Genomic DNA, 115,343 nt, shown 5'->3' on the forward strand with positions numbered 1-115,343 from the left:
AAGGTACGCCGTCACCCCGTAGGGCTCCGACTTTTTGTATGCATACGGTTTCAGGATCTATTTCACTCCCCTCCCGGGGTTCTTTTCACCTTTCCCTCACGGTACTTGTTCACTATCGGTCGACTACGAGTATTTAGCCTTGGAGGATGGTCCCCCCATGTTCAGACAGGATTACACGTGTCCCGCCCTACTTTTCGCATACTTAGTTCTACATAAGGCATTTTACATACAGGGCTATCACCTTCTGTGGCCGACCTTTCCATGTCGTTTTGCTATACCAAATGCTAAATTATGCAGGCTGTTCCGATTTCGCTCGCCACTACTATCGGAATCTCGGTTGATTTCTTTTCCTCGAGTTACTGAGATGTTTCAGTTCGCCCGGTTCGCTTCAATGACCTATGTATTCAGTCAAAGATACCCTTGCGGGTGGGTTTCCCCATTCGGAAATCTGCGGGTCAAAGCTTGTTTGCCAGCTCACCGCAGCTTATCGCAGGCTACAACGTCCTTCATCGCCTGTAGTCGCCAAGGCATCCACCGTATGCACTTAGTCGCTTGATCCTATAATTTTGACCACTGGTCAAATAGGATTGAACTCATATTTGCGATGCAATCGCAATGTATGACTTTCATCATACAAATATCAGCTTTTGAATTGTTAAAGAACACAACGATGGTTTCATCAAAAGAAAATTGATTTTCTTTTGGAGACTGGTGGAGGTGAACGGGATCGAACCGATGACCCCCTGCTTGCAAAGCAGGTGCTCTCCCAGCTGAGCTACACCCCCAGGGTAAACTCCAGTTCTGGTGGGTCTGGTTGGATTCGAACCAACGACCCCCGCCTTATCAAGACGGTGCTCTAACCGACTGAGCTACAGACCCGCTTGGGCCACGAAGTTCGGTATCGCAACCACCATCAACGTTGACAACCGATAAGTGTGAGCGCTCGACTTGATGCGTCTCTAGAAAGGAGGTGATCCAGCCGCACCTTCCGATACGGCTACCTTGTTACGACTTCACCCCAGTCATGAAGCCTACCGTGGTAATCGCCCCCCTTGCGGTTAAGCTAACTACTTCTGGTAAACCCCACTTCCATGGTGTGACGGGCGGTGTGTACAAGACCCGGGAACGTATTCACCGCGGCAAGCTGATCCGCGATTACTAGCGATTCCGACTTCATGCAGTCGAGTTGCAGACTACAATCCGGACTACGAGCGGTTTTAAGGGATTGGCTCCCCCTCGCGGGTTGGCAACCCTCTGTACCGCCCATTGTATGACGTGTGTAGCCCTACCCATAAGGGCCATGAGGACTTGACGTCATCCCCACCTTCCTCCGGTTTGTCACCGGCGGTCTCATTAGAGTGCTCTTGCGTAGCAACTAATGACAAGGGTTGCGCTCGTTGCGGGACTTAACCCAACATCTCACGACACGAGCTGACGACAGCCATGCAGCACCTGTGTCCAGGCTCTCTTTCGAGCACCAAACCATCTCTGGTAAGTTCCTGGCATGTCAAGGGTAGGTAAGGTTTTTCGCGTTGCATCGAATTAAACCACATCATCCACCGCTTGTGCGGGTCCCCGTCAATTCCTTTGAGTTTTAACCTTGCGGCCGTACTCCCCAGGCGGTCGACTTCACGCGTTAGCTTCGTTACTGAACAGTAACCCGTCCAACAACTAGTCGACATCGTTTAGGGCGTGGACTACCAGGGTATCTAATCCTGTTTGCTCCCCACGCTTTCGTGCATGAGCGTCAGTGCAGGCCCAGGGAGTTGCCTTCGCCATCGGTGTTCCTCCGCATATCTACGCATTTCACTGCTACACGCGGAATTCCACTCCCCTCTGCCGCACTCTAGTCAGGCAGTCACAAATGCAGTTCCCAGGTTGAGCCCGGGAATTTCACATCTGTCTTACCTAACCGCCTGCGCACGCTTTACGCCCAGTAATTCCGATTAACGCTTGCACCCTACGTATTACCGCGGCTGCTGGCACGTAGTTAGCCGGTGCTTATTCTGCGGGTACCGTCATCACCGAATGGTATTAGCACTCGATATTTCGCCCCCGCCAAAAGTGGTTTACAACCCGAAGGCCTTCATCCCACACGCGGCATTGCTGGATCAGGGTTGCCCCCATTGTCCAAGATTCCCCACTGCTGCCTCCCGTAGGAGTCTGGGCCGTGTCTCAGTCCCAGTGTGGCTGGTCGTCCTCTCAGACCAGCTACGGATCGTTGCCTTGGTAAGCCTTTACCTCACCAACTAGCTAATCCGCCATCGGCCGCTCCTATGACGTGAGGTCTTGCGATCCCCCACTTTCACCCGTAGGTCGTATGCGGTATTAGCTACGCTTTCGCGTAGTTATCCCCCATCACAGGGCACGTTCCGATGTATTACTCACCCGTTCGCCACTCGCCGCCAGGTTACCCCGCGCTGCCGTTCGACTTGCATGTGTAAAGCATGCCGCTAGCGTTCAATCTGAGCCAGGATCAAACTCTATAGTTCGATCATTTTTGCATTGCGAACAATGCACACTCAAGGAATTACGGAAAATTTCCGTACTTCATATGAGCGTTTGGTATATTTGCATCAAGCCAAACGCCCACGCTTATCGGTTGATTTCTTAATGAGCCCGCCTATTTAGGCGTTTGCTGCGTTTGCAGCGAAGACATCAATTATTGCACTACTTTTAATCCCGAGTCAAGCGAAAGGTTTTATTCTTTTCTTTGCTTCGGTCGCTGCTTTTTTGCAGCGAAGACATCAATTATTGCACTATTTTTAATTCCCTGTCAAGCAGAAGGTTATTCTGTATTCTGCTTGACTGCTTGGCGCGGTTAGCGCCGAGAGATGAGATTGTGCATGGGGCGAAACGGCCTGTCAAGCACTTTCGTGGCAGCCCGGTGAAAGTCCCTCATTGCCAGGGAGTTTGAACGCTGACTACGGCTAATGAGACTGGCTTTTCTTGGCTTCTTGGTAGGCACTGTAGAGTGCGGTCGCCACTGGCCCGGGCTTGCCTTGGCCCACTGCCTTGCCATCCAGTGTCGCGACGGAGAGCACCTCTTTTGTTGCGGAGGTGAGCAAAATTTCGTCGGCGCAGCGCAGCTCCCACTCGGAGATGGGGCGAAATTCGAGTTTGACTCCAATTTCGCCGCACAGCTCTTGCAGTAATCCGACACGGATGCCTTCCAGCTTGTCGTGATCCCGAAGGGGGGCCGCCAGTCGGCCGTTGCGCACCAACCAGACATTTGAAGCCGAGGCTTCGGTCAACAGCCCGTCTCTGATGAGAACGGTTTCAGTGGCGTCACTCTCAACAGAGAGTTGCCGGGCCAAGACGTTGCCGAGAAGCGAGATCGATTTGATATGCGCGTTTCTCCAGCGTAGATCGGGCGCCGTGATGCAGGCCACACCTTGGGCGCGCTTTTGTTCGGGCACGTGCGGAAACGGAAAGCTCATCATGAACACGGTCGGCTCGACACCTTGGGGAAACGCATGATCGCGCTTGGCCACGCCACGGGTGACTTGTATATAGATGCACTGATCGTCCGGGGCGTTGCGCGCGATAAGCTCCCGTACCAGCGCCAGCCAGTCGTTGGCCTGACTGGGATTCTTGATACCCACAGCGTCTAGGCTGCGTGACAGTCTTGCCAGGTGATCATCGGCCCGGAAAACCCGCCTGCCATAAACGGGAATCACCTCATAGACCCCGTCCCCAAAGATGAAACCACGATCAAGTACGGATACCTGGCATTGAGCAAGCGGCTGAAAAACGCCATTCAGATAGCACTCGGACTGATCGGTCGACATCGGGTTGAACGACATAGCGAATTTCCAGGAAAGAGCGAAGAGCCAAAGGGAGCAGGATTCAGCGCACCAAACCGCGCCGCACAGCCTCCAGAGCAGCTTCAGCGCGCGAAGAGATGTTGAGCTTGCGGTAGATCTGTTTGACGTAGTCGGCCACAGTATGTCTGGACAGGCCGAGCTGAACAGCAATTTCTGGCAGGGTGTAACCCTTACCCACCAGTTGCAGCACCTCGCTCTCGCGCTCGGTGAGCGCAATGTGTTCTTCTTGCGGCAGATTGGAAGAAGGAGCCGACATCGTGCGGTGCAGATGGGTGAAATGCTGCACCATGCGACGGGCAATACTGGGCGACAAGGGTGGCTCGCCATCCTGGATACGTCGAAGTTGGGCACGCAACTCGATTTTTGGGCGATCTTTGAGCAAATAACCGAAGGCGCCCGCTTGCAGCGCGGGGAAGAGATGGTCGTCGTCGTCGAAGATGGTGACCACGACAGAGCGGGCCTGGGGGCGGGTTTCCGTGAGGGTGCGGATCAATTCCAGGCCGCTGGCATCGGGCAGGCCCAGATCGACCAGCAGCAGGTCGACGGGCTCGCGCTGCAGAATCTGCATGGCGTCGGCCATGCGGCCCGCCTCGAAAATGCGCACGCCGGGATAGTTTTCGCGCAGCAATTCAACAAACCCGGCCCGCACAGCGGGAAGGTCATCGACGACCAAAGCGCATTGCATGGTGCTCATCGGCTTCCGTTTCTGATTCTTGCGCCGAGCAGACAATGTCGGCATCAGCCCGATACTATCAACTCACGCCCCTGAATGCGGGGATTTGTGCAGCCATCGGCTGTGCAACCTTATTCGTCCCCATGCCCAACTCGCCCGTGCAACTTCGACACACTTTTTCCCCGCCCGACAATGCCCGCCTTGCCCAGCTCTGCGGCCCGCTGGATGAAAACCTCAGGCAGATCGAGGTCGCGTTCGACGTCCGCCTGTCGCGTCGTGCCGACACCGTGAGCATCGAGGGCGAAAGCGCCGCCGCCGGGCGCGCACTCGATCTGCTGCAAACGCTGTGGGTACGGGCCGACGCGCGCTTCAGCCTGGAAGACATCCAGCTCGAACTGGTGCAAGCCGCACAAGGGCAGCGCCCCAAACTCACCGCGGCCGACGACGAGCCGGTGCTCTACACCCGCCGGGAAAGTCTGCACGGCCGCACGCCTAATCAGGTTCAGTACATCCGCAACATTCTTCAGCACGACATCACCTTTGGCATAGGCCCGGCGGGCACGGGCAAAACCTTTCTCGCGGTGGCCTGCGCCGTCGATGCGCTGGAGCGTCACGCCATCACCCGCCTAGTGCTGACGCGCCCCGCGGTCGAAGCTGGGGAGCGGCTCGGTTTCTTGCCCGGCGATCTGGCCCAGAAGATCGACCCGTATCTGCGACCTTTGTACGACGCGTTGTACGACCTGCTCGGCATGGAAAAGACGCAAAAGTTATTCGAACGCGGCGCCATCGAGATCGCGCCGCTGGCTTTCATGCGCGGGCGCACCCTCAACCAGTCGTTCATTATTCTGGATGAGGCGCAGAACACCACGCCTGAGCAGATGAAAATGTTCCTCACCCGCATCGGCTTCGGTTCGCGCGCCGTCATCACCGGCGACGTCAGCCAGGTGGACTTGCCGCGCGGAACGCAAAGCGGTCTGGCGCAAGCCCAGAAGGTGTTGGCCGAGGTGCGCGGCATCGCCTTCAACTCGTTCACCAGCCAGGACGTGGTTCGGCACCCGCTGGTGGCGCGCATCGTTGATGCCTACGATGCGCATGACGTCGCGCTGAAAGGCGAGCCGCCGTCCGGCGCGAGCGCAGGCGATTTGATCAGCGCCACCTCATCCCGTCGACGGCCGCCGCGCTCCGCATGACTCGCGCTGCACGCCCCACGAAACCTGCGTTGCGGCTTTCGGTGCAGTTCGCCGATACGACGCACCGCGATCAGTTGCCGCGCGCCCTGCTGCTGCGCTGGGTTCGCGCCGCCTTGCGCGTGGGCCCTGAGAGTCTCGATGCTCTACCACAGGCCGGGGCGCTGTCTGAGGCGCATCAGATCACCTTGCGTTTTGTGGCTGCTGACGAAGGCAGGGCGCTCAACCGGGCCTATCGCGGCAAGGATTACCCCACCAATGTGCTGACCTTCGATTACAACCACTGGCCGGTTCAGGCCGACATCGTGCTGTGCTGCCCCGTGGTCGCTGGCGAAGCGCTGGCGCAGCACAAGCCGCTCGGGGCGCACTACGCCCATCTGGTCATACACGGTCTGCTGCACGCGCAGGGCTGGGATCATCAGACCGAGCGAGAGGCACAAAAGATGGAACGTCAGGAGGTGACAGTGTTGCAACGCTTCGGTATTTCCGACCCCTACGCCGACGGCAGCGAAATGCCCGCAGGATAAAGTGCGGGCGCTGCCCACTCCGCCCTTTCAGGCTTCTCACCCCCTTATGTCCGAACGTCCCGCCAAACGCGATACCCAGAGCGCAACCGCCAGCGCCCTGCCGCGCGGTCTGCTGCGCCAATTCACTCAACCCCGGTGCGCGCCGTTTGTCTCCATCGTGCTGGGCGTGTTGCTCGCCCAGACCTTCGGGCGGCCGCAGCTCGGCGGATGGTCAATCGTCATTCTGGCCGCCTGGATCAGCCTGCTGTGGGCCGATACGCAGACCCTCCCGAAAGACCGGGCCAAGCGCGGCGCCTTGCTCGGCTTCAGTCTCGGGCTAGGCTGGTTCACGGGCGGACTGTGGTGGCTTTATATCAGTATGGCGGTGTATGGCGGCATGGCGCCACCGATTGCGGGCGGCGCCTTGCTGTTGTTCTGTGCCTATCTCGCCCTCTACCCCACGCTGGCCGCTGCACTTGCAGCCGCACTCGCCCCCGCGGCAGGACGCGAGCCCTGGAAGCTGGCCCGCGCCATCGGCGCCGCGCTGGCGTTGGCCGGAGGGTGGACGCTGGCGGAATGGTTGCGCGGCACGCTGTTCACCGGATTTCCGTGGCTGGCCCTGGGCTATGCCCAGGTCGGCAACCCGCTCTCGGGCTACGCTCCGGTGATCGGCCAGTACGGCGTGAACTTCGCCGCCGCATTGGCCGCCGCGCTGTTGGCGCTGCTCTCGCAAGTGAGTCTGCGGGGTGCGCTGGTCAGTCTGGGTCTGCTGGTGGCGCTTTTTCTCGGCGGCTTGCAATTGCAGCAGGTGCGCTGGACGCATGCGGTGGGCCCGACGCTCAAAGTCGCCTTGCTCCAGGGCGATGTCGCCCAGTCGGAAAAATTCAAGCCTGAAACACTGGGGCCCACGCTGCAGCTCTACGGCGACTGGCTGAGTTCACTCAAAGCCAATCTCATCGTCACGCCGGAAACCGCCGTGCCCGTGCTGCCCGAAGATCTCGACCCCGGCTATCTGCGGCAGATCGAGCGGGCGCTACGCGAGCACCACACCGCCGCGTTGCTGGGCATTCCGCTCACCCGCGGCGCCGATCAATACACCAATAGCGTGCTGGGACTGGGGGGCGCTGCGCCCTATCGCTATGACAAATCGCATCTGGTGCCGTTTGGCGAATTCGTGCCCTACGGTTTTCACTGGTTTGTCAAACTGATGGACATGCCGCTGGGCAGCTTTGCGCGCGGTGGGCTCGATCAGCCGCCCTTTGTGGTGCGGGGCGTGAAAGTGGCGCCGAACATTTGCTACGAAGATCTTTTCGGCGCGCAGATGGCGCAGCGCTTTCGCAACCCCGCGCACGCGCCGAATGTGTTCGCCAACCTGACCAATCTTGGCTGGTTCGGCAACACCATCATCATCCCGCAGCATCTGGAAATCGCGCGCATGCGTTCGCTGGAATTCCAGATCCCCGGCATTCGCGCCACCAATACGGGCGCCACTGCCATCATCAACGCCCACGGCCAGGTCGCCGCCGAGTTGCCGCCCTACACCGTCGGGGTACTGACCGGCTCGGTGCAGGGGCACGCGGGACTGACGCCCTTCGCCCGGCTGGCCTCACGCTACGGCGACTGGCCCGAGGTGCTGCTGGCGGCGTTCGCCTTGCTGCTGGGCTGGGCCCTGACCCGCCTGCAGCGCGGCGGCACCCACCACCACAGCGCCAGGGTGTAGGCCCCCACGGCCAGATAGATGACGGTGAACACCGCCAGGGGCAGATTCCAGAAAATCAAATGATCGATCCAGGTCTGGATCAGGCCTGCGGTATAGCCGCGCTGTCCGGCGTCTTGCATCAGCGCGCTTTGCCACAAGGTGAGAAAGCAGGCACGCCCCAGCGCTGCCTGCGCCGCCACCACCGCCATCGACAGCAGATGCGCTGCGCGCCAGACGCAGCCGCGCACCCAGCGCCAGCGCCGCCATGCGCCCAGCGGCACGACGATCAGACCGGCCACGTTGAACACAATCACGCCCAGATGCACCGCGAGAACGAGGTGCGCCAGTTGCAGATCGAATAAGGCGGGCATGGCGTAAGCGGGTCAGCAAAGATGCCACCATACGCCGAACAGGCACTACAACCCGTTACGTCGCCCTAAGCGTGGCCCGGCTATGTTGTCATCGTTCGCCACGCCCGCGCCGTCTGCGTGATGACGTCGGGATGTCGGCGTCAGCCGCCGCCGATGGCGTGGTCATTTCATTTGTTGGAGCCGTTTCATGCAGTCTCTTACCGTTTTTTTGCGCCGCGCCAGCGCAGCAATCGTGTTCTGCGCCGCTTGCGCGCCCACTTCCTGGGCGGCGGGATTCACCTTTACCCCCTACCCCACAGCGCACAAGTTGCCGCTGTCTCAGGTCACTTTCGAAAACGCGCAGGGCAAACACATGACCTTGGCGGATTTCAAGGGCAAGGTCGTGCTGCTCAATATCTGGGCGACTTGGTGCCCGCCCTGCGTCCACGAAATGCCCACGCTGGACAAACTGCAAAAGCTGCTCGGCGGCAAAAACTTCGCCGTCGTGCCGCTGTCGGTGGACAAGGGCGGCATCTACACCGTGAAAAGCTTTTACGACGACAACTTCATCAGTCATCTGCCGATCTACGTCGACCCCACCACCCAGGTGCTCGACACCCTGAGCATTCTGGGCACGCCGACGACCATCCTGATCAACAAGCAGGGCGAAGAGATCGCCCGCACCATGGGGCCGGAAGATTGGGACAAGCCGGCTGTGATTGCCCAGATCAAGCATTACATGGCCGCCCCCGCAGGCTCGGCGGCCAAGCCGCCGCAACAGGCGCGCACCGTGGAAATTCGCGACACCCGCGTGGCGACGGCCGCAACCACAACAGGTGCTGCGCCGGAATAAGCGCAGCGGGAAAATGCAGACTGCAGCGCCCGAAGCGTTCACCCAGCGGCCCGGTGACGCGTTCAACCACAAGCGCAGCGCCTGGGCGCAGATTTCTCCAGCGGCGCGGCGCATCATCCTCGCCCGCACTGCGCGGAGCATCGGTCAGGGCGCGCTGGTCGCCGCCTTCACCCTGTACCTGCACACGCTGAACTGGAACGCGCCGCAGATCGGCGCGGTGCTCAGCGGCGGGCTGTTCATCGGCGCGGCACTCACGCTGTGGATCGGACCGTTGAGCGACCGGCTCGGGCGACGCCAGTTCCTGTTGGGATACGAGCTGGTTCTCGTCGTTTGCGCGGCGGTGGCCCTGCTCGCAGCCACACCCTGGCTGCTGGTGCCCGCGGCCTTGCTGGGCGGATTTGGCCGCGGCGCCAATGGAGCCGCCGGTCCGTTCGGGCCGCTGGAGCAATCGTGGCTGGCCCACGGCACGCCGCCCGCGCTGCGCTCACAGATTTTCAGCCTGAACTCCACACTGGGCATGCTCGGCATGGCGCTGGGCGCTGTGTTGGGCGCTGCACCCCATTGGCTCAGCGCCCTCATGCCGACGGATTGGGCTTACCGCAGCCTATTCATCCTGCCGCTGCTGGGCTCGGCGATAGGGTTTTTTCTGCTGCTGAAAGCCGAAGACGCCCCCACAGCGGCAAACCCTGAAGCTCGTCCGCTGGCCCTGGCAACGGTTCCCGAAGACCAAGATCAGGCGGATCGCCAAGCCCGTCACCTGCGCGAAAACGCCTTGCTCTGGCGGCTCGGATTGGTGAACGCGCTCAACGGCCTGGGCATCGGCATGGTCGCCCCGCTGATGGCCTATTGGTATCTGGTGCGCTACGGGCACGGGCCGGCCAGCATTGGGCCGGCCATGGCGGTGAGCTTTGTTTTCGCCGCTTTCGGCGCGCAGATCGCAAGCCGCCTGGCGCAGCGCTTCGGCGCGGTGCGGGCCGTCGTCGGCATGCGCACGATGGGGCTGATCATGCTGGTGCTCACGCCTTTGTCGCCGGTGTTCTCGATCGCAGCCGGTTTTTACGCCCTGCGCGCCACCGCGAATCAAGGCACTATGGGCGTGCGTCAGGCACTGACGGTGAGCCTGACGGGCGCGGATCGGCGCGGTCTGGCCGCAACGGTCAACAATGTGTCCATCCAGATTCCGCGCGCCATTGGGCCTTTGATTGCCGGGGTTATGCTGCACCTGGGCTGGCTGATCGCGCCGTTTTTTGTGGCGGCCACGTTTCAGGCCGCCTATCTGGTTTTGTATCAGCGGTTTTTCAAAAACATCGAGCCGCGCGACGCAGCCCCCTGAAAGCGCAACGCCCCGCAGAAGCAGGGCGTCGTCACGGACATCAGGCGGAGCTCGACGATCACTCAGCGATGAATCCGCTGAACAATCAGCGAGGTTTGGGCGCCCCGATGTCGCCCAGCAGCTTGCCGTTGACCTTGGTGCCGTACAGGCTGAACTTGCTGTCGTGGAACTTGGCACGGGTGGCCGCCACGCTGCCCTGCCAACGCGGGTCTTGCGGGCGCTCGTGCGCGTCCATGAAATAGGCGACGTCCCAGGCCTCCTGCGGGCTCAGGCTATAGCTCATGCCGTAGGGCATATTGGCGTAAATAAACTTGGCCGCGTTTTTGTAGCTGCCCATGCCCGCGCCCCAGTTGAACGACTTGGGCCCCCACAGCGGCGGAAACACGGTTTCGCCGTTGACGTACTGCCCCTCTCCATTGGCGGCGTGACACAAAATGCACTTGGCCTCGTACACCTTCTGACCCCGCACATAGTCGGGCGCCTGCTGCGGCTCGGGCAGGTTCGGGTAACCGCGCCCCGCCACTTTTTCATCGACCGGCAGCCCCTTGGAAAGCCAGTAGGAATAGCTCTCCAGCGCCACCAGGGTTTTGCTGCCCAAGGGGGGCGCCTTGCCGTTTTGGCTGAACTTGAAGCAGCCTTGCAGGCGCTCCTCGAAGGTGTTGACCTTTTTGTTCTTGCCGCGATAAGCGGGATAGCTGACATACGCCGCCCATAGCGGCGCTGAGCCCGCCATGCGGCCGGCGTCGGTATGGCAGTTCACACAGCTCAGGGTGTTGCCGACAAAGTCTTTCGCGTATTTGGGCGTGTCGAGCATGATGTCACGCCCGAGCTTGACCATTTTGCCGAAATCATCATCGGGAATGGCCGACTCTGGCGGCGGGGTGAATTGGGCGCCTGTGCCCACCGCCGCATTGATTTCCGACTTCGGAGGCGCCATCGGCGCATCGGCCGCCAAGGCCGAAGCCGCAGAAGCGGCAAATAGACCAAGCGCGCACAGCGCCAGCGTCATAGGGGTTTGTTTGCGTGTCATGGTGCGCTCCGATCAATGTTTTGCCGAGGCGGACTTGGCAGCCGATTGGGCAGGACTCAGGGGCTGCGCCGCGAGCCATTGCGCCACGGCCTGCGTTTGCGCATCGGTCATGCGCAAGGCGACGGTGTGCATCAGGCCCAGCGGATCGCCGCTGCGGCTGCCATCCTTCCAGGCCTTGATCTGCGCCTCGATATAGGCGGCGCTCTGGCCGACCAGAGCGGGGAAGTTCTCACCCACGCCAACCGCTCCCGGGCCATGGCAGCGGATACAGGCGGGAATGCCTTTTTCCCAATCGCCGCGCAGCGCCAGCCGCTCACCCTCGGCCGCCGCCGCTCCGGTTGGCATGGGCGCGGGTTTGCCGCTGGGCTTGAGCTTGGAGTAATAAGTCGCCAGTGCGGTGACCTGCGCTGCACTCAGCGGTTTGGCCATGCCGGACATGATGGCGTTGTTGCGCGTGCCGTCGGCGAAATAGCGCAGTTGATCGGCTAGATATTGCTCGGGCAGACCCGCCAGACGCGGATAGCCCGCAGCCGCATTGCCCATGCCATCGGCGCCGTGACAGGCGATGCAGGACGCCGCTTCAGGCGGGGCGGCAGCCCAGCTCGCAGGCGCGGCCCAAAACAAGGCGCCGAGCGTGGCCACGGCCAGCACTCGGCGCATCGGGATGAATTGACGCATGGGGAGACTCCTCTCAAGTCGGTGCAGGGTTTCATATTGCGCGGCAAATGACGATTGCCGTTGCGGGAAAACCCTGTCAGGGTTGAGGAGAAGTCTAAAGGCGGTTGGCGGAATGAACAAACGCCTTCTGTCGATATCGATCAGAAATGCGATTGCTGGTCTGATCGAATCTGCGTCAAAACATTACCGGGGCTTCAACCCAGCAGCTTGCCCAGCATCTGCTGCGCGGTCGCCATCAGATCGCCCTCGGCCGGCAACTGGCCACCCGGCGTGAGTTTGTCCACCACATCGGGCAGCGCCTGCGACAACTCCCCTGCGGCCTGTTCCGGCTGAATGCCAAGTTTGCTGGCAATATCGCCCAGTGCGCCGCTGCCCAGCACCTGCTGAATCTGCTCGGCCGAAATCGGCAGATTCGAGCCCGTGCCCACCCACGACTGCACCAGATCGCCCAGGCCGCCCTGCTGGAACTTATCCAGCAGACCACTCAGACCGCCGCTGTTGTTCATCAGCCCCATGACCACCTGCAGCATCGGGTTGTCCCCCGCTGCGCCCTGGGCCTGCTGGCCTCCCAGCATCTGCCCCAAACCCCCAGCCACGCTATCGAACAGTCCCATGATTCACTCCTTGGTCGATAATTCAGTTCAGCAAGTTCAGCCCCCTTAGCGCACAATTGCATCTCGCTTGGGCGACCTGAATAGCTTATTAGGATTGCATGACCTTGAGTATCGTTTGTCGGCCCGAATTTTGAAACTTCTGCTTTATTTACAGTTTCATGGACGCTTCTTCTGAACAGATTCACACCCTGATGGCCGACCTCGGAGCTCGTGCTCGCGCCGCCTCGCGCGACATGGCCCGGGCATCAACCGCGGCGAAAGATCGTGCGCTGGTCGCGCTGGCTGCGGCCATCCGGGCGCATCGCCCCGCCCTGCAGGACGCCAATCTGCGCGACCTGCACGCAGCGCGCGAAGCCGGGCTGGAAGCGGCGTTCGTCGATCGTCTCACCCTGAGCGATAAGGTGGTCGAGCAGATGGCGCAAAGCTGCGAGCAGGTCGCCGCGCTGGCCGACCCGATCGGCGGCATTGACGGCGTGCGCCGCCGACCCAGCGGTATCAGCGTGGGGCAGATGCGGGTGCCGCTGGGCGTGTTCGGCATGATTTACGAGAGTCGGCCCAATGTCACCATCGAGGCCGCGTCGCTCGCCATCAAGAGCGGCAACGCGGTCATTCTGCGCGGCGGCTCAGAAGCCATACACAGCAACCGCGCGCTGGCCGATCTGGTGGCGCAGGCGTTGCGGACTGCGGGTCTGCCCGCCGACGCGGTGCAACTAGTGCCGACCACCGACCGTGCCGCCGTGGGGGCGCTCATCACCATGCCGCAATTCGTCGACGTCATCATTCCGCGCGGCGGCAAGGGGCTGATTGAGCGCATCAGCGCCGAAGCGCGGGTGCCGGTCATCAAGCATCTCGATGGCAACTGCCATGTGTATGTGGACAGCGGCGCCGATCTCGACATGGCCGTTCGCGTGACAGAAAACGCCAAGACCCAGCGCTACAGCCCGTGCAACGCAGCCGAGTCCTTGCTGGTCGCCCGCGATATGGCCGCTGATTTCCTGCCGCGCATCGGCGCCGCGTTCGTGCGCAAGGGCGTGGAAATGCGCTGCTGCCCGGCCAGCCGCGCCCTGCTCGCTGCCGTGCCTGGCGCCGCACCGCTGCTGCGTGATGCCACCGAGGCCGACTGGAGCGCCGAGTACCTCGCGCCCATCATCTCCATCAAATTGGTGAAGGGGGTGGATGAAGCCATCGCCCACATCAACCGCTACGGCTCGCAGCACACCGACGCCATTCTCACCCGCGATCACCCCCGCGCCATGCAGTTTTTGCGCGAGGTCGATTCGGCCAGCGTCATGGTGAACGCCTCGACGCGGTTCGCTGACGGGTTCGAATATGGCCTGGGCGCGGAAATCGGCATTTCCACCGACAAGTTTCACGCCCGCGGCCCAGTGGGCCTGGAAGGCCTGACCAGCGTGAAGTGGGTGGTGCTGGGCGACGGCGAAGTGCGCAACTGATTTTTTCTCCATCACTCATGACTTCCCCCCAGATCGAAACCGCCGTTCTCACCCTGCCCACCCTGCTGCGCATCAATGCCGCCATTGGCGCGGGTTTCGGCGTGCTCAGCGCCTTGCTCACCGCGGTGGTGAAATGGCGCGACTTCAACGGCTTCGAGCTGCTGGCCATCCTGCCCGGAGCGGTGTTTTTCAATACTCTGGCGCTGGTGTTCGTCACCCTGGTGGGGTATTGGCTGTACCGCTGGCTGGCTGAGCGCCAGCACTGGAGCCTGCATCATCTGCACACGCGGCGCACCCATCCGCACACGTCAGCCTGACCCAAAAATCGAGGAGACCTCCATGAATCCACGCGACCGCATCAGACTGCTCGGCGCAGGCCTCATTGGCCTGGGTGGCGCCCAGCTCGCGCAGGCGCAGACGCAAGGGCCGGTGGCAGCGCAGCAGATTTCCAGCGAGCCGTGGAAAGTGGCGTTTCAAATCAGCGACAGCCTGGAGCAGGCCTATGAGGGGCTGATCAATATCCAGAACGTGCTGGAACTCGACCCCAAGATGCAGTTCATCGTGGTGGGTTACGGCAAGGCCATTCACTTTCTGCTCAACGGCGCCAAAACGCCGCAAGGCGCGCTGTTCTCCGGGATGATCGGCGATTTAGCCAATCAGGGCGTGCAGTTCAAGGCCTGCAACAACACCCTGACCTTTCTCAAAATTCCGCAAAGCGAACTGGTCCTCGAAGCGACGGTGGTTCCGGCCGGGGTTTATGAGCTGGTCAAGCTGCAGTCCGAGGGCTGGTACTACATCAAGCCCTGAGTCGATCCACGAGACGGCTTCAGCGGCAGGTTGCCACCTCTCGGCTGGCAGCGCCCGCTCGAATTGTGTGACCCGGATCACACAGCCGCTCGCCTACGCACCCTGGTATTGACAGCGCTCAAGCGTGGCAAATTCCTGCTGGTTCACCCGAATGTATCCATTTGCTACATTTCGCTACCTTTTGCTTTAGATCAAAGACTTTTGATGTCTTCTGGTCTGCAGCTAAACCCCCATCAAGGAGGCATCGAATGTTGCGCAAACTGTTGTTGACGACGTCCCTGCTCTGCGCCACGGGCGCGGTGCAAGCGGCCGATCTGGTCACGCCGAGCCAGGCGCTGGCCGCCACCTGCTTCAACTGCCACGGGCCGCATGGCGTGTCCACCGCAGCCATTCCCTCACTGGCCGGGCGCACCTCGGCGTCGATCGTGGAGACCATGGCGGAATACAAGACGGGCAAACGCACCGGCACCATCATGCCGCAGATCGCAAAGGGCTATACCGACGAGCAGATCGCGCTCATCGCCACCTATTTCTCGCAGCAAAAACAGTAAGGACGCACACGCCATGCAATCCCGTCGCAAATTCCTGGCAGGCGCCGCCACTGTGGGCGCCATCGGTCTCGCACCCGCGCTGTCGGGCTGCGCCAGCACCACCCGCAGCGCCGCGGGCAAAGGCAAGGTCGTCATCGTCGGCGCCGGTTATGGCGGCTCGACTGCGGCCAAATACATCCGTGACTGGTCGGGCAACGCCATCGAGGTGACGGTGGTCGATCCGGGCGATGCCTTCATCTCCTGCCCTGTTTCCAATCTGGTCATCGCCGGCGCCAAGTCGATGCAGGACATCACCACCTCCTACGACGCCCTGCGCACGCGGCATGGCGTGAAATGGGTCAAGAGCATGGTGGAAAGCATCGATCCTGCCGCCCACACCGTGAAGCTCGCCAACGGCGATACGTTGAAGTACGACAAGCTCGTGGTCTCGCCCGGCATCGATCTGATGTTCGATACGGTCAAGGGACTGAAAGCCGCGAATGAAGCGGGCAAGCTGCTCATTTCCATGAAGGCCGGCCCCGAGACCGTGGCGCTGCGCCAGCAGATCGAGTCCATGCCCGACGGCGGCGTGTTCGCCCTGTCGGTGCCCAAAGCCCCGTTCCGCTGCCCGCCCGGCCCTTATGAGCGCGCCACGCTGGTGGCCGCCTACTTCAAAAAGCACAAGCCCAAGTCCAAGGTCATCATTTTCGACGCCAACGACAAGGTGCAATCGAAGGAGCCGCTGTTCAAAAAAGCCTGGGCCGAGATGTATGCGGGCATGGTGGAGTACGTGCCCGACCGCAACGTGGTGGGGGTGAACGCGCAGACGATGGAAGTCGAGTTCGAAGTGGACAACCCGGTCAAGGCCGACGTGCTCAACGTCATTCCGCAGCAGCGCGCGGGGGTCATCGCGCAGCAAACCGGCCTGGCCAATATGAACGGCCGCTGGTGCGCGGTGGACTATAAAACTTTCGAATCGTCGGTACACAAAGACATCCACGTGCTCGGCGACTCCATCCAGATCTCGCCGCTGATGCCCAAGTCGGGCCACATGGCCAACCAGCACGCCAAGGTCGCCGCGGCGGCCATTGTGTCCATGCTTTACGACCAGCCGGTCAACAACCATCCGGTGGTGATGAACACCTGCTACAGCATGGTGAGCTTCGACCGGGCGATTCACGTCGCCACGGTGCACCAGTACAACGAGAAGGAAAAGACCTATCTCACCGTTCCCGGTTCAGGCGGCATCTCGGCAGGGCTGTCCGACGTCGAGTCGCACTACGCCGAGGCGTGGGCCACCAATATCTGGCGCGACACCTTGTCCTGATCACACACCCACGCGCCGCAGGGTCTGTGCTTGCCCGGATTGTGCGGTGCGTGGTTCACAGGCATCATGACAAAGCCGATTTGAAGTCGGCCCTATCTTTTTTCGCGGCAACGCCATCAGAGCGCAACGCGACAACCATCCCAAGGAGGAGACAAATGGAGAACACCCCCAATCGCCGCAAGGCACTGGCTGCGGCAACCGTTGGCGCCGCGGCACTCATGGTCAGCACCACCGCTCGCGCGCAAGGCCGCGCAGACAAGGAAGGACCCGTGAAAGTCGTCTATCACGTCACACAGGGCGACGCACAAGGCTCGCGCTGCCTGGGCAATGTACGCAACCATCTGGCGGCAGACCCCACGGCGAAAATCGTGGTCGTCGGCAATGGGGCCGGGATTGATTTCATGCTCAATGGCGCGGTCGATGGCAAAGGCGCCGAGTTCGCCGGGTTAATCGGCGGCCTCGCGGCGCAGGGCGTGTCGTTCCGCGTGTGCAACAACACCCTGACCTCGCGCAAAATCCCTAAAGATCGCGTGCTGCTCGATGCCACCATCGTGCCTTCCGGCGTGGCCGAGGCCGCCAATCTGCAATACCGTGAGGGCTACGCCTACATCTGCCCTTGAGCCTTCGCCGTTCAAACGGCTCATCCAGCGGGAGGCTGCACCGATAATGTGCCGGTGACCTCCCCTTCTCAACCCACCGTTCCGTCCGCCCAGCGCCCCTTGTGGCGCGATCTGATCGCTTGCGCGCAATTGATTGGCGCGGTAAAGGCGGGCGCTTCACTTTCCACCGCCTTGCCCCAGGCCGCAACACGCGGCAAGTGGGATGCCAGCCAGCGCGGCGCCGCGCAGGCGCTGAGCTTTGCCGTCTTGCGCCATCTCGGCACAGCGCGGGCCTTGCTGGCCGATCTGCAGCCCAAGCCGATCCACCCGCCCCTGCTGCGCGATGTCTTGCAGACCGCGTTGGCGCTGCTGCTGCCGGATGCCCCCGCGCACTACGCCGCACACACCGTGGTCAATCAGGCTGTCGAAGCATGCAAGCGCACGCCTTCGCTGCGCCATGCCCAAGGGTTTGCCAACGCCTTGCTGCGGCGCTTTGTGAGCCGGACAGCCGACATCGAAGCGGTGCGAATGAGCACCCTGGAGGCGAGATGGAATCATCCGGACTGGTGGGTGCAGGCCCTGCAGTCGGCCTATCCCGCCGACTGGCAAAGCGTGCTCGAGGTCGCGCAGCGACAGCCTGCCATGACCCTGCGGGTGAACCCCCGTCTTCAGTCGCGCACCGCCTATCAGGCCGCGCTCGCTGCGTGCGGGCTGCCGTGCACGGCGCCTGACGACCCCCTGCTCGACCAAGCGCTCATTCTGAAGCAGGCGGTGGCGGTTGAGCGCCTGCCCGGCTTCGAGCGCGGCTGGGTGAGCGTGCAAGACGCCGCCGCGCAATACGCCGCCGCGCTGCTCGACGTCCAGCCGGGCCAGCGCGTGCTCGACGCCTGCGCCGCGCCGGGCGGCAAGACCGCGCATCTGCTCGAACGCTGCGATTGCGACCTGCTCGCCCTCGACAAAGACGCTCAGCGTTTGCGTCGGGTGGAAGACACCCTAGACCGCCTCGGCCTGCAGGCGCGCACCCTCGCCGCCGACGCCGCCCATCCAGCCACCTGGTGGGACGGACAGCCCTTCGACCGCATTCTGCTCGACGCGCCCTGCAGCGCCTCGGGCATCGCCCGCCGCCACCCCGACATCCGCTGGCTGCGCCGTGCCGCCGACATCCCCGCGCTCGCGGCCACGCAAGCCGCGCTGCTCGACGCGCTCTGGCCGCTGCTGCGGCCTGGCGGAAAACTGCTTTATGTCACCTGCTCGGTGTTCCCGCAGGAGGGGGTGGAGCAGGCCCGGGCCTTCCTCGCCCGCTATGCCGATGCGATAGCATCGCCCGCGCCGGGGCAGTTGTTGCCGCAGGAACCCGCGCCCGATCAGACCGGGGATGAACCCGGCCCTGGCGCTGCGATTCATTCGCAAGACGGGTTCTTCTACGCCCTGTTCACCAAAGCATCGTGAAAACCCGCCCCGCCTCCCCCGACCCCATGCGCCGCAAGCTGCTGCGCAACGGCTTGGCGCTGGCCGCAGGTGTCAGCCTGATCTCGCGAGCCCGGGCCACCACGGTCGATACCGAACCGCTCATGCTGACCATGAGCCCGGAGGGCTTGTTTGTCACCACGGCCGCCGTGTTCGCCTTGCCGCGCAGCCTTGAAGACGTGCTTCACCGCGGCATTGCGCTTTATTTCGAGACCGTGGTCACGGTGGTGCGCCCGCGTTGGTACTGGTTCAACGAGGACATCGCTCAGGCCCGGCGTGAAGTGCGGCTGGCCTATCAGCCGCTGCTACAACGCTACCGCGTCTCCGTGGGCGGTCTGCAGCAGAACTATGACAGTCTCGACGAGGCGCTGGGCGTGGTGCAGCGCACCCGGCACCTGCGCGTGGCCGAACCCTCACAGCTCACGGCCGGTCAGACCTACCAACTCGATGCGCGGTTCAAGCTCGATCTGTCGCAGTTGCCACGGCCGTTTCAGCTCAATGTCTCTTCTCAGTCGGACTGGAAAATCGAAGCGACCTTTCCGCCGCAACCGTTCGTGTGGACGCCATGACCCGGCCGAGCAGCAATGCCTGGGACAGTCGCACCTCGCGCTGGGCCACGCGCATGGCGCTGGCGCTGGGCCTGCCGCTGGCGGTGTTCCTGGTTTTTCTGCTGGCGGTATCAACCGACAACACGGGGCAGCCCAGCCCATTCTTTGCCTGGCTGTACTGGATCAATTTTGTCGTGGCGGGGGTGTTGCTGCTGGTCGTGCTGGCACTCGGTCTGCGGCTGGGCTGGCGCCTGCACAAACGGCGCTTCGGCAGCCGTCTGCTGTTCAAACTCGCCGCGGTGTTCGCCTTGGTCGGCGTGCTGCCCGGGGTGGTGATCTACACCGTGTCTTACCAATTCGTCGCCCGCAGTATCGAAACCTGGTTCGACGTCAAGGTGGAGGGCGCGCTCAGTGCGGGCCTGAACCTGGGGCGTACCACGCTCAATGTGCTGCAGAACGATCTGCAGTCCAAGGCCCGCAACCTGTCGGTACAGATCGCCGACGACCCGACCCTGCTGTCTCCGCTCTCGATGGAGCAGCTTCGGCAGCAACTCGGGCTGCAACAGATCACCGTGTTCGATGGCAATGGCACGGTGCTCGTCACCGCGGGCGGAAACCCGTTCTCGCTGGTGCCCGATCTGCCCGGCCCAAACAGCATGCGGCAACTGCGCACCATGGGCTCCATTGCCGACATCGAAGGCGGCGACGACGGCGCTAGTCAGACCCCACAAACGCTGAAGCTGCGGGTGGTGGTCAGCCTGCCCACGCGCCATTTCGTCCTGCCCGGGCATGGGCGCTATCTGCAACTCATCCAGAACGTGCCGCAAGCCATCTCCAGCAGCGCCCTCGAAGTGCAGCGCGCGTATGGCGAATATCAGGAGCGCGCGCTGGGTCGTGAAGGCCTGAAGCGCATGTACATCTCCACCCTCACACTCACGCTGTTCCTCGCCGTGTTCCTGGCGGTGCTGCTGGCTGTGGTGCTGGGCAACCAGTTGGCCAAGCCGCTGCTGCTGCTGGCCGACGGCATGAAGGCCGTGGCCGAAGGGGACCTGCGGCAGAAGCCCAACTTCCAGCGCAATGACGAGCTCGGCGTGCTGGTGCGCTCGTTCAACGCCATGACCAACCAGCTCGCCGAAGCCCGGGCGCAGGTGCAGTTCAATCACGACGCACTAGAAGCGTCGCGCGCTTATCTGCAAAGCGTGCTCGACAACCTCAGCACGGGCGTGCTCGTCCTGGGCAGCGATCAGCGGCTAGCCCTGGCCAACCCCAGCGCCACCCGGCTGCTGCGCGCGCCGCTGCAAGGCCTGATCGGCCAGCCGCTGAATCAGCACCCCAGCCTGCAGGCCCTGGCGCAGACCATCGCCGATGCCTTTACTTCGCTCGACGAACAAGAGGATGCCGGACCCAGCCCGCACTGGCTGCAGCAGATCGAGTACCCGCTGCCGGGCAGCGACGCCACCATCACCTTGCTGGCCCGGGGCGCCCGGCTGGCCTTGCCCGGACAGCCCGCATCGGTCGTTGTGTTCGACGACATCTCCGAGGTCATCTCCGCACAGCGCTCGCTCGCCTGGGCCGAAGTCGCCAGGCGACTGGCGCACGAAATCAAGAACCCGCTCACGCCCATCCAGCTCTCGGCCGAGCGCCTGCAGATGAAGCTGGCCGCCAAACTCGAAGGCGCCGATCGCGACATGCTCCAACGCAGCACCACCACGATCGTCAACCAGGTTCAGGCCATGCAGCACATGGTCAACGACTTCCGCGACTACGCGCGTCTGCCGGCCGGCAAACCCGAGGCCATGAACCTCAACGCACTCATCCAAGACGTGCTCAATCTCTACACCAGCCTGCCCGCACACGATGGCGCCAGCCCCGAAGAAAAGCCGCAGGTAAGGGCCGACCTGGCTGCCGATCTGCCCCACATTCTCGGCAACGCCACGCAGCTGCGGCAGGTCATTCACAACCTGCTGCAAAACGCCATTGATGCGGTCGCCGCACAGCCCGAGCGCAAGGTGCGCATCCGCACCGAGGCCCTGCCGACACCGTCTGGCGCCGCCCTGCGCGTGCGTCTGAGCGTGAGCGACAACGGCCCAGGGTTCAGCGACAAAATCCTCAACCGCGCCTTCGAGCCCTATGTCACCAGCAAGCCGCGTGGCACCGGTCTGGGTCTGGCCGTGGTGAAAAAAATCGCAGAGGAACACCACGCCCGCATCGAGATTCAGAACCTGCAGTCAGAGGGGTCGGTTTGCGGTGCACGCGTTTCCCTTATATTCCCCGGGCTGGCGCAACAACATTCTGTGGATGCGCCCCAGCGGCAAGCATGAGAGTGAGTCGGTATGGCAAGTATTTTGGTAGTTGACGATGAGATGGGAATTCGGGAGCTGCTCTCGGAAATTCTCAATGACGAAGGGCACACCGTATCGCTGGCCGAAAACGCCGCGCAGGCCCGACAGCTGCGCGCCCAGGCCCGGCCCGACCTCGTGCTGCTCGATATCTGGATGCCCGATACCGACGGCGTCACCCTGCTCAAAGAATGGTCCAGCAGCGGACAGCTCACCATGCCGGTCATCATGATGTCCGGTCACGGCACCATCGACCACGCCGTAGAAGCCACGCGCATCGGCGCCATGGCCTTTCTCGAAAAGCCCATTGCCCTGCAGAAGCTCCTGCAATCCGTCTCGCAAGCGCTCACCAAACCTGTGGCCCGCAGCGCCAGCGGCGTCAACCCCGCATCACCGCTCGCGGTCATGCCCGGCGTCAGCGCCGTGCAGGCGCAGCAACCCGTGGCCCTGCCCGCAGAACGCGCCTTCCTGCTCGACCGCCCCTTGCGCGAAGCGCGCGATGAATTCGAACGCGCCTATTTCGAATTTCACCTCACACGCGAAAACGGCAGCATGACCCGCGTGGCCGAAAAAACCGGGCTCGAACGCACGCACCTCTATCGCAAGATCAAACAACTCGGAGTCGATCTCGGCCGCGGTTCTCGCAACAGAAATGAACCCTCGTCCGTCCAGGACGACGAGGCCACTGCGCATCTGGACCCCTCCGCCGAATAAGCCGCCGCGAGCCGGACATTGCGAGTGCCCTGAAAAATTTTGCTAGGATATTCGTTTTTCGAAAATGCTGCGCTCCGAAAAATCGCTTTTGCGCTGGCAGCTTCTGAAATTTTGGCCAGGTAGCTCAGTTGGTAGAGCAGCGGATTGAAAATCCGCGTGTCGACGGTTCGATTCCGCCCCTGGCCACCAACACAATCAACAACTTAGCCCCGCCCAAACCGCGGGGCTTTGTTTTTTGTGCCAAATTTTGTGCCACTGGCCTCGGAAATCGGCTGCGCGGACCTGCGGATGATTGCGCCTTAAAGCGTCTTCGTGCGGTTTAAGGAAACCCGGTCCTAGACATCACTCCACCACAGGAGTTGATGATGAACCGCAGTGTTTTTCCCAATGATTTGAACCCTCCCGTAGCGACCCTAGGGGAGGTGCGACATGGCTAAGCCCTTCAAGCGCGGCAGTCGTTGGTCGGTCCGTGTGCGCATCCAAGACGAGGACATTTTTCTCAGCGGCTACCCGACGGCAGAAGCCGCCAAGCGCGCCGCCCAAGAGCACACGACAGCCATCCAGAAGTCCGGAGCGCCCGCGAAGTTCGGCCCCCAGCGCACCAGCTTGGCGGCCGCGCTCCTCGACTATGCGCGCGAAAAATTGCCGCGCCTCAAAGGCGCCGAGCAAGATGCGCGGCGGATTAACCGGTACCTGCGGGCAGCCGGGCTGCCCCGCATCGTCTTGCGCAAACCGGCGCAGCCGACCGACGGTCAGCAGTGGCTAGTCCATATTGACGAGGCGCAACAGCCGGTGATTCCAAACAGCCTCAAAGCCCATCGCGCAACCCAGGCGCAAGCCTCGGCGCGGTCAGACGCGGTGAGGCGCAAGCTCGCCTGCAAGACCTTCTCGAAAATCACTCGAGCTGACGTCCAGTACCTCGCCAACGCCATGGAAAAAGACGGCAAAGGCGGCGACGATGTGCGCCTCGAAATCGCCCAACTGAGTCGGCTTTTCAATTACGCAAAAAAATATTGGAACTGGGCCGAACCGGTCACAAATCCAGCATCGGGCATCGACCGGGCGAAAACTGAGTCGGCGCGCAATCGCGTCCTGACGCAGGGCGAGTGGAACGCGATGCTGCGGGCGCTCGCGTCTTACGACAATCGGCATGCCCTGCCGGCCTTCGCGTTGCTCCTCGAATCCTCGATGCGTTCGTCCGAACCGTTGTTGCACGCGACTTGGGGCAATCTCAACTGGCAACGCTGCATATTGCATCTCAAGGACAGCAAGGTTGGCCCGCGCGACGTTCCCCTGTCTCCGGGAGCAATGCAGATTTTGCGCCAGCTCTATGAACAAGATGGCTATCCCGACGCGGACCGCCCCCTTCTTCCCACAACGTATGAAGCGCTGAAGAAGGCGTGGGCAACGGCGCGTAAAGCCGCCGCCATTGAGGATGCGCGCGGTCACGACCTACGTCATACCGCGGCGACCCGCTACGCCCTCGAGCTGGACGGAAACGTACCAATCTTGAAACTGATTACCGGACACAAGACGGACTCGCAGCTGATGCGCTACGTCAATCTGCGCCCGGACGACGCCGTCACCAAATTGCACGGTCGACCGATGAACCCGGAGGCGATGCCGGCTCGATATCTCGCTGCAGAGATGCCGCCCGCGCCGGTCACTGCTGCCTCCAAGACCGCGAACGTGATTGCTGTGAACTCCGGCAGGAGGGCTGCATGATGCCGCGTCGCCCGCCGAAATTGCCATCTATCGAAGCGCAGACCATCGCGTTCATCGACTCTTGCAAGCGCGGCAGCTCCATTGACCGGGCGTCGCTGAGCTATGGGGGCTTCTACGCCTACCTTCGCTACGACACGCGTCTTGAAATCGCACCAAGGCGGATATTGAACGACATGCTCACCGTCGCCAATGTTGAAATCCCGCTCAAGCTACAGCGGCGCAGGTGGTTTTGGCGTTATCTGCAACTGTGCGCTGCCCTCAACGACGGGCGCATTCTCGTCGAGAGTGTGGTCAACCCGGGTCTGCGCATGGCATTGCAGCGCCACGCCGGATTTGAGGCGGTGGATTTTCATGGACCGTCGTTTTTATTGCGGCAAAGCGCGTCCATATATGGGCCGGCGTGGATGCACGTGTGGCCGGGTGGGCCCCAGGACCATCGGTCGATGCCGATTTTGCAGATTGAGGCGTCGACAGCATCGGCGGATTGAGCGCTAGCGACGCCGCGCGGCCGCACGACAAACCGGATACCAAGCAAGACCTGTCGTGCGGCTGCCTATTGTCCTTACTCAGCGCCCGGAGCCGGGCGTCTTCAGCAAATCTTGCACGTGCTCTTCATAGCGCGAAAAACTCATATCGCGCTTCAGGTGCGCGTAGTTCGCCAGCACAGTCTCCAACTTGTCGTTGAGCAGCTCAGCAACGGTCAGGTAGTCATTGGGGTGCTGCTGCAGCCAGTTTGTCGCGACGAGGTGCCGGTACGCGTGCGGACCAAATCCAGGGCTTCCAGGAATGTATCTGGCTGACATTTTTGCCAGATGCCGTTGCATGCCTCCCCACATGCCAGGACCGCCGGACGACACAAAGAGATAGGGACTCTCGCGTCCCTGGAGAAGCGTACCCCGGTACTCCTCGAGATAGGCTTCCAGCCGCGGTTGAATCCATTTTGCGAGGCGAACGGAATAGTCTTTCCCGCCCTTGGAGGCGCCGTTTTTGAGGTGCGTCGGCTGCAAATGGATGCGCCAGCCCGCAGTACTCGAGCCGCGAAGCACACCCGTTCCATCAGATTTCCAAGTCATCGTGATGAACGCCCGGACGCGAAGCGGATTGGACAGCAACATGCTGATGAGCAGCGCATCCCGCCGCAGTCGCGCCTCCGTCAATCCCCCAGGCGGCGCTGCGGCTGCGGCTTGCTCGATGCGTTCGATGGCATCAAGAAGAGGCTTCAGCGGCTGTTCCTGGGCGAGCAGATTCGCAATCGGCGCCTTGGGGTCGCGACTCAAATCGGTCGAAGTGCGTTTGTAATCCGTGAGCAGCCGCTCACTTCGCTCGCACATGCGCTGCCAGCCTTCTGCATCGACGGGCTGCAGTGCAACCGGCAAGCGCAGTCTGTAATCGGGCTGCTGCCACAGAAACCCGGTCTTCGGACGCAGCAATGCAGCGACAAAGGTACAAAAGGTGCGATGGCCATTGTGGCGCAGCCCTGCTGAGCGCCGCGTCAGATAGTCAAGGTACGCCGAGAGCGCGAGGGGATGGGCGCACCAAGCAAGAGTTTGCGTACGCTCGCATTCCGTAGGCAAACCCCCATCCCGATGAGGCAATCGACTCAACACCCCGAAAAACGACCGGAGCCGTTCGAATGCGATATCGGCCGTAGGGGAGACCATGCCGCCGCGAACACTGAACTCTCCCGCAGGCCTATGGTGTGCCACCGGAATACAGCGCCAGACTCCGCGTGGATGCCGCTCAAGACTAGGCATCGCGCAAGTCTTGTATTCATACAGAGACCACCACTCTTCGAGGTAGCGCGCTGAGAGCTCGGACACCGAAATGGTCAGCGCGGTCTGCCGCAAGTGGCGCGCGCGCTCTCGGTATTCAATGGGCGGTACGGCCACGTCATCTGTCCCCCCCCCTTCCTTGGGCAGCATGGCGACCAAGTGGTCCCGCTGCAGCCCCAATCGGGCCTCCAGCCGACGCAGCGTGGGAATGCCGCGACGATTTGGCAAAGCGCCGCGCAGCCAGCGCTGCAGGGCGGAGGGGCTCACACCGACTTGGCGAGATAGCGCCTTGGGGGCCATCCCCGTTTTGCTGATTTCGGCACGCAGCGCGAGACTGAGCGAGGTCGGCGACGATGCTGGCCGCGAGGTTTGCATCGCCTCTTGGTACACACGCAGGATGAGCCGAAGATGGCTCCGTCGGTCCCGTCGTGTGCGCGGAGAAACCGATAGCTGAGCGGTATAGGCGCGCACAGCTGCGTCGAAACCACTGCCAAGCTCGGTGCCGACGCGTCCATCCAACGTCTTGCCCACGGATGCCAAAAAAGCGTGCAGGGTGGAGAGATGATTGCGGTACTGCTGCGTCGCGGATTTTTGGTCGGCGCAGGCCGCGTCAATGCCAAAATGCTGTTGAAGTCTAAGGTTGAGTTGTTCGTAAGTCGGATTCATAGTGAGCTCCCAGGTCGAGCTCGCGTGCGGAATGAAAGAGGTGACCTGGGTGACGACGTTACGAACTGGCGTTATGTCATAACGACAGTTTTCTATATGCTTGAAATAAAAAGATATTTTCTTCACGGCTTGACCTCCTACTCCCAAAGCAGGAGGTCAAGCCAGCGTTATCACGAGCTCTGATGTTGTTGTGTAGCGGCGCGGTTTTATCCGTGGCCGGGATAGCGGTCGGATGAACGAAGGACTGTGGCGCCCTGCAAGGAAGCCACTACAAGAAATAGAAATGAGACCCAGGTTGCTCGACCCCCGACTCGCTGCATGACCTGCCACCCAAGCAGCGGCGTGCCCTTGCATTCGTCCGACGTGTACTGTCCCGAGGTCAGGGTGCCCAGTTTTCTTGGGCTCCAAAACACCGGGCGCGCCATCGGTCAATGGCCTTGGCCGACCAATAATTGAACCGACCAACGCGCACTGGCGGGGGAAACCGGGCTTCCTTCACCATATATTCGAGGCAGCGTGCCGAGATGTTGAGAAGTTCACAAACATCTGATTTTTTGAGCAATTCCATCGGTGCATTCATCACGATTCCTTTCAATTGACTATGGGCTCCCTTGACGTGCCGCGAGCCTGTCCTGGCTGATGCGCGTCAATCTGAACCGTGTAGGAAGTGCTTTGCCTTAAATTCGCGACGGCGCTTTTAAGAAAGATGGGGTGCTCTACCCACATACGATGGCGGCCCTCGAAGTGACATGAAAACAAGGCTATCGTGTCTGCGAACGCTTGGTTTACCCAGTGCTCCGTGTCACTCGGACCAAGCCGTCTATGGCCGGGTGCCTACCGTGGTCACACCTTGTTTAAACAAAGCCCAGGCTGTTCACCGCGCTGGGCTTTTTTACGTCGGCTTCGCCCGTCACGTTCCGAAGCGCATCGCGGCCCTTTCCCTAGCTACCATTGCGCGTCAAACAAAGACAAGCAAGGACGCACATGCTCACCGGGGAACTCCGCAGCCAAATCGACGCCATCTGGAACGCCTTCTGGTCCGGCGGCATCTCCAATCCCCTGGAGGTGATGGAGCAAATTACTTACCTGCTGTTCATCCGCCGCCTGGACGAAACCCACACCCTGGAAGAAGGCCGCGCCCTCGTCCTGAAGCTCCCGATGGAGAACCGCGTCTTCCCGACGGGCAAAGACGCTAGGGGTCGCCCCTACGACGACCTGCGGTGGTCGCGCTTCAAGAACTTCGCACCGGCCGAGATGTTCACCGTCGTGGGCGAACACGTCTTTCCCTTCCTGCGCACCATGGGCGGCGATGGCTCGACCTACAGCCACCACATGAAGGATGCCCGCTTCACCATTCCCACGCCGGGCCTGCTGGCCAAAGTGGTGGACATGCTCGACCACGTCGCCATGGACGACCGGGACACAAAGGGCGACATCTACGAGTACATGCTGGGCAAGATTGCCAGCGCCGGGCAGAACGGCCAGTTCCGCACCCCGCGGCACATCATCAAGCTGATGGTGGAACTCACCGCGCCCACCGCAAGGGATGTGATTTGCGACCCGGCCAGCGGCACCTGTGGCTTCCTGGTCGCTGCCGGGGAATATCTGCGTGAGAAACACCCGGAGGTCCTGAGCGACGCCAACGCCCGCTGGCACTTCCACCATGCCATGTTCCACGGCTACGACTTCGACCACACCATGCTGCGCATCGGCAGCATGAACATGGCGCTGCACGGCGTCGAGAACCCGGACATCCGCTAAAAGGATTCGCTCGCGCAGGACCACGCGAGCGACGAAGAAAAGTACAGCCTCATCCTCGCCAATCCCCCCTTCGCCGGTAGCTTGGACTACGAGAACACCGCCAAAGACTTGCTGGCCCTGGTCAAGACCAAGAAGACCGAGCTGTTGTTTCTCGCCCTGTTCCTGCGTCTGCTCAAACCGGGCGGTCGCGCCGCCGTCATCGTGCCCGACGGCGTGTTGTTTGGTTCCAGCAAAGCGCACAAGGAGCTGCGCCGGATGATTGTTGAGGACCAGAAGCTCGACGGGGTCATCTCCTTGCCGTCCGGGGCTTTCAAGCCCTATGCCGGCGTCTCTACCGCCATCCTGCTGTTCACCAAGACCAACTCGGGAGGCACCGACCAGGTCTGGTTCTATGACCTGCAAGCCGATGGCTGGAGCCTGGATGACAAGCGTCAGCCCTTGCTGGACGAGGACAAGCTGGGCGTGAGTCCGGCAAAGACCTTGTCAGACGCCGAGCACGCCAAGAACAACCTGCCGGATGCCCTAGCCCGATGGAAGCAACGCGACGGCAGTGAGCGCCAACGCCCCCGCACCGCACAGAGTTTCTGCGTAAGCAAGGCGGACATCGCGGCGCAGGGCTACGACCTGTCCATTAACCGCTACAAGGAAGTGGTGCACGAGGCGGTGGAGCATGAGCACCCGCTGGAGATTCTGCAAAAGCTGAAGCAGTTGGAGGCGGAGATTCAAGAGGGGATGGCGGAGCTTGAGGGAATGATTAGTCAATGAGCGGCTTCCCATCACTCCCTCTTCGTGAGGTTGCGCTTCTGAATCCTCGATTGGGCGAAAAGCTGGACGCCAATGCCTTTGTATCTTTCGTTCCGATGGCATCGCTATCGGCAGAAGATGCAAAGGTGACATCTGTCGAGCAAAGGCCCTACGCCGAGGTCAGCAAGGGCTACACGCCATTTAAATCCGGTGATGTATTGGTGGCAAAAATCACGCCATGTTTCGAAAACGGAAAAATCTCACAGGTTCTTTTACCGGAAACATACGGGTTTGGCTCTACAGAATTCCATGTTGTTAGACCGTTACCGAATAAATCCGACGCTCGATATCTACATCACTTCCTTCGTCTAGGCACCATTCGTATTGAAGGTGAGCGCAGAATGACCGGTAGTGGGGGGCAGCGCCGCGTTCCCGAAAATTTTTTGGCGGAACTCAGTATTCCTCTCCCACCCGTCCCCGAACAACGCCGCATCGCCGCCATCCTCGACCAAGCTGACGCCCTCCGCGCCAAGCGCCGGGAAGCCTTGGCGCAACTCGACAAGCTCACCCAGGCGATTTTTGTGGAGATGTTTGGGGACCTAGAATCAAATGTTAATGGCCTCCCTGTTACAAATCTCGAAGATTTATGCGTACGCGTTACTGACGGAACACACCAATCACCGAAATGGGAGCCTGACGGTATTCCATTTTTGTTTATTAGCAACATTCTCAATGGTGAAATTTCCTACAGCACGGAAAAATTCATCTCCCGCGAAACCTATCATGAATTGACCAGACGATGCGCAATCGATGCAGGAGATATTCTTTTTACAACGGTCGGGTCATATGGGAATACGGCTGTTGTTTCTGGTGAGCGTGAGTTCTGCTTTCAGCGGCATATTGCTCATATCAAGCCAAACGCCGAGAAGCTCGATTCATCATTTTGTGCCGCAATGCTTGAATCAGCTAGTGTTCGGCGGCAAATAGATAAAGTTGCTCGTGGAGTAGCCCAAAAAACAATTAATCTCGCTGATTTAAAAGCATTGCGTGTATTTTACCCTCCTATAGAAAAGCAAAAGAGTTTTACGACCAAGCAAGGACTCGTGAAATCAATTAAGGCAATTCAGGCCCAATCATTGCGCGAGTTTGACGACCTTTTCGTCACCCTCCAACACCGCGCCTTCCGTGGAGAACTCTGAGTGAGCAACTTCGCCTTCCTCCAGCCCGAATGGCCTTTGTTTTTCGAAGCGGCCAGCAAGGCCGAAGGATTGGCGAATACCGATGCCCGTGCCGCCTGCTTCTACGCCCGTCGCACCCTGGAGTTGGCCGTATCGTGGATGTACGCCAATGACAAATCCCTACGCCAGCCTTACCAGGACAACCTGAGCGCCTTCATCCACGAGCCCACCTTCAAGGCCACTGTGGGCGAGGCCTTGTTCACCAAGGCCCGGCTTATCAAAGACCTGGGCAATATGGCGGTGCATGGGGCCAAGAAGATGGCCCCGGCAGATGCGGTCAATGCCACCCGCGAGCTGTTCCACCTCTGCTATTGGCTGGCCCGTACCTATGGCCGCACGCATCGCCCGTCTCCTGGCCAGACCTTCTCCCTCGCCCAGCTGCCCAAGGCGTCCACCGAAGCGCCGCAATCCGCCGAGCAACTGCTCCAGCTCGAAGCCCGGCTCAAGGAGCGTGACACCGCACTGGCCGCAGCCCAGCAGCACAACGCTGCGCTGGATGCCGAACTGCAAACCCTGCGCGAGGCCGTGGCCGCCGCGAAGAAGGCCAACACCGCCGAGCCGGACACCCACGACTACTCCGAAGCCGACACTCGCAAGGCCTTCATCGACGTGCTGCTCAAAGAAGCAGGCTGGACCCTCGACCCGGCGGTGAGCCACGAGGTGGAAGTCACCGGCATGCCCAATAACGCAGGCCTCGGCTATGTGGACTATGTGCTGTGGGGCGACGACAGCAAGCCGCTGGCGCTCATCGAGGCCAAGCGCACCACCAGGAACCCGCAGGAAGGCCAGCAACAGGCCAAGCTCTATGCAGACTGCCTAGAGCAGCAGTATGGCCAACGCCCGGTCATCTTCTATTCCAACGGCTACGAACACTGGATTTGGGATGATGCGTCCTACCCGTCGCGTCCGGTGCAGGGGTTCTACAAGAAGGACGAGCTGGAACTGCTGATACAGCGGCGCAGCAGCCGCAAGCCCATGGCCGAGGCCGTCATCAACCCCGCCATCGTGGCGCGTTACTACCAAACCCGCGCCGTACGCCGGGTAAGCCAGTCCTTCGAGGGGGACCACCAGCGCAAGGCCCTGCTGGTCATGGCCACCGGCTCAGGCAAGACCCGCACCGTCATCGCCCTGGCCGATGTGCTCATGCGCTGCAACTGGGCCAAGCGCGTCCTGTTCCTGGCCGACCGCGTGGCCCTGGTCAACCAGGCGGTCAAGGCGTTCAAGACGCACTTGCCCGATGCGGCCCCCGTCAACCTGGTGACCGAGAAGAACACCGATGGCCGGGTGTACGTCTGCACCTACCCGACCATGATGGGTTTGATAGACGAGGTGTCGAATGCCCAGCGCCGCTTTGGCGTGGGCCACTTCGACCTCATCGTCATCGACGAAGCGCACCGCTCCGTCTACCAAAAGTACCGGGCCATCTTCGACTACTTCGACGCCTTCCTGGTGGGCCTGACGGCCACGCCCAAAGACGAGATTGACCACAACACCTACGGCCTGTTCGGACTGGAAGACGGGGTACCCACCGACGCCTACGGCCTGGACGAAGCGGTAGCAGACGGTCACCTGGTGCCGCCAGTGGCCATCTCGGTGCCGCTGAAGTTCCAGCGCGAGGGCATCAAGTACGACGACCTCACGGAAGAGGAGAAGGCGCGCTGGGACGAATTGGAGTGGGATGAAGACGGCAACACCCCGGACGAGGTGAATGCCGAGGCCATGAACAAATGGCTGTTCAATCAAGACACCATCGACAAGGTGCTGGCCACCCTGATGACCAAGGGACAGAAGGTGGCCGGCGGCGACCGCCTGGGCAAGACCATCATCTTCGCCAAGAACAACGACCATGCCGATTTCATCGGCAAGCGCTTCGACGCCAACTATCCGCACTACAAGGGTCACTTCGCCCGGGTGGTGACCTACAAGACCGAGTACGCGCAGAGCCTCATCGATGACTTCTCCAACAAGGAGAAGATGCCGCATATCGCCATCTCGGTGGACATGCTCGACACCGGCATTGACGTGCCCGAGGTGGTGAACCTGGTGTTCTTCAAGGTGGTGCGTTCCAAGACCAAATTCTGGCAGATGGTGGGACGCGGCACGCGGCTGTGCCCCGGCCTGTTTGGCCCCGGTGACGACAAACAAAACTTCTACATCTTCGACTATTGCCAGAACCTCGAATTCTTCAGTCAGAACCCGGACTTCAAAGAAGGCACCGCCGCCGAACCCTTGAGCAAGCGGCTGTTCAAGGCGCGCCTGGAGATGATTGGCGAACTCGACGCCAAGGCAGAGACCCAGCCGTATGTCGGCGAGGGAACGACGCCGTATGGTGGGTACCCCACGCCGGCCGAACTGCGCGCTGATACGGCCAGCCTGCTCCATGAGATTGTTGCGGCGATGAAGCTGGACAACTTCGTGGTGCGGCCGCAGCGCCAATATGTGGAGAAGTTCGCCAAGACCGACGCCTGGCACAAGCTCGGCCCGGAAGAAATGCATGAGCTGACGACCAAGGTTGCAGGGCTGCCGACGGAACTGACTGATGAAGACGAGGACGCCAAGCGCTTCGACCTGCTGGTGCTACGCACGCAACTGGCCATCCTGCAAGCCAAGCCCGATTTCGCGAGCTTGAAGGCCAAGATTCAAGCCATCGCCAGCGCCCTGGAAGACGAGATGGCCATCCCCGCCATCAAAGCCGAGGCGGTACTCATTCAATCGGTGGCGAGCGACGAGTGGTGGGAAGACGTGACGGTGCCGATGTTGGAGACCGTGCGCAGGCGCCTACGCGCCCTGGTCAAGCTCATCCCCAAGGCGCAGAAGAAAATCGTCTACACGGATTTCGAGGACGAGTTGGGCGACGCCGCCACCATTGAGCTGCCCCAGGTCACGGCGGGCCTGAACATGGCCAAGTTCAAAGAGAAGGCAAGGCAGTTTCTCAAGGCGCATGAATCGCACCTGGCGTTGCAGCGCCTACGCCGCAACCAGCCCCTGACGACAACCGACCTCGTCGAGCTGGAGAAGATGCTGATGGACGCCGGGGGGTCGAAGGCCCTCATCGACGAAGCGCGGGAGAAGAGTCACGGGCTGGGTATTTTCATCCGCTCCCTGGTCGGGCTTGACCGCGAGGCGGCGATGCAGGCCTTCAGCACCTTTCTACAAGGCACCACGGCCACACCCAATCAGATTGAGTTCATCGACCTCATCGTGCAGGAGCTGACGCAGAACGGCGTGATGGATGCCGACCGGCTGTTTCAGTCACCGTTCACGGATGTGAATGCGCAGGGGCCGCTGGGGATTTTTCCGCCGGCCAAGGTGACGGAAATTGTGCGGGTGCTGGAGGAAGTTCGGGGGCGAGCAGTCGGTTAACTGCTTGGACTGGGGCTGAGCTGTTCATCACGAGCGCACGCCAAACAGCCGCACCGCGGTATCTGGGCAGAAGCTCCAGAACGCGATATGTTCTCGAAGTAGAACGCTGAAGGGGGATGTAGGCAGAGGCACAAGCTAAAGCATTCAGAGCACAAAGGAAAGGCGCACCGTAGCGAGACCAGGGTGACTTGTCGTTGAGCCGGTGGAAGCGGAGACGATACGAAGCTCGATGCGAATTCCGCAATGATTGGCATAGTCCACCGATTTGTCGGTGGGCTGGCTTATTCTGCGGTTGGCGGCAACAGCAGATGCGCAAGTGGCTGAGAAATAATGACGAAAAGTGGCCAGTTCGCCGCTGAGCTGCACCCTTGGGTTTTCCGTAGCGCGTTGGAAGAGCAAGAGCTCGACCGCGAGCGTTTGTGGCTAATAGGAATGCAGGTGAGGTGCGGAAGAACCAGCTAAAACCCACTCGCGACCATCGACAAGCGCCGACTCGATACCTTCTTGAGCTTACCGTAGAGCATACTGCGCTAGCACTTGAACTCAAAACCCTGGGTGAAGCTCAACTAGGTGCTGCTCGAGTCCCGCCTCCTCCTCGAGCGGGCACCCTTTGTGGATAAAGCGATGGACTCGCTTTCGAGCCCCAATGTCTGTTGTTCGTTAGCCTGCACCGGCTGTTTCTCAACCAAATTCTTCACCCGTTGCGCCAGCGAAACGAATTGCGTCAGCGCCTCTTGGAGTGCCCGTTCGCGCGCCTTCGCCTCACTGGTTACTCGGGACTCAATGTCCGCACTTCCAGTCCCAAGGCGCACTTGGATAATGGCGCCGGGCACAATTTCGATGCTGAGAGTGCGCGGAAGCATCTTCGGAATGCCAGCAAGTTGTTCCACACCGTCGAAGGTGCTTGAAAGCCAAGAAAACTCCGCCCAGCCAATGTCTGCACTCGGCGCATCAAGCCAGTCGAAGTTGGGTCGAAGCAATCGCTCCGCGCCCTTCACGGCACGCAACCATGCTCCATCCCATGCGCGAGGACCCGCGAGAGCGGCTATGACTCCGAACCATGCAAACGCGACAGGCGCCACGCGACCAAATCGCTTGAGAAGGAATACATGCGAAGTGCCTCTTCCTACAAGAAAGGCCGCGGCGGCCAAGACGGGAGCAATCGTTTCGCCAAATTGCGACGGGTCTTGATTCAGCACCTCCAATGACAGTCTGTTGAAAGCAACCACCCGCTCCTCAATAGAGTCGCTCGAAAGTCCTGGGTAGTTTTTAAGCTGATTGAAGCTAACTAGTGGAGGGCTGCGCAAAAAGGCTGCAAAGTAAGTAGAGGCAGCCTCTACTACCAATAACGCCGCCTCTGATGCCGCGGTGTCCTCTAAAACAGCCGAACCGGCTATAGCCAAAACCGGTAGCAACTGGTCTACCGAAAGTGTGCGTCGCCCTAACCTCTGGTCTTGGGACACGGTTCGCAGCCTATCGACACATTGGCGAACCAAATTCCCATCGCCGAACAGCAGGTTTGTGCGCCCTATTGGTATCGAGAAGCAACTTGAGACCCTAGAAAGCGGCATCGCCTGCAACTCGGAATCGCCATCCGACTGGGCTAAAGCCTCGCCTACTGCCACGCATGCCCAGCGGTCAGCTCGATTTCTGACGCGACGCAGACTATCGGTTGCTTCGCCGAAGGCAGACCAGTCGCTCGCTAGCACGACTCGGGCGAACTGGCTAATTGGGGATACCTCATCAGCATATACGCGTAGCCAAGATAGCGTGTCCGCAGCGAACTCGTTTCCTAAAACCACAAGGGTAGGCAACAAATATGCATCCGTTCCTGCTTCAGCCGCGTAGGCGACCGCGAGCTTCCCACCCTTTACCTCGAGCGATGGGAAACTAGAGATGCTTGGTTTGAGAGAACTAGGCTCGCCTAGCAACACATCGAGCAAGTCTTCCCTACTGACCTCATGCCAACGGATAGTCGCCATAGTCATTAGTCAAATAGTTCGTCAATTTCAACGTGGCTCGGCTCAGCAAACGCGTTTTCCAGAGGATTGTTAGTCGCTCCGGTTCGGAAGACGTTGAGAGCTGTCTTTGCTCGTGTGATTGCGGTATAGCCGAGCCGCCTGCGATTGAGTGGATGGTTCGCAAGTTCTTCTGCGCCGTAGATGTGTACGGCCCGGAATTCCGTGCCTTTCGCGGCGTGGATTGTCATTATATGAATTCGCTTTTCAGATGAGAAGCTTGCGTCCTTTTCGACACCATGTGCGATAGTTATACCATGTAATTCTGTTTCATTAAATCGTGCTCGGAGTTCTGTGACAGACTCCCTTGTTCCGCAAATTATTCCTATGCTGTCGCCTTTGAAGGCATCGAGTTGAACCTGAATCAGTTCAAGCATGCGCGAAAACTGCTCGTCTCTACTTGAGCACGGATGCATGACTGCGCTAGATTCGCCCTGTGTTTTTGGATTGTAATTGGATGTTTCCTCAAGACTCGCTTTGCCTTCTTCCGGGGGTATCAATCGGTCCGCAACCCGTGCGATTCTCTGCCCAATTCGGAAGTGTCGCTTGAGCTCATATGGCGCAAGAGCAAGATTTTTTACCGCCGCCAAGCCATCTCTGCGATATATTCCTTGGTTCTCGTCTCCGCAAATACAAACATTATCGCTTAGCGAAAGTAGCGCGGCGAGTTCCTCAGCGGTGAAGTCCTGGGCTTCGTCAACAAAGATGGCGCTGTAAAGTCTCTTTGATTGTAGTGCGTTATTCGTCTCTTGAAGCAATCCAGTAATGGCCCTTCGTGTGCCTTCGTCAAAATCTTCACCCTTTGGAATTGCGCGTTGGCCGAGATTTTCTAAGATGTGCGACGCGGCCCAAGAATGGTATGTTTTTATCTGATTTGTCGCGATAAGTCCTGACGAGCTAATTCCGGTGCGTATGAAGTCGGCAAGCGCGTTTGTGTATGTAATAACCAAAACATTCTTTTCCCCCGTCCCTGCAATGTATTGCGCTCGCAGAAGTAGAAGGTTTGTCTTTCCAGAGCCAGGTGGGCCGATTAAAGCGTAGCGACCGTGTGGCGGTAGTTGGATAAAAGCGATTTGGTCCGCATCTAATTCATTTTTGGAACGCCACCAGCTGGTTCGCATCTAAATCCCCTCTTGCGCTCATTCTAGGTTCATTAAGTGAAGCTTCACAATATCGGCACCGACAGCTTCGATTTGGTCTAACCCGAGGCCTACGCGGCGGGCGATTTCTGTTGAAATCAACTGAACCGCCTCGTCCTCGCCAGATTGTATTGCTATGACCGCCGTTGGCTTCTTCAATTGTGGCTGCCCTGAAATCTCGCCTTTACCGCAACACAAGATGCGTGCGCCGACCTCGACATTTGCAGTTTTTTCGTAGATTTGAGACTGCCATGCAAAGACAACAACACACTCAATGTCAATTTGACTATTGGGCGAAAAGCGACACTTCACGCTAGACGGCTCGCCTGGGTCTGAAGCCCGCATGGTCAACGGGAGGTTGGTTTCACATATACCAATTAGCTCTGTTCGCAGGCGTTCCGAAAATCGTCGAATATATTCATTACGCTCGAATGTTAATTTGGCGGCGGGAGCTTCATTAGGTTGGCCTACCAAACATGCAAGCCCCTTGGACAGGCGGTCTCGAAGGGCTGCCTTGGGGTCCAAATCACCCTCCAGTAGGAAGTCCTCCCACCCAACAAGTGCGAGGCGCGTATCGATATCCTTTGTAAGGCAACGTATTGCCAGTGCTTTCAATCCAGGAAGCCGATGCGGTTCTGTGTCAGAAAATGTCGGTTGTTTCATTAGAACCGCGCGTGCGACTAACCACCGGTTTCCAAGATTTACTTCATATTGAAAAAGTGCCTCTTTTTTAATTAAGTCATGAAGTATAGCGCCGACTTGGTAGAAGTTTAGGCCGCGCCATAGTTTCTCCGTTGGCTCATCTAAGCGGAAAAGGTACTCGGGTGAGCTGTATTGTGCAGTAGCTAGGAACGGGCGGCGCGCGCCACTATCGGTCACAGTGGCATCGCTCTCATCAAGCCAGTCAAACTCGCGCACGACGCCTAGGTCTAGGAGCTTTATAGTCTTGTAATCTAGTGAGACGTGGATGTTTTCTGGTTTTATGTCGCGATGCACGATTTTCAAGCCATCAAGGTATCGGACTGCATCGACGAGCTGGGTGATAAGGGGAACGATGGTTTCATCTGGCACGTCGCGTAGCTTCCGCGCGAGCTGCGGCCAGTCGACGAATTCCATTTCAATGAAGGCGGTATCCTCAGCTTCGTCGACCCGGTATGTTTGAACAAGACTTGGGCAGGTATGCCCGATTAGCCTGCGTTGCACGTGCAGGCGTCTTCGTTCAGCCGCGCCACCAGGGCCATGGAAGAGCGCTGGGTCAAAGGCCTTGACGGCGCGTACGTCTTGTCCACGCTGAACGCGAAAGACGGCTGCCGAGCCACCAGCATCCAAAAATTTGAGCTCGTCGTATCCACCGGTTGCCTGCAGGAAGCGCGTTAGCCTCGCGGTGAGGTCTTGGACTATCGTCTGGTCTAGGGTCGGCATGGCGATGTTTTCCTCGAGGCGAAGATACCAGTTAGCTGCTTGGGAAAGCTCCAAAATTCTGAGGAACCTACTCGACAAGCTCTACCGCATTCTCCGGCGCGCTGCGGCCATTGCCCGAACGATGCCTAACCGGGTCGCCGACCAATTCCGACACGCTGTGCAGGCGCTGCCCGCTACAACCGAAGCCGAGCGCCTGGTGATTCAAAGGATTGGGCAAGACCTTTTCAGGAACGCACTGCTTGATTACTGGCAAGGGCGATGCTGCGTAACGAACCTAGCGGTTCCGGGCTTGCTCCGGGCATCGCACATCAAACCCTGGGCCAAGTGCGTCGAAGACGACGAACGTCTGGACGTTTTCAATGGCTTGCTCTTGGCGCCCCATGTAGACGCCCTGTTCGATGGCGGTTGGATTTCCTTCTCAGACCAGGGTTGTCTCATTGTTTCTGCGGCGCTCCCCGCAGACGCCCGCCAACAGCTCGGCATCTCGCCGCAGTGGGCTATTCATGGGTTGAAACCCGCGCATATCCGCTACTTGCAATTCCACCGGGATTTCGTGCTGATGCAGGGGGCAACGGGTTCGATGACGTAAGCAGCTATCTCTCTCAAGTCCCGCAGAACCTCTTCAAAGGCTGCCCGGCCGAGGCGTTCTGGCTTCCGACGCTGAGTTGACCAGCGAGCGCGGTCTAGGCCGCGCGCTGAAGCCCTTGCTTGCCATCACCCGGCAGCCCGCTGGTTTCTGGAAGAGCCCTCAACCGCCCCTCCCGGTCGCAGCGGTGCCGCCTTCCAAGCACCGGGGGTTTTCGCCGTTTTCGCGATTTGCGGCGATTTCGATTCGATGCTAGTCTATGCCGATGAACACTGCTGACCTCAAAAGCCTGCCTGCACCGGCGCGCAACTACATCAAAAGGCTGGAGACCAAGGTCTCTCGGCTCGAGAAAACGCTCACCCAGGCCCTCGCCCAAATGAATCGGCAGGGGAGGATTGCTTCGGTGAAGAAGGCCCGTGTTCTGCCGGAGTCGCGTATTCGACGAGCCAAGGCTGCGCCAGTCGCGGGGCACGCGACCCCGGCACACACTGGACTGGCCGCTTCGGTCGCTCAAAGCGAAGCGGCCAAAGTTGAATGGGTCACCTCCGGGGAGGTCATTTCGGCTAAAACGCTTGCTGACGCCTGGGGTCTCACCCCGCAAGCCTTGGGGCCAGCTGCGGCCCGTGGCGAGGTGTTTGCCATCGTGGTCAAGAGCCATCGTTACTATCCCAAGGAGTTTCTCGAGCTCAATCGAGATGACGTCGGCGCCGTGTGCATGGCGCTGGGCGCCTTATCACCGTCGGAGAAGCTCATCTTCTGGAAGCGGGCTCATGGCGCGCTGGGCGGCAAAACCGTGCTTCAGTCGCTGGCGGGCAAGAATACCGACGCACAGCTTGCCCGTGTCACCCAACTCGCCCAAGCCTGGGCTGCCGAAGCAAACGCCGAGACCGATGTCGCTGAGGCTGCCTGACCCCGGGAGCTTCGAGCAGTTGCTCGAAGAGGTCCGAGTCCGTGCGGATACGCTGGTTCGGCTGTCCAAATTCCCCAAGACCGAGCCGTACTGGTCGCGTGGTCGTTACCGCTTCGACGGGCCACCGATAGGGCTGCCCGGCAGCTTTGGCACTTGCTATGCCGCAGACGATATCGCGGTTGCTTTTTGCGAATCGGTCATCCACGAAAGCGCCTGGTTCAGAAAGGGTCGTTACGAAATTCCCCTGGCCGACCTGACGTCTCGACACGTCGTGCGGCTGCGGCGACCGGGGGCTCCCGACTTGGTGCTGGCCGACCTCACGGGCAAGGCCCTGAAAACGCTCGGCCTCAACAACGACATCAGCGCTGGCAGCGACTACACCGCGTCTATGGCCTGGGCCAAAGCTATCCACGAGGCCGACCCCAAGTGGGACGGTATCCGATACGTCTCACGCCAACACAACGACCGATACGCCGTCGCCCTGTTCGAGCGAAGCGGCATCACCCGGGCGCGCACCTACAAGCTCGCAGGCGAGGCCTTTGACGCGCTCTGCGATGAGTACCACGTCACAGCCATCTGAGCGCGGCTACTCAGCCGCCAGGGCGGCGGCAGGTCAAGAGCCGCTTCGCGGAGGGAACGAACGGCCTGCGGCCGTTTGTTCTCTCGGCTATCGCCGAGAGAACTGTTTTTTAGAGTTTTAAACCCCTCTTATTGCAAAGGGACATTCGGATGGTGGTGAGGACTTGAGCTTCGAGCCAAACGCCCCCTAGCCCGCTCGACCAGAGCCAGGTTCGCGTTTGGCTCGAAAAGCGGAGATTCGGACGTATGGCGCCGGACCGTCGCAACGAGCATGCAGGTCGCGCGGTTGCGCCTGCACTCAGCCAGACTCTGGACAAAATTCCGCTTGTCCCTGCCTCACCTCTAGCTGTCACGCCCAGTGTGCGCCCCTGGCTCCCGCTTGACGCTTGCGAACGACTCGTTCACATTGTCGGCCGCGGGGTGTTGAGCCCTCTCCTCCGACCAAGCGTGTAGCGAGCTTTTTTAAACGTTTGGCCAGGTGCGATTCGGGAGGTGAGGCCACGGCTTTTCAACGTTGGTTCAGCATGGCGTTGGAACCGCCCATTGCTGTACACTTTTGCCGTGTCATTTTGTGCCAAAAATTGTGCCAATGACACCGGGAATCAAGTGCGGGTGATTGCGGATGAGTGCGCACAAGTGCTTGATATTGTTGAATAGTGCGTGATGTCTAGACCCGGAAACAGCCCCTGAAATGGCTTGAAAATCCGCGTGTCGGCAGTTCGATTCTGCCCCTGGCCACCAAGTGGATTCAACAACTTAGCCCCGCCTAACCCGCGGGGCTTTGTTTTTTATGCCAAATTTTGTGCCAAATCTCCCGCCTAAAGAGCGCTGAGGGCCTCCCCTCATCGGGAGGCCTTTTTGTTTCCCGCTGGATGTGCTTTCATTGAGCACGACATGTCGACTCAAAATCCATCTGCCATTTCGTCTCACATTCCGGATGCCCTGGATCTTGCTGAGCGTATCCGCCGTGGCGAGTGTGATGCTGCGGAGGTCTTGCTAAGCGCCATCGCGCGCTGTGATGCGATCAATCCGCGAATCAATGCCGTCATCGGAGATTTGCGCGAGCACGCCAAAGCCGGGTTGAAGCACGCGCGCACCGGGGACGCCCCGTTTGCGGGTGTTCCGTTTCTGCTCAAGGACCTGAGCATGGATCTGGCCGGGTACGGTACCAGCCAGGGCAATGCTGCGTTGGCCCGCAGACCAGTGGCGCAGACCGACGCGGTCGTGCGGCGGTGGGAGCAGGCCGGGCTGTTGATTTTCGGCAAGACCAATACGCCGGAGCTGGGCTTGAAGGCCATCACCGAGCCGGTGGCGTTTGGGCCGACGCGCAATCCGTGGAATCTCGACCACACACCCGGCGGCTCTTCTGGGGGTGCCGCGGCTGCGGTGGCTGCGGGTATTGTGCCGGCGGCGGCTGCGGGAGACGGCGGAGGGTCGATCCGTATTCCGGCGGCTTATTGCGGTTTGTTCGGGCTCAAACCTTCGCGTGGGCGGGTGAGTTGTGCGCCTCAGTTCGATGAGCAGTGGGAGGGAGCCGTCAGCACCCATACGATTTCCCGCACGGTGCGCGACAGTGCGGCCCTGCTCGATGTCATCGCAGGCCCGGAGCCGGGCGATCCGTTCATCGTCCAGCCGCCGGCCCGGCCCTTTTCGCAGGAGCTGCAGGCGCCGACACAACGGCTGCGCATTGCACTGAGCACGGCTTCGCCCATCGGCGGCGCGGTCGATGCCGCTTGGTCGCGCGCCGCTTCGGATTGCGGGCAATTGCTGCAATCGCTGGGGCATCACGTCGAATGGATCGACCCCGTGGGCGACGGCATGCAACTGGCGCGCGACTACCTGACGATGTACTTCGGACAGGTGGCGGCGCAATTGACCTGGTGGCAGCAGCAGGGCGTGCCCGCTTCGGCTTTCGAGACGGACACCCAGGCTCTGGGGTTGATCGGACGCGGCCTTGCGGCGGGCGACTATGCCCTGGCGCGTGCGCGCTGGAACAGCCCGATGCGCGCGCTGGGCCAGTTGTTCACGCGCTTCGATCTCTACCTCACACCCACCTGCGCGCAACCTCCGGCTCGCATCGGCGAGCTGGCGGCGCCAAGGTGGCAGCGCACGGCGTTGCAACTGATTCTGCGGTTCGGGCTCGACGGGGTGTTGCGCCGCAGCGGTCTGGTGGAGCAACTCGCCTTCGACAATCTGCACCGCACCCCGTTCACCCAATTGGCCAACCTCACCGGCACGCCAGCGATGTCTGTTCCATGGGCCCTGGACGACAACGGTTTGCCCGTGGGCGTGCAGTTCGGCGCCGCCTGGGGGCGTGAAGACTTGCTGTTTCAACTGGCCACTCAACTGGAACAGGAACGCCCCTGGGGGCATTGGCGCCCGCCAGTCTTTGCCGCATGAAAAAAAGGACGCCGAGGCGTCCTTTTTTGCCTACCGAGCGGCGTCAGGCCGACACCAGTTGCAGGCGCGGCTTGATCAGCATCTTGCCAAACAGGCGGAAGTACACCTGAATGGTCTTGAGTTGCACGGCGATCAGGGGCGCCATGAGCAGGTAATACATCCATGAGCCCGCGCCCACCAACTTGGGAATCACCAGACCGAAGCTGATGAAGAACATGCCGAAGACGAAAAACGCCACGCCGGGGCAGATCAGCGCGAAGGCGCCCGCGTTGGATTTGGCGCCGCCGGCATAGTCGGCAAAGTAATTGACCTTTTTCATCACCGCATAGCCGATCAGGCCGAAGATCACCTGTAGCGACACGACCACCGTGGTGAACAGCAGCAGGTCCGTCGGATGGTTGGTGTTGCCGAATTGATGCGACAGACCCATGGACCAGCGAATCCAGGTGATGCCCAGCAGCGTGAGAATGGGGATGACGATCCACAGACTGCCCGCGGCCTGCGGCTGAATGCCGTGGCGCAGAATGGCGTCGAACCCGAGCACGATCTTGATGAGCAGCAACAGAATGGCCGCACTGGCGAAAAAGATCGACAGCACCATGGCGATGGCGTTGATCTCGCGGTGATGGCTCATGGCGCCGGGTGCAGCCAGGCCCACGGCCACCATCGCCAGAGCGAAGATCGACACCATCGGCGCCAGCGAGTTGTTCTCGGCGAAGTCGAACTGCGCATGCACGAACAGCCGGGTGAAGTAGGCGCCGAGAATGCGCAGGGCATAGATGCCCACGGCGAGGAAGGCGGCAATCGCGCCCGGATACATCCACTCCACCACGCTCCACAAATTCGGCACGAACACAGCGCCGAGGACGAAGGCGACGTTGATGGTCATCGCCAGGGTCAGCGGCACGGCCATGAGGTTGATTTCGGCGTTGGAGGTCAGCAGCTTTTTGTAGGCGTCGGTCTGGCGGAATAATTTGAACTCGCGCAGATTCCACGCCAGCAGCCAGAAATGCAGCACGGCAAACAGGATGATCGCCGCCAGATCGATCCCGATAAGCGCCGAATTAAGCGCATTACCCCCGGCCGTGAGCGCGGGCCACAGGTGATTGAACGTCACCATCGGCGTATCCGGGTGCGGCAGCAGGAACATGGGATAGATAAAAAACGACACCGCAAGCCCACCGGCGCTCAGTGCGGCGAGGAAGTACATCGGTGAATAGCGTTCTCGGAGGTTGTTGACCAGCATGGTGGTTCTCCTGGGAGAAAAAGGTGGGGAGATTGCGCAACGCGTGACATTCAGAATCTTGGCGTTGCAAGACGTTACAAATACAGGGCAGAGTATATAAATTCAAGCCCTGAAATATTTGACAGTTCGCAATTTCCACAAAATTCCTCCCGGAAAATCAAGGAGTTTTACCGTTACGGCGGGCGGGTCTGTGACTTTGGTCTCACTCTCAGCCCGAGAAAAAAACCTCGCTCACCCAGAGCCGCGAGCCGCCGTAAACGAAGGACGAACGCCGCGACCACAGCGCGTCTTCGCGGGCCCACCCGTTGAGGCGCGCCAGCCGCAGCAAGGGATGAGCCGCCGACAAACGCTTGACCCGCATAGCGCTGCGCCGGGTCTGCGGGCGCGTAAATACCGCATCGCCCACCGGCTTGACGCCCAGATGCCGCAGCAGCCGCCACGGCCCGTGCAGGGCGGACAGCGCGCACACGCTGTGCCCCAACACCCGCGGCACGCCGTCGGCCACCAGGAGCACGTCGCGGCGCCAGACCTTGCGGCCTTGCGGCAGGCCGAGCAGCGGATATTCATCGCGCAGGGCGCGCGCCGGGCCTTGGCGCAGCAGCCGCAACTCGAAGCGTGCGCTGCTGCGCCGCAAACGCCGGGTGAGCGAGCCCGGATCAGTCAGCCAGCTCTCGATGCCGCTGCGCCGCGCGGCGGGCAACGCGGGCGGCCAACACTCAGCGGCAGGGGCGGAAATACGGCGGATGCGGTGCAGGGCCATGAATGGATTGCGCAAATCCGTCAGTATCGCGCACGCCCTGCGGTAAACCTTTCAGCCGACATGCTTGGCGAAAAAGGCTAGCGCTCGCTCGCGCGCCAGCTGGGCGGCGGCTGCATCAAAGCTGGCGCGGGCGTCGCAGTTGAAACCGTGGTCGGCTTCGTACACATAGAACTCGGCTTGAGGGTTGGCCGCGCGCACGGCCTCACGATCGGCCTCTGAGATGTGGGCATCGCGCAGGCCGTAGTGAAACTGCAGCGGCGTCTGGGTTTTTTCGCCCACCAGCTGCACATTTCGGCCGCCGTAATAGCTCACTGCGGGCAGGCCATCCCGAATGGCCGTGAGGTAGGCAATGGTGCCGCCCCAGCAGTAGCCCACCACACCGACCTTGCCTGCAGCGGCCACGGCCTTGGCTGCAGCCTGCACCGAGGCGTGAGCGCGGTCGAAACCCAGCGCAGAAACGAGGGCGATGCCTTTTTCCATGCCGGCTTGGTCGTAGCCGAGTTCGACGTTTTTCTCCACACTGTCAAAAACGGCCGGCGCAATGGCGAGATAGCCCGCCGCCGCATAGCCATCGGCCACGCTGCGAATGTGCGCATTGACGCCAAAAATTTCCTGGACGACAACGATGCCGCCCTTGGGTTTGCCAGTAGGCTCGGCCAGATAGGCGCCGATGGTCTGGCCGTCGGCGGTGTGCAGGGTGAGGGTTTTATGGGTCATTCGAAGCTCCTTCGAGGGGTTTTCAGGGGTTGAAACCAGCATAGATTGTGCGGCGTTGGCGCTGAACTTGCCGCTCCGGCCAGCTTGCCCCGGCGCCCTGATCGGCCATGGTCACAGCAGTTGCACGCCGTCGAGATGCGTTGCAACACTCTGGCGTGCCATTTCCACCAGATCTCGCACATAAGGCCGCTGCGCCAGGTCTCGCGGCACGGTGGCGTGCAATTCGCTCCACAGCCCGCGCGGGCCGATGCGGCGGGCCTGCACATAACCACTGTCCAGCGAGGGTTTGAGCGCCCAGTTGGGCAGCGCTGCGACGCCGCGCCTGCTGGCGACGAGTTGCAGGATGGCGATGGTGAGTTCCGCCGTGCGGCGCGGTAGGCTGATGCCCGCAGGCTGCAGCACCTCGCGAATGAGGTCGATACGCTCATCCGGCGCGGGGTAGGTGATCAGCGTCTCGCCCTGAAGATCGACGGCGCGCACGCTGCGCTTCGCACACAGGGCATGGCCAGGTGGCAGCGCCAGCAGAATTTCAAAGCGAAACAGCGGCAGCGAAGCCCACTGCCGCCCGGGCGGGCGCAGCGCGCCGATCACTACATCGGCCTTGTCCTTGCTCAGCAGCGTGAGCGGGTCGCGGTGAAAGCCCGAGACCAGATCGACCTCGACATCGGGCCAGCGCTGACGAAAGGCGTCGAGCACCGGCATCAGCCATTCGAAGCAAGTGTGGCATTCGAGAACCACCCGCAGGGTGCCGCGAGTATCGCCCTGAATACGCTGCAAGTCTTGCTCGGCGGCCTGCTGCGCCTCGCGCATCTGCCGCGCCAGCGCCAGCAGACGCTCGCCCGCCGGGGTGAAGCGCAGGCCGCGCACGTCGCGCAGCAACAGCGGCATGCCGTAGTGATCCTCCAGCGCGCGCAACTGGTGCGACAGCGCCGACGGCGTGAGATGCACGGCCTCGGCCGCGGCGTTGATGCGACCGGTCTCGGCGATGGCGATAAGAGAGCGCAGATGGCGGAGTTCGAGCATGGCAGTCACAAGCTGAATGAAATTCAGCATAACCTAAAAATTCGTCGCTTGATTCAATTTAGCCCGATGCGCAAACTGTCGCCTGCATTCAATTCATCTTGGAGTAACGGCATGACCACCACGCACATCCTGGGCTACCCACGCATCGGCCCGCAACGCGAACTGAAGTTCGCCCTCGAAAATTTCTGGCAGGGCAAGAGTTCGGCTTCTGAGCTGCAGGCCACCGCGGCGCAACTGCGAGCCGCGAACTGGGCCAAGCAACGAGATGCCGGATTGCGCTTTGCCGCGGTCGGCGACTTCGCCCTGTACGACCACCTGCTCGATACCGCCGCGCTGCTCGGCGCACTGCCCGCGCGCTTCGGCTTCGATGCCCGCACACTCGGTCTGGAGCAGTACTTCGCGCTGGCCCGCGGCAATGCGGCGCAGCCTGCGATGGAGATGACCAAGTGGTTCGACACCAACTATCACTACCTCGTCCCCGAACTCGACTCTGCGTCGACGTTTGACGGCGGTTTTGATGCGCTGTTCGACCGCGTGCGCGAAGCGCAAGAGGCCGGACATGCGCCCAAACCGGTGCTGATCGGGCCGCTGACTTTTCTGTGGCTCTCCAAATCGCATCAGCCCGGTTTCGACCGCCTGAGCCTAGCGCCCGCGCTGTCGCGCGCCTACGCCCGGGTGCTGGCCCGGCTGGCCGAACTGGGGGTGGAATGGGTGCAGCTTGACGAACCCGCGCTCACCCTCGATCTCGACACGTCCTGGCGCGACTTGCTGCCCACGCTTTACGCCGCGCTGCCCGCGCAGGCCGGGGCGCTGCGCCCCAAGTTGCTGCTGAGCACCTACTTCGAGTCGATCAGCTTCGCCCCGGCCACGCTGGCGGGTCTGCCGGTCGATGGCGTGCATTTCGATCTGGTGCGCGCGCCGCAGCAGATCGACCTCTGGCGCGAGGCGCTGCCGCCGCAGTGGGTGCTGTCTGCGGGCATCATCGACGGTCGCAATGTGTGGCGCAGCGACCTGGCCGCTGCGCTGCGCGTCTTGCGGCCGCTGCACGCCGCGCTGGGCGAGCGGCTGTGGATCGCGCCTTCTTGTTCGCTGCTGCATGTGCCCGTCAGTCTGGCCGCAGAACACGGCGCGGGCGCGCGGCTCAACCCCGAAGTGCGTCCCTGGCTGGCCTTTGCGGAAGAGAAGCTCGAGGAACTGCGTGTGCTCGCCACGGCGCTCGATCAGGGCGAAGACGCCGTGCGCGACGCGCTGCGGGCCAACGCCGAGGCGCTGGCGTCGCGCCGCAATTGTCCGCGCGTGACCCTGCCGCAAGTGCGCCGCCGCGTGGAGGCGCTCAGCGAGGCCGACGCCCGGCGTAGCGCGCCCTATGCCCAGCGCATCGCCGCGCAGCACGCGCGACTGAACCTGCCGCCGCTGCCCACGACCACCATCGGCTCCTTCCCGCAGACCGCCGAAATTCGCGCTGCCCGCGCCGCCTGGCGCCGCGGCGAACTGCGGCATACCGACTATCTGCAGAAAATGCGCGAAGAGATCGCCGCCGTCATCCGCAAACAGGAAGACATCGACCTGGACGTGCTGGTGCATGGCGAGGCCGAACGCAACGACATGGTGGAATTTTTCGGCGAACAGCTCTGGGGCTACACCTTCAGCGCGGGCGGCTGGGTGCAGAGCTATGGTTCGCGCTGCGTCAAGCCGCCCATCATCTGGGGCGATGTGTGGCGGCCCGAGCCGATGACGGTGGATACCGCGCGGCACGCGCAGGCACTCACCCCGCGGCCGGTCAAGGGCATGCTCACCGGGCCGATCACCCTGTTGCAATGGAGCTTCGTGCGCGACGATCTCCCGCGCGACCAGGTGGCGCTGCAACTCGCGCTGGCGGTGCGCGACGAGGTGAGTGATCTGCAGAACGCGGGCATCGCCATCATCCAGATCGACGAACCCGCCTTCCGCGAGGGCCTGCCGCTCAAGCGCGACAACTGGCCGCAATACCTGAGCTGGGCGGTGCGAGCGTTCGGCGTGTCGGCTGGCGTGGCGCGCGATGACACGCAGATTCACACCCATATGTGCTACTCGGAGTTCAACGACATTCTGCCGTCCATCGCGGCCATGGACGCCGACGTCATCACCATCGAAACCTCGCGCTCGAATATGGAACTGCTCGACGGCTTCGGCGCCTTCGCCTACCCGAACGATATCGGCCCCGGCGTGTACGACATTCATTCGCCCCGCGTGCCTTCGGCGGCCGACATGGCCCGACTGCTGCGCCGCGCCGCGCAGCTCATCGCGCCCGAACGACTTTGGGTCAACCCGGACTGCGGCCTCAAAACCCGCGCCTGGCCGGAGACCGAAGCGGCGCTGCGGCACATGGTTCAAGCGGCACGCGATCTGCGCCATGAATTGCAGACGCACGGCCGCATCGCCCCGCCGCCTGCCGTTGCCGCAGAAGTTCCGGTCAGCGCCCACAGCACCTGCTGCGCGCACGACTGCGCTTGAGGCGCATAACCTCGAGGCTATGAAGTTGGCGTGAAGCTGCAACGCACAGCGGGCAGATGAAACCCTGTCAAGGAGAAAAGCAGGAAAGCGCATGACAATTCGGTTTACAGTGTGAAAAATGCCCGTTTTCGCAGGGCAAAACCGTCTGACAGCCCATGTTGCCTTCCGAAATTTTCCAGTCCTGCATCGATGACGCCATTGCCCGCTCGGACGAGTTGATGCGCTCGGTCGTGCGCCAGGTCATCGAGGCGCTGGAACAGCAGGCCGAAGCGGCAGGCAACGGGCGGGATCGGCAGCAGTTCTCCGACATGAGTCACGCGCTGCGGCAGAACGAAGGCCGACTGATCCAGGCCTTCGTCGACCGCTTTCATCAAGTGCTCGACGAAGAAATTCTCGGCCAGAAGCCGGTCACGCCGCGAGAACTGCAGCTCGAAGCGCTCAGTCTGGTCGATGAATCCGATCTCGAAGAAGGCGTGGAAGTCTCGCGCCTCACGCACATGCTCGAATCCGAAGCCCAGTGGGAGGTGCGCGATCTAGGCGCGCGGCTCGACAGCCTGCGCGCGGGCGAACACGCCGCGCCGCAGACCAACCCGCTGCGGCCCGAGGTGTTCAGCAAATCGCTGCACCACGCGCTCGGCGTGGTCGATCTCGACGCGGAAGAGCGCCTGGGGCTGCTGCGAGCTTTCGGCAAGGGCATGTCGGCCGCACTCAAAGACACTTACTCGCTCTACAACAAACGTCTGGCTGAACTGCAGGTCGAGCCCGCGCAATACCGTCAGCAGCGCCGCGCGCCCGCACGCAGCGCCGCCGCCACAGCGGTGGACGAGCAGGCGCTGGTCAACGCCGCGCAAACCGGCGCGGAGCTGCATCTGGAAGCCTTGCAGCAATTGCTCGCCGGGCGTTTCGCCACGGCGCCTTCGGGCGCGCCGGACGGTGGCCAAAGCGGCTTTGCGCCCTCCGGCTTCAGCCCGACCGGTACAGCCGCTTCGGGCTTCGGCCCCTCGGTGTTCGGTCAGGCCTATGGCCTCAACCCGCAGTTGCGCGATGCGCTCGACCGTCTGCTGCTGACCGACCGCCTGGGGCTGCGCGAGGTGAACTGGCGCGACGAGCCCGCCGCCTCCGCCGCGACGGTGAACCTCATCGAGCAGCATCGGCAAAGCCTCTACGAGGTCGCCAACCGGCCGCTGGAGCGGCTCACCATCGACGTGGTCTCGCTGCTGTTCGATCACATCCTGGCCGACCCCAAGCTGCTGCCTGCGGTCAAAGCTCAGTTGGCGCGGCTGCAAATCCCGGTGCTGCGTCTGGGTCTGCGGGACGCCAGCCTGTTTTCCTCGCGCAATCACCCGACGCGCAAACTGCTCAACCGCGTGGCCGAATACAGCGCGGGTTTTTCCAGCGTGGAAGAGCCCGCGGCCCAGCGCTTCCTGCCGTTTCTGTCGCGCATGGTCGAGGCCGTGGTCAACGCCGAGGAAGACGACGCCACGGTGTTCGAGCAACAACTCGCCGATCTGCAGCGCCATATCGCCGAGAGCGCCGCCGCGGTGGAGCAGCAACAGGCCGATGCGGTCGATGCCCTGCGCCGCGCCGAGTTCCGCAGCCTGCTGCACGGCGCGCTGTATCGGCATCTGCACGAAGTGTTCGCCCGGCTGCACACCCATCCCCAGTTGCGCGAGTTCATGCTCGAGCATTGGTCCACGGTGTTGGCCGAATCCGTGCTGCGCTTTGGGGAAGACGCCGAGGTCACCCAGACCTACAAGCAAACCGCCAGCGATCTGATCTGGAGCGTGCAGCCCAAGACCGCCGACGCGGATCGCAAGGCGCTGCTCAAACTGCTGCCTACGCTGGTGCAACGGCTGGGCCAAGGTCTCGACCTGATTTCCTTGCCCACCGACAAACGCCAGGAGTTCATGTCCTGGCTGATGGACGCCCAGGCGCAGGCCATACGCGGTCAGGGCGAGGCGCAGCAGGCCACCTCGCGCGACGACGCCCTGCTGCTGCAGCGCGAATGGTCGCGGCTGCTGCACCCGCAGACCAATGCGGCGGCCGCCGCCACCATGCCCGAAGCGCTGGTGCGCAACGAAGAAAAACTCACCAGCGGGCTGATCGAAGCCAGCGACGTGCCCGCCGAGTCACAACCCACCGCAGCGGAGGCGGCCGATTCGCAGCAAGGCCCGGCCAGCGTGCCGCCAGGCGAGCCTGCGCTGCTCTCGCCCTCCGCGCTGCTCTCACCCTCCGAAGTGGCGGGGCTGATCGCCTCGCTTGACATCGGCACCTGGGTGCAGTTGCAGATTCAGGGACGCAACGCCCGTGCGCAACTGACCTGGCGCAGTCCGCAAGGGCTGTTTTATATGTTCTCCAGCAAGGTGGGCGGCCGGGCGCATTCCATGACCCGCCGCGCGCTGGAGCGCATGGCCGCGCAGGGCCTCATCCTGCCGCTGGAAGCGCAGGGTCTGATGGATCGCGCCATGCAGGGCGTGGCCGAGCAATTGCGCGAACGACAGTCTGGCGAATCCGGCTGAACCGGCCTGGTCTGGGCGCCCACAGGGTCGGCACGCCGACCCGCCCCCCGCGGGGGATGAGACCCGCGGCTCCAAGCTGCCCTGCGGCAGCTTGGACGGAGCCGAATCCGAGCGGCTTGCAAGCTGCGAGGTGGTCAAGAAAACTTGGGGCGGCCCTGCGTTTTCTTGAGAGTCCGCGGCCGCGCTGCGTTTACACCTGAAAACACTGCACTTCGGTCCACTTCGTTATATTTCGCGAAACATCGCGTTGAGCGCACAGTTGCGCTCGATCCGGCTGTTCTTGAATATCTACCAAGGAGCCATTGATGCATCGTCGTATTCTGTTGAAACTCTCCCTCGCAACCGCCATCGGCCTGGGCGGCATGACGGTCGCCTCGGCAGCCGAGCCGGTTTTGTCGGTGGCCTATGCCGGCTCGATGGGCGCCTTGATGGATAAGGCGCTCGGCCCGGCCATCGCCAAGCAGGCCAAGGTGCAGTATCAGGGTCAGGGCGCCGGTGCGTTCGGCCTGGCGCATCTGATCGCGGCCAAGCAGATCAACCCCGATGTGTTCGTCTCCATCACCCCCGGCCCTATCGAGGTGCTGCAAAAGGCCGGACTGATCGACACCGCCGTGCCGGTGGCCAGTACGCAGATGGTGATTGCCTACAGCGACAAGAGCAAGTTCGCCGCCGACTTCAAGGCCGCTGCCGCCGGGAAGATGCCCTGGTACGAAGTGCTGCAAAAGCCCGGCATCCACTTTGGCCGTACCGACCCCGCCGTCGACCCGCAAGGCCGCAATATCGTGTTCACCATGCTGCTGGCGCAAGAGTTTTACAAGCAGCCGGGACTGGCCGACAAAATTCTGGGCAAGGTCGAAAACGAGCAGCAAATTTTCACCGAACCCTCGCTGCTCTCGCGACTAGAGTCGGGCCAGCTCGACGCCACTTCGGGCTATTTGAGCGCGGTGATTTCGCACAAACTGCCCTACATCAAGCTGCCCGGAGAGATCAATCTCAGCGATCCCGGCATGATCGAAAAGTGGTACAGCAAGGTGCATTTCGACATCAAGCTCCCCAACGGCAAGACCGACACCCTGTCCACCCAGCCGCTGGTGTTTTATGCCGCGGTGCTGAAAAACGCGCCCAATCCCAAGGCGGGCGCGGCTTTCGTCAAGTTGATGACCAGCGCAGAGGGCCAGGCCTTGTTCAAACAATACGGCTATAGCGCTCCCAAGGGCGGCGATCTCCATCCGGCTCATTGAACGGCTCATTGCCTCGATCTCTGAGCTTCGGGCTGCGACGACAATGACGGCATGACCCTGACCCCGCTGGACACCGCCGCAGCCCCGTTCTTTGCGCCGCACGCCAAGCAGGCGCCCGCGCGACGCGCGTGGATCGTGGCGGGCGCCGGGCTGGCCGGGCTGCTGTTTCTCAGTCTGCCTTTCGCCGGGCTGTTCATCAGTACGCCGTGGCAGACGCTGCATCTGCAGCAAGGCGACCTGGGCTCGCTCTGGGTGTCGGTGAGCTACAGCCTGATCGCCGTGGCCCTCGTGGTGATGTTCGCCACGCCGGTGGCCTGGTGGCTGGCGCGGCACGACTTTCGCGGCAAGTGGATCATGGAGATGCTGGTGCTGCTGCCGCTGCTCACGCCGCCGCTGGCCATGGGCCTGTTGCTGTCGATGAGTTACGGGCCATACAGCTGGATCGGCCAGCCGCTGAATCATCTCGGCCTCAGTCTCACCAACACGCCCTCGGCCTTTTTGCTGGCGCAGGTGTATGGCAGCGCGCCGTATTTCATCGTCGCCGCGCGCTCGGCGTTTGAGGGTGTGCCGCGCGAGCTAGAGCAGATTTCGCTCACTCTGGGGCAGTCGCCCTGGCGCACTTTCTGGCGCATTACCGTGCCGCTTTCGGGGCTGGGTCTGGCCGCAGGGGTGGCGCTGGCCTGGGTGCGGGCATTGGGTGAGTTCGGCATTGTGCTGATCGTGGCGTATTACCCGCAGGGCATTCCGGTGAAGCTGTGGGTCAACCTGCAAGACACCGGCCTGCCCGCGGTGTACCCGCTGCTCTGGCTGTTCTTCCTCATCGGCCTGCCCCTGCCCCTGCTACTCGGCGCGCTGTCGCGGCGCGGGCCGCGCAGCGGCTGAACCTTGCCTGAGCCTTGCCTGAACCCCCTGCCGGACATCATGCCCTCGCCCGCCAGCCTGCACGTCAATATCCAGATCCGCCAGCCGATCACGCTCGACGTCGATTTCGAGGTGCACGGCTTCACCGCTCTACTCGGCTCCAGCGGCGAAGGCAAGTCCACGGTGCTGAAGGCGCTGGCGGGGCTCATTCCCAGCCAGGGCCCGCCTTTCGGCGCCCTGCCGCCGCAGCGTCGGCCCGTGGGCTATCTTCCGCAGGGGTATGCGCTGTTTCCGCATTTGCGCGCCTGGGAGAACGTGGCCTATGCGCTGGGCGGGGCGCTGGGCTCTCAGCGGCAGGCGGCCGTCAAGTTATTGCAGTCGGTCGGGCTGGCGCAGCAGACCGAGCTGCGCCCCGCCCAGCTTTCGGGCGGACAGCAGCAGCGCGTGGCGCTGGCCCGGGCGCTGGCGCGGCAGCCGCAGGTGCTGCTGCTCGACGAGCCCACTTCGGCGCTCGATGCCAGCACCCGCGACGACATCATGGCCGAGCTGGTGTCGCGCATGCACCAGCTCTCCATGCCGGCGCTGGCCGCCACGCACGATGCCAGCCTGGCGGCCATGTCGGACTGGGTGGTGCTGCTCTCGGGTCGGCAGGTCATTCAGCAGGGGCCGCCTGCCGAGGTGTTCGCGCATCCGGCCAATCAGGCGGCTGCGGCGCTGCTGGGCGTGCGCAACCGCTTTACCGCGCGCGTGCTGCGCCACGCGGTTGAGCGCGGGTTAACGCTGTTGCAGTGGGAAGAAGGCGGGCTGCCGCTGTGGGCGCCCTTGATGGCGTCGAGCGAGATCGGCGGCTTGGTGGACTGGGCCGTGTCGCCCGACGAGGTGCGTCTGCCCCCGCTCAAACCGGGCCAGTCCGCCGATCTGGAAAACCCGGTCTCAGGTCAGATCGAGCACCTGGTGGTTCAGGGTGCGAGCGCGACTCTGGCCATGCGCTGCGGCGACGCCCGGCTGTGGCTGCGCGCCCCGCTGCGGCTGATTGCCCACCACGGCCTGCGCGCGGGCGCGCCCGTGGTGGCGCATCTTCGCGCCGAGCATCTGATGTGCTGGCCGCACTGAAGCGCTTCCTGAAGCCTCACTCGCGCAGCAGCTTTTGCAGCACGTCGAGGTCGGGCTGGATGGCCCTGAGCGCCTTGCGTTCCATGCGCCGGTAGATCGACAGCACCTCGCGCCCCAACGGGGTGAGCTGCGCACCGCCTCCGCCCGCGCCTCCCTTAGAGGCTTCGACCAACGGTTCTTTGTAAGCCTGATTGACGCTGTGAATCAGCAGCCAAGCGCGGCGATAACTCATATCGAGCGCCCGCCCGGCGGCTGAAATCGAGCCAGTGCGCTCCAGCGCTTCGAGCAGCGCGGCCTTGCCGGGCCCGAGCGCCGTGCCTTGTTTGATCTGCAAGCGCACCCTCGCCGTATCCGCGGGTGGCAGGGGCGCTTTGTCGTCTGCTGTGCCGTTCTCGTTCATGCATATAGCGTAGCGCTTCGCCGGCGCCTACGGTTCAGTGCTGAACACGTGCAGCGGGCAGCCCATCCGGTACCGCTGCCAGAGTCTGCACCACATCGAGCCCGTAGCGGTCGCCCATGCCGAGTTCGACCTGCAGCGGCAAGCCATCGCTTTGCCGCAGCCAGATGCGCAAGGTGGCACTGCTCTGCGCGCTGTGAGCGTCGAGCAGAGTGCACGCCACCTCCTGGCCCTGCCATTTCAACGTGGTGCGCTGCGGCGTGATGTGGGCGGTCTGCACCTTGTCATTGATGAGCAAGGGCACGGTGAAGGTGCGGGTAGGCAGCGGGCGCTGCAGATAACCCCAGCTCAGCGTCAGCGGATCGGTGAGCCCGGGCGGCGCGGGCTGTGTCGGTGTCGTCGATTCCGCCGGCGCTGACGCCGCCTGACCGGCAGTCGTCACTTGCATACGCCCATGCTCGATCTGCATCAGCGTGGCCGGGCTATCCCCCCGCTGATTGCTGGCCGAGAGCAGCTCGGGCTTGCCGTCGCGCACTTCTCCGCTTGCACCGCGCACCCAGTGCAGCCGACGCAGCAGCACGGCAAGCCCACCCCGCGGCGTGAGGGTGCTGTCGATGCGGTAGGCGCCGTTGCCCTGCGCAGGCCAGCTCACCTGGTCTTGCGCGGTGGCCACGCCCTCCTGTCCGCCCAGCCCGCCGAGCAAGACCAGCCATTGCGCGCCGCGGGAGTCGGACCCCTTGCCATCCTGTTGGAGATGCACCTGCCATTGCGCCGAGAAAGTGACCGCCTCCTTGACCGACTGCGCCGCAGCCAGGTGCGCAAAGCAGGCGGCCAAGACTAACAACAAGGCAGTGATACCGCCCAAACGCCAGGGCCGCAGGCCGGAGAGCCGCAAAGAGTTGAAAGTATTCATAGCAGTCCAACGCCCGATACGGCGCTTTGGCTGACACCCGCCATCTCGACAACGATCTACCGGAAAATATTGTTTAAATGATAAAAACTATTTGTTTTATTTATTTTAGGGTTCCGCCTAGTATGAAGCCATTCATTGATTACCGTTTGGCTGCCCATCATGTCACCCTGGAAACCGCTCAACCGACTGCCCTCCCCCATCGAACTCGTGCGCCAATTCACGCCCAACTGGTTCACGGTGAACATGGGCACGGGCATCACCTTTTTGCTGCTGGCGCAGTTTCCGGCGCGCATCGCTGGCCTGCATGCCCTGGCTTATGGCCTGTTCATCGCCGATGCCGCCATTTTCGCGCTCTTTATAGGTCTTTTCGCAGCGCGTTGGCTATTTTTCACGCAGGACGCGATGCCGCTACTGCGCCATCCCGTGCAGTCGATGTTTTTGGGCGCCATCCCCATGGCGCTCATCCCGCTGGTCAACGGCCTGGTGCTGTTTCATCCGGGGCAACCCGCCGCCGCCGAGTTGGCCACCCACCTGTGGTGGATCGATGCCGCCCTGTCGCTACTCACCGGCTGGCTGGTGCCCTGGTATCAGTTCACCGCGCAGGATCACAGCCTGGAGCGCATGACGGGCGTGTGGCTGCTGCCGGTCGTGCCCGCCGAAGTGGCGGCGTCGAGTGCGGGCTATCTGGCGCAGCATCTGCCCGCCGCGCAGGCGCAGGCGCTGATCGTCTCGGGTTATGCCTTGTGGGGCATGTCGGTTCCGATTGCGCTGGGCATTCTCACCGTGCTGTATCTGCGGCTGGCGCTGCACAAACTGCCGCCCAAAGAACTCGGCGTCTCGACCTGGCTGAGTCTGGGGCCGATCGGCACGGGCGCTTTCGCGCTGCTCACCCTTGGCGCCGCAGCGCCGCAGGCTTTCGCAGACACGGTGATGGCGCCCGTGGCCGCGCTGGCAGGGCCGCTGGGCGTGATCGGCGCGCTGATTCTGTGGGGCCTGGGTCTGTGGTGGCTGGTGACGGCCATTGCGCTCACGGCCATTCAGGTCCGGCGCGGTTTGCCCTTCAACCTGGGCTGGTGGGGGTTCACCTTCCCCGTGGGCGTTTATACCGCCGCCAGCCTGACTCTGGGACTGCGCACCGGCATGGCCTTCTTCACCGCATTTGCCGCCACGCTGATCGTCGCGCTGGTGGCGGCCTGGGCCGTGGTGGCGGTGCGCAGCGCCCACGGTCTGTGGCACGGCCACCTGGTGCAGGCGCCTTGCCTGAGCTGCAAGCCGGAGCTGCCCGCAAAAACAGCGTAAAGCCAGCTCAATCCAGCAGATCGAACGCCATCTGCTCCACTTGGAGAAATTCGCGGGTAAAGCCTGCCACCGCACGGTAGAACCGCGCCGCGTGATCGCCCTCGATGGCCTCGCACATCTGGGCGCCCCAGGGTTGAATATGGCGCTGGAACAGATCGCGCTGCCGCGTCAGGTTGCACACCGCAGGGTCGTCCCCCGCAATGAGATAGCGCATGGTTTCGGCGAGGATGGCGAAGTGGTCTTCGCTTTCCCCCAAGTCGATGCGGCGGGCCAGCCCGATGTCCTGCAAATCCGCACGCAGCCGGGCCAGCGGTTTTTCGTGCAGCGCGCCGGCCAGGTAAAACGAGCCATAGACATACACCGCAGGCCGCCCCGTGCCGCCGAACAGGATTTCGAATTCATCCCGAACATCTTCGGGTGTCACCGCGGCGGCAGTGTTCAGCAAATTGCTCCAGGCCAAGTGCAGTGCGCTTTGGTCAGCATTTTCGACCGCCAACATGCTCGCGAGTTGCGACAGCACTGGTTGCGAGGGCGGCGCGATGAACAGCAGCGCAAGCAATCCCCAGAGATCGGCGCGGGCAGCGTCTTCATCGCTGCCGGGCGCGGCCAGCTCCACATCAGGGTGTTGCATCGACAGAGGTTGCAGCATGGCGATCAGGGCAGGTCGTGAATGGTGGTGTCGGCGCGGGTATGCATGTCGATCACCCGGCAGTCGCTGCACATTTTCAGCCGATTGGCTGCGTCGCCCGCGAAGGCCGGATGACCAGAGAGCTTGACCACCATTTGCTCGATGGCCTGCACCGTACCGAAGGGCTTGCCGCAGCGCACGCAGCGCCAGGGCTGGGCTTCGTTGAGCACCTGTGGCGCGCTGCGCTGAGGCCCCCAAAGCAGACGCGGCTCCAGACGAATGGCGTCTTCCGGGCAGGTCTTGACGCACAAGCCGCACTGCACGCAGTTCTTTTCGATGAATCGCAGTTGCGGCGCCAGCGGGTTGTCGGCCAAAGCCCCCGCAGGACAGGCGCCGACACAACTCAGGCACAGGGTGCAGCGGCTGGCGTCCACCCGGATGGCGCCAAGGGGAGAACCCGCGCCATGCGGCAGGGGGATGACGGCCGCGCCCGACGCCACCTCTTGCGCGGGCGCATGGCGGATCAGATGGTCGAGCGCGAGATCGAGCGTGCCGCGCTTCTGCGGTAGGGCGGCGAACTGCGCCTGGATGCTGGGAACCGCACCTGTTGGTCGCGGTGGCGCCAGCAAGGCATCGAGTTCTCGCGCATCGGCAGTCTGCAGCAGACGCAGCCGTGCCCCGCGATAACCCATGCCGTGCAGCAGGGTTTCGGTGAGCTGCATCTGGCCTTGGAGGGCATGGAGGTAGGCCGGGGCTTCAGTGTTGTCGGACAAGACCAGAATCTCTGCCGCGCCCCAGGAAAATGCGGACAGCCAAAGCTCCATGCCCACCGAGGCGATATGCCACAGCGGCACCGCAATAACGTGGGCGGGCAGGCCGCGAACGCGGGGATCTGCCGCAGCGAGCCGACCAAGCTGCCCGATGAGTTCCGCACCCGCCTCTTGGCTGTGGAACAGCAGCGCAGGCCGCTTCAGCCCGGCGCGCTGCGCGGTGAGCAGCAGGGTACGCAGCCGTGCGCCAATTTCCGGTGCGCGCGGGTAGGCATAGGTGAGCGCCCCGGTGGGACACACCGTGGTGCAGGCGCCGCAGCCGACGCATAGATGCGGGTCGATCTCGATCTGCTCGACGAAGGGCTTTTTTTGCGCGGCGGTGGGTAGGATGGAATCGGCCTCGGCGATGGGGGGTGTCTGGTCAGGTCGCAAGCGGGCGCGGCTGTGCACGGCCTGCGCGGAGCAGATGTCGATACAGGCGTGGCAACCCAGCAGGGTGTTACGGGAGTGCGCGCAGAGCTTGGCGTCATACTGAAAAAACCGGGGCTTGTCGAAGCTGCCCTTCAGATCGCGCAGTTCAGTCGCGGCGCGCACTAGCGCCAGCGGGTCGGAGCCCGGGACGTAATAGCCCTGCGGCGGCTGATGCAGCGACAGGCTGGGCTGCGGCTGCAGATCGAGCACCAGATCGACTTGCAGCGTGTCCGCCCGCGGGCCGCGGTTGAAGTCGATGGCGCCGATGGCGCCGCAGGCCTGCACACAATCGCGATGCCCGGTGCAGCGTTGCAGGTCGATCTGGTAGTCCAGTCCGATCGCGCCCTCGGGGCAGGCGGCAAGGCAGGCATTGCAGCGGGTGCAGACATCGAGATCGACCGGATTGGCGCTCTCGATATCCACCTCGAAAGCCCCCAGCCAGCCGCGTACGCTGCGCACGCGCCCGGCATGGACCGGATGTTCATGCTGCAGCGGCAATGCGGCGGGCGCAGCACGTCCACCCGGACGCCCGGTGTCGAGCAGGGTGAGTTCCAGGCCGTCAGCAAGGAGCTTGCGCGCCATGTCCAGAGACTCGGTATCGCCAATGACCAGGCAACGCCCCGCGCTGTGATAGCTCGCAGTCGGCACGGGTTCGGGCTCGGGCAACGCCGCGGCAGCAAGCAGGGCGGCGATTTTCGGGCTGGCAGCCTTGGCCTCACGACTCCAGCCTGCGGTTTCACGGATGTTGACAAACCGGATCGGCCTTACATCGGGCGGTGGCACGCCCTCGGTCTGCGCCGCCAGCGCGGCAAATAGCTTGGCCTCTTGCGTGCAGGCGACGAGCAAGGGCTCGGTGCTCTGAGCGGCCCGCTGAAAGCGCACGATCTCACGGCGACACAGCTGGCTGTGCGGTTCGATGGTCTGGCCCAAAGCGGCAGTCAGTTGCGGGCCGTCCAGCGGCATGGTGTGATTGCAATTGCAGACCAGAGTTTTCATGGGGTGGGAGGTGCTGCGTTCAGAGAGGCGTCTTGGGGCATGTCGGGAGTGGGCGACGAGTCGGGCTGATCTGTGGTGTCGGCCTCATTCGCGGTGGTCGGAGTGCGGTTTTCCGAAGTCGAACCGGGGCACTCGGAAGCCGGTCGCTGCGCTGCGGGCGTTGCAAGGGCGGGGTCTGCCAGGTCGAGCCCCAGATTCGGAGTCAGTTTCAAGCGCGCCAGAAGGCTGGGCGGAACCGGGCTGGGGGTGTTGTAGTCGTCGATATAGGTATCGAGCCCATCCATCACGTTGAACTGCGGATCGGCGAACAGCTTGCGCAGGGCGGCACGGCGCACGCCCTCGTCCACACCTTTGGCGATGAACCGTGTCAGATCGGCGGTGTGATCGAGCGCTTGCAGCTCGTCCAGCGTGGGCGGTGGCGGCTGATCGTTTGCAGGCGCAGGAACAGGTTCGGGAACAGCGGCAAGTTCCTCACCCTTGTCCGGCGCAGGGGAGGCGGGCGCCGCTGCGGGAACGGAATCTGTCCCGGCCTGCAATTTGCGCCGCGACCAGCGCGATAGAAAACCGCGGTCTTCGGGAGAACTGGCTTCACTCATGGACAACAGACCGGTGGATCGTCTCCGTCGGCGCTAGGACTTGGCGCCTTGCTGCACGATACATCGCGTTCATCAGGGGCCAGAAAGCTTTGCGGACGGCGGCGCTTGCGTGGTTCGGGCTTGTAATGCAGCGAGGAAAAATCGGCCAGCCAGTTGGCCACCGCGGCCGGCAGCGGTGCAATCTCGATGGTTTCGCCGGCATCCATCCAGCGGGCCGCTTCGTTGTAGGACAGAGTCACCGCCTGAATGACGGGCAAGCCTTCGGGCGCATGGCGCGGATCGTCGCATTCCGGCTCTGCCGCTGGCGTCCACCAGACAAACCAGCTGGGCTGCGGCGAGGTGAGGTTGAGGTGATAGCCCTCCGCCTCGTCCCGGAACAGTTGCACGCTGAAGCCGGGATACAACCATTGCGACTGCGCCCCGCTCCACTCCAGACAGATGGGCGCAGATTCCAGCGCCACACGGCCTGCCGTCGCAGGCAGGACATCGCGCAGACCCCAGCGCCAGCGCTGCCAGCGATTGTTGAGCTGGTCGCGCTGCATGAGCACGGCGATGGGCCATGCGGCAGGCGCGGAAACCGGTGCGCTCATGCCGATAACCGCTCCAGCGGCTCAGCAACAAAACGCTCAGGCGCGGTGTATTGCAGAAAGCGGCGATTGGTGCAGCGAGCGAACAGGGCGATGCCCAGGCGTTCGGCGATGTCATAGCCCATTTGCGTCACGCCCGATCGAGAAACCAGGATGGACACCCCCATCAACGCACATTTGATGACCATTTCCGAGGTCAATCGGCCTGTGGTGTAAAACACTTTGCCCTGGCCGCCCACGCCGTGCAACCACATCCAGCCAGAGATTGCGTCCACTGCATTGTGGCGGCCCACATCCTCGGTGAACATCAGCAGGCGGCTGCCCTCGAACAGGGCGCAGCCATGCACCGAGCCGGCTAATTTGTAGAGCGAATCATGCAGGCGCATGACATTGAGCAGCGCATATAGCTCGCTTTGACTGATCCGGGTTTCAGCATCAAGCGCCGCGTTGTCCACTTCGTCCATCAGGCTGGCATAGACCGTGCCCTGTCCGCAGCCCGTGGTGACCACGCGCCGACCTGCGGTGCGCTGCGTCAAATCCGCAATGCCGCTGCGGCTGGTGATGGAGCAGGCCTCCACCTCCCAATCGATCTGCACGGAGGCAATATCGGCGATCGAGTGCACCAGACGCTGATTGCGTAGATAACCCAGCGCCAGCAACTCGGGGGCCGCGCCCACGGTCATCAGGGTGACGAGCTCCTGCTTGTCGAGATACAGCGTCAACGGCCTCTCCGCTGGAATGTGAACGTCCTGCGTTTCCCCAAATTCGTTGCGTACCCTCACACCTCGGGTGAGGGCCTCTCGCGCCTGGCTGAGTTGCGGAACACGAGGCGGCAATGCAGACGCAGTGACGTGTTGCGAAGACACTAATTCAGATTGGGCCATCAATACATTCTTCTCGGGCGGTTGCAAATCAAGGCGTGACAGCCTGTCGGCCCACGTGTCGACGCCCAAACGCTGCTCCTTATTTCTGCGCGGCGGCTGCCGGGGCGGCTGCTTCAGATTGTGCGGCCACATACGGCCCGGGGTTCACACAGGGCGGGGTGGCAACCGGCGGCTGGGTCGCCTTGCCTTGTTCCTTGGCCTGAGCGTAATAAAACGCCGCCACTTTATCCTGGGTTTGACACAACTGATAAGCAGCCACCTTGTCAGCCCATTTAGCTTTGGCTGCGGCTTCTTCTGCCTTGGCCTTGGCTTCCGGGCTGGGCGGCGGCAACTTGGCCCACGCCGTTGCGCCGCAAGCCAGCGAGACGGCCACTATTAGTCCACGCATGCATCGCATCATCATCTCCTCAAGCCTTGGGTTTGATCACGGGCACTGGCGCCTGCGCGTTGGGGCCGCTGCGTTGGGCGGGGATTTTTCCGGACTTGATCGCATCCAGCCAGAGCGTGTGGTGCTGCTTCGCCCAGCTCTCGTCCACATAACCAGTACGCATGCCATCGAGCGCGCCCTCCGTGCCAACGCTGCCGATGTAGATGTGGCCGAAGGCCATGGCCATGAACAAAATGGTGGCTGAGGCGTGGACGATTTCGGCCACCTGCATGGCGCTGCGGGTGTAGGGGAAGTTGGGCACCAGTTTGTCGAGCACCAGGCCCGATGCCACTGCCAACAGACCCAAGAACAGCACCCCGACCCAGAACCAGATTTTCTCGCCCGCATTGAACCGCGCGGATGGTGCTTCGCCGCCGCCAAACAAACCGCCCCCCTTTGCGAGCCAGGCCAGGTCGCTCTTGCTCGGCAGGTTGTCGCGCACGAAGGTCAGCAGCACGATCACCAGCGATAGCCCGAACAGCGGCCCGATGAAGTTGTGGATGGTCTTGAGCGCGTAGGTGAGCCAGCCGAAAAACGCCGAACCCAGAATGGGAAGCAGGAAGAATTTGCCAAACATGATGACGATTCCCGATACCGCTAGGGCGATGAACGAGAACGCCAGCACCCAGTGCATGAAACGCTCGAACGGCGTGAAACGCTCGATCTTGCGTCCCGTGGGTTTGTGCTCCAGCCGGATTTTTCCGCGGAACAAGTAGAACGCGCCAATACCCACCAGAGCGAGGATCAGCAGCCAGCCGCCGACTGGAATGAGCAGCAGATTACGGGTCTGCCGCCACGCTTCGCCTGCCGAGGTAAAGGCTGAGCCGGGATACGCCGTTTGCGGCTGAATCAGCACCCCGGCTTCGGGGTCGGGCAGGCTGGAGAAACCGGCTTGCTGCTTGATTTCGCGCCACATGGGTGCGTTATTGCCAGGCTGCACTTGCGCACGCTCGCCATTGGTTTGCTGCAGATAGCCGGGGATGGTTGAAGCGCCCGGAGGGGCCGCAGCTTGATCTGCGCGCTGCGCCGTGCCAGTCTGTGGCCCCGGGGTGAGCGTTGCTGGCGCATCCGCCGCGAGCGCAGCAGACGCGCCCAAACTCACGCTCAAGCCCAGCGCAAGAGCAGCAACAAAAGCGGCAACAAAACGGGATGTGACTCTGAACATGGCCCGCTCCTAGCGCATGCGCACGTATTCGTTCTGGTTCTGGGCGCGACGGTTGATCTCGCGCTGCCAGCTGGCCTTATCCCCCACCTTCCAGTCCTTTTCGGTGAAAGCGGGATTGGCGCCCATCCACGGGTCTTGCGAAGGCGGTGCTCCGGTCTGGGTAAGGGTCTGTGGTTTCTGGCTGCATCCGGCCGTCATGGCGAGCAAGACGGCTGCGAACATCAAGGACATGATGCGGTTCATGATGACTCCCCTTGCTTCGTCGGTGCGGGCTGTGCTTGCGCGTCCGCCTTGCCATACGCCGTTCCCCACCCCCACAGTTCGGCGCCACCGCCGCGGTGCAGCACGCGGTCGCGCAGGATGTCGGCAATGACCTCGCCGTCCCCCGCCAGCAACGCCTTGGTCGAACACATCTCGGCGCAGATCGGCAGCTTGCCTTCGGCCAGACGGTCGCGGCCGTATTCCTTGAATTGTTCCTCCGAGCCGTTGGGCGCGGGGCCGCCGGCGCAGAAGGTGCATTTGTCCATCTTGCCGCGCAGGCCGAATTCGCCGTTGGCCGGAAACTGCGGCGCGCCGAAGGGGCAAGCGTAGGAACAATAGCCGCAACCGATGCACACGTCCTTGTCGTGCAGCACCACGCCTTCCGGGGTGCGATAGAAACAACTCACCGGACACACCGCCATGCACGGCGCGTCCGAGCAGTGCATGCAGGCCACCGAGATGGACTTCTCGCCGGGTACGCCTTCGTTCATGGTGACCACGCGGCGGCGGTTCACGCCCCAGGGCACCTCGTTCTCGTTTTTGCAGGCGGTGACGCAGCCGTTGCAGTTGATGCAACGCTCGGCATCACAGATGAATTTCATGCGGGCCATGGGGATTGTCTCCGTTGAGCGTGAGGGCGCATCAGGCGCGTTCGAGTTGGCAGACGGTGGTTTTGGTTTCCTGCATCATGGTCACCGCGTCGTAGCCGTAAGTCGTGGCCGTGTTGACCGCTTCGCCCAGCACGATGGGCGCAGCGCCTTCCGGGTAGTACTGGCGCAGATCCTTGCCCTGCCAGTGACCGGCGAAGTGGAAGGGGATGAACACGGTGGATCGGTCGACCGCCTCAGTGACGCGCGCGCGCACCTTGATGCGTGCGCCGGTGGGCGTGCTCACCCAGACGTCATCGCCTTCACGGATGTTGCGGTCGTTGGCTACCGCCGGATTGACCTGCACGAAGGCGAACTGCTGCAGCTCGGCCAGCCAGGGGTTGGAGCGGGTTTCGTCGCCGCCGCCTTCATACTCGACCAGCCGCCCGGAGGTAAGGATGAGCGGAAATTTCTTGACGATGTCGATGTTCTTGTCCTGCACCGTCTTGTAAAGAGTCGGCAGGCGCCAGAAGGTCTTTTTGTCGTCGTAGGTCGGATACTTGACCACCATGTCGGGCCGCACCGAGAACAAGGGCTCGCGGTGCTGCGGAATCGGGTCGGGGAAGTTCCACACGACGGCGCGGGCGCGGGCATTGCCGAAGGGGTGGCAGCTATGGTTTTTCATCACCACGCGGATGATGCCGCCCGATTGATCGGTCTTCCAGTTCTTGCCTTCGGCCAGCTTTTTCTCGGCGTCGGTGAGTTCGTTCCACCAGCCGAGTTTTTTCAGCAGAGTGGAGTCGAACTCGGGATAGCCGGTCTGGATGTCCGCGCCCTTCGAGGCGGAACCGTCCGCCGCCAGCAAAGACTGGCCGTCGCGTTCGACGCCGAAGTTGGCGCGGAAGTTGCCGCCGCCTTCCATGACATTGAGCGAGGTGTCGTACAGATTCGCCGTGCCCGGATGGCGCAACTCCGGAGTGCCGTAGCAGGGCCAGGGCAGACCGAAGTATTCGCCGTCGAGCTTGTAGCCGGTTTCCTTGTCGATGCCGCCTCGGGCGCGCAGAGTCTTGACGTCGAACACGTGCATATTGCGCATGTGCGCCTTCAACCGCTCCGGGCTTTGTCCGGTGTAGCCAATGGTCCAGACCCCACGGTTGATCTCGCGCAGGATGGACTCGGTTTCCGGCTCCATCATGCCGCCCTTGCCCGGCACCATCTTGTAGTTCTTCACCAACTCCTTGCCGAAGCCGAGCTTGTCGGCGAGCTGGGTCATGATCATGTGATCGGTGCGCGACTCGAACATCGGCTCGACCACCTTCTCGCGCCATTGCAGCGAACGGTTGGACGCAGTCACCGAACCCGAGGTCTCGAACTGCGTGGTGGCCGGCAACAGGTACACAGCGCGCTTGGGGTTGAGCGGGGCCTTATCAGACGGCATCGCGGCCATGGCGGCAGTGGCCGATGGATAGGGATCGATCACAACCAGGAGATCGAGTTTGTTCATGGCTTTTTTCATGTCGAGGCCACGGGTTTGCGAATTGGGCGCATGCCCCCAGAAGATATGGGCGCGCAGGTTCGGCCCCTGGTCGATCATGTCGTTCGGCGTGAGCACGCCGTCGATCCAGCGCGAGACCGTCATTCCCGGTTTGGTCATCATGCCCGGAGCGAATCGGCCCTTGATCCACTCATAGTCCACACCCCAGACCCCGGCGTAGTGTTTCCAGGCACCCTCGATCACACCGTAGTAACCGGGCAGCGAATCCGGGTTGGGGCCCACATCGGTTGCGCCCTGCACGTTGTCATGGCCACGGTAGATATTGGTGCCGCCGCCCGACTTACCGACATTGCCCAGCGCCAGTTGCAGGATGCAAGAAGCCCGCACAATGGCATGGCCGATGGTGTGCTGGGTCTGCCCCATGCACCACACAACGGTACCCGGCTTGTTTTCGTGAAGCATCTTGGCGATGGCAAACGTGGTGTCGCCATCCACGCCGGAAACCTCCTTGACCGCATCGGGGTTCCACTTCGCCAGCACGTCCTCCTTGACCTTGTCCATGCCCCAGACCCGGGCATCGAGATACTGCTGGTCTTCCCACCCGTTCTTGAAGATGTGATAGAGGATGCCGAACACCACCGGCACGTCGGTACCCGAGCGCAGCCGCACATGCATATCGGCCTTGGCTGCCGTGCGTGTGAAGCGCGGATCGACCACGATGACCTTGCAGCCGTTTTCCTTGGCGTGCAGCAAGTGCAGCATGGACACTGGATGCGCCTCGGCCGCATTTGAACCGATGAAAAACGCCACCTTGGAGTTGGCCAGATCGTTGTACGAATTGGTCATGGCGCCGTAGCCCCAGGTGTTGGCGACACCGGCGACGGTGGTGGAATGGCAGATGCGCGCCTGGTGATCGCAGTTGTTCGTGCCCCAGAAGGAGACCCACTTGCGCAGCAAATAGGCTTGCTCGTTGCTGTGCTTGCTCGAACCGACGACAAACAGCGCGTCCGGCCCGCTTTCCTTGCGAATTTCCAGCAGGCGGTCGGTGATTTCCTGCAGCGCCTGATCCCAGGAGATGCGCTGATACTTGCCGTCCACCAGCTTCATCGGATAGCGCAGACGGTGATCACCGCGCCCATGATCGCGCAGCGCGGCGCCTTTGGCGCAGTGTGCGCCCAGGTTGAGCGGCGATTCGAACACCGGGTTCTGCCGCACCCACACCCCGTTTTCCACCATGGCGTCCGAGGCGCAGCCGACCGAACAGTGCGTGCAGACCGTGCGCCGGGTCACTACATTTTTGCTCCCGACCGAACCCGGCGCGGGCGTATCGGCCGCGTCGGCCTTCTTCACCAAGTGCAGTTGCGAGCCGATCAAACCCGCTCCGAGCCCCAGCCCCACCCCAATGCCGGAGCGCCGCAGAAATGCACGACGGTCGATGGTCGGCAAGGCGCGGTTCAGGCTGCGCTTGAGTTGATCGACCCAGAGGGTCGAGGTGTCCGGGGACTTACCTTGGGTGTCCTTGCTTTCGGAACGACGAGTTAGCAGCATGTCTTCACTCCATTGTGATGCGTGGGAGCAGGTGGCGCGGCGGGCGAAACCCTGGCTTCAAAGGCTTGCCAGTAAGGCTTGCATGTAAGGCTTGCAAGTGGCGCCGCGCGGCAGATCGTATAGGTCGCATTTGCCTGGCGTTCAAAGCCGGGTGGTGCGGTAGTAGGCACGAATGTGCTCGGTCAGGTGGTAGCCCGTCTGTTGCGTGGCGTCAACCTTGGGCTCTGCTGCCGTCTTGGTCAAGACCGGCTGCGCCATGGCATCCGCCCTTGCAACACTTGCGCCAAAAACCGCCGCAGCTACGCCGCTCATTCCTTGCAGTAGCGAACGACGCTTGATCGCAGTTGCCGTATTGGCGTCGTCCGGGGGCATTCGTTTTTCAGTCATTCGAGTCTCCTTGCGGCAGGCCGCAGTGGGCCGCGGGGTGTTGCGCGGCGCGATTGATTTTTTTATGCGAACTGTAGCCCTATAACCGCGTCAACTCAACGCAATTTGCAATGCATGCAAACATCCGGATTCGCGAATAAACAATCGCTTGCACTCCACTGCTCTGCAGCCTAATATCAAAACCCTTACAAAGCAAAGGGATTTTCATGGAACTCCTGACCCTGGCGCGTGGCCCGTTACTTGTCGGCAGCGTATTGATCTTCGTGCTGGGCATGCTGTGGCGAGCGGCAGGGTTGATTCGCCGTCCAACCAAGCTGGCCACATCGACCCCTCGGCGCGTCCATGTGCAAGGGGCGATCTGGTTCACGGTCCTGCGGCATATGTTGCCGCGCGCTGGCACTCGTCCAAACCCGACACTTGCCACGCTCAACCCCTACTTCTATCACTTCGGCCTGGCCTTCATCGTGTTTGGCTACGCCCCACATATCGCCTTTCTTCACCGGCATCTGGGGGTGTCTTGGCCTGCATTGCCGGACGCAGTGATGTATCTCGCCGCGGGCGTCACCATCATCTCCTTGCTTGTGGCGCTTGCCATGCGCCTGATGGACCCGACTCTGCGACGGATCTCCAGCGCAGATGACTACATCTCCTGGGGCTTGCTGTTTCTGGTGATTTTCACGGGCATCGCCTTGATCGATCAGCCCTCCAGCGCCTATGCGGCGCAGGGATACTCCGCAGATCCCACCCGGCTGGCGATTCACCTCATGTCACTCGAACTGCTGCTGGTGTGGTTTCCCTTCGGCAAACTGTTCCATACCGTCAGTTGGTTTTTTGGCCGCGCCCAGTTCGGCGCATTCATGGCGCGTCGGGGAGTACGGGCATGATGAATCGCGAGATGTATGCACAGTTCGGCAACGCCATCGCTCATCTGGCGGAGCAAGCACCGAAGATCGAGATGCCCGACGCGGAGCGTGTCAACCGTGCCAAAACGGTCATGCTCGAAAAAATGGATCGCAACCTCGCGGTCGATCTCGAGAGTTGCGTGCGATGCGGCTATTGCGCCGACGCCTGCCAGTTCAGCGTGCAAAACGATGACCCTGACCTCATTCCGACGCACAAGCTCGATCTGCTGCGGCGCGTCTGGCGACGCGAAGTCGCCCCCCTGTCCTGGCTGTGGAAACCGTTCACCCGGGATGTGAATGTCGATGATTTGCGGGAATGGCAGGCGCTGTGCTTCGACAGTTGCACCGAGTGCGGCCGTTGCAGCATGGTCTGTCCGATGGGCATCAACATCGCCCGCGGCGTGAACGTCATGCGCGAAGCGCTGGCCGCGGCAGGACTCGCACCAGACGAACTGCGCGCCGTGCAAAGCGAGCAAGACGCCCGCGGAACCGTGTTTGGAGCAGATGCCAGCCATCTTGCACAGGCCGTCGAAGTGGTGCGCGGCCGTGGAGTGACCGTGCATCTGGACAAACCCAAGGCCAAGGTGCTGATGCTGACGACCGTGCTCGACATCCTGTTGTTCCAGGACGCGCTCGAGGCGACGGCACGGGTACTGAACGCCGCTGGGCTGGACTGGACGCTGCGCAGCAATGGCTATGAAGCGGCCAACTTTGGCCTGCTCTCCGGCGTAGAGGAGACACAGAAAAAGGCGTCTGAAGCTGTGATTCGACAAGCCATCGAAATAGGCGCCGAAATGGTGATCGTGCCAGAGTGCGGCCATGCCTACCCGGCCCTGCGCTGGGAAGGCGCTGAGGTACACGGAGGTCCGCTGCCTTTTCGCGTGCTGGCCATCTCCGAACTGATCGGGGAACTGGTGGAACAAGGCAAGTTGCCGTTGCGCGGCGATGCGCACCAGACCCTGATGTTCCACGATGCCTGCAAACTCGGCCGACACGGCGGTGTATTCGAGCAGCCTCGGCTCGCTCTGCGCGCGACTGGAGCTGAGTTGTGCGAGCCGCGGGATACCGAAGAAATGAACTGGTGCTGCGGCGGCGGAGCGGGCGGATTTTTGATCAACCGTGCGGCACCCCTGCGGGCGCAAGCTTTCGCCATCAAGCGGGCACAGGTGGACAACAGCGACGCCCAGGCCATCGTCACCTCGTGCGGCAGTTGCCGACTCAACTTCCTGGCCGGTGCCGAGCAGACCGAATGGGACAAGCCTGTACTCAGCCTGGTTGAACTCATTGCCCAAAAGCTCGTGGATCATCCCTCGCAGCAATCGCCGTCCTGATCCGCGCAGCAGGCCTGCGAGCCAAAAGAAAAGCCCGCTGAAGCGGGCTTTTCCATTGTGCGAGTCTGCCCCCCGGGCGCGGCTGCGCCGCGGGGGATGTGCCGGTCAGTCTGCCGCGTAGATGTCGCGATCTTTGGTTTCCGGCAGGAAGAACAGGCCGATGACAAAGGTGCCCGCAGCAATGATGACGGGGTACCACAGGCCGTAATAGATGTTGCCGTTCTGCGCCACCAGAGCGAAGGCGATGGTGGGCAGCAGGCCGCCGAACCAGCCGTTGCCGATGTGATAGGGCAGGCTCATCGAGGTGTAGCGGATGCGGGTCGGGAACAACTCGACCAGCGCCGCCGCAATCGGCCCGTACACCATGGTGACGAAAATCACCAGCAGCGCCAGGATGGCGATCACCATCGGCAAGTTCATCTGCGCCGGGTCGGCCTTGGCCGGGTAGCCCGCCGCCTTGAGCGCGGCGCCGATTTCTTTCTTCAGCGCGGCCTCTTTGGCCTTGAATTCATCGGGCGGCAAATCCTTGGCGCCGACCACGGTGATGGTCTTGTCGCCAATCTGAATGACCGCCGGGCCGGTGCCAGACACGGTGTTGTAGTTGGCCGAGTTGGCCGCCAGCATCTGCTTGGCGATGTCGCAGGATGAGGTGAACTTCGCCGTGCCGGTGGGGTTGAACTGGAAGGTGCACTGCGATTGATCGACCGTGAGCGTGACCGGCGAGTTCTGCACCGCCCGGTACAGCGCCGGGTTGGCGTAGTGGGTAAGCGCCTGGAACAGCGGGAAGTAGGTCAGCGCAGCAATCGCACAGCCCGCCAGGATGATGGGCTTGCGGCCGATTTTGTCGGACAGGGAGCCGAACACGACAAAGAACGGTGTACCGATCAACAAGGCTGCGGCAATCAGCAGGTTAGCCGTCACCGCATCGACCTTGAGCGTCTGCGTGAGGAAAAACAGCGCGTAGAACTGCCCCGTGTACCAGACCACGGCCTGGCCAGCCACCAGACCCAGCAGGGCGAGGATGACGTACTTCAGATTGCCCCAGCGCGCAAACGCCTCGGTCAGCGGTGCCTTGGACGCCTTGCCATCGGCCTTCATTTTGATGAAGGCAGGAGACTCGTTGAGCTTGAGTCGAATCCAGACCGATACGGCGAGCAGGGCGATGGACACGAGGAAAGGCACACGCCAGCCCCAGGCGTTGAACGCGTCTTCGCCCAGCAGCGTGCGCGTGCCGAGAATGACCAGCAGCGACAGGAACAGCCCCAGCGTGGCCGTGGTCTGAATCCACGAGGTGTAGGCGCCGCGCTTGTTGGCCGGCGCGTGTTCAGCGACATAGGTGGCGGCGCCGCCGTATTCCCCGCCGAGCGCCAGGCCTTGCAGCAGACGCAGTGCGATGAGAATGACCGGTGCAGCCGCGCCGATGGCCGCATAGTTGGGCAGCACGCCGACGATGAACGTCGACAGACCCATGATCAGAATGGTGACGAGGAAGGTGTATTTGCGGCCGATCATGTCGCCCAGCCGACCGAACAGCAGAGCGCCAAACGGTCGCACGATGAAGCCTGCGGCAAACGCCAGCAGCGCGAAGATGAACGCCGATCCCGCATCCAGTCCAGCGAAGAACTGCTTGGCGATGATGGCCGCCAGCGAGCCGTAGAGGTAGAAGTCGTACCACTCGAATACCGTGCCGAGCGATGAGGCGAAGATCACCTTCTTCTCGCCCGCCGTCATGGGGCGCGCTTTTGCGCCCATTGCAATGGAAGCCATGCTCAAGTCTCCTGGATGTGGACGTGGGCGTGGCGTCGCTGCTGGGTCTTCCACCCGAGGCCCGCAACGCAACGCATCAACCCCGCGGCGTCAACGTGTTACAGCACGTCACGGGAATGACGGATTGTTTTCAGCCTAGCTGACCATGCGCTGACAGTCGGGCGGATGAAAATCTAGGGAAAACACGAAGCTGCAGTGCAGCAATTTCAGGGCTGCGCACCTTTCTTGCAAGTTTCATCGCATGAAATCACTCGTATCCGAACATTGTTGCATTGCGGTATTCCCGCATGCGCCAAAGCGTATGGACGAAAAAAAACCGGCACAAGGCCGGTTTTCTGGAGCTGCGGACTGGCTCAGCCAGGCAGGCCCACGGTGGGGTTGCCGAGGTTGGTCCACTCGTTCATCGAACCGGCGTAAAGCTTGGAATTCTTGTTGCCGAGAATTTCATGCACCACGAACCAGGCGCCCGAGGCCAGGTGGCCGGTGTTGCAGTAGGTGGTCGTCGGCGCGGTGTCGCTGATATTGAAGTCGTGGAAGATCTTCTTGTAGTCGGCCGCGCTCATGAACATGGCCGCGCCATGATCATCCTTGACGATGGCGTCGATCGGGAACGACTTGGCGCCGGCCAGATGGCCCGCCGTCTTGTTGATCGGCTTCTTGGCAATGCCCAGGTACTGGGCGGTGGGGCGGGCGTCGATGAATTGCTCGGTGCCGCTCTTCTCGCCTTCCTTGACATCATTCAGACCGGCCAACAGCGCCTTGTCTTCGCCCGTGGCTTTCCAGTCACCCATTTTCTTGGGCGCGGGCTTGATGCTCACCGGATAGCCGGCATTGATCCAGGCGTTGGTACCGCCGTTGAGGATGGCGATCTGATCGGCGGGCACGCCGAAATAGCGCATCTGGAAGTACAGGCGAGTGCCGCGGTCCATTGCGAACACGGCGTTGCCGGTCGGCACGATGACGTAAGGCTTGCCGCTGTTCACGCCTGCCGCGTCCATGACCTTGGTGAAGTATTCAGCAGTCGGCATCATGGCCTTGAGCTTGACGCCGTCGACCGTGCGCTCTTCACGAATGTCGTTGAAGTTCACCAGATCAGCGCCCGCGATATGGCCGCCGCTCTTTTTCACAAAATGGTCTTTGCCCATGACCGGCTCTTCGTCATAGGCTTTCATGCTGCCGCCGCCACGAATATCGATGACGGTGACGTCGCTCTGGTGCGCCTTCAGCCACTGGGGCGTGACCAGCGGGCCAGGCACGTTCATGGCGAAAGCGGCGTGGGCTGCGCCCATTCCAATGGCGGCTGCGATCAGGGTTTTGGCAAGTTTCATTTGGCTCCTCACGAGGTTGGTTTCTTCGCCGATCTCAGTAGTCAGCGATGGATAGTCGCCGCACCGACCGACCGGTCTGCGCGGCACTGCATGCGCCACCCGCAACCAGGCTCGGCGCGGGCGGTACGACATTCGGTGGATGCTTGTTTTCAGCGCAGCGGCGAAACAAACGAAACGCCGCTGCAGGATGTCTCCAGATCGTTGTTTTTTTCCTCAGCCCTCCGGTGCCGCGAACGCAGCACCACAGTGCACTCCCTGCTCGATGGGGCGGCGTCATCCGGGGTACAACCGCATCACGCCTAGCCAAGCCTTACAGCAACGAGGAGCAAAACTTGGATGACTGCACTTTAAGCAGATGTCAACGCGGAAACTAGGGCCAGTATGTATCAACTGTGACCTGGCGTATCGGCGGCGCGCTTTGCGGCGCACCGGACATTCTGTGCAAAAAATCACACTTGACTGAATACAAGCGTAAAGCGGCCCGCACATTCCTAGACCGACCCTGAGCCTGATTTTTAAAGTCCTTCTCATGGCTGGCGGCAACCGCCCCGGCATGTTGCGTTCACAACCTCTCTCAAAAAGGACAACTCATGGGACTTCTCGCTTGGCTGCGCCGCCACGACCTCGGTCTGCTTCCCGCCACCGACACTCACCTGGCCCCCGAAATCGACCCGGAAGAAGACCACTTCGACGGGCTCTATCTGGGGCAGGCGGTGCAAGGCCATCTCAACTGGAAAAAGCGCCTCAAGGCCATCATCGTCGACGGTCAGCAAGATGATGTGGACATCGCCTCGGTCGCCGTGGACGATCAGTGCGCTCTGGGTCAATGGCTGCATGGTCGCGCCAAGGGCCGATACGGACACCTGCCCGAATATGCGCGCCTGCGAAAGATGCACGCCGAGTTCCACCTCGCTGCGGCGCAGGTGCTGCTGAGCAGCCGCAACGCCCAGCGCGAAGAAGCCGAAAAATTGCTGCGTGGCCCGTTCAGCGCCCTGTCTGATCAGGTTCAGCTGGAACTGGTGCGGTTTTACGCTGCGGCGCGGCCGAATTGATCGTTCCCGGGCGATAGACTGTAAAAAACCCTCTAAAACAGGGTGCGGCGCTAGGGAATTGCCCATTTTTCCCGCAAAATCCGCGCCGTGCGTGAGGTATTCACGCCCTTCCCCCACCGGTTGAGGAGCCCCGTATGTCCCTGATGAAAGATTTCAAAGAGTTTGCCGTCAAAGGCAATGTGATCGACTTGGCCGTTGCCGTGATCATCGGCGGCGCGTTTGGCAAAATCGTCGAATCGCTGGTCGGCGATGTCATCATGCCGATTGTTGGCGCGGTCATCGGCAAACTGGATTTCTCCAATCTGTTCATCGTCCTGGGCAAAGTGCCCGCCGGTACCGAAATGACGCTGGCGGCGCTCAAAAAAGCCGGCGTGCCGGTGCTGGCTTATGGCAGCTTCATCACCGTGGCCGTGAACTTCATCATCCTGGCCTTCATCATTTTCATGATGGTGCGCATGATTTCCAAGCTCAAGCACGCCGAGCCGCCGGCCCCCCCCGCACCCACGCCGGAAGACACCGTGCTGCTGCGCGAAATTCGCGACGCGCTGAAGAAGTAAATCAAGGTCTGTGCCCCGTCAGGCCGCCAACACTCAGGCTTGCCGGGGCAGTTCGGCCCAGAACATCGCCCCCTCTCCGGGGCGCGATGTCACGCCGGCAGCGCCGCCATGCTTTTCGGCCACCAGCCGCACGTAGTAAAGGCCTAGGCCGGTGCTGCCTGACAGCGGCGTGCCCGGCCCCTCATGGGCGCGGCTGAAGCGCTGGAACAGCCGGGCCGACTGCTCCGGCGTCAGCCCCGGCCCCTGATCCCGCACCCAGAAGCGCACCGTGTGCGGCGCGAGCGTGGCGCCGAGGATCACCTTCGAGCCTGCCGGGCTGTGCTGCACTGCGTTGCGCAGCAGATTGGTGGTCAGACGTTCCAGGGCGTCGAAATCGCCCCGCACCCAGATCGGATCGTCTGGAATTTCTCGGACAAAGCGCACCCCTTGCGCCAGCGCCTCGTCATAAGCGAAGTCGGCGGCCTGATGCAGCACCGCGCCCAACTCGATTTCGACCAGGGCCGACGGCTCCAGCGACTGCGCGCGCGACAGATCGAGAAAGCCTTGTGAGAGGTTCAGCGCACGGCGAAGCTGGGTGAGCAGGCGGTCGCGCGCCGCAACGTCCATCTTGCCAGACTGCAGCAGTTGCACGGCGCCAGCCAGCGGCGCGCGCACGTCGTGGCTGATGAAGGCCAGCGCATCGTCGCGGCGGGTTTGCAGATCGCGCAAACGCTGCTGCGCGGCCTGCACCTCCAGAATGCGGCGTTCGAAACTCAGTCGCTTGTGCTTTGCGGGCGCATCGCCTTCTGGCGACTCGCGCACGGTACGGCGCAACTGGCGCAGTTCTCCGTCCAGATGGCGTCTGGCCGCCTCCAGCCGTCGCCAGCCCCACAAAGGGTAGGCGGAAAGCGCCGCCACCAGCGCCCCGCCGGGCGCGACCCACCAACCCGTCAGCAGGGGCAGCGCGGCAGCGGAGCCCACCAGAACCAGCCCCCAAGCCACGCTGGCGATCAGCCCGCCCAGGGGCATGAGCCGCGGCAGCCAGAGCAAAGGCGCGAGCGCGAGCAAGGCCGTGATGAGCAAACTCCAGACCGGCGCGGCGACATGGATGAGCGTGCCATCGCGCAGCGCGATGAGGGTGTTGGCCAGCACCTCCACGCCAGGCATGGGCGCGCCCTGCGTCGTCACCGGGGTAGCCAGAAAATCGCCCAGGCCCGCGGCAGTTGCGCCGATCAGCACCACCTGGCTGCGCAGGGCGCCGGGCGGCACGACGCCGTCGAGCACCGCGCTGGCGGACAGTCGCGGCACCGTACCGCTGGGGCCGACGAACCGCAGCCGCCGCTGGTCGGCGGCGGCCAGGGCGTAGGGATGGGACGGCACGGCGCTCTGCGCGGGCCGTGGCGCGCTGCCGCGCACGGGCTGATGGGCGATGGTGAGCAGGGTCTGCGCCATGAGAGGCCAGACCGGCGCGCCCACGCCCTCCCAGAGATAGACGCTGCGCGCCACGCCATCGCCGTCGAGCTGCACGCCGATGCGGCCCAGACCCGCCGCGGCCGCCGCAAGCTGGGGGATGGGCAGGCCTTCAACGATCTGCCCGCCGCTGCGCAGACTGTCGAGCACCACGGGCAGCGCCACCTTGCCGCAGGCCTGCAACGACTGAGCCAGCGCGGCGTTGCCCGCCGCGTCGCTGCCCGCTTCGGTGAAGGCGATGTCGAGCCCGACCGCGGCGGCGCCCGCGCGGCAGACCGCATCCACCAGCCGGGCGTCGGTAGCGCGGGGCCAGGGCCAGGCGCCCAGCCGGTCGAGACTGTGCGAGTCGATGGCGACGATGACCACGCCCTGCGGCGGCACGACCGGCTGCAGCCGCTGCCCCAGATCGAACACCAGATGATCGATGCGCTGCAGCACCCCGCTGAGGCTCAGACCGAGCGCCAGAATCAGCAGCAGAGCGCCAATGCGCAGAATCTCCAGCCCAGGTCGCCAGCGGGCCGAGCGCGCCGTGCCGGATTCAGCAGGCCGAGCCAACCGCTCGCGAGACTCGCCGAGGCGCAGCAAACGCGCGAATCCGGTTTTCACAGCGGCTTCACGACGTCACAGGGCGGGCAGCAAAGGAATCAGCAGCAGCCAGAGGTCGGGATAGCGCGGCGGCACATCGATGACCTGCACCACCGGCGGCCCCTGCGTGCCGTCGCTGTCGTCCACCAGCCGCGCGCCGAGGTAGCGCTTGCCCGAAGACGGCCGCGGCAAGGTCAGCGCGCCGCCCGGCGTTTGCATCTGCGCCAGCGCCGGTTGCAGGTTGGCGTGGTCAGACAGCGTCAGCGCGTAATGTTGTCCTGACGGGGCGGCAGGCAAGTCGAGCAGCAGATGATCGCGGTCGAATCGCATCGTCGCCTTGGCCAGATCGGCCGGCCCGGGGCCCGGCACATAGCGGAAGGTCTGCGGCGGGCTCCACGGCCCCTGCTGCCCCTGCGCGTCGATGCTGGCCACGCGCCAGTGCCAGACGCCCGCGGCGAGATCGGCGGGCGGCGTCCAGTGCGCGCCCTGCTGTTCGACGTCGTACAGCGGCCGCGCGAAATCATCCTGCGCGGCCAGTTGCAGATGGGAACGCGCCACGTCCAGCAACTCCGACCAGGCCAGCCTGGGCCGCGCCACACGCACCGTCGCCCCGGCCGCCGGGGCGGTCAGCATCGGGAAAAAAGGCCGCGCGAACACGGTGAAGGCGTGCGACGCGTCCTGTCCCTGCAAGCCGTTGGCGTCGACCGCGCGCAGCCGCAGCACATAGCGGCCATTGGGCAGATCGGCCACACTGAGGGTCTTGCCGGTACTGGTTTTCTGCACCAGCACCTGCGCGCTATCGCTCTCGGCCAGCACCTGGCCGAACCACGACACCGCCCCGGCCTGCGCGGGCAGGGTGAAGCGCAGCGGGAGCTGTTCAAACAGGCTCGGCAAGGCCGACACATCGGGCGACGGCAACAGCCGCACCGGCGGCAGCGGCGGCTGCCCCGTACGCGCCAGCGAACCCATGCCCGCATCCACCCGCACCTGCGCGCCCGCAGCCTGCAGCTCGACCGCGCCGCCCAGGGTTTCCTCCCGCGTGGCCTCGGCGCCCGCCCCGACGCGGAACCGGGTGCCGCGCACCACGGCCTGGGCCGACGGGGTGAGGATGCGCAGATTCTGATTGGGCAGGCGGCGAGGGTTGTCCTGAATGTCGATCTGTCCTTGCTGCAGACGCAGCCGGGTGTCGGCCATCAGTCCGTCGGCGTAGAGGCTCAGCGTGTCGAGCGTCAGGGCGCTGCCGGGCTGCAACGCCAGACGGGTGCCGTTGGCCAGTTCGATGACGGCGCTGCCCGAATCCGGCACTTGAACCTGCGCGCCGGCGGCCAGGGTCTGACCCGGTTGGGCGTCTTGCCAGGCCTCAGTCGCCTGCGCCCGCCAGCGCACCGCGCCGAAAGCCTGCACCAGTTGCGCCTTGGAGGGCTGCTGCCGCAGCAGGTCGGCGGGAAACAGCAAGACGGTGCCCGGCGGAATCTGCCGTGGATTGCCCACCCGGTTGTCGCGCTGGATCTGCGGCCACTGCGCCGGGTCTCGCAAATAACGCTGTCCCAGACCGATGAGGGTGTCGCCCGGCCGGACGGTGTAGCGCCACATCGGTTCGCCCGAGACACTGGTAGTCGTTGGCGCGGTTTGCGCCAACGCCAGAGTCGGCACGATCACCCACGCGAAAACAGCCAGCAGCAAAGCGCGCAGGCGGGGGGATTGGCGGGCGGAAAGACGGGTGAAAAACAGGGGGGTCGGCAAACGCATCAGAGTCACATCCGGTTCGAGCCGCCGACAAAAAAGCGGCAAACCGACATTCTCAGCCCGGACGCGTTCAAGCGTCGGGTTCAATCGTCGAGTTCGGGCGGCACGGTCTGCGGCCCTTCGTCGGCGCTGCGGGCGCGCTCCAAGCGGTAGCCACGGCCATAGACCGACACCAGGCGCCAGCCCGATTCCGGCTGCAGGCGCAATTTGCGCCGCAGGGCGCTGACATGCACGTCCACCGTGCGGGTCTCGACCTCCGGACGCAGGCCCCAGATGGTCTGGATGAGAAAGTCGCGGGTCAGCAGGCGGTTGACGTTCTGCAGAAAGTGCAGCGCCAGATCGGTTTCGCGGTCGGTCAGTTCAACCCGCTCACCCTGCACAAAAATCTGCCGCCGCGAGCAGTCGGCCTCGATTTCGCCCAGACGCAGCCGCGCCGCGGGCAAAGTGCTGCCCGATCGGCGCAACACAGCCTGCAGCCGCGCCAGCAACACCGGGCGCGACAAGGGTTTGACCAGATAGTCGTCGGCCCCCGACTCCAGCGCCTGCACCACATCGGTTTCGGCATTGCGTCCGGTGAGGAAAATGACCGGGGGCACGTTGGCGCCCAGTTGCAGACGCAGTCGGCACAGCACATCCGGCCCGCTCAGGCCGGGCAGCATCCAGTCGAGCAGGCAGGCGTCGGCGCCGCCGCGCTCGACGGCGCGGGCGAATTCCTGCCCGTCCGTGTAGTGCTGCACGTCATATCCAGCTTCGCGCAACCAGTCGGAAACCTCGTGAGCAATGAGCGGATCGTCTTCCAGGTACGCAATACGCAAGGCGAGAGTGGGTGGCACGGTTGAACTGAAAAATGTCATGCGGCTTGACAGAGATAGAGCAGAGGCGGAAGTCAAGGAAACCTGGGGCGACCCGGCGTTTTTGTGAGAAAACCATGAATATGTTCACACTCCGCGGGGTTGTCGGCAAGTAATGTCAGGGCATGCTTTACAAAGTTCACGCCGGGAATCGACCCGGCGCAAGCTTGAAACATGATTTAAGGACGGATGCGGACTGGGCGCAGCCCGGCCCTGGGGACGCTCATGGGCCTGCCGACGCCGCCGCCGACATGCGGCATGAATAATGCGGGCATGCATCGAAAACCGGCCAGAACGACGACCGCCGAGCACCAGATCGGGCTTGGCGGAGCCGCTTTGCCGAGCGCCATCGCCTTTTTCGGCTTCGCGCTCGGCGCCTTGTGCGCGGTCGCGGTGCTGGCGTGGCCGCAGACTGCGGCGGCGCAGACCGCGAGCCCCTCACCTGCGCCGCCCGCTTCGGCAGCGCAGACGGCTGCGCCCAAGTACGAGGTCGAGCTCGACGTGCCGGAGGACTTGCGCGCCCTCTTATCTAACAATCTTGATCTGTTGCGCTGGCGCAACTTTCCGGGATTGCAGGCCGATCAGGTCGAGCGGCTGGCCGATGAGGCGCCCGCCCAGGTGCAGCGCCTGCTCGAAACGCAGGGCTATTTTTCACCGCAGATCACGGTGCGGGTCACTTGCCCGCCGGAGGCTGATGGGACAGGGCCGATTCGTGTGGTGCTGAGCGTGAATCCGGGCGTGGCCACCTTGGTGCATGCCGTCGAGGTGCAGGTCGACGGCCCCGACGGCCAGCCGGATGCCGCCCTGAGCGCGCGGCTGAGCCGCACCTGGACGCTCAAGCCCGGCTCGGTGTTTCGCGATGCCGACTGGGAATCGGCCAAGTCGCGGGCGCTCTCCAGTCTGCTGTCGGGGCAATGGCCGGCTGCGCGCATTGCCGACAGCCGCGCGACCATCGATCCGCAAACACATCAGGCCCGCCTGCTGGTGCGGCTGGACACGGGCGCGGCCTATCGGTTCGGCCCGCTCCACATCACCGGGTTGCAGCGCTATCCGGCCAGCATCGTGGAGCGGCTGGCGCCGATGCAGCCGGGGCAGCCGTATTCGCAGACCGCGCTGCTCGACTATCAGGCCGCTTTGCAGAACAGCCCCTACTTCCGCAATGCCGTGGTCGATGCCGATGTACGTCAGGCGCAGGACGGCGTGGCGCCGGTGGATGTGCAGGTGACGGAAAACCGGGCGCAAAAACTCAGTTTCGGCGTGGGGGTGAGCAGCGATACCGGGCAGCGGGTGCAGATGGGCTGGCGCGACCTCGACTTTCTGGGACGCGCCTGGCGGTTGTCGAGCGAGGTCAAGTTGCAGACGCGCGAGCAGAGCGGCAATCTGCGGCTGGCATTCCCGCGCACCGCGAACGGCTATGACGACAGCCTCACCCTGTTGCAAGACCGCACCGACATTTCCGGCCTGGTCACGCGCAACAGCAGCATCGGGGCGCTGCGCGAGCGCACGCGCGGCCACATCGACACCGCGCTGGCGCTGCAGTATCAGGCTGAAAGCCTGCAGCCCGCGGGCGCCGCCTCCAGCGAGGTGCATGCACTGAGCTTGAACGATAGCTGGACGTGGCGCGACATCAACAGCGTGCTCTATCCCAGCCGCGGCGCCATCATCAATCTGCAACTCGGCGGCGCCAGCAAGGCGCTGCTGTCGTCGGCCAACTTCATCCGGCTGTATGCGCGCGGGCTCGGCTACTTGCCCATCGACCGCAGCAACCAGCTGGTTTTTCGTGCCGAGGCGGGCGCGGTGCTGGCCAATGGCGCCAGCGGCATTCCGCAGAATTTCCTGTTTCGCGCCGGTGGGGCCAATTCGGTGCGCGGCTACGCCTATCAAAGCCTGGGGCTGGTGCAGGGCGACGCCATCGTCGGCGGCCGCTATCTATTTACCGCCAGTGCCGAGTTCGATCACTGGTTCACCCGCCAGTGGGGTGGCGCGGTGTTTTACGACCTGGGCAACGCGGCCGACACCTGGGGCGCGCTCAAGCCCGTGCGCGGCTATGGCGCGGGCGTGCGCTGGCGCAGCCCGGTGGGGCTGGTGTCGGTCGATCTGGCTTACGGTCAGGCGGTGCACCAATATCGCCTGAACTTCAGTGCGGGGCTGTCGTTCTGATGACCGAGCCGACCGCACCCGTCGCCGCCCCGCCGCCCGAATCCCGCCGCCGCGGGCCGCGCTCGCTGCGCGTCTTGCTCTGGGCGCTGACGGCCACGGTCGCCGTGTTGATCGCTGCCGCAGGCGCCGTGGCTTGGCTGGGCAGCGAGAGCGGTCTGCAGTGGCTTGCGGCGCGTACGCCGCTGCGGCTGGGCAGCACGCAAATCACCCTGAAAGACGTGCAGGGCAGTCTGTGGAACTCGGTGCGCATCGGCCAACTGCAGCTCACCACCCCCAGCTCCACCACCCTCCTGCACGACGCCCGGCTGCGCTGGACGCCGACCGCGCTGTGGCAGCGCACCCTGCACATCCAGAACCTGAGCGCGCAGCGCATCGACGTGACGCCAGCCCACGCCGCCGCCTCGACCGGCGCGCCGCAACTGCCCGCCAGCCTGCGCCTGCCGCTGCGTATCGACATCGACCATCTGGCCGTCGGCGCACTGCAGATCGGCCCGCCAGGGGCGTTGCGGTCTTACGGCAGCCTCAGCGGCCAGATGCACTACGGCCAGGGCCGCTACCGCGCGCAGTTCACCGCCCTCACCCCCTGGGCCCACGCCCAGCTCAGCGCCAGCCTGGACGACGCCGCACCCTACGCGCTGCAGGCGAGCCTCAGCGCCACGCACATCGGCCTGCCCGGCAAGGCGGCTGAGCGTAACGCTGCCGATCTGCGCGCCCACGGCACCCTGCGCGACTTCACCCTCGACGGCACCCTGCAGATGGACGCCGCCCGCGCCCAACTGCAGGCCCGTCTCACGCCATTCGATGCCACACCGCTGCGCAGCGCCCGGCTCAGCTCGAACGCGCTCGATCCCTCGGCCTTCGCCGCAGGGCTGCCCCGCGCCGCGTTGAATGTGCAGCTCGATCTCGGCCCGTCGAGCACGCAAAGGCTGGTGGGCAGTCTGCGCGTGCGCAACACTCGGCCCGGCCCGATCGACCAGCAGCGCCTGCCGCTGCACAGCCTGAGCGCCACCCTCGCGGGCGATGCGCAGCAGGCCAGCGCGCACGATTTGCTCATCGACCTGGGCGCTGGCGGACAAATCCGCGGCACGCTGCATTGGGCGCAGCCCGAGCTGCAGGCCCGCCTGCAGCTCGCGCAGCTCAACGCCCGCGCGCTCGACGGCAAGCTGGCCGCCACCCGCCTGTCCGGCCCGGTGGTGATCGACGCCAGCGCACAACAGCAAAGCGTTCAGGCCACCCTCAGCCAGCCGGGCTGGGACGTTCGCGTGCAAGCGCAGCGCCAGGGTGACAGCGTGCATTTGCGCCAGCTGCTGCTCTCGGCGCTGGGCGGCCGCCTGGAGGCTAGCGGCACCCTGTCCACCGCAGGCACACAGGCCTTCGAGCTGAGCGCCCGGCTGCGGCAGTTCAACCCTGCGCAATTCGGCGCCTACCCCAAGGCCACGCTGAACGCCGACCTCACCGCAAGCGGCGCCCTCGCCCACCGTCAGGCCAAGCTCGCGCTGCAACTCGCTCCCAGCGTGTGGCGCGGCCACACTTTCACCGGCCACGCGCGGCTCGCGCTCGACCCGCAACGCCTGTGGGACGTGGACGCCGCACTCACCCTCGGCGCCAACCAGCTCAGCGCGAAAGGCGCATTCGGCCAGCCCCGCGACGCCTTGCAATGGACGCTGCGCGCCCCGCAACTCGCGCAGATCGACCCCGCCCTGCAAGGCAGCGCCCAAGCGCGCGGCCAGTTGCAAGGCGGCTTGCAAGCGCCCTCGGGCACCGTCTCGCTGCAAGCGGACGAACTGCGCTGGGCCAGCGCGCTCACGCTGCAACACCTCAGCGCCCGCAGCACATTTAGCACCTTCAACACCGGCCGCGCACCGGCCGCCACCGCCTTGCCATCCGCAAGCGCCCTGCTCAACCGTGTCGCGGGCTCGCTACAGCTCGACCTCGACGGCCTGCGCTGGACCCAGAGCGCGCAAACCGTGCAGATCGGCAGTTTGCACACTCAGGCGCAGACCACGGCCGGGCTGGACGGACAACTGCAACTGGGCGCCCGGCTGCAAGACCTGCGGATCGCGTCTGCCGCAAAAAGCAGCGCAGAAAAAGTGATCGATACCGCGACCCTGAACATCGCGGGCACCCGCGCCCAGCACACTCTGTTGCTTGCCGTCAAAGGCCAGTTGCCCCGGCCCAACGCCACTGCTCCCACACCACAACCCACATCGCAGCCCGCCGCGCCGCCCTTGCCACTCGATCTCCGGCTGAGTGCTGCTGGCGGCTGGCACGGCGACCCGCAAGGCTGGCGCGGCCAGATCACCTCGCTGGACAACACCGGCCCGGTCGCGCTCAAACTCCAGGCTCCCGCAAAGCTCGATCTGGCGTTTTCCCCGCTGCGGCTGCAGGTTGAGCATGCCGCTCTGAAGCTGCAGGCCGGGCTGATCGATCTGGACAGCCTGCAGCTTGCCCCCGGCGTGTTGCGCACCGCGGGTCGTCTGCAGACCGTCCGCACCGCCGACCTGCTTGCCCTGGGCGGCATCACCCCGGCGCGGCTGCGCGACACGCTGGTGCTTTCGGGCCGCTGGCAGATCGACGCCGGTGCAACCGTGAACGGCCAGATCCATCTGCAGCGCGACAGCGGCGATATCGCGCTGCAGCTTGCCGCCGCTCCCGCCAAGCCCGTGGGCACGGTCACCCTCGCCCCGACCTGCGACGCCACCTTCGGCGCCGCCGTATCGCGCGGCGGCTTCATGCCGCTGGGCATCGGCCAGCTGGTGCTCGACATCACAGCGAAAGACAGCCGCGTGCAGGCGCAGGGCGTGGTGCAGACCGCCATGGGCACGGCGCAGGCCAGTTTTGCCACCGAACTCAGCCGCCGCGGCGAGCTGTGGGGCATCGAGGGCAGCGCACCGCTGCAGCTCGACGCGGGCGCCGACATGCCCAGCCTGGCCTGGGCCGCGCCGCTGATCGGCTACGACTATCGCGCCGAGGGCCGTCTGCAACTCGCGGTGCAGGGCCGAGGCACCTTGGCCCTGCCGCAATACAGCGGCAGTCTCGATGGCCGGGCGCTGCGTCTGGCCTGGCCGGCGCAAGGCCTCGATCTCAAAAACGGCGTGCTGCGCGCCCATTTCACCGGCGACCGACTTCAGCTCGATCAGCTCCAACTCCAGGGCGGCAAAGGGCAGCTCACCGCCACCGGCGACGCGCTGCTGCAAAACGGTTTGCCGCGCGCGAAGCTGGACCTCAAGGCCGACAAGCTGCAACTGCTCAGTCGGCCCGACCGACAACTCGTGCTTAGCGGCACGGCGCAGGCCCGGCTGGCCGACAAGGTGCTGGCCCTCACCACCGACCTCACCACCGACCTCACCGCCGACAGCGCCGACATCGCCCTGCCCCGCGCCACCGGGCCCACGCTAAGCAGCGACGTGGTCGTCATCGGCCAGACGCCGGCAGCAAGCAAGCCCGCGGCCGCCATGCCCAGCGCCGTGCGCTTCGATGGCACCTTCAACCTGGGCTCCAACTTCCACCTCTACGGCCAGGGTCTCGACGCCACGCTGGGCGGCAGCGTGCGCGTGCGCGCCGACAACGGCGCCACGCCCACGGCGACCGGCAGTATCGAAGTCGTCAAGGGCGAATACACCGCCTACGGCCAGCAACTGCAGGTCACGCAGGGCCGCATCAACTTCGCCGGGCCGGTGGACAATCCCGGACTGAACATTACCGCCACCCGCCCCAACCTGCCCACCGGCATCGAAGTCGGCGTGACCATCAGCGGCAGCGCGCGGCGCCCGCTGGTCAAGCTCAGTTCCACCCCCGCCATGCCCGACACCGAAATTCTGTCGTGGCTGGTACTCGGCCAGCCGCTCGACCAGGTGGGCGCGTCCGACATTGGGCTGCTGCAGACCGCGGCGGCGGCGCTGCTCGGCCCCAGCGAGGGGCAGCCGCTGCAAACCCGGCTGGCGCATGCGGTGGGGCTGGACAGCATCAGCGTGCAAAGCGCGTCCAGCAGCAACGGCACGAGCAGCACCAATGGCGCCGCGACCGCGGCATCTGGCAGCGTGCAAAGCACCATCGTCACCCTGAGCAAGCGCCTGTCGGCCAACACCCTCGTCACCTTCTCGCGCGGAATCGACGGGGTATCGAGCATTTTCACCATCCAACACCAACTCACCCGGCGGCTCTCGGTACAGGCTCAGACCGGCACCGAAAACGCGCTCGATCTGTTCTACACCTTCGAGTTTCAATGAACTGGGGGAACGCCCGGTCACTCCGGTCGTCATAAGATGAATCCATCCTTGCCACAGCGAGCTCTCCCATGGCGACCAAACCTCTGAAAATCGGCATTTCGGCACGCATCGACCATCCCCAGCCCGGACAGGCCGGGCTGCGCAGCAAAACGCTGCAGTATCTGGAGCAGTCGGTCGCGCACTGGGCCATGTCGCGCGATGTGCTGGTGTTCATGGTGCCCACGGTGGCGACGGGCGGCGGCATTGTGCGCAGCAATATCCGACTGAGCGACTACGCCGACGCGCTCGACGGCCTGATTCTCCAGGGTGGCTCGGATATGAGCCCGCACAGCTACGGCGAGGAACCGCTCAAGCCCGAATGGGCGGGCGACCCGGTGCGCGATGGCTATGAGATGGAACTGCTGCATGAGTTCATCGAAGTGCGCAAACCCGTGCTCGGCATCTGCCGCGGCGCGCAACTCATCAATGTCGCCATGGGCGGCACGCTCTACCAAGATCTGCCCACGCAACTCACCCACAGCCACACCCAGCACCTCAGCGACGCCTACGACCGCCATTTCCACCCGGTGCGTTTCACCGAAGGCGGCCTGCTGGCCCGCCTCTACCCCGAAGTCGATCCGGGCACACTCAACATCGTGTCGGTGCATCATCAGGCGGTACGCTCGCTCGGCCGCGATCTGGTGGTGGACGCCATCAGCCCCGAAGACGGCCTGCCCGAAGCCATACGCGGCACCGGCCGCAACTTTCTGCTGGGCCTGCAGTGGCACCCGGAATTCCATCACCCGTCCAACCCCGAACTGCTCGACTGCACCCCCATTCTCGACGAGTTCCTGCGCAACGTGCGCAAGCGCCGCTGGTAATGCGCAGCGCCTGACAAGCCTGAAAGACATCCACCATGCAGACGCATACCCTCGCCCGGCTCTGGGTGACTGCCCAGTTCGGGCTGCTCGCCCTGATGTTCGGCTGGCCCGCGCCGCAATGGCGCCTGAGTTGGCCCTCGCTCGCGCTACTCGCCGCTGGCGCGGCGCTGGTGCTCTGGGTGTTCTGGCACAACCGACCGGGCAATTTCAACATCGTGCCCGAACCGCGCCAGGGCGCGCATCTGGTGATCACCGGGCCTTACCGCTGGATGCGCCACCCCATGTATGTCGCGCTGATTCTGTTCATGGCTGGCGTCGCCGTAGCGGCGCACAGCCCGGTGCAGTGGGCGCTGTGGACCGCGCTGGGCGTGGTGCTGAATTTCAAGGCGGCAATGGAAGAGCGCCTGCTCTCAGGCGTCTGGCCCGACTACGCCGGTTATGCGCGCGTCACCCGCCGCTTCATTCCTGGCCTCTGGTAAGGCCGCAGCCAGCAGAAACGGAAACGCCAGTCCGCCGCATACCGCCTGCAGCAACATCGCGCCCAGCGCGCTCCAGCCCGGCAGAAAGCTCCAGCTCGGGCTGAACGCCACCGCCGCCAACGGCAGCAACAGCGCGGCCACACAGAGTTGATAGAAGCGCCAGCGCATCAGGTCTTGTCGCTGCATCTGGGCGCAGCGCACCTGATGAAGCCCGAGCACAAAAGCCAGCGCGGCGGCCAGGGTCAACAGCCCCACCCCGCCTTGCCCCGTCGTCCAGGCCCAGACGGCGAGCAGCGCCACGCCGGCCGCGAAGCCCAGCCGCGATCGCCAGCGCCCTTGCGCCGCAGCCCGCATCAGCACCGCCATCAGCCCGAACAAGAGCGCCACGCGCCACAGCGCGGAGCGGTCTACGGCGAGATACAGGCAGGCCCATTGCACAGTAAACAGCGCTCCGCCCCAGAGCGCGGGCAGCAGCGACGCGCCCTGCGCGAACAGCGCAATGCCACGCCAGCGCGTCCACAGCCAGAGCAGCAACATGGCCCAAGCCACCGCAATGGCCGCCTGAAACAAGGCCGCCACCTGCCCGGCCGCGTGCTGCACGCTGCCGTACTGCAGCAGCCAGCACAGCAAGGCGGCACTCAGCATCCCCAAAGATCGGGGCCTGAACGCAATAGGGGCAGAAACAAACGACATGCGTCCATTGTGACTGAACCCAACCGACAAACGGCTTGTGAGACACGTCAAACCACACCTCACGCAACTCTGCTGCAATGAAGCCACTTTGCTGATCTGCCCCACGCCATGAACTGGAACTCTCTCGCACAATTCATCCATCTGCTCGCCGTGGTCATCTGGATCGGCGGCATTCTTTTCATGGATGGCTTTCTGGCGCCCGCGCTCAAACGCGCCATCGCGCAGGCCGAGCCGCGTGCTCGGCTGCTTTATGGACTGTTCCGTAATTTTTTCGCCGTGGTCTGGGGCGCGGGCGCGTCGCTGGTCATCACCGGCTACGGCATGGTGTTCTTGCGCGGCGGGTTTGGCGTGCTCAGCTCAGCGCAATGGGTGATGGTGGTGCTGGGCAGCCTCATGGTGCTGCTCGCGCTGTATATCTTTTTCGTGCCCTTCCTGCGCATGCGCAGCGCCGTTGTGCGCAGCGATTGGGGCGCGGCCTGCGCGCAGGCCGCGCAGATTCGCACTCTGTCTGCGATCAACATCGTGCTTGCCGTGCCCACCATTCTGTCGGGCGTCTGGGCGATTTTCGGCGCACCGTTCTGACGCGGTGCGCCGCGGGCCCTGAATCAGCGTTCAGCCCTTTTTCGCCTCGCGTTCGGCGGCCAGGGTGGCGGCCACGCCAGGACGCGCTTCCATGCGCGCCTTGTAGCGCACCAAGGCGGGCCAGGGCGACAGATCCACGCCGACAAAACCGGCCCAGGTCAGGATGGTGTAGAGATAGGCATCGGCCACGCTGAAGCCGCTGGGCAGCAGGTAGTCGTGTTGCTCCAAGGTCTGGGCGATCAGGGCGAAGCGCTCGGCCAGCTTGGCCTTCTGCGCGGCGATCAGGTCGGCGCTGCTGGCCGGGTTGAACAGCGGGCTGAACTGCTTGTGCAACTCGGTGGAGATGAAGTTCAGCCATTCCTGCAACTGATAGCGCGCCAGCGTGCCGTTGGCCGGGGCGAGATGCATCTCGGGTTTGCGATCGGCCAGGTATTGCACGATGGCCGGGCCTTCGGTGAGGATGGTGCCATCGTCGAGTTGCAGGGTGGGCACATAGCCCTTGGGGTTGATGGTGCGGAAGTCGCGCCCATCGCTGGTCTGCTTGGTCTTGAGATCGACCTTGACTACGTCATGCGGCAGGCCGAGCTCGTGCAGAACGATGTGCGGTGAAAGCGAGCAGGCGCCGGGGCTGTAGAAAAGCTTCATATCAGAGTCTCCAGGAAGTGTCGCCGCAGTCTTGTTGCCTTGGCGACGAAGCAGTCATCGTAAGTCGGGGCGCGGTTTTCTGCAGGCGCTGCCCAACTCACGCCGGGGCCGTGGTGCGGGCCTGTTTCGCCAGTTCGACCAGGGCCGCGCGGGCGGCCTCGGCGTCGAGCACGGGCTCGGGGAAGTTGACGCGCAGCACATGGCCGTCGGCGCGTACGTCGAAGCCATCGCAGTCGATGCCGACCATCGCCGCGTCCAGCACCTCCACGCCATGCACATGGCGGCAGTATTCGCGCAGGTTGTGCGCATGATCGGCGTTCATGTGGGCGAGGATGCCCTCTTCGGCGGCGGCCAGCGCGGGCGCGGCAGGCGGGGCATAGCGCTCGGGGCGAATCCAGTGGATCTTGCCGAAGCCGCCGATGAAGCGCACGTCTTCCACCCGCAAGCGATAGAAGTGAAAGTCGTGCATGGCGAAATAGCTCTCGGCCTGCGGCAGATAGCGCAGGTAGCGCTCGCCGAAGCCCGCCTTGTCGGGTAGGCGTTCAGCGCGGCCGACCAAGGTGACGCGGCCAGCGGCCTGCATGTCTTCGGCGCAGGGATGCACGATGAGGCTCACCCGCGGGTCGGCATCGATGTTCTTGGTGTGTTCGGCCAGGGTAGAAATGAGAATCACGGGGTGGCCCTCGTGGTCGAGCACATAGGGCGAGACCGAGCCGAAGGGAAAACCGTCCAGCCGCTTCGACAGCGAGGACAGCACGCCATTTTGATGATTGCGGACAAACAGACGGGCCTCCTGGCCCAGAGCAAGCGCGTGTTCGGTGTCAGCCATGTTGCCGTTCCTCCATGTTTGTTGATGCGATTGCAGCAGCCCAGCCTTAACCTCGGCTGAATGCGCTCTGAAACGGCCTTTGCGACCGTTTCACCCGCCCGGGTTCTGCACGTCGCGGGCTTCGATGATGTCGCGCAGCCAGTAGATCAGCACCACGCCCGGCACGGCTGCGACGACGGTGAAAAGATAGAAGTTCGGCCAGCCCAGCGCATCGACCAGATAGCCCGTGGCCGGGCCGACATACACCCGCCCCACCGCCGACAGCGCCGACAACAGCGCAAACTGTGTGGCGGAAAAGCGCACATCGCATAGCGCCGACAGCAAAGCGACAAACGCCGCCGTGCCCATGCCGCCGGTAAAGTTTTCCACGCCGATCGCCATACCCATGAGCGCCAGACTTTGCGGCGAAATCGCCAGCACCCAGTAGGCCAGATTGGAGGCGCCCTGCAACACGCCGAACAGCAACAGCGCCCGCCACAGCCCCAGCCGCGCCTGCAAGGCCCCGCCCAGCAGCGCGCCGACGATGGTGGCGACCAGCCCCATGCTCTTGTTCATCAGGCCCACATCCGCCGGGCTGAAACCCACGCCGCGAATCAGAAAGGTGGTGGACAAGGCCCCGGCGAAGGCGTCGCCCAGCTTGTAAAACACGATGGCCAGCAGCAAGGCCCAAGCCCCCTTGCGGCTGAAAAATTCTTGCCAAGGCTCGACCACCGCCTCGCGCAGGGTGCGCGGCGGTTTGACATGCAGCGGCGGGCGCGGCGCCCACAAGGTGACGAGGGTGAGCACGAGCATCAGCCCGGCCATGAGGGCGTAGATGCCGCGCCATCCGGTCACATCGGTGGCGAGCCACAGCGCCAGACCGCCCGAGACGATCATCGCCAGCCGGTAGCCCAGCACCAGCACGGCGGCCCCGGCGCTGCGCTCGGCGGCGGGCAGCACATCGGTGCGATAGGCGTCGATCACGATGTCTTGCGAGGCCGAGAAAAACGCCACGCCCACGGCCAGCAGCAGCAGCGGTACGGCACGGGCGCTGGCGGCGTCCACGCCGAGCCGCTCGGCCGCATGCACCAGCCCCGGCCAGGCCGCTGCCTGATCGGGGCCGGGCACGCCGACAAAGGCCATCAAACCGAGCATGGCCGCCAGCAGCAGTTGCGCCAGCAGCAGCCAACCGCGCCGCCGCCCCAGCCAACGCCCCCAGAACGGCACGGCATAACGATCCATCGCTGGCGACCAAAGGAACTTGAACACATAGGCCTGCCCGACCAGGGTGGCAAAGCCGATGGCCTTCAGGCTCAGCCCTTCGACCGTGAGCCAGGCCTGCAACGTGCCCGCCGTCAGCGCCAGCGGCAGCCCTGAAGAAAACCCAAGCAGCAAGACCGCGGCGATGCGGCGGTTGCCGAAAACCGCCCAGGCCGAAACGGCGGGCGGCGTGTCGTTCATGGAATCTGCGGGGGCGGACATCGAGGGATGAAAGCATTAGGCCAGGGCGCAGGATACCCAAGCCCGACGTTCAACCTTCTCCCATCTCTCCCGGCAGGGGCCAACCCAACAACTCGGCCAGACGATTGACCACCCATTGCGCCTCCGCAGCGTTCACGCCGGAGTCGGGCGTGCACAGCCCGAGCCACACCCGCGACAGCACGTCGTCGTCGGTGACATGCAGGCTGGACTTGATCTCCGCGGCGTGCTCGGTCAGCATCGAGGCGAGGTCTTCGCAGAACCCGTAGCGCGCGGTGATGACCTCGCGCGGCGCGCTGGGGCGGCTGCGGTGCGGCGCCAGATAGAGCGCGATGAACGAGGGCGGAACAACGAGCTGCGAGTCGTTCAGGCTGAAACCGCCCCCTGACTCGCTGCGCTCGTTTCCCCCCGAGGGGAGGTCAGTTCCTTCGGAACGGCCGTGCGGAACTGCCATCACTCGAACCCGACGACCGGATGCGGCTGATACGGCGCCTCCAGCGCCGCCCGCTCCTCGGCGCTGAGCGAGACCGACAGGGCGGCCACGGCGTCGAGCAGATGCTGCGGCTTGGACGCGCCGATGATGGGCGCGGTCACGCCCGGCGTGTCCAGCAGCCAGGCCAGTGCCAGTTGCGCGCGCGGCACGCCCCGTTGCGCGGCCAGCTTGCCCAATGCCTCGACGATGTCGCGGTCGTTGTCCTGCGTGCGCGCGAACAGTTTGGTGCCAAACGCGTCGCTGGCGATGCGCGGGGTGTGTTCCCCCCAGGGCCGCGCCAAGCGACCGCGCGCCAGCGGGCTCCATGGCAGCACCGCCACGCCTTGATCGCGGCACAGCGGCAGCATCTCGCGCTCTTCCTCGCGGTAGAGCAGGTTGAGTTCCGGCTGCATGCTGACGAAGCGCGTCCAGCCATGTTGCCGCGCGACCTGCTGCGCCTTGGCGAACTGCCAGGCGAACATGCTCGACGCGCCGATATAGCGCGCCTTGCCCGCCTTGACCACGTCATGCAGCGCTTCCATGGTTTCTTCGATGGGGGTGTGCGGATCCCAGCGGTGGATCTGGTAGAGATCGACATAGTCCATGCGTAGTCGTTTCAGGCTGGCATCGATCTCGAACAAAATCGCCTTGCGCGACAGGCCGCCGATATTGGGCGCCTGCCTCGACGGAAAGCGCACCTTGGTCGCCACCACGATCTCCTCGCGACGGGTGAACTCGGGCAGCACGCGGCCGAGAATCTCCTCGGAGGTGCCGTCGGAATAGGAATTGGCCGTATCGAAAAAGTTGATGCCCAGTTCCACCGCCTGCCGAATCAACGGACGGCTGGCGGCTTCATCGAGCGTCCAGGGGTGGTTGCCGCGCTCGGGCACGCCATAAGTCATGCAGCCCAAACAAATGCGCGAGACTTCAAGGCCGGTATGGCCCAGTCGGGTGGTTTTCATAGGGGATTCTTTCAAGGTGTGCGGGCTTTTACGTCTATAGCCACTCGGTATTTTGCGGCGCCTGCAAAACCCCCGCACAACGCGCGCAGCAAGGGGCCGTCTGCGGCCAGCGGGTGGCGCTCGGAGTCGGCTCGATTATTTGGGCCAATTACTTGGGCTGAGTTGTGTTGCGGTTTGGAGGTGCATAACAGCCCGCCCGAGTTGACCGCGCTGTCGAACAGCTTGGTTATCAAGGATTTCGACGTGCAAGCGGCGGCTTTTTTCGGAAACCTTTTTTTGGAAAACTCTCCCGGCAGTTTCCAGCCAGAAAAAACAGCTTCGATGAGATCCTCCCCAGTACCAACATCTTCGACACGGGTTGTGCCCACTACAGGGCCGCACAAAGGCGGGGCGAAGACATCCAGCGGGATGGTTGCGGCCGGCTGCGTGTCGGGTGCGCCCGTGGGCGACAATGACGACATCAGCACCCTGGCAGGGTTGGCTGCGGTGGAGTGCGATCCGGCGTGCTGAATCCGCCGATCCACTTGATTCGTCCCTGACCTGCCCCCCTGCAGTCGCGCTGATCCTATTCTTCCAGCCCTCATTCCCGCCATCGCCATGTCCAGACTCCATGTGGAAAGCCACCGCACCCAGCACATCGGCTGGCTGCGCGCCGCAGTGCTCGGCGCCAATGACGGCATCGTTTCCACCGCCAGCCTGATCGTCGGCGTCGCCGCATCCAGTGCGACCCATGGCGGGGTGATCGTGGCGGGTGTGGCCGCGCTGGTCGCAGGGGCGATGTCGATGGCAGCGGGGGAATATGTCTCGGTGAGTTCCCAGTCCGACACCGAGCAGGCCGACATCGCGCGCGAGCGCCAGGAACTGGCCAGCGACGGCGCGCGCGAACACGCGGAACTGGCGAACATCTATGTTGAGCGCGGCCTCGACCCCGACCTCGCACAAAAAGTGGCGGCACAACTCATGGCCAAGGATGCATTGGCTGCGCACACGCGTGATGAACTCGGCATTTCCGAAGTCGCCAGCGCCAATCCCTTGCAGGCGGCGTTCACCTCGGCGCTGTCATTCACCGTGGGGGCGGCGTTACCCTTGCTAACCGCAGTGGTCACGCCAGGCCCGCATCTCTCGTGGTTTGTGAGTGCAACGTCGCTCGTGTTTCTCGCCGTCCTCGGCGGCCTTGCCGCCTACACGGGCGGCGCAAGCGTCATGCGCGGCGTCGCGCGCGTGACCTTCTGGGGCGCCCTGGCGATGGCGATCACCGCGGGTGTGGGCATGGTCTTCGGCGCTTCCTGACGCCTTGCGTGCCGACTTCTGCGGCAAAACGAAAGCTCGGTGCTGATCATGGGCGACGACAAGCTCAAGCTGATTGCCCACGAATTGCTGATGAGCCTGCGCAAGCATGGTTATCCGGCGGACTTGCGGACGCTGCCGTGCAAACGGTGTTGCAGCAGGCCGAGGCGCTGTCATCGGGATGGTCAGAGTGACTTAAGTCTCAGCAACTTGCGGCTAAAACGTGGGCCAAAGTTGGGCCATGAGTGGGCCATAGCCCAAAATGCAGCAGACAACAAAAAAACTAAAGACCGCTAAGTCTTTTGGCTTCATTGAACAAATTTTGGTTGCGGGGGACTCTGCAGCCTCATTCCGGCAGCGCCTGCACGCGGTTGCGGATGCTGCCGAACAGGTTTCGCCCCTGCTCATCGTGCATGCTGATTTCCACCCCATCGCCATCGCGCAGGAAGGGCGTAGTGGCCTCGCCCTGTTCGATCGTTTCGTAGGTGCGCACCTCGGCGATGCAGGCATAGCCCACGCCGCCGTGCTCGACCTTGGAGCCCCACAGCCCGCCCTGCTTGTTCGACACCGTGCCCGAGCCGATGATTGTGCCCGCAGCCAACCGGCGGGTCTTGGCCGCATGCGCGATGAGTTGGGCGAAGTCGAAGGTCATGTCCACCCCGGCATTGGGTTGACCGAACAGGCGGCCGTTGACCTCCACCCGCAGGGGCAGATGCAGCTTGTTGTCGTGCCACGCCGCGCCGAGTTCGTCGGGCGTGAGTGCCACCGGGCTGAACGCTGACGCGGGTTTGCTCTGGAAGAAGCCAAAGCCCTTGGCCAGTTCCGCCGGAATGAGATGGCGCAGCGAGACGTCGTTGACCAGCAGCACCAGACGGATGGCCTGCGCCGCCTGCGCGGGCGTGGCGCCCAGCGGCACCTCCCCGGTGATGACGGCCACCTCGGCCTCGAAGTCGATGCCCCAGCTCTCCTTGGCCACGATGGGGTCGCAGGGAGCGATGAAGCTGTCGGAGCCGCCCTGATACATCAGCGGGTCGGTGTAGAAGGTGGCGGGCACTTCGGCTTTGCGTGCCTTGCGTACCAGCTCGACATGGTTGATGTAGGCCGAACCGTCGGCCCATTGGAAGGCGCGCGGCAGGGGCGAGTGGCAGGCGGCGGCGTCGAAGGGCTGGGTGTGCCGTGCTGTTCCGGCTTGCAGGGCCAGCGCCGCATCGCGCAGCAGCGGGGCGCAGCGCGCCCAGTCGTCGAGCGCGGCCTGCAGGGTCGGGGCGATGTCGGGCACCGGCTGGCACAGGGTCAGGGTGTCGTTGACCACGACCAGTCGGCCGTCCGGGGCCGCGGTCTTCAGCGTGGCCAGCCTCACTGGAACATCTCCTTGTAGCGGCCGTCATGCATCCAGGCGGCATGCTTGGGGGCTTTGCGGGTCTGGTTCCATTCTTCGAGCATGTCCCACTTCACGGCATCGAGTGCGGCCAGCATTTTGGGACTGGCGGTATTGCACGCTAATTCCAGGCGGTGGCCGTTGGGGTCGAAGAAGTAGATGGACTGGAACAGCGCATGATCGGTCGGGCCGAGCACGTCGATTCCGGCGTTCTGCAGGCGCTGCTTGGCGGCGAGAAGTTCGTCCATGGAGCCGACCTCCAGCGCGAGGTGCTGGGTCCAGACGGGGGTGTTGGGGTCGCGTCCCATCTCGGGCTGGGTGGGCAGCTCGAAGAAGGCCAGGATATTGCCCTGGCCCGCGTCGAGAAAGATGTGCATGTAGGGATCGGCTTCGCCTGTGGAGGGCACGGTGTCTTCGGCGATGCACAGCACCAGTTTCATGTCCAGATGCTGCTCGTACCAGCGTGCGGTCTGCAGCGCGTCCTTGCAGCGGTAGGCAACATGATGGATCTTTTGGACCAGCATGATGAGTCTCCTTTCGTCATATCGCGTTTGAATGTCAGGCGGCTGCCGTAGCAGCCTTCGTGGCGCAAGATGCCGCGAGAGGACGGCATCGCGCAGATTCATTCCTCGTGAAGCATGCCCAGATAGGTCGACTCGACCTTGGGATCATGGAGCAAATGCTCGCTCGGACCGTGCAGCGCCACTTCGCCGAGCTCGAGTACATAGCCCTCATCAGCGATCTGTAGTGCAGCGCGGGCGTTCTGCTCGACCAACAGCACGCTCAAACCGGCGTCCCGTAATTGCGCCACCGCGTGCAGTACTTCGCGGACAATCCGTGGCGCTAAGCCTAAGCTGGGTTCATCGAGGAGCAGCAATCGCGGTCTGCCCATCAGGGCGCGGCCGAGCGCCAGCATTTGACGCTCACCGCCAGACAACGTCTGCGCCAACTGCTTGCGGCGTTCCAGCAGACGCGGAAACAGCGCGTAGACCTGCTCGCGCTCACGCTGCCGCGCGGATTTGCCTTCACTGCGGTTGCGAAATGCACCAAGCTCCAGATTGTCTTCGACACTCATAGAGCCAAACAAATCGCGTTTCTCGGTCACCAATCCCATGCCCATCTCGACCCGGCGCTGCGGCCCGGCACTGCGGCAGTCGTGTCCATCGAACGTTATTTGGCCGTGAGAGGGGAGCAGGCCCATGAGGGCCATCAGCAGAGTCGTCTTTCCGGCGCCGTTCGGGCCAATGACCGTGACAATCGAGCCGCGCGGCACACGCATGCTGACTTCTCGCACGGCACGTACCTTGCCGTAGCTCACGCTTAAACCTTTGAGTTCGAGCAGAGGAGCGGACGCAGGGCGGCTCTGAACAGACTCTACTGGTTCATCAATGGCGGCTTCGTTGACCACGCCTTCTGGGAGCTGAGCGGCGCCGTTCATGCTGCGTCTCCAACACCGCCCAAATAAGCCTCGATCACCGCCGGATGACGGCGGATTTCTTGCGGAAGCCCTTCGGCGATTTTTTCGCCGAAATCCATCACCACCACGCGGTCGGCGAGTTCCATTACGAAGTCCAAGTCGTGCTCGACCAGCAGGATAGCTAGTCCTTCTTTACGCAGTCGACCGAGCAAAATCCCCAGTTCGCGTTTTTCAAGGTAGCGCAGGCCGGCCGCGGGTTCATCAAGCAGCAGCAAGCTGGGATCGGCAGCCAACGCGCGTGCAATCTCTACCACCCTTTGCTGGCCCAGCGGCAGGCTGCCGGCTGGAAGATGAGCTTTTTCGCAAAGTCCGCAGCGTTCCAGAGCGTCTCGAGCAGTGGCGAGTATGCGCTGTTCCTGTGCTCGGTCAAGCCGCCAGGCCGATGCGACAAAACTATGGCGACCGCGCAGGTGAGCTCCGAGCGCTACGTTGTCGAGCACACTCATGCGCGGCAGCAAACGAACATGCTGGAAGGTGCGACTCATCCCCATTCGCGCGACTTTGCGAGAGTCGCAACGCTCTACAGGTTTTCCGAGAAAGCGAATGCTGCCCGAACTCGGCGGACTCACTGCGGAGATGCAGTTGAAAAGGGTGCTCTTGCCAGCGCCGTTGGGACCGATCAGCGCCAGCACTTCGCCCGCGCGCACCTCGAAAGAAATGGCATTGTTAGCAACCAGTCCGCCGAAGCGTTTAGTAACGGCATTGAGCTGCAATATAAGTTCGCCCCTAGCGGGTCTGAGACGGCTATCCAGGGGCGCTGCTGCCGCATTCGACAGGGCGTCCGGTGCTGACACGCGTCGTGGCCACAATCGATGCAAATGGGGCCACAGTCCTTCTGGCGCGCGCTGAAGGATGATGATCATCAGCACCCCGAAGATGATGCCTTCGAAGCTGCCGCTGCGACCGAGCAGCGACGGCAGATGGCTGTGTAGCCATTCCCTCGGCAGGGCGTAAAGAAAACTTCCGACCACGCCTCCCCACAGTTCAGCGATCCCGCCGACAACGCCCATGAATAAATATTCGATGCCTTGGCCCAGGGAAAACGGAGTCGGATTGACGAAGCGCTGCATGTAGGCGTAGATCCAACCGGCGACACAGGCATACTGCGCTGCGAGCACGAACAGGATGATCTTGAAGCGGGTTGTGTTCACGCCCATCGCCTCCGCCATGAGCGTGCCGCCCTTGAGTGCGCGCATGGCTCGGCCTTCACGCGAGTCGAGCATGTTGTGCACAGTCCAGATGATGGACAGCACCACTGCCCAGATCAGAATATGGAATTGCCAAGACTCGGTGAGTTGCCAACCAAACAAGCTGAGTGGGGGGATGCCGGTGATGCCGGTTTGCCCGCCCAGCGTTTGGCTGTTGCCGAACGTCAGATAAATGGCGATTCCCCAGGCCAGAGTGCTCAGCGGCAGGTAATGTCCGCTCATGCGAAGTGTGACCCAACCAAGCACCACCGCCGCTACGGTGGTCAGCAATAGCCCGGCAAGCAGGGTCAACCAGGGGTTCCAGTCCTGCGTCGTGGTCAGCCAGGCGGCCGCGTAAGCGCCCATGCCGACAAAGGCCGCCTGACCAAAGCTGGTAAGCCCGCCCACGCCAGTCAGCAGCACCAGACCAAGCACCACGATGACGCTCAGGCCGACATAGTTGAGCATCAGCATGGGGTAGCCGTGCAGCATGAACGGAGCGATGCACAACGCAAGGATGAAAGCGATCAGCGGCAGTCGATACAACATCACGACTCCTCTTCATCATGGGGGCCGCTCGCCATCGAGCGCCACAGCAACACAGGAATGATGAGCAGGAACACGATGACATCCTTATAGGCGCTCGCCCAGAAGGAGGCGAACGATTCGGTGAGACCAACCAACAAAGCACCTGCAGCCGCGCCCGGATAGCTTGCCAGACCGCCAATGATGGCAGCGACGAAACCCTTGAGCCCGATGACAAAGCCTGCTTCATAGTCGATTACGGTGGTGGTGGCAATAAGAATTCCAGACCATGCGCCTACAACGCCTGCGAGTAGGAAAGCCGCCCCCCCAGCGAAAGCCGGAGAAATGCCCATGAGCTGAGCCCCGGTACGGTTCACCGCCGTGGCGCGCAGCGCCTTCCCGTATAAGGAGAACCGGAAGAACAGGAACAGCACGGCGAGCAATGCCAAGCTGGAGCCAATAATCCATAGCGTCTGCAGCGCCACCGGCATACCGCCGAGCTGGAAGCTGCCGTCGGTAAATGCAGGCAGCTGCGATCCTTCAGGACCAAACAGCAGCAAACCTAGGCTGTTGAGCGCGATGTGCAGCGCCACAGATAGCAGCAGCAGGGTCAGAACCGAAGCTTGCGCCGCCGGGGCGTAAACAACACGGTAGAGCAGTGGGCCGAATACAGCGCACATCGCTAAAGTGATTGCGATCTGTAATGGATACGCCAACGAAGACAGAGGCAGGCTGTAGACGACGGCAAGCAAGAACAGGGGTGGGGCTAGGTAGACGATACCGGCGCGTAGAAGTCGACGGATTTGTCCGGTGCGCAAGATCACCGTCGCGTCTTGCAGCCAGGCGACCACTCCGAGCCCCACCAGCAACCAAGCGAGCAGTGGCGGATGACCAGCACGCATGGCCACCAGACTGAGTGCAGCGAAGGTCATGATTTCTCCCTGTGGGATGAAGATCACTCGCGTCACGGCAAAGACCAAAACCAGAGCGAGCGCCAACAGTGCGTAAATGGCGGCCAGCGTCACCCCGTTCTGACCGAGGTACAGCGCGATGTCGAAAGTCATGAGATCGATCCGGATTTTCTCAGTTTGGGTACTTAAGAAGCTTCCATTGACCCGCCCGAATCTCCGCGATTGCGACGGCCCGGCTGTCAAGCCCGTTGTGATTTGTCGCACTCATGTTGTAGACGCCTTGCGATCCAGGGAAGTTGCGAATGCCCACCATGGCTTGTCGAAGCGCCAGGCGAAACGCAGAAAGATCTTCTGGTGAAGCCGTTTTCAACGCTTTGGGTATGGCGTATTCAAGAAACAGTCCTGCATCCCAGGCTGCGGTGCTGAACTGGTTCAAGGAATTCGGGCCGTAGGCCTTTTCGTAAGTCTGAGCGAAGCGCATCGCAGATTGTTTAATCTCACTGTCGTCCGGCAGTTGCGCCGCAACGATGCCCGGGGACAAGGACAAAACGGTTCCGTCACAGGTGCTACCGCACACTCGAAGGAAGTCAGGGTTGGCAACACCGTGCGTCTGGTAGATCCGGCCCTTAAACCCGATTTGCCGCAGCGTCTTCTCAGGCAGCACAGCCGGCGTGCCCGATGCAGCGATCAGCACGGCATCAGGTTGGGAGGCGAGGATGTTCAGGACCTGTCCCGTGACCGAGGTCGCGTTGGGCGCGAAGCGCTCGCTGGCAACGACGTCTATTTTCGCGGCGTGCGCCTCCGCGGAAAAGTTCTTCCACCAATCCTCGCCAAGTGCATTGTCAAAGCCAATAAATCCGACCTTGCGCACACCCTGAGACGCCATGTACTGGGACGTTGCCTGCGCCATCAGAGCAGTTGTCTGAACGGGCATGAAGATCCACTCGCGGTTGCCAGACACCGGAAAGGCAATGTTGTAGCCCGATGCCAGCGTGATGGTAGGCACCTTCGCCGCACCGACAACATCGAGCATCGCCAGAGCGCTTGGTGTGACCGAGGCCCCGATGATCGCACTGACTTTGTCACTCTCGATCAACTGCTTGGCGTCTTTCACCGCTTCGGTGGGGTCAGAGCGATCATCCAGCACGACGTACCGGATTTTTTGGCCGCCGATTTCCTTAGGCAGGAGATCGAGAGTTTTTTGCTCCGGTATGCCCAGTGAAGCTGCAGGGCCGGTTAGCGAAAGCACGGCGCCCACCGTGATGTCGGCCATCGCACTCCCCATTCCAGCCGCGGTCAGTGCGGCTGCCAGCAAAACCCTGCGCAATGCACGCATGATCGTCTCCTATTGGCCGTCGTTATTTCAGCATTTTCCAAGCGCCATTCTCGATTCGCACCATTGCGACGGCACGGTCGTCGAGGCCATTGTGATCAGTCGGGCTCATGTTGTAGATGCCATCTGCTCCAGCCACGTTCTTTAACCCTTCGATTGCATCGCGCAAAGCGGCGCGGAATGCGACCACATCGCTGGGCTGGGCCTTTTTCAGTGCGACGGGAATGGCGTGCTCAAGCAAGGTACCCGCGTCCCAGGCGTTGGCACTGAACTGCGACAACTGGTTCTTGCCGTAGGCCTTGTCGTAGGCGTCTGCGTAGCGCATCGCTGACTGCTTGATCGGACTATCTGGCGGCAATTGCGCAGCGACTACGCCAGGAGAAACAGGCAGGATGGTGCCGTTACAGTCGCTGCCGCAAACGCGCAGAAAGTCCGGATTGGCGACGCCGTGGGTTTGGTAAATCTGGCCTTTGTATCCAACTTGTTTGAGCGTGCGCTCAGGCAGCACGGCCGGCGTTCCGGAAGCGCCGATCAGCACGGCCTGCGGTTTGGCGGTCAAGATGTGCAGCGCTTGTCCGGTGACAGAGGTGGCCGTGCGGTTGTAGCTTTCGTTGGCAACTATCTTGATGCCAGCCGCCTCGCATTCCTTGGCAAAGTTGTTGTACCAGTCCTGACCGTATGCGTCATCAAAGCCGATGTAAGCGACGGTCTTGAACTTGTTTTGCGCCATATTCTTCACCACAGCGCGCGCCATCAGACCGGTGGTTTGGGGCGTGTTGAACACCCACAGGCGGTTGCCTTCCACCGGAAATACGATGTTGCGTCCAGCTGCGAGCGAGATGTTGGGCACCTTGGCGCCGCCAACGACATCAACCATCGCCAGCGAGTTGGGCGTGATCGATGAACCGATAATTACGTCAACTTTGTCCTCGTCGATAAGCTTCTTAGCAGCCTTGACCGCGGAAGTGGGGTCGGAGCCATCGTTCATGAAGACGTAGTCCATCTTCTGTCCGGCGATATCTTTCGGGAACAGTTCGACCGTCTTTTTTTCAGGAATGCCAAGCGATGCCGCCGGGCCGGTCTCCGAAAGCACGACGCCGACCTTGATATCGGCCCAGGCAGCAGATGTAGCTGCCAGCGAGATGGCCGCGGCCAAAATAATGCGTGAATACTTCATGGTTGTCTCCTATAAGTGTCGTCAGCGCACTTGGCGATTGACGTGGCAGATTCTGAGAACTGCAACACGTCTCGCAAGGCGTCCTCGTCCTGGGGCTATGCGCTCCGGGATTCCATCTGCGGCGTTGTAGCCGCTATCTGTTCAGATCGTGCGGCGCGTAACGCCGTGCGCAACACACTCAGTTTGCCGATGTGATTGGCCAGCAAAAGGATGAGTTTGGCATCGAGCAGAGCGCTTTGCTCAACACTCAAACCCTCATGCGCGTCCAGCAGTTCGGCGTAGAACGCGTCAGAGGCCATGTAGCCGTAAGGGCTGGGCTGCTGGTCATCAACGAAATGCGGTTCCAGAATCAGTTCCATGGTTTGCTTGGTTCAATGTCCGCATGCCCGGGCGAGTGCGGCGCGCACCTGTGCAGCATTGGGGTGGCGCCAGCGTGCGGCGATGTGTTGATCGGGTCGGATGAGGTAAATGGTGCCCTCTCTAGCGTCGTAGCGTTCGGCGGCGAAATGCCGCACATCGTGGAGCACGACGGCGCCTGGCAGAGTTCCGGGCTGTTCGGACACAACGACCCAACGCGTCGAAACCTGCCCTGAGCCCTGCGGATCTAAGTCGGTCAGCACGCTGCCAAGCATCTCCGGGCGATCAGTGAACAGCAGCAGGGTGAAGTCACCCCCCAATTCCTGCAACAACCAGCCGGGCTGACCGTCACGCTCAATCGGCGCGTCGTCCATTGGCGACCCCGGTCGCAGCAGGCAGTCGAAGTGATCGGTGTCGAGTGTGCACAGCGAAGAGTTCCATAGATGCGTGGGCGTCGACAATCTCCCCGAGTTCACCATCCCGCGGGCGAACGGGTAATGCGCCGCGAGTTGTAGCGTCGCGTCCCGGTAGCGTTGCGCCACAGGCGACTTGGGGGTGATGAAATCGGTCGATCGCGTCGAATTCAGGATGTTCTCGTCGGCGGCGGCGGTACGTTCGGCGTCGTAGCTGTCGAGCAGCGCTGCCGGCGCTTTGCCGCGCATCACGAGATCGAGCTTCCAGATCAAGTTGTCGATGTCTTGAATACCTGAATTGGCACCGCGCGCGCCAAATGGCGAAACCTGGTGCGCCGCATCACCGGCGAACAGCGCTCGACCCTGGCGGAAATGCGGCATGCGACGGCACTGGAAGGTGTAGACGCTCACCCACTCAAGTGAGAACTTTACGTCGTGGTAGCCCTTGTGATCGAGCATGGCGCGGATACGCGGTATCACTTGCTCGGGTCGCTTCTCTGCCTCGGGATCGGCGTCCCAGCCAAGTTGAAAGTCGATGCGCCAGATGTCGTCTGCCTGGCGGTGCAGCAGCACCGATTGACCAGGGTGGAACGGTGGATCGAACCAAAACCAGCGCTCAGCAGGAAAGTCGGCATGCATCGCCACGTCGGCAATCAGGAAGCGGTCTTGAAACACGCGCCCTTCAGCGTCGAAACCGAGCATTTTGCGTACCGGGCTGCGCGCCCCGTCGGCAACGATCAGCCAGTCTGCTTGAAGTCGGTAGCTGCCATCGGGCGTTTCGATGTCCAGCGTCACACCGTCCGCGCCGGCCTGCGCGGCAATGACTTTGTTCTTCCAGCACAACGCCACTTGCGGTAACTTTGCGATCCGGTCCACCAAGTATTGCTCAAGGTAATACTGCTGCAGATTGACCATGCCGGGACGACGATAGCTTGGCGCGTCGAGCAGAGCGAAGTGATAAACCTCGTGATCTTCATGAAACACCCGACCCGTGTTCCAGGTAACGCCCTTGTCCACTATGGCATCACCAACACCGAGCCGGTCGAAAATTTCAAGCGTTCGTTTGGCGTAGCACAGCCCGCGTGAGCCTAGGCTCACAGTGTCGTCTTCGTCTAACAGCACTACGTTCTGACCGCGCTGCGCAGCATCGATCGCCGCTGCGAGCCCGATCGGCCCAGCGCCTACCACCACAAGCGGCGCATGCGCTATGCCGACTCCAGGCGCAACGCCAGGTGGCAGGCGGCTCGGATACTGTGGATATGTGTAATGGGACAGCATGGCGCTCAGGCCTCAAGCTGCTTCCACATCTGCACATCGCGCTCGGCGGTCCAGATACGCGGATCGGGATACGCGGTGGCCTCGTCATAAGCGCGTGAGACGTCGAACGGCATGCAGTGGTCGAAAATCACCCATTTACCGTAGCGCGGCGCAAGCCGGTCATAGACCTCGCGATAGATTTGGCGCAAATCGGACTCGCTAGCGGCTGCGCCCCGTACGGCCTGGAACAACTCTTGGACAAACTCGCGGGTGCTATTCAGTCCAGCCTGGACCTGCTCGCGCCCCCGCAAGGCTTCGCCACGCCCGGGGACGAGTTGCAGGGGGTCGAGCGCAGCGAGCTTGTCGAGCGTGCCCGGCCAGTCCTGGAAGTAGGCATCTCCGGCGTAAGGAGTGGCATTGAACTCGACCAGATCTCCGGAGAACAACGTGCGCTCTTGTGGGAGCCACACGATGGTGTCGCCTGCCGTGTGTCCGCGTCCGGGATGGCTGATGCGAACTTCGACCTTGCCCAGCCAGAGCGTCATGTCGCTGCGGAAGGTGATGTTGGGCCAAGTCAGGCCGACGGGAATCGATTCGACATCGCGGAACAGCCGAGGAAAGCGGCCGATTTCGCTCGCTTTATCTTGTTCGCCGCGTTCGCGGATCAGCGCCAGGGTCTCTTCGCTGGCGATGATGTGCTCTGCACCGTAAGCACTGGCGCCGAGCACACGCACGGCGTGGTAATGGCTCAGGACGACATAATGGATAGGCTTGTCGGTGACGGTGCGAATGTGACGGATCACGTCCTGCGCCATCGCCGGTGTGGCCTGCGTATCGACAACCAGCACCGCATCGTCGCCGATCACTACACCGGTGTTCGGGTCACCTTCGGCGGTATAGGCCCAGGCATGTTCGGAAAGCTGACTGAATGTGATCTTCTTGTCGCCGAGATCAGCTTGCGACGCAAACGTTTTTTGCTGCATGGGGAGTCTCCGGATGGACAATTGAGTCCGGTTAAATTTTAATGAATTTTCTGAATTCAGCTTAGTGAATAACTAATTAGTTAGCATAGGAATAAACCCTAAACATGACCTCTTTCCCCACCGACGACAACCCCATTCGCGGCCCTCGTGGCATCCAGAGCGTCGAAGTTGGCGGTCGGCTGCTTTTGGCGCTGGCGCATGTCGGGCGTCCGCTGTCGCTCAAGGACTTGGCGCAAGAAGCCGATATGGCGCCAGGCAAGGCGCACCCCTACCTGGTGAGTTTCGGTAAGCTGGGGTTGATCGAACAGGACGCCGCGGGTCGTTATGGGCTTGGGCCGCTGGCGTTGCAGCTCGGGCTGATCAGCCTGCAGCAGTACGACCCCGTACGGCTGGCTACGCCGGTGCTCGCCGACCTCGCGCAGTCGACCGGTCACACGGCCTCGATTGCGTTGTGGGGTAACCGCGGCCCGACTATCGTGCGCATCGAAGAGGCGCCCAGCGCGGTCCACGTTCACATGAAGCCGGGCACCGTCGCCAGTCTGCTCAACACAGCCACCGGCAAGGCGTTCGCAGCGTTCCAGAGCCGCGAACGCGTGCTCGAAGTGCTGGATGCCAGACAAAAGGAGATCTTGCCGCCGGAATTTGAGGCCGAATTGGCGCAAATTCGCGCCTGTGGCGTGAGCCTTGCCGTCGATTCCATATTGGCTGGAATCAGCGCCATGGCCGCGCCGGTATTCGATGTGAACGGTCGAGCAGTAATGATCCTGACCTTGATTGGCCCGACCGTGGTGTTCGACACAAGGCCGGATGGCCCATTGGCCATCATGCTGCGCAGCTTCGCGCAAATGTTGTCTCGCCGACTTGGTTCGCCGACACCTCAGCCGGGCGTTTGAAGTTGCTTTCGTGGCGGGCCGTGGCATGCCTTCCTCAGCTTCCCTCGCGCTTGGCGACTAGCGTGAGAATGTCGTAGCTCGCGACCAGCTCTTCGTCTTGGTTGCGCACCTCGACATCCCACGCAACAACCCCCTGGCCACGTCCCTGGGCGTCAGTCTTGCGGCGGTCTATCTTGCGCTTACAAGTCAGCCGCGCGCGGATGGTGTCGCCGATGCGTACGGGTTTGACGAAGCGCAGCGTGTCTAGGCCGTAGTTCGCCAGCACTGGGCCGGGTGCCGGCGAGACAAACAGTCCGGCCGCTGCTGAGAGTACGAAATAGCCGTGTGCGATGCGCTGGCCGAAGGGCGACTGCGCCGCAGCGACGGCGTCGAAGTGCATATAGAAGTAGTCTCCGGATATGCCGCCGAAAGCGACGATATCCGCTTCGCTAACGGTGCGTCGGTGGGTGAGCAGCGATTCGCCAATCCGCAGCTCCTCGAAATACCGCCGGAAAGGGTGCACTTCGGTCTCGATACGTTCACCTCCGCGGACGTATTCGCCGACCACGGCGCCGACCATGGTCGGCGATCCCTGGATCGCTGCCCGCTGTAGATAATGCACGACCGCGCGCACTCCGCCAAGCTCCTCACCGCCTCCTGCGCGCCCCGGGCCACCGTGCTTGAGATAGGGCAGCGGCGAGCCGTGACCGGTCGATTCCATCGATGCTTCGGCGTCGAGCACCAGGATGCGGCCATGATGGACCGCTGCGCGGCGTGCGGCATGGGTGGCAATCGCAGGATCGCGCGTAGCGAGGGTAGTCACCAGACTGCCGCGTCCTCGGGCAGCTAGCGCCAAGGCCTCGTCGATATCGTCATAAGGCAACAGCGTGGCGACCGGCCCGAACACCTCGACCTCGTGAACGGCTTCGGCTTGCAGCGGTTGCTCGCACATCAGCAACGTCGGGGCGGCGAAGGCGCCGTCACCCGTCTCTACAGAGCGCATCGCAGGCAAGTTGGCGCCGTCGAATACCGTACTGCATACTTGGCGCAGCATATCCAGTCGCGAATGCACGTCAGCCTGCTGCGCTTTGCTGGCGAGCGGCCCCATCTGCACTTCGGCCTGCCTGGGGTCACCTACCACCAGCGCAGATAGTCGTTGTCGCAGCCGCGTCTGCAGGGCGTCAAGCTGGCGGCGAGGCACCAGGATGCGCCGAATCGCGGTGCATTTCTGCCCGGCTTTGACCCGCATCTCACGAACGACCTCGTCCGCGAACACATCGAACTCGGCATCTTCGGTGTTCACGTCTGGCGCGAGGATAGCGCTGTTGAGCGAATCTGCCTCGGCGTTGAACGGCACGCCGCGAGTGATCAGATTGGTATTGGCGCGAAGCGTCGCTGCGGTCGTCGCAGAGCCGGTGAAGGTCACCGCGTCCTGCCCGTCTAGGCGGTCGAGCAGATCGCCGGTTGCGCCGATGACCAGTTGCAAGCTGCCTTCGGGCAGTCCGCCCCATTGCAACATCAGCCGCACCAGCGCTTCGGTGAGGTAGGCAGTGCTTGTAGCTGGCTTGGCGATGCAAGGCATACCGGCCAGAAAGCTCGGTGCAAACTTCTCGAGCAAACCCCAAACCGGGAAATTGAATGCGTTAATGTGAACCGCCACGCCTTCTCTTGGCACCAGGATGTGGCTGCCGACGAAGTGTCCCTTCTTGCCCAACGCAATCGGAGGCCCTTCGTGTATGACGTTACCCCCAGGTAATTCGTTGCTGCCAATCGAGGCGTAGGCGAACAATGTTCCTATCCCGCCATCAATGTCAATCCAGCCGTCGGCGCGGGTGGCCCCGGTGCAGGTCGACCAGCGGTAGAGCAGTTCTTTGTTCTCACCGAGGAATTTCGCCAGCGACTTGAGTCGCTGTGCTCGCTCCTGGAAGTCAAGCGAGAGCAGGCCGCGCACGCCGGGGCCGCGGCCGTAGGCCAGGGCTGCCTCGAAATCAGGCCGCTCAGCGTGCGTGGAGGCCACCGGTGCACCGGTGGCGGCATCGCACAGAATCTGCGCGGGGGTGTTGCCGATCCAGGCGCCGGCCAGATAGCTTTGTAATAGGGGAGTTTCCATGTCGGTTTGCTGGTTTGAGAAGCCGTGTTCAGGTGGATCAGGGACGCTCGAGCGCCAGGGCCATACCTTGGCCAACGCCGACGCACAGCGTGGCCAGAGCCCGACGCCCGTTGTTGCGTTCGAGCTGACGCAGCGCTGTTAGCGCCAATCGCGCGCCAGACGCACCAAGCGGATGACCAAGCGCGATAGCGCCTCCGTTGGGGTTGACTTGCGACGCGTCGTCGGGAAGGCCGAGTTGACGCAGCACGGCGAGCGACTGCGCTGCGAACGCCTCGTTCAGCTCAATGGCGTCGATCGTCTCAAGCGACCAACCGATGCGGTCGAGCAGCTTGCGAGTCGCTGGAACTGGGCCCACGCCCATGACGCGCGGCGCAACCCCGGCGCTGCATGCGCCGACGATACGAGCCCGAGGTGTGAGCCCCCAGCGCCGCACCGCATCGTCGGAAGCGATCAGCAGCGCACACGCGCCGTCGTTGACGCCCGAAGCATTACCGGCGGTGACGCTGCCGCCGGGGCGTATCACCGCACGCAGTTTTCGCAGGTCATCGATGGTCGTGTCGCCACGGGGATGCTCGTCGCGCGTCACGACGACCGGATCACCCTTGGCGCGAGGCACCTGAACTGGCACGATCTCGCCGTCGAAAAAGCCAGCTTGCTGCGCCGCCAGACAACGTTGCTGCGAGCGCAGTGCGAACGCATCCTGATCGTCGCGGGAAATGTTGAATTCGGTGGCGACGTTCTCCGCAGTCTCGGGCATCGAGTCGATCCCGTACTGCGACTGAATGGCCGGGTTGACGAAACGCCAGCCGATCGTCGTGTCCTCGATGCGCGCGCTGCGCGAATAAGCGGTCTCCGCTTTGCCGATCACGAACGGCGCACGCGACATGCTTTCGACTCCGCCAGCGATGACCAGATCCGCTTCGCCGCAGCGGATCGCGCGGGCCGCTTGCGCCACGGCTTCCAACCCAGAGGCGCAAAGTCGATTCACCGTGCAGCCAGGAACATCGACCGGCAGGCCCGCGAGCAGCCCGACCATGCGCGCGACGTTACGGTTGTCCTCGCCGGCCTGGTTAGCGCAGCCGTAGAACAATTCGTCTGCAGTGCTCCAGTCGATGCCAGGATGTCGCCCGATCAACGCGCGAACGGGAATGGCACCGAGGCCGTCAGCGCGCACGGGAGCCAGCGCGCCGCCATAGCGGCCAAATGGGGTGCGCACTCCGTCGACGATCCAGGCTTGGCGTTCATGTGACATGGGTTTGTTCTCCTTCGGGTCGAATGACAGGTGTGATGTGCAGGCCGCTGACGCCATTGAGAAACAGGTCGGCGACCAACGGGGCTAGAGTGGGGTAGTCGAGCGGCTGTCCCGGTTTGAACCAGGTAAATAGCCAATTGATCATGCCGAACAGCAACATGGCCAAGGGCTTGTCCAGCGAGGCAGGTTCAAGCTCGGGGCGAGTTGCTGCGATCGCCCGGGCGAAATGTGCGACAACCTCACGCTCAATACCGAGAATGCGATCCCGGTCAACAGGTTCGAGGAAGCGCACGTCCTCGGTCAGTACGCGGTGCGCGTCCTGCGCGCTTGCGTATTCACGCACAAAACGTTCGATCAGCGCCTCTAAAAATCGCCTGGGTTCGCCGCACAGCGTCTCAACCTCCAACGTCACCTCAAGCAAGCGCCTCACGTGGGCCTCTGCGATGTGGGTCAGCAGTGCATACTTGTCGCGGAAGTAGTGATACAGCGCCGCCTTCGACAAGGCGCTGGCGTCAGCCACCTGATTCATCGACGTTGCGGCGTATCCCTGCCGTGCGAACAGACGCGCCGCATGCGCCAGAATGGCGGCACGCTGGTCGTCGTAATTGGCTGCGCGTCCTCGAGCCATGGATTTCAGCCTGCGTCAGGCCGTCCGAAGCGAAAAAACGATGCTCGGCTGGGCCGTGATCGAAGTGGGCGTATCAGCATCACTTCAACGATCATCAAATGAAATCTCGACCTGCTCGGTCAATGGATGCGACTGGCAGGTCAGGATGAATCCCGCATCGACGTCGGCTTTCTCCAGTGCGAAATTGCGGTCCATCCGTACTTCGCCGCACAGTAGTCTGGCCCGACAAGTACCGCAGACCCCAGAAGTGCACGAGAAAGGCAGATCCATCCCCGCAGCGATCGCGACGTCGAGCACGCTCGGATCGCCCTTGCGCACCTCGATTTCGCGGCGCTGACCGTCACGCACGATCATGACCCGACTGTGTGCAGCATCGCGAGATTGAATCTCGTGCATAGCGGCCCCGGCTTCGGGCTTACCCTGAGGCAGGTTGAAGCGCTCGATATGGATACGTTCGGACGCTACGTTGGCGGCTAGCAGCGCAGCCTCTGCGCCGTCGTTCATCAGGTGCGGGCCGCAGACAAAAGCATGATCGATGGTCTGCGGACGGATCGCCAGTGACAGAAACTGCCCGATGCGCTCGCGGTCTAGCAGTCCGTGGTGCAGAGGCGACTGCGCATTCTCCTCAGAGAACACATGGTGGATTTCGAGGCGCGATAAATAACGGTTCTTCAGATCCTCGAGTTCCTCCTTGAACATTGTCGAGCGCAGGCTGCGGTTGCCATAAATCAAGGTGAAACGACTTTGCGGCTCGCGGCCGAGCACAGTTTTCAAAATCGATAGAACTGGGGTAATACCGCTTCCTCCGGCAATCGCAAGGTAATGGCGTTTCTCCTCAGGATTGATCGGCACATAGAACCGGCCCTGCGGCGGCATGATGTCGATGGTGTCGCCCTCATGCAGGTTTTCTGCAATCCAGTTCGAAAACACTCCGCCGCGAACCTTGCGCACGCCAATACGCAACACGGCGTCGTCAACACCAGCGCAGACCGAGTACGAACGCCGCACCTCGGCACCGTCGATGGTCGCGCGCAGGTTGAGGTACTGGCCCTGGGTGAAGGCGAAGCGGTCGGCGAGGTCGTCAGGCACGTCGAAGCTGACGATCATCGCCTCGTCGGTGTCGGGCTCGACAGCGCGAACGCGCAGCGGATAGAAGCGGGTGTCCATGAAGGGGTTCTTTCAAATCGGCTTGAAATAGTCGAAGGGTTCGCCGCAGGTACGGCACCGCCACAGTGCCTTGCATGCGGTCGATCCGAACGCCGAGATTTGCTCGGTATCAGCGCTGCCGCAGCGCGGGCAAGACGGAGCGGGGACAGCGGCGCCACGAACGATACGGATCGGCACAGTCTCTCCCACGACGTGGGTCGGCGGGGCAATGCCGTACTCGCGCAGTTTGCGTCGACCCTCGTCGCTGATCCAGTCGGTAGTCCATGCTGGAGCGCGGCGCAGTGTCACCCGCACGGGGCCGAGTCCGGCCGCGTCGAGCGCTTCGATCACGCTTCGCTCGATCATCTCCGTGGCCGGGCAACCGGAATACGTCGGGGTGAGTAACACGTCGAGCGTGCCGTCGTCAGCCAGGTCAACCCCGCGAACCATGCCAAGGTCGCGCACCGAGAGCACCGGCACCTCTGGATCGGGAACAGCGTCAAGTACGACCCAGGCGCGTGCCGTGCGTTCTGTTGACGCACTCATCATTACCACACCCCACCGGGATAGCTGCGTTGCAGGTACTGCATTTCAGCAAGCATGTGGCCCATGTGTTCACTGTGGATGCCCATTCGACCTGTACTGAGGAAGGTTTTTTCGGCTGGGATCGCCAGCCCGGCGCTGTCAATCGCGTCGCGCATTGCGGCCATCCACGGCTCTCGCAGATCGGCCCAGCGCGGCCCAAGACCAGATGCAAACGCGGCTTCGTCGATTGCGTCGGGCTCGAACAGTTCGCGCGAATAGGGCCAAAGCCGGTCGAGCGCTGTTTCGATACGGCGACGCGATTCGGCTGTTCCGTCACCTAATCGCACCAGCCAGTCAGCAGCGTGCCGATGGTGGTAGCGCGCCTCCTTGACCGCTTTGCCCGCGACTGCAGCGACTTCGGCGTCGCTTGATGCCTGCAGCCGCATCCATAGCGGTTCGAGCAGTGCGGCAACCATCAGGTTGCGCACCGTGGCGATGGCAAAGTCGCCACGCGGCAGTTCAACCAGTGTGGGGTTGAGATAGTCGCGCTCGTCGCGCAGGAAGGCAAGTTGATCCTCGTCGAGCTGCTGCCCGCCGAGTTGGCCCGCACGAGTGAGGATGCCACGTGCCTGCCCAATGAGGTCAAGTGCGATATTGGTCAGCGCGATGTCCTCCTCGATGATCGGTGCGTGACCACACCATTCGCCCAGTCGCTGGGCGTGGATCAAGCACGTGTCAGCCAATCGAAGTAAGTAGCGCACCGTGGGATCGGTGCTGACGGTGATCGAATCTCGCATGGCGGGCGCCTCACATATGGTTGACTTCATCGGGCAGCTTGTAGAACGTCGGATGGCGGTACACCTTGTCTTCCATCGGATCGAAGTACATACCCTTGTCGCCTGGATCGCTGGCGACGATCTGGTCGGAGCGCACCACCCAGATGCTTGTGCCTTCCTGCCTTCGTGTGTAAACGTCGCGCGCCATTTCGATGGCCAGCTTGGCGTCGGGCGCATGCAGGCTGCCGCTGTGCTTGTGGTCGAGCCCGGCCTTGCTACGCACGAACACCTCCCACAAAGGCCATTCGTCGCGGCTATCGGCAGCTTCGGATTTTTCTGTTGAATGCATTGAGTTTCCCCTAGTAGAAAAGAATGGAGGATCAAGCGGCCTTGCGCTGCGTTGTTGATTTCGCGGCATGTGCCAGCGCCGCTTCGCGCACCCATGCGCCTTCGTCCCAAGCCTGAGCGCGATCAGCCAGCCGCTCTCGATTGCACGGTCCGTCGCCGCCCACCACCCGCCAGAATTCATCCCAATCGATTGGACCGAAGTCGAAATGCTCGCGGGCTTCGTTCCAGCGCAGTTCAGGATCGGGCAGAGAAACGCCGAGCACTTTGGCTTGCTGTACCGTGGCGTCGACGAACTTCTGCCGCAGATCGTCATTGGAAATGCGCTTGATGCCCCAACGCATGCTCTGCTCCGAATGGTTGCTGGCCTCGTCAGGCGGGCCGAACATCATCAGGCTCGGCCACCACCAGCGGTTCACTGCGTCCTGCACCATGTCACGCTGACGCGGCGTGCCGTCGCGCATCATCACCAGCAGTGCGTCATAGCCCTGTCGCTGGTGAAAACTCTCCTCGCGGCAGATGCGGATCATCGCTCGCGCGTATGGTGCATATGAACAGCGGCACAGCGGCACCTGGTTCATGATCGCCGCTCCGTCGACCAGCCAGCCGATGACACCGACGTCGGCCCAGCTCAATGTCGGGTAGTTGAAAATCGAGCTGTACTTGGCTTTGCCAGCGTGTAACTGATCGATCAGCTCGTCACGCGACACACCCAGCGTCTCTGCGGCGGCATAGAGGTAAAGGCCGTGGCCGCCTTCGTCCTGCACCTTGGCGAGCAAGATGGCTTTGCGCTTGAGGGTGGGTGCGCGCGTGATCCAGTTGCCCTCGGGCAACATGCCGACGATCTCGGAATGTGCGTGCTGGCTGATCTGTCTCACCAGCGTCCGACGGTAATGATCGGGCATCCAGTCTTTGGGTTCGACAAAAGCGCCGTCGTCGATCCGTGCTTCGAATCGATCAAGCAATTGCTGCTCGGTTGCCGACAGCGGAACGGACGGCTTACCGTCTCCCTTAGGCATTAGATCCATGGCTTGGGTATACATGCTGTTCTCCTTGATGAAGCAATGGGCGCTCGGTGCGTAGCGGTTTAGCCGCCTTTGTGGCGATGGTCGATGACACGCCGAGCCTTGCCGACCAGGGTCCGCTCGATCGAATCCGGCGGCAGCACGCAAACTCGAGTGCTGATCCCGACCAGGGTTTTGATGCGGTGCGTCAGCCAGTCGGCGATTTGCTGGCGCTCGGCGTCGCTGACATGGCCGAGCGTGGGCTGGAGCTCGCAGTGAACCTCGACTTTGTCGAGATGGCCGTCGCGGCTCAAGTGAATTTGGTATTGGCCCGAGAGCTTGTCGTGCTGGATCACGATCTCCTCGATCTGGGTCGGAAATACGTTGACGCCGCGAACGATGAGCATGTCGTCGCTGCGCCCAACGATCTTGCCCATGCGGCGGAAGGCGCGCGCAGTTGGCGGCAGCAGCCGGGTGAGGTCGCGCGTGCGATAGCGAATGATCGGCAGCCCTTCCTTGGTCAGCGTGGTGAACACCAGCTCGCCCTCGCTGCCGTCGGGCAGCGGTGCGCCGGTGATCGGGTCGATGATCTCGGGATAGAAGTGATCTTCCCAGATCACTGGCCCGTCCTGAGTCTCGACACATTCGCAGGCGACCCCCGGGCCCATCACCTCGCTCAAGCCATAGATGTCGACCGCTTTCAGACTGGCCTTGGATTCGATTTCGCGCCGCATCGCCTCAGTCCATGGTTCGGCGCCGAAAATGCCGATACGCAGCGAACAGTCGCGTGCGTCCAAGCCCTGGCGCGCGAACTCCTCAATGATCACCTGCATATAGCTCGGGGTGACCATGATGATGTCGGGCTGGAAGTCGCGAATCAACTGCACCTGCTTCTCGGTTTGACCGCCCGACATGGGCACCACGGTACATCCCAGTCGCTCGGCGCCGTAGTGCGCCCCCATACCCCCGGTGAATAGCCCGTAGCCATAGGCCACATGGACGATATCGCCTGGTTTTCCGCCAGCAGCCCGGATTGAGCGGGCAACCAGGTTCGCCCAGGTATCGATGTCGCGCTGCGTGTAGCCGACGACGGTCGGCTTGCCGGTGGTTCCGGACGAGGCATGGACTCGAACAATGCGCTCGCGCGGAACCGCGAACATGCCAAAGGGATAGTTGTCGCGCAGGTCAGACTTGGCAGTAAAAGGAAACTTTGCCAGGTCCTCA

The 115,343-nt window shown here is 62.7% G+C and carries 99 protein-coding genes, 3 tRNA genes, 2 rRNA genes and 1 pseudogene (2 of these 105 cut by a window edge); 42 read left to right on the forward strand and 63 right to left on the reverse strand.

Features of this window, described 5'->3' with window-relative positions; translation table 11 throughout:
- The 6 genes from THI_RS15890 to THI_RS15915 all read right to left on the reverse strand — a co-directional run.
- Positions 1 to 558 (reverse strand): 23S ribosomal RNA (locus THI_RS15890) (it extends 2,316 nt beyond the left edge of the window).
- Between the two features lie 151 nt (positions 559 to 709).
- Positions 710 to 785: transfer RNA gene (locus tag THI_RS15895), tRNA-Ala, on the reverse strand.
- A gap of 17 nt (positions 786 to 802) precedes the next feature.
- Positions 803 to 879: transfer RNA gene (locus tag THI_RS15900), tRNA-Ile, on the reverse strand.
- 84 nt (positions 880 to 963) lie between these two features.
- Positions 964 to 2,492: ribosomal RNA gene (locus THI_RS15905) — 16S ribosomal RNA — on the reverse strand.
- The 16S and 23S rRNA genes sit together here with 2 tRNA genes alongside, the layout of an rRNA operon.
- A 438-nt stretch (positions 2,493 to 2,930) precedes the next feature.
- On the reverse strand, positions 2,931 to 3,806 hold the full coding sequence (locus THI_RS15910) for a D-amino acid aminotransferase (RefSeq protein WP_013107286.1): 876 nt from the start codon (positions 3,804 to 3,806) through the stop codon (positions 2,931 to 2,933).
- 43 nt (positions 3,807 to 3,849) lie between these two features.
- Positions 3,850 to 4,521: a response regulator gene (locus THI_RS15915; protein ID WP_013107287.1), complete on the reverse strand. Its 672-nt coding sequence runs from the start codon at positions 4,519 to 4,521 to the stop codon at positions 3,850 to 3,852.
- Positions 4,522 to 4,643: 122 nt separating this feature from the next.
- Between THI_RS15915 and THI_RS15920 the strand changes: the two genes are divergently transcribed.
- From THI_RS15920 to lnt, 3 genes are read left to right on the forward strand one after another with little or no spacing between them, the layout of a single operon-like run.
- On the forward strand, positions 4,644 to 5,690 hold the full coding sequence (locus THI_RS15920; protein ID WP_013107288.1) for a PhoH family protein: 1,047 nt from the start codon (positions 4,644 to 4,646) through the stop codon (positions 5,688 to 5,690).
- Positions 5,687 to 6,214 carry an rRNA maturation RNase YbeY gene (gene ybeY, locus THI_RS15925; RefSeq protein WP_013107289.1) on the forward strand — a complete coding sequence of 176 codons (528 nt, stop codon included), beginning with the start codon at positions 5,687 to 5,689 and terminating at the stop codon, positions 6,212 to 6,214. The genes THI_RS15920 and ybeY overlap by 4 nt, the downstream gene beginning before the upstream one ends.
- 46 nt (positions 6,215 to 6,260) lie before the next feature.
- Positions 6,261 to 7,913 (forward strand): apolipoprotein N-acyltransferase, encoded by a 1,653-nt coding sequence (gene lnt / locus THI_RS15930; RefSeq protein WP_013107290.1) that lies wholly within the window; start codon positions 6,261 to 6,263, stop codon positions 7,911 to 7,913.
- Here lnt and THI_RS18590 read toward each other — a convergent pair.
- A complete protein-coding gene (locus THI_RS18590) occupies positions 7,805 to 8,263 on the reverse strand; it encodes a DUF2784 domain-containing protein (protein WP_013107291.1) in 459 nt (152 codons plus the stop codon). The genes lnt and THI_RS18590 overlap by 109 nt on opposite strands.
- A gap of 187 nt (positions 8,264 to 8,450) precedes the next feature.
- On the opposite strand from THI_RS18590, the gene THI_RS15940 reads away from it, so the two are divergent.
- Together THI_RS15940 and THI_RS15945 are read left to right on the forward strand one after the other, a co-directional pair.
- Complete coding sequence (locus THI_RS15940; protein ID WP_013107292.1) at positions 8,451 to 9,095, forward strand: TlpA family protein disulfide reductase; 645 nt, start codon at positions 8,451 to 8,453, stop codon at positions 9,093 to 9,095.
- Positions 9,096 to 9,108: 13 nt separating this feature from the next.
- The gene (locus THI_RS15945) at positions 9,109 to 10,428 is read left to right on the forward strand and encodes an MFS transporter (RefSeq protein WP_013107293.1); all 1,320 of its coding nucleotides are present in this window, start codon (positions 9,109 to 9,111) and stop codon (positions 10,426 to 10,428) included.
- Between the two features lie 85 nt (positions 10,429 to 10,513).
- On the opposite strand, the gene THI_RS15950 is transcribed toward THI_RS15945, so the two are convergent.
- The 3 genes from THI_RS15950 to THI_RS15960 form a co-directional block, all read right to left on the reverse strand.
- On the reverse strand, positions 10,514 to 11,458 hold the full coding sequence (locus tag THI_RS15950; RefSeq protein WP_050985992.1) for a c-type cytochrome: 945 nt from the start codon (positions 11,456 to 11,458) through the stop codon (positions 10,514 to 10,516).
- Between the two features lie 12 nt (positions 11,459 to 11,470).
- Positions 11,471 to 12,136, reverse strand: a complete 666-nt coding sequence (locus THI_RS15955; protein ID WP_013107295.1) for a c-type cytochrome — start codon at positions 12,134 to 12,136, stop codon at positions 11,471 to 11,473.
- A 194-nt stretch (positions 12,137 to 12,330) separates the two neighbouring features.
- Complete coding sequence (locus THI_RS15960; RefSeq protein WP_013107296.1) at positions 12,331 to 12,750, reverse strand: YidB family protein; 420 nt, start codon at positions 12,748 to 12,750, stop codon at positions 12,331 to 12,333.
- A 158-nt stretch (positions 12,751 to 12,908) separates the two neighbouring features.
- Between THI_RS15960 and THI_RS15965 the strand changes: the two genes are divergently transcribed.
- The 13 genes from THI_RS15965 (at position 12,909) to THI_RS16025 (ending at position 24,745) form a co-directional block, all read left to right on the forward strand.
- Positions 12,909 to 14,201, forward strand: a complete 1,293-nt coding sequence (locus THI_RS15965; RefSeq protein ID WP_013107297.1) for a glutamate-5-semialdehyde dehydrogenase — start codon at positions 12,909 to 12,911, stop codon at positions 14,199 to 14,201.
- A 17-nt stretch (positions 14,202 to 14,218) separates the two neighbouring features.
- Positions 14,219 to 14,518, forward strand: coding sequence for a hypothetical protein (locus THI_RS15970; protein WP_013107298.1), 300 nt, complete (start codon positions 14,219 to 14,221; stop codon positions 14,516 to 14,518).
- A 22-nt stretch (positions 14,519 to 14,540) separates the two neighbouring features.
- A complete protein-coding gene (locus THI_RS15975; RefSeq protein WP_013107299.1) occupies positions 14,541 to 15,008 on the forward strand; it encodes a DsrE family protein in 468 nt (155 codons plus the stop codon).
- Between the two features lie 248 nt (positions 15,009 to 15,256).
- Positions 15,257 to 15,559, forward strand: coding sequence for a c-type cytochrome (locus THI_RS15980; protein WP_013107301.1), 303 nt, complete (start codon positions 15,257 to 15,259; stop codon positions 15,557 to 15,559).
- 13 nt (positions 15,560 to 15,572) lie between these two features.
- Positions 15,573 to 16,865 carry an NAD(P)/FAD-dependent oxidoreductase gene (locus tag THI_RS15985; RefSeq protein WP_013107302.1) on the forward strand — a complete coding sequence of 431 codons (1,293 nt, stop codon included), beginning with the start codon at positions 15,573 to 15,575 and terminating at the stop codon, positions 16,863 to 16,865.
- A 155-nt stretch (positions 16,866 to 17,020) separates the two neighbouring features.
- A complete protein-coding gene (locus THI_RS15990; RefSeq protein ID WP_013107303.1) occupies positions 17,021 to 17,485 on the forward strand; it encodes a DsrE family protein in 465 nt (154 codons plus the stop codon).
- Positions 17,486 to 17,533: 48 nt separating this feature from the next.
- Positions 17,534 to 18,913: a 16S rRNA (cytosine(967)-C(5))-methyltransferase RsmB gene (rsmB, locus tag THI_RS15995; protein ID WP_013107304.1), complete on the forward strand. Its 1,380-nt coding sequence runs from the start codon at positions 17,534 to 17,536 to the stop codon at positions 18,911 to 18,913.
- Positions 18,910 to 19,500 carry a DUF4390 domain-containing protein gene (locus THI_RS16000; RefSeq protein ID WP_013107305.1) on the forward strand — a complete coding sequence of 197 codons (591 nt, stop codon included), beginning with the start codon at positions 18,910 to 18,912 and terminating at the stop codon, positions 19,498 to 19,500. The genes rsmB and THI_RS16000 overlap by 4 nt, the downstream gene beginning before the upstream one ends.
- Positions 19,497 to 21,800 carry a sensor histidine kinase gene (locus tag THI_RS16005; RefSeq protein WP_013107306.1) on the forward strand — a complete coding sequence of 768 codons (2,304 nt, stop codon included), beginning with the start codon at positions 19,497 to 19,499 and terminating at the stop codon, positions 21,798 to 21,800. Before THI_RS16000 ends, THI_RS16005 begins: the two co-directional genes overlap by 4 nt.
- Positions 21,801 to 21,812: 12 nt before the next feature.
- Positions 21,813 to 22,532 carry a response regulator gene (locus tag THI_RS16010; RefSeq protein WP_013107307.1) on the forward strand — a complete coding sequence of 240 codons (720 nt, stop codon included), beginning with the start codon at positions 21,813 to 21,815 and terminating at the stop codon, positions 22,530 to 22,532.
- 113 nt (positions 22,533 to 22,645) lie between these two features.
- Positions 22,646 to 22,721: transfer RNA gene (locus THI_RS16015), tRNA-Phe, on the forward strand.
- A 240-nt stretch (positions 22,722 to 22,961) separates the two neighbouring features.
- Positions 22,962 to 24,257: a tyrosine-type recombinase/integrase gene (locus THI_RS16020; RefSeq protein WP_013107308.1), complete on the forward strand. Its 1,296-nt coding sequence runs from the start codon at positions 22,962 to 22,964 to the stop codon at positions 24,255 to 24,257.
- Positions 24,254 to 24,745: a hypothetical protein gene (locus THI_RS16025; RefSeq protein ID WP_013107309.1), complete on the forward strand. Its 492-nt coding sequence runs from the start codon at positions 24,254 to 24,256 to the stop codon at positions 24,743 to 24,745. Before THI_RS16020 ends, THI_RS16025 begins: the two co-directional genes overlap by 4 nt.
- A 78-nt stretch (positions 24,746 to 24,823) precedes the next feature.
- Here the strand turns inward: THI_RS16025 and THI_RS16030 are convergent, their stop codons facing one another.
- Both THI_RS16030 and THI_RS18595 read right to left on the reverse strand, forming a co-directional pair.
- Positions 24,824 to 26,821: a hypothetical protein gene (locus THI_RS16030; RefSeq protein ID WP_141130635.1), complete on the reverse strand. Its 1,998-nt coding sequence runs from the start codon at positions 26,819 to 26,821 to the stop codon at positions 24,824 to 24,826.
- 253 nt (positions 26,822 to 27,074) lie between these two features.
- On the reverse strand, positions 27,075 to 27,275 hold the full coding sequence (locus THI_RS18595; protein ID WP_141130637.1) for a helix-turn-helix transcriptional regulator: 201 nt from the start codon (positions 27,273 to 27,275) through the stop codon (positions 27,075 to 27,077).
- Positions 27,276 to 27,679: 404 nt separating this feature from the next.
- Here THI_RS18595 and THI_RS16035 point away from each other — a divergent pair.
- The 3 genes and pseudogenes from THI_RS16035 to THI_RS16045 all read left to right on the forward strand — a co-directional run bounded on the left by THI_RS16035 (position 27,680) and on the right by THI_RS16045 (position 33,801).
- Positions 27,680 to 29,221, forward strand: a pseudogene (locus tag THI_RS16035) (type I restriction-modification system subunit M).
- Positions 29,218 to 30,399, forward strand: coding sequence for a restriction endonuclease subunit S (locus THI_RS18600; protein WP_013107313.1), 1,182 nt, complete (start codon positions 29,218 to 29,220; stop codon positions 30,397 to 30,399). Before THI_RS16035 ends, THI_RS18600 begins: the two are co-directional and overlap by 4 nt.
- Complete coding sequence (locus THI_RS16045) at positions 30,400 to 33,801, forward strand: DEAD/DEAH box helicase family protein (protein ID WP_013107314.1); 3,402 nt, start codon at positions 30,400 to 30,402, stop codon at positions 33,799 to 33,801.
- A 566-nt stretch (positions 33,802 to 34,367) separates the two neighbouring features.
- On the opposite strand, the gene THI_RS19435 is transcribed toward THI_RS16045, so the two are convergent.
- The 3 genes from THI_RS19435 to THI_RS16060 form a co-directional block, all read right to left on the reverse strand.
- Positions 34,368 to 35,264 carry a hypothetical protein gene (locus THI_RS19435; protein ID WP_141130639.1) on the reverse strand — a complete coding sequence of 299 codons (897 nt, stop codon included), beginning with the start codon at positions 35,262 to 35,264 and terminating at the stop codon, positions 34,368 to 34,370.
- A gap of 524 nt (positions 35,265 to 35,788) precedes the next feature.
- The gene (locus THI_RS16055; RefSeq protein ID WP_013107317.1) at positions 35,789 to 36,940 is read right to left on the reverse strand and encodes a UvrD-helicase domain-containing protein; all 1,152 of its coding nucleotides are present in this window, start codon (positions 36,938 to 36,940) and stop codon (positions 35,789 to 35,791) included.
- 18 nt (positions 36,941 to 36,958) lie between these two features.
- Complete coding sequence (locus tag THI_RS16060; RefSeq protein ID WP_041609049.1) at positions 36,959 to 38,380, reverse strand: protein kinase domain-containing protein; 1,422 nt, start codon at positions 38,378 to 38,380, stop codon at positions 36,959 to 36,961.
- Between THI_RS16060 and THI_RS16065 the strand changes: the two genes are divergently transcribed.
- The 4 genes from THI_RS16065 (at position 38,379) to THI_RS16080 (ending at position 42,855) form a co-directional block, all read left to right on the forward strand.
- Positions 38,379 to 38,969, forward strand: coding sequence for an HNH endonuclease (locus tag THI_RS16065; RefSeq protein ID WP_050985994.1), 591 nt, complete (start codon positions 38,379 to 38,381; stop codon positions 38,967 to 38,969). The two genes, THI_RS16060 and THI_RS16065, sit on opposite strands and share 2 nt — an antisense overlap.
- Positions 38,970 to 39,231: 262 nt before the next feature.
- On the forward strand, positions 39,232 to 39,876 hold the full coding sequence (locus THI_RS18970) for a hypothetical protein (RefSeq protein WP_041609050.1): 645 nt from the start codon (positions 39,232 to 39,234) through the stop codon (positions 39,874 to 39,876).
- Entirely contained in the window at positions 39,857 to 40,456 is a 600-nt protein-coding gene (locus tag THI_RS18190) for an RES family NAD+ phosphorylase (RefSeq protein WP_013107321.1), read from the forward strand. Before THI_RS18970 ends, THI_RS18190 begins: the two co-directional genes overlap by 20 nt.
- 893 nt (positions 40,457 to 41,349) lie before the next feature.
- Positions 41,350 to 42,855: an amidase gene (locus THI_RS16080; protein WP_013107323.1), complete on the forward strand. Its 1,506-nt coding sequence runs from the start codon at positions 41,350 to 41,352 to the stop codon at positions 42,853 to 42,855.
- Positions 42,856 to 42,898: 43 nt separating this feature from the next.
- On the opposite strand, the gene THI_RS16085 is transcribed toward THI_RS16080, so the two are convergent.
- The 4 genes from THI_RS16085 to THI_RS16100 form a co-directional block, all read right to left on the reverse strand.
- Complete coding sequence (locus THI_RS16085; protein WP_013107324.1) at positions 42,899 to 44,101, reverse strand: TsoY family (seleno)protein; 1,203 nt, start codon at positions 44,099 to 44,101, stop codon at positions 42,899 to 42,901.
- A gap of 208 nt (positions 44,102 to 44,309) precedes the next feature.
- Positions 44,310 to 44,861: a chorismate--pyruvate lyase family protein gene (locus tag THI_RS16090; RefSeq protein WP_013107325.1), complete on the reverse strand. Its 552-nt coding sequence runs from the start codon at positions 44,859 to 44,861 to the stop codon at positions 44,310 to 44,312.
- Between the two features lie 51 nt (positions 44,862 to 44,912).
- Positions 44,913 to 45,578 carry a dienelactone hydrolase family protein gene (locus tag THI_RS16095; RefSeq protein WP_013107326.1) on the reverse strand — a complete coding sequence of 222 codons (666 nt, stop codon included), beginning with the start codon at positions 45,576 to 45,578 and terminating at the stop codon, positions 44,913 to 44,915.
- A 111-nt stretch (positions 45,579 to 45,689) separates the two neighbouring features.
- Positions 45,690 to 46,601: a LysR family transcriptional regulator gene (locus THI_RS16100; RefSeq protein ID WP_013107327.1), complete on the reverse strand. Its 912-nt coding sequence runs from the start codon at positions 46,599 to 46,601 to the stop codon at positions 45,690 to 45,692.
- A 111-nt stretch (positions 46,602 to 46,712) separates the two neighbouring features.
- On the opposite strand from THI_RS16100, the gene metE reads away from it, so the two are divergent.
- From metE to THI_RS16125, 5 genes are all read left to right on the forward strand, one after another.
- Positions 46,713 to 49,094, forward strand: a complete 2,382-nt coding sequence (gene metE, locus THI_RS16105; protein ID WP_013107328.1) for a 5-methyltetrahydropteroyltriglutamate--homocysteine S-methyltransferase — start codon at positions 46,713 to 46,715, stop codon at positions 49,092 to 49,094.
- Positions 49,095 to 49,249: 155 nt separating this feature from the next.
- Positions 49,250 to 51,613, forward strand: a complete 2,364-nt coding sequence (locus THI_RS16110) for a DUF1631 family protein (RefSeq protein WP_013107329.1) — start codon at positions 49,250 to 49,252, stop codon at positions 51,611 to 51,613.
- 305 nt (positions 51,614 to 51,918) lie between these two features.
- A complete protein-coding gene (locus THI_RS16115; RefSeq protein ID WP_013107331.1) occupies positions 51,919 to 52,854 on the forward strand; it encodes an extracellular solute-binding protein in 936 nt (311 codons plus the stop codon).
- Between the two features lie 51 nt (positions 52,855 to 52,905).
- Positions 52,906 to 53,736, forward strand: a complete 831-nt coding sequence (locus tag THI_RS16120) for an ABC transporter permease (RefSeq protein WP_013107332.1) — start codon at positions 52,906 to 52,908, stop codon at positions 53,734 to 53,736.
- Between the two features lie 39 nt (positions 53,737 to 53,775).
- Positions 53,776 to 54,828 carry an ABC transporter ATP-binding protein gene (locus THI_RS16125; RefSeq protein WP_013124378.1) on the forward strand — a complete coding sequence of 351 codons (1,053 nt, stop codon included), beginning with the start codon at positions 53,776 to 53,778 and terminating at the stop codon, positions 54,826 to 54,828.
- A gap of 16 nt (positions 54,829 to 54,844) precedes the next feature.
- Here THI_RS16125 and THI_RS16130 read toward each other — a convergent pair whose 3' ends face one another.
- Positions 54,845 to 55,228: a winged helix-turn-helix domain-containing protein gene (locus THI_RS16130; RefSeq protein ID WP_013107334.1), complete on the reverse strand. Its 384-nt coding sequence runs from the start codon at positions 55,226 to 55,228 to the stop codon at positions 54,845 to 54,847.
- A gap of 34 nt (positions 55,229 to 55,262) precedes the next feature.
- Entirely contained in the window at positions 55,263 to 56,138 is an 876-nt protein-coding gene (locus tag THI_RS16135) for a hypothetical protein (RefSeq protein ID WP_013107335.1), read from the reverse strand.
- Positions 56,139 to 56,297: 159 nt separating this feature from the next.
- On the opposite strand from THI_RS16135, the gene THI_RS16140 reads away from it, so the two are divergent.
- Entirely contained in the window at positions 56,298 to 57,437 is a 1,140-nt protein-coding gene (locus THI_RS16140) for a TDT family transporter (protein WP_041609354.1), read from the forward strand.
- 7 nt (positions 57,438 to 57,444) lie between these two features.
- On the opposite strand, the gene THI_RS16145 is transcribed toward THI_RS16140, so the two are convergent.
- The 11 genes from THI_RS16145 to THI_RS16195 form a co-directional block, all read right to left on the reverse strand.
- Positions 57,445 to 58,086, reverse strand: coding sequence for a TorD/DmsD family molecular chaperone (locus tag THI_RS16145; RefSeq protein ID WP_013107337.1), 642 nt, complete (start codon positions 58,084 to 58,086; stop codon positions 57,445 to 57,447).
- A gap of 5 nt (positions 58,087 to 58,091) precedes the next feature.
- Positions 58,092 to 60,302: a 4Fe-4S dicluster domain-containing protein gene (locus tag THI_RS16150; protein ID WP_013107338.1), complete on the reverse strand. Its 2,211-nt coding sequence runs from the start codon at positions 60,300 to 60,302 to the stop codon at positions 58,092 to 58,094.
- A complete protein-coding gene (locus tag THI_RS16155; RefSeq protein ID WP_013107339.1) occupies positions 60,299 to 60,898 on the reverse strand; it encodes a DUF3306 domain-containing protein in 600 nt (199 codons plus the stop codon). The genes THI_RS16150 and THI_RS16155 overlap by 4 nt, the downstream gene beginning before the upstream one ends.
- On the reverse strand, positions 60,895 to 61,488 hold the full coding sequence (locus tag THI_RS16160; RefSeq protein WP_013107340.1) for a DUF3305 domain-containing protein: 594 nt from the start codon (positions 61,486 to 61,488) through the stop codon (positions 60,895 to 60,897). Before THI_RS16160 ends, THI_RS16155 begins: the two co-directional genes overlap by 4 nt.
- Positions 61,485 to 62,369: a formate dehydrogenase accessory sulfurtransferase FdhD gene (locus tag THI_RS16165; RefSeq protein ID WP_231836241.1), complete on the reverse strand. Its 885-nt coding sequence runs from the start codon at positions 62,367 to 62,369 to the stop codon at positions 61,485 to 61,487. Before THI_RS16165 ends, THI_RS16160 begins: the two co-directional genes overlap by 4 nt.
- Positions 62,370 to 62,448: 79 nt before the next feature.
- Entirely contained in the window at positions 62,449 to 62,757 is a 309-nt protein-coding gene (locus THI_RS16170) for a hypothetical protein (RefSeq protein WP_231836243.1), read from the reverse strand.
- Positions 62,758 to 62,776: 19 nt separating this feature from the next.
- Positions 62,777 to 63,961, reverse strand: coding sequence for a formate dehydrogenase subunit gamma (locus tag THI_RS16175; protein WP_013107343.1), 1,185 nt, complete (start codon positions 63,959 to 63,961; stop codon positions 62,777 to 62,779).
- 9 nt (positions 63,962 to 63,970) lie between these two features.
- Positions 63,971 to 64,204, reverse strand: coding sequence for a hypothetical protein (locus THI_RS16180; protein WP_013107344.1), 234 nt, complete (start codon positions 64,202 to 64,204; stop codon positions 63,971 to 63,973).
- Positions 64,201 to 64,833 carry a formate dehydrogenase FDH3 subunit beta gene (gene fdh3B, locus THI_RS16185; RefSeq protein WP_013107345.1) on the reverse strand — a complete coding sequence of 211 codons (633 nt, stop codon included), beginning with the start codon at positions 64,831 to 64,833 and terminating at the stop codon, positions 64,201 to 64,203. Before fdh3B ends, THI_RS16180 begins: the two co-directional genes overlap by 4 nt.
- A gap of 31 nt (positions 64,834 to 64,864) precedes the next feature.
- Positions 64,865 to 67,852: a formate dehydrogenase subunit alpha gene (locus THI_RS16190; RefSeq protein ID WP_013107346.1), complete on the reverse strand. Its 2,988-nt coding sequence runs from the start codon at positions 67,850 to 67,852 to the stop codon at positions 64,865 to 64,867.
- 141 nt (positions 67,853 to 67,993) lie between these two features.
- Positions 67,994 to 68,239 (reverse strand): hypothetical protein, encoded by a 246-nt coding sequence (locus THI_RS16195; protein ID WP_013107347.1) that lies wholly within the window; start codon positions 68,237 to 68,239, stop codon positions 67,994 to 67,996.
- Positions 68,240 to 68,445: 206 nt separating this feature from the next.
- Between THI_RS16195 and THI_RS16200 the strand changes: the two genes are divergently transcribed.
- Together THI_RS16200 and THI_RS16205 are read left to right on the forward strand one after the other, a co-directional pair.
- Positions 68,446 to 69,123 carry a hypothetical protein gene (locus tag THI_RS16200; protein ID WP_013107348.1) on the forward strand — a complete coding sequence of 226 codons (678 nt, stop codon included), beginning with the start codon at positions 68,446 to 68,448 and terminating at the stop codon, positions 69,121 to 69,123.
- A complete protein-coding gene (locus THI_RS16205) occupies positions 69,120 to 70,472 on the forward strand; it encodes a (Fe-S)-binding protein (RefSeq protein ID WP_013107349.1) in 1,353 nt (450 codons plus the stop codon). The genes THI_RS16200 and THI_RS16205 overlap by 4 nt, the downstream gene beginning before the upstream one ends.
- A 105-nt stretch (positions 70,473 to 70,577) precedes the next feature.
- On the opposite strand, the gene THI_RS16210 is transcribed toward THI_RS16205, so the two are convergent.
- Complete coding sequence (locus THI_RS16210; RefSeq protein ID WP_013107350.1) at positions 70,578 to 72,239, reverse strand: MFS transporter; 1,662 nt, start codon at positions 72,237 to 72,239, stop codon at positions 70,578 to 70,580.
- A 353-nt stretch (positions 72,240 to 72,592) separates the two neighbouring features.
- Complete coding sequence (locus THI_RS16215) at positions 72,593 to 73,567, reverse strand: sulfurtransferase (RefSeq protein WP_041609051.1); 975 nt, start codon at positions 73,565 to 73,567, stop codon at positions 72,593 to 72,595.
- Positions 73,568 to 74,157: 590 nt separating this feature from the next.
- Here THI_RS16215 and THI_RS16220 point away from each other — a divergent pair.
- Together THI_RS16220 and mscL are read left to right on the forward strand one after the other, a co-directional pair.
- Entirely contained in the window at positions 74,158 to 74,619 is a 462-nt protein-coding gene (locus THI_RS16220) for a CZB domain-containing protein (protein ID WP_013107352.1), read from the forward strand.
- 134 nt (positions 74,620 to 74,753) lie between these two features.
- On the forward strand, positions 74,754 to 75,176 hold the full coding sequence (gene mscL / locus THI_RS16225) for a large conductance mechanosensitive channel protein MscL (protein ID WP_013107353.1): 423 nt from the start codon (positions 74,754 to 74,756) through the stop codon (positions 75,174 to 75,176).
- A 33-nt stretch (positions 75,177 to 75,209) separates the two neighbouring features.
- On the opposite strand, the gene THI_RS16230 is transcribed toward mscL, so the two are convergent.
- The 3 genes from THI_RS16230 to THI_RS16240 all read right to left on the reverse strand — a co-directional run bounded on the left by THI_RS16230 (position 75,210) and on the right by THI_RS16240 (position 79,789).
- On the reverse strand, positions 75,210 to 77,231 hold the full coding sequence (locus tag THI_RS16230) for a CHASE2 domain-containing protein (protein ID WP_013107354.1): 2,022 nt from the start codon (positions 77,229 to 77,231) through the stop codon (positions 75,210 to 75,212).
- A gap of 15 nt (positions 77,232 to 77,246) precedes the next feature.
- Positions 77,247 to 78,959 carry a FecR domain-containing protein gene (locus THI_RS16235; RefSeq protein WP_141130641.1) on the reverse strand — a complete coding sequence of 571 codons (1,713 nt, stop codon included), beginning with the start codon at positions 78,957 to 78,959 and terminating at the stop codon, positions 77,247 to 77,249.
- An 80-nt stretch (positions 78,960 to 79,039) separates the two neighbouring features.
- On the reverse strand, positions 79,040 to 79,789 hold the full coding sequence (locus THI_RS16240) for a response regulator transcription factor (RefSeq protein ID WP_013107356.1): 750 nt from the start codon (positions 79,787 to 79,789) through the stop codon (positions 79,040 to 79,042).
- 291 nt (positions 79,790 to 80,080) lie between these two features.
- Between THI_RS16240 and THI_RS16245 the strand changes: the two genes are divergently transcribed.
- The 4 genes from THI_RS16245 to THI_RS16260 all read left to right on the forward strand — a co-directional run bounded on the left by THI_RS16245 (position 80,081) and on the right by THI_RS16260 (position 87,535).
- Positions 80,081 to 81,967 (forward strand): autotransporter assembly complex protein TamA, encoded by a 1,887-nt coding sequence (locus THI_RS16245; protein WP_231836245.1) that lies wholly within the window; start codon positions 80,081 to 80,083, stop codon positions 81,965 to 81,967.
- The gene (locus tag THI_RS16250; protein WP_013107358.1) at positions 81,967 to 86,196 is read left to right on the forward strand and encodes a translocation/assembly module TamB domain-containing protein; all 4,230 of its coding nucleotides are present in this window, start codon (positions 81,967 to 81,969) and stop codon (positions 86,194 to 86,196) included. Before THI_RS16245 ends, THI_RS16250 begins: the two co-directional genes overlap by 1 nt.
- A 68-nt stretch (positions 86,197 to 86,264) precedes the next feature.
- Positions 86,265 to 87,056, forward strand: coding sequence for a gamma-glutamyl-gamma-aminobutyrate hydrolase family protein (locus tag THI_RS16255; RefSeq protein ID WP_013107359.1), 792 nt, complete (start codon positions 86,265 to 86,267; stop codon positions 87,054 to 87,056).
- A 35-nt stretch (positions 87,057 to 87,091) separates the two neighbouring features.
- Positions 87,092 to 87,535, forward strand: a complete 444-nt coding sequence (locus tag THI_RS16260) for a methyltransferase family protein (RefSeq protein WP_013107360.1) — start codon at positions 87,092 to 87,094, stop codon at positions 87,533 to 87,535.
- Here THI_RS16260 and THI_RS16265 read toward each other — a convergent pair.
- A complete protein-coding gene (locus THI_RS16265; protein ID WP_013107361.1) occupies positions 87,467 to 88,180 on the reverse strand; it encodes a hypothetical protein in 714 nt (237 codons plus the stop codon). The genes THI_RS16260 and THI_RS16265 overlap by 69 nt on opposite strands.
- Before the next feature lie 156 nt (positions 88,181 to 88,336).
- On the opposite strand from THI_RS16265, the gene THI_RS16270 reads away from it, so the two are divergent.
- Positions 88,337 to 88,810: a hypothetical protein gene (locus tag THI_RS16270; protein ID WP_013107362.1), complete on the forward strand. Its 474-nt coding sequence runs from the start codon at positions 88,337 to 88,339 to the stop codon at positions 88,808 to 88,810.
- A 30-nt stretch (positions 88,811 to 88,840) separates the two neighbouring features.
- Here THI_RS16270 and gstA read toward each other — a convergent pair whose 3' ends face one another.
- The 6 genes from gstA to THI_RS19210 all read right to left on the reverse strand — a co-directional run bounded on the left by gstA (position 88,841) and on the right by THI_RS19210 (position 93,700).
- Entirely contained in the window at positions 88,841 to 89,455 is a 615-nt protein-coding gene (gene gstA / locus THI_RS16275; protein WP_013107363.1) for a glutathione transferase GstA, read from the reverse strand.
- Between the two features lie 97 nt (positions 89,456 to 89,552).
- Positions 89,553 to 90,284: a HugZ family pyridoxamine 5'-phosphate oxidase gene (locus tag THI_RS16280; protein WP_013107364.1), complete on the reverse strand. Its 732-nt coding sequence runs from the start codon at positions 90,282 to 90,284 to the stop codon at positions 89,553 to 89,555.
- 90 nt (positions 90,285 to 90,374) lie between these two features.
- Positions 90,375 to 91,724, reverse strand: a complete 1,350-nt coding sequence (locus THI_RS16285) for an AmpG family muropeptide MFS transporter (protein WP_013107365.1) — start codon at positions 91,722 to 91,724, stop codon at positions 90,375 to 90,377.
- A gap of 70 nt (positions 91,725 to 91,794) precedes the next feature.
- Positions 91,795 to 92,196 carry a hypothetical protein gene (locus THI_RS16290; protein ID WP_013107366.1) on the reverse strand — a complete coding sequence of 134 codons (402 nt, stop codon included), beginning with the start codon at positions 92,194 to 92,196 and terminating at the stop codon, positions 91,795 to 91,797.
- Complete coding sequence (locus THI_RS16295) at positions 92,196 to 93,176, reverse strand: aldo/keto reductase (protein WP_013107367.1); 981 nt, start codon at positions 93,174 to 93,176, stop codon at positions 92,196 to 92,198. Before THI_RS16295 ends, THI_RS16290 begins: the two co-directional genes overlap by 1 nt.
- 11 nt (positions 93,177 to 93,187) lie before the next feature.
- Positions 93,188 to 93,700: a hypothetical protein gene (locus THI_RS19210; RefSeq protein WP_197535429.1), complete on the reverse strand. Its 513-nt coding sequence runs from the start codon at positions 93,698 to 93,700 to the stop codon at positions 93,188 to 93,190.
- A 73-nt stretch (positions 93,701 to 93,773) separates the two neighbouring features.
- Between THI_RS19210 and THI_RS16300 the strand changes: the two genes are divergently transcribed.
- The gene (locus THI_RS16300) at positions 93,774 to 94,466 is read left to right on the forward strand and encodes a VIT1/CCC1 transporter family protein (protein WP_013107369.1); all 693 of its coding nucleotides are present in this window, start codon (positions 93,774 to 93,776) and stop codon (positions 94,464 to 94,466) included.
- A gap of 343 nt (positions 94,467 to 94,809) precedes the next feature.
- Here the strand turns inward: THI_RS16300 and THI_RS16305 are convergent, their stop codons facing one another.
- The 10 genes from THI_RS16305 to THI_RS16350 form a co-directional block, all read right to left on the reverse strand.
- Positions 94,810 to 95,823, reverse strand: a complete 1,014-nt coding sequence (locus tag THI_RS16305; protein WP_013107371.1) for a fumarylacetoacetate hydrolase family protein — start codon at positions 95,821 to 95,823, stop codon at positions 94,810 to 94,812.
- Positions 95,820 to 96,365 carry a VOC family protein gene (locus THI_RS16310; RefSeq protein ID WP_013107372.1) on the reverse strand — a complete coding sequence of 182 codons (546 nt, stop codon included), beginning with the start codon at positions 96,363 to 96,365 and terminating at the stop codon, positions 95,820 to 95,822. The genes THI_RS16305 and THI_RS16310 overlap by 4 nt, the downstream gene beginning before the upstream one ends.
- Positions 96,366 to 96,463: 98 nt before the next feature.
- Complete coding sequence (locus tag THI_RS16315) at positions 96,464 to 97,279, reverse strand: ABC transporter ATP-binding protein (RefSeq protein WP_013107373.1); 816 nt, start codon at positions 97,277 to 97,279, stop codon at positions 96,464 to 96,466.
- Complete coding sequence (locus THI_RS16320; RefSeq protein ID WP_013107374.1) at positions 97,276 to 99,054, reverse strand: branched-chain amino acid ABC transporter ATP-binding protein/permease; 1,779 nt, start codon at positions 99,052 to 99,054, stop codon at positions 97,276 to 97,278. Before THI_RS16320 ends, THI_RS16315 begins: the two co-directional genes overlap by 4 nt.
- A complete protein-coding gene (locus THI_RS16325) occupies positions 99,054 to 100,094 on the reverse strand; it encodes a branched-chain amino acid ABC transporter permease (protein WP_013107375.1) in 1,041 nt (346 codons plus the stop codon). Before THI_RS16325 ends, THI_RS16320 begins: the two co-directional genes overlap by 1 nt.
- Before the next feature lie 19 nt (positions 100,095 to 100,113).
- A complete protein-coding gene (locus THI_RS16330; protein ID WP_013107376.1) occupies positions 100,114 to 101,277 on the reverse strand; it encodes an ABC transporter substrate-binding protein in 1,164 nt (387 codons plus the stop codon).
- A gap of 22 nt (positions 101,278 to 101,299) precedes the next feature.
- Positions 101,300 to 102,451 (reverse strand): ABC transporter substrate-binding protein, encoded by a 1,152-nt coding sequence (locus THI_RS16335; protein ID WP_013107377.1) that lies wholly within the window; start codon positions 102,449 to 102,451, stop codon positions 101,300 to 101,302.
- A 95-nt stretch (positions 102,452 to 102,546) separates the two neighbouring features.
- On the reverse strand, positions 102,547 to 102,810 hold the full coding sequence (locus tag THI_RS16340; protein ID WP_013107378.1) for a DUF2783 domain-containing protein: 264 nt from the start codon (positions 102,808 to 102,810) through the stop codon (positions 102,547 to 102,549).
- Positions 102,811 to 102,822: 12 nt separating this feature from the next.
- Positions 102,823 to 104,499, reverse strand: coding sequence for an FAD-dependent oxidoreductase (locus tag THI_RS16345; protein WP_013107379.1), 1,677 nt, complete (start codon positions 104,497 to 104,499; stop codon positions 102,823 to 102,825).
- Positions 104,500 to 104,504: 5 nt separating this feature from the next.
- Positions 104,505 to 105,461, reverse strand: a complete 957-nt coding sequence (locus THI_RS16350) for an MBL fold metallo-hydrolase (RefSeq protein WP_013107380.1) — start codon at positions 105,459 to 105,461, stop codon at positions 104,505 to 104,507.
- Positions 105,462 to 105,565: 104 nt separating this feature from the next.
- On the opposite strand from THI_RS16350, the gene THI_RS16355 reads away from it, so the two are divergent.
- Positions 105,566 to 106,354, forward strand: a complete 789-nt coding sequence (locus tag THI_RS16355; RefSeq protein ID WP_013107381.1) for an IclR family transcriptional regulator — start codon at positions 105,566 to 105,568, stop codon at positions 106,352 to 106,354.
- Positions 106,355 to 106,388: 34 nt separating this feature from the next.
- On the opposite strand, the gene paaZ is transcribed toward THI_RS16355, so the two are convergent.
- The 9 genes from paaZ to paaK all read right to left on the reverse strand — a co-directional run.
- Positions 106,389 to 108,443: a phenylacetic acid degradation bifunctional protein PaaZ gene (gene paaZ / locus THI_RS16360; RefSeq protein ID WP_013107382.1), complete on the reverse strand. Its 2,055-nt coding sequence runs from the start codon at positions 108,441 to 108,443 to the stop codon at positions 106,389 to 106,391.
- A gap of 37 nt (positions 108,444 to 108,480) precedes the next feature.
- On the reverse strand, positions 108,481 to 109,695 hold the full coding sequence (pcaF, locus tag THI_RS16365; RefSeq protein ID WP_013107383.1) for a 3-oxoadipyl-CoA thiolase: 1,215 nt from the start codon (positions 109,693 to 109,695) through the stop codon (positions 108,481 to 108,483).
- A complete protein-coding gene (locus THI_RS16370; protein ID WP_013107384.1) occupies positions 109,685 to 110,323 on the reverse strand; it encodes a TetR/AcrR family transcriptional regulator in 639 nt (212 codons plus the stop codon). The genes pcaF and THI_RS16370 overlap by 11 nt, the downstream gene beginning before the upstream one ends.
- Before the next feature lie 84 nt (positions 110,324 to 110,407).
- Positions 110,408 to 111,490 carry a 1,2-phenylacetyl-CoA epoxidase subunit PaaE gene (paaE, locus tag THI_RS16375; protein ID WP_013107385.1) on the reverse strand — a complete coding sequence of 361 codons (1,083 nt, stop codon included), beginning with the start codon at positions 111,488 to 111,490 and terminating at the stop codon, positions 110,408 to 110,410.
- 12 nt (positions 111,491 to 111,502) lie between these two features.
- Entirely contained in the window at positions 111,503 to 112,015 is a 513-nt protein-coding gene (gene paaD / locus THI_RS16380; RefSeq protein ID WP_013107386.1) for a 1,2-phenylacetyl-CoA epoxidase subunit PaaD, read from the reverse strand.
- Positions 112,016 to 112,017: 2 nt separating this feature from the next.
- Positions 112,018 to 112,791: a 1,2-phenylacetyl-CoA epoxidase subunit PaaC gene (gene paaC, locus THI_RS16385; protein ID WP_013107387.1), complete on the reverse strand. Its 774-nt coding sequence runs from the start codon at positions 112,789 to 112,791 to the stop codon at positions 112,018 to 112,020.
- Positions 112,792 to 112,801: 10 nt separating this feature from the next.
- On the reverse strand, positions 112,802 to 113,119 hold the full coding sequence (paaB, locus tag THI_RS16390) for a 1,2-phenylacetyl-CoA epoxidase subunit PaaB (protein WP_013107388.1): 318 nt from the start codon (positions 113,117 to 113,119) through the stop codon (positions 112,802 to 112,804).
- Between the two features lie 31 nt (positions 113,120 to 113,150).
- A complete protein-coding gene (paaA, locus tag THI_RS16395) occupies positions 113,151 to 114,158 on the reverse strand; it encodes a 1,2-phenylacetyl-CoA epoxidase subunit PaaA (protein ID WP_013107389.1) in 1,008 nt (335 codons plus the stop codon).
- Between the two features lie 44 nt (positions 114,159 to 114,202).
- Positions 114,203 to 115,343, reverse strand: the 3' portion of a protein-coding gene (gene paaK / locus THI_RS16400) for a phenylacetate--CoA ligase PaaK (protein WP_013107390.1). It continues 182 nt past the right edge of the window; 1,141 of the gene's 1,323 nt are visible here — the last part of the coding sequence; its start codon lies beyond the right edge, outside the window; its stop codon occupies positions 114,203 to 114,205.

It is taken from the genome of Thiomonas arsenitoxydans (assembly GCF_000253115.1).
In the GTDB taxonomy this organism is placed as follows: domain Bacteria; phylum Pseudomonadota; class Gammaproteobacteria; order Burkholderiales; family Burkholderiaceae_C; genus Thiomonas; species Thiomonas arsenitoxydans.

Coding starts and splice junctions, on each gene's coding strand:
- THI_RS16300 (WP_013107369.1), top strand. CDS start 93,774: ATGTCCAGACTCCATGTGGAAAGCCACCGCACCCAGCACATCGGCTGG.
- THI_RS16335 (WP_013107377.1), bottom strand. CDS start 102,451: ATGAAGTATTCACGCATTATTTTGGCCGCGGCCATCTCGCTGGCAGCT.
- THI_RS16170 (WP_231836243.1), bottom strand. CDS start 62,757: ATGCGTGGACTAATAGTGGCCGTCTCGCTGGCTTGCGGCGCAACGGCG.
- THI_RS16355 (WP_013107381.1), top strand. CDS start 105,566: ATGACCTCTTTCCCCACCGACGACAACCCCATTCGCGGCCCTCGTGGC.
- THI_RS16115 (WP_013107331.1), top strand. CDS start 51,919: ATGCATCGTCGTATTCTGTTGAAACTCTCCCTCGCAACCGCCATCGGC.
- paaA (WP_013107389.1), bottom strand. CDS start 114,158: ATGTATACCCAAGCCATGGATCTAATGCCTAAGGGAGACGGTAAGCCG.
- THI_RS16060 (WP_041609049.1), bottom strand. CDS start 38,380: ATGCCGACCCTAGACCAGACGATAGTCCAAGACCTCACCGCGAGGCTA.
- THI_RS16345 (WP_013107379.1), bottom strand. CDS start 104,499: ATGCTGTCCCATTACACATATCCACAGTATCCGAGCCGCCTGCCACCT.
- THI_RS16295 (WP_013107367.1), bottom strand. CDS start 93,176: ATGAAAACCACCCGACTGGGCCATACCGGCCTTGAAGTCTCGCGCATT.
- THI_RS15970 (WP_013107298.1), top strand. CDS start 14,219: ATGACTTCCCCCCAGATCGAAACCGCCGTTCTCACCCTGCCCACCCTG.
- THI_RS16270 (WP_013107362.1), top strand. CDS start 88,337: ATGAACTGGAACTCTCTCGCACAATTCATCCATCTGCTCGCCGTGGTC.
- THI_RS18590 (WP_013107291.1), bottom strand. CDS start 8,263: ATGCCCGCCTTATTCGATCTGCAACTGGCGCACCTCGTTCTCGCGGTG.
- THI_RS16135 (WP_013107335.1), bottom strand. CDS start 56,138: ATGAATACTTTCAACTCTTTGCGGCTCTCCGGCCTGCGGCCCTGGCGT.
- THI_RS15975 (WP_013107299.1), top strand. CDS start 14,541: ATGAATCCACGCGACCGCATCAGACTGCTCGGCGCAGGCCTCATTGGC.
- THI_RS16245 (WP_231836245.1), top strand. CDS start 80,081: ATGCATCGAAAACCGGCCAGAACGACGACCGCCGAGCACCAGATCGGG.
- paaZ (WP_013107382.1), bottom strand. CDS start 108,443: ATGGAAACTCCCCTATTACAAAGCTATCTGGCCGGCGCCTGGATCGGC.
- lnt (WP_013107290.1), top strand. CDS start 6,261: ATGTCCGAACGTCCCGCCAAACGCGATACCCAGAGCGCAACCGCCAGC.
- THI_RS16095 (WP_013107326.1), bottom strand. CDS start 45,578: ATGACCCATAAAACCCTCACCCTGCACACCGCCGACGGCCAGACCATC.
- THI_RS16250 (WP_013107358.1), top strand. CDS start 81,967: ATGACCGAGCCGACCGCACCCGTCGCCGCCCCGCCGCCCGAATCCCGC.
- THI_RS16320 (WP_013107374.1), bottom strand. CDS start 99,054: ATGTTGTATCGACTGCCGCTGATCGCTTTCATCCTTGCGTTGTGCATC.
- paaB (WP_013107388.1), bottom strand. CDS start 113,119: ATGCATTCAACAGAAAAATCCGAAGCTGCCGATAGCCGCGACGAATGG.
- THI_RS16145 (WP_013107337.1), bottom strand. CDS start 58,086: ATGCTGCAACCTCTGTCGATGCAACACCCTGATGTGGAGCTGGCCGCG.
- THI_RS16110 (WP_013107329.1), top strand. CDS start 49,250: ATGTTGCCTTCCGAAATTTTCCAGTCCTGCATCGATGACGCCATTGCC.
- pcaF (WP_013107383.1), bottom strand. CDS start 109,695: ATGTCACATGAACGCCAAGCCTGGATCGTCGACGGAGTGCGCACCCCA.
- THI_RS16350 (WP_013107380.1), bottom strand. CDS start 105,461: ATGCAGCAAAAAACGTTTGCGTCGCAAGCTGATCTCGGCGACAAGAAG.
- THI_RS16090 (WP_013107325.1), bottom strand. CDS start 44,861: ATGGCCCTGCACCGCATCCGCCGTATTTCCGCCCCTGCCGCTGAGTGT.
- THI_RS16200 (WP_013107348.1), top strand. CDS start 68,446: ATGGAACTCCTGACCCTGGCGCGTGGCCCGTTACTTGTCGGCAGCGTA.
- THI_RS16290 (WP_013107366.1), bottom strand. CDS start 92,196: ATGGCAGTTCCGCACGGCCGTTCCGAAGGAACTGACCTCCCCTCGGGG.
- THI_RS16325 (WP_013107375.1), bottom strand. CDS start 100,094: ATGACTTTCGACATCGCGCTGTACCTCGGTCAGAACGGGGTGACGCTG.
- THI_RS16055 (WP_013107317.1), bottom strand. CDS start 36,940: ATGCGAACCAGCTGGTGGCGTTCCAAAAATGAATTAGATGCGGACCAA.
- THI_RS16330 (WP_013107376.1), bottom strand. CDS start 101,277: ATGCGTGCATTGCGCAGGGTTTTGCTGGCAGCCGCACTGACCGCGGCT.
- THI_RS16255 (WP_013107359.1), top strand. CDS start 86,265: ATGGCGACCAAACCTCTGAAAATCGGCATTTCGGCACGCATCGACCAT.
- THI_RS16085 (WP_013107324.1), bottom strand. CDS start 44,101: ATGCTGGTCAACAACCTCCGAGAACGCTATTCACCGATGTACTTCCTC.
- THI_RS16190 (WP_013107346.1), bottom strand. CDS start 67,852: ATGCTGCTAACTCGTCGTTCCGAAAGCAAGGACACCCAAGGTAAGTCC.
- THI_RS15955 (WP_013107295.1), bottom strand. CDS start 12,136: ATGCGTCAATTCATCCCGATGCGCCGAGTGCTGGCCGTGGCCACGCTC.
- THI_RS16150 (WP_013107338.1), bottom strand. CDS start 60,302: ATGAAAACTCTGGTCTGCAATTGCAATCACACCATGCCGCTGGACGGC.
- THI_RS15960 (WP_013107296.1), bottom strand. CDS start 12,750: ATGGGACTGTTCGATAGCGTGGCTGGGGGTTTGGGGCAGATGCTGGGA.
- THI_RS16235 (WP_141130641.1), bottom strand. CDS start 78,959: ATGCGTTTGCCGACCCCCCTGTTTTTCACCCGTCTTTCCGCCCGCCAA.
- THI_RS16215 (WP_041609051.1), bottom strand. CDS start 73,567: ATGAAACTTGCCAAAACCCTGATCGCAGCCGCCATTGGAATGGGCGCA.
- THI_RS16265 (WP_013107361.1), bottom strand. CDS start 88,180: ATGCTGAGTGCCGCCTTGCTGTGCTGGCTGCTGCAGTACGGCAGCGTG.
- THI_RS16125 (WP_013124378.1), top strand. CDS start 53,776: ATGCCCTCGCCCGCCAGCCTGCACGTCAATATCCAGATCCGCCAGCCG.
- fdh3B (WP_013107345.1), bottom strand. CDS start 64,833: ATGGCCCGCATGAAATTCATCTGTGATGCCGAGCGTTGCATCAACTGC.
- metE (WP_013107328.1), top strand. CDS start 46,713: ATGACCACCACGCACATCCTGGGCTACCCACGCATCGGCCCGCAACGC.
- THI_RS16310 (WP_013107372.1), bottom strand. CDS start 96,365: ATGCTGGTCCAAAAGATCCATCATGTTGCCTACCGCTGCAAGGACGCG.
- THI_RS16260 (WP_013107360.1), top strand. CDS start 87,092: ATGCAGACGCATACCCTCGCCCGGCTCTGGGTGACTGCCCAGTTCGGG.
- THI_RS16130 (WP_013107334.1), bottom strand. CDS start 55,228: ATGAACGAGAACGGCACAGCAGACGACAAAGCGCCCCTGCCACCCGCG.
- THI_RS16160 (WP_013107340.1), bottom strand. CDS start 61,488: ATGAGCGCACCGGTTTCCGCGCCTGCCGCATGGCCCATCGCCGTGCTC.
- paaD (WP_013107386.1), bottom strand. CDS start 112,015: ATGAGTGCGTCAACAGAACGCACGGCACGCGCCTGGGTCGTACTTGAC.
- THI_RS15980 (WP_013107301.1), top strand. CDS start 15,257: ATGTTGCGCAAACTGTTGTTGACGACGTCCCTGCTCTGCGCCACGGGC.
- THI_RS16165 (WP_231836241.1), bottom strand. CDS start 62,369: ATGGCCCAATCTGAATTAGTGTCTTCGCAACACGTCACTGCGTCTGCA.
- THI_RS16005 (WP_013107306.1), top strand. CDS start 19,497: ATGACCCGGCCGAGCAGCAATGCCTGGGACAGTCGCACCTCGCGCTGG.
- THI_RS15965 (WP_013107297.1), top strand. CDS start 12,909: ATGGACGCTTCTTCTGAACAGATTCACACCCTGATGGCCGACCTCGGA.
- THI_RS15940 (WP_013107292.1), top strand. CDS start 8,451: ATGCAGTCTCTTACCGTTTTTTTGCGCCGCGCCAGCGCAGCAATCGTG.
- THI_RS16180 (WP_013107344.1), bottom strand. CDS start 64,204: ATGAACCGCATCATGTCCTTGATGTTCGCAGCCGTCTTGCTCGCCATG.
- THI_RS16155 (WP_013107339.1), bottom strand. CDS start 60,898: ATGAGTGAAGCCAGTTCTCCCGAAGACCGCGGTTTTCTATCGCGCTGG.
- THI_RS16025 (WP_013107309.1), top strand. CDS start 24,254: ATGATGCCGCGTCGCCCGCCGAAATTGCCATCTATCGAAGCGCAGACC.
- THI_RS16315 (WP_013107373.1), bottom strand. CDS start 97,279: ATGAACGGCGCCGCTCAGCTCCCAGAAGGCGTGGTCAACGAAGCCGCC.
- mscL (WP_013107353.1), top strand. CDS start 74,754: ATGTCCCTGATGAAAGATTTCAAAGAGTTTGCCGTCAAAGGCAATGTG.
- THI_RS15915 (WP_013107287.1), bottom strand. CDS start 4,521: ATGAGCACCATGCAATGCGCTTTGGTCGTCGATGACCTTCCCGCTGTG.
- ybeY (WP_013107289.1), top strand. CDS start 5,687: ATGACTCGCGCTGCACGCCCCACGAAACCTGCGTTGCGGCTTTCGGTG.
- THI_RS16210 (WP_013107350.1), bottom strand. CDS start 72,239: ATGGCTTCCATTGCAATGGGCGCAAAAGCGCGCCCCATGACGGCGGGC.
- paaE (WP_013107385.1), bottom strand. CDS start 111,490: ATGGACACCCGCTTCTATCCGCTGCGCGTTCGCGCTGTCGAGCCCGAC.
- THI_RS18600 (WP_013107313.1), top strand. CDS start 29,218: ATGAGCGGCTTCCCATCACTCCCTCTTCGTGAGGTTGCGCTTCTGAAT.
- THI_RS16340 (WP_013107378.1), bottom strand. CDS start 102,810: ATGGAACTGATTCTGGAACCGCATTTCGTTGATGACCAGCAGCCCAGC.
- THI_RS15950 (WP_050985992.1), bottom strand. CDS start 11,458: ATGACACGCAAACAAACCCCTATGACGCTGGCGCTGTGCGCGCTTGGT.
- THI_RS16100 (WP_013107327.1), bottom strand. CDS start 46,601: ATGCTCGAACTCCGCCATCTGCGCTCTCTTATCGCCATCGCCGAGACC.
- THI_RS18970 (WP_041609050.1), top strand. CDS start 39,232: ATGAACACTGCTGACCTCAAAAGCCTGCCTGCACCGGCGCGCAACTAC.
- THI_RS15990 (WP_013107303.1), top strand. CDS start 17,021: ATGGAGAACACCCCCAATCGCCGCAAGGCACTGGCTGCGGCAACCGTT.
- THI_RS16120 (WP_013107332.1), top strand. CDS start 52,906: ATGACCCTGACCCCGCTGGACACCGCCGCAGCCCCGTTCTTTGCGCCG.
- THI_RS16285 (WP_013107365.1), bottom strand. CDS start 91,724: ATGAACGACACGCCGCCCGCCGTTTCGGCCTGGGCGGTTTTCGGCAAC.
- THI_RS16205 (WP_013107349.1), top strand. CDS start 69,120: ATGATGAATCGCGAGATGTATGCACAGTTCGGCAACGCCATCGCTCAT.
- THI_RS16080 (WP_013107323.1), top strand. CDS start 41,350: ATGTCGACTCAAAATCCATCTGCCATTTCGTCTCACATTCCGGATGCC.
- gstA (WP_013107363.1), bottom strand. CDS start 89,455: ATGAAGCTTTTCTACAGCCCCGGCGCCTGCTCGCTTTCACCGCACATC.
- THI_RS15985 (WP_013107302.1), top strand. CDS start 15,573: ATGCAATCCCGTCGCAAATTCCTGGCAGGCGCCGCCACTGTGGGCGCC.
- THI_RS16370 (WP_013107384.1), bottom strand. CDS start 110,323: ATGGCTCGAGGACGCGCAGCCAATTACGACGACCAGCGTGCCGCCATT.
- THI_RS18595 (WP_141130637.1), bottom strand. CDS start 27,275: ATGAATGCACCGATGGAATTGCTCAAAAAATCAGATGTTTGTGAACTT.
- THI_RS16140 (WP_041609354.1), top strand. CDS start 56,298: ATGTCACCCTGGAAACCGCTCAACCGACTGCCCTCCCCCATCGAACTC.
- THI_RS16195 (WP_013107347.1), bottom strand. CDS start 68,239: ATGACTGAAAAACGAATGCCCCCGGACGACGCCAATACGGCAACTGCG.
- THI_RS16280 (WP_013107364.1), bottom strand. CDS start 90,284: ATGGCTGACACCGAACACGCGCTTGCTCTGGGCCAGGAGGCCCGTCTG.
- THI_RS16020 (WP_013107308.1), top strand. CDS start 22,962: ATGGCTAAGCCCTTCAAGCGCGGCAGTCGTTGGTCGGTCCGTGTGCGC.
- THI_RS16065 (WP_050985994.1), top strand. CDS start 38,379: ATGGCGATGTTTTCCTCGAGGCGAAGATACCAGTTAGCTGCTTGGGAA.
- THI_RS16010 (WP_013107307.1), top strand. CDS start 21,813: ATGGCAAGTATTTTGGTAGTTGACGATGAGATGGGAATTCGGGAGCTG.
- THI_RS15910 (WP_013107286.1), bottom strand. CDS start 3,806: ATGTCGTTCAACCCGATGTCGACCGATCAGTCCGAGTGCTATCTGAAT.
- paaC (WP_013107387.1), bottom strand. CDS start 112,791: ATGCGAGATTCGATCACCGTCAGCACCGATCCCACGGTGCGCTACTTA.
- THI_RS16220 (WP_013107352.1), top strand. CDS start 74,158: ATGGGACTTCTCGCTTGGCTGCGCCGCCACGACCTCGGTCTGCTTCCC.
- THI_RS15920 (WP_013107288.1), top strand. CDS start 4,644: ATGCCCAACTCGCCCGTGCAACTTCGACACACTTTTTCCCCGCCCGAC.
- THI_RS16175 (WP_013107343.1), bottom strand. CDS start 63,961: ATGTTCAGAGTCACATCCCGTTTTGTTGCCGCTTTTGTTGCTGCTCTT.
- THI_RS18190 (WP_013107321.1), top strand. CDS start 39,857: ATGTCGCTGAGGCTGCCTGACCCCGGGAGCTTCGAGCAGTTGCTCGAA.
- THI_RS15945 (WP_013107293.1), top strand. CDS start 9,109: ATGCAGACTGCAGCGCCCGAAGCGTTCACCCAGCGGCCCGGTGACGCG.